This is a genomic window from Dactylosporangium sp. NPDC049140, from assembly GCF_040648435.1.
Map to the genome: position 1 here is coordinate 13,378 of NZ_JBEZDS010000002.1, position 113,491 is coordinate 126,868.

Annotated in this window: 104 protein-coding genes and 1 tRNA gene (1 of these 105 cut by a window edge); 60 read left to right on the plus strand and 45 right to left on the minus strand. The window is 72.2% G+C overall.

The window, feature by feature from the left end:
* Positions 1-153 precede the first annotated feature (153 nt).
* Entirely contained in the window at positions 154-2,568 is a 2,415-nt protein-coding gene (gene pepN, locus AB0B76_RS03780) for an aminopeptidase N (RefSeq protein ID WP_360368831.1), read from the minus strand.
* A gap of 366 nt (positions 2,569-2,934) precedes the next feature.
* Here pepN and AB0B76_RS03785 point away from each other — a divergent pair, with 366 nt between their 5' ends.
* Positions 2,935-3,246, plus strand: coding sequence for a hypothetical protein (locus tag AB0B76_RS03785; RefSeq protein WP_360368834.1), 312 nt, complete (start codon positions 2,935-2,937; stop codon positions 3,244-3,246).
* Here the strand turns inward: AB0B76_RS03785 and AB0B76_RS03790 are convergent.
* Both AB0B76_RS03790 and AB0B76_RS03795 read right to left on the minus strand, forming a co-directional pair.
* Complete coding sequence (locus AB0B76_RS03790; RefSeq protein WP_360368837.1) at positions 3,231-4,205, minus strand: hypothetical protein; 975 nt, start codon at positions 4,203-4,205, stop codon at positions 3,231-3,233. The two genes, AB0B76_RS03785 and AB0B76_RS03790, sit on opposite strands and share 16 nt — an antisense overlap.
* Before the next feature lie 415 nt (positions 4,206-4,620).
* Complete coding sequence (locus AB0B76_RS03795; protein WP_360368840.1) at positions 4,621-5,514, minus strand: BadF/BadG/BcrA/BcrD ATPase family protein; 894 nt, start codon at positions 5,512-5,514, stop codon at positions 4,621-4,623.
* Between the two features lie 117 nt (positions 5,515-5,631).
* Between AB0B76_RS03795 and AB0B76_RS03800 the strand changes: the two genes are divergently transcribed.
* From AB0B76_RS03800 to AB0B76_RS03825, 6 genes are read left to right on the plus strand one after another with little or no spacing between them, the layout of a single operon-like run.
* Positions 5,632-6,528 carry a MurR/RpiR family transcriptional regulator gene (locus AB0B76_RS03800; RefSeq protein ID WP_360370172.1) on the plus strand — a complete coding sequence of 299 codons (897 nt, stop codon included), beginning with the start codon at positions 5,632-5,634 and terminating at the stop codon, positions 6,526-6,528.
* A complete protein-coding gene (locus AB0B76_RS03805) occupies positions 6,525-7,277 on the plus strand; it encodes an SIS domain-containing protein (protein ID WP_360368843.1) in 753 nt (250 codons plus the stop codon). Before AB0B76_RS03800 ends, AB0B76_RS03805 begins: the two co-directional genes overlap by 4 nt.
* A 19-nt stretch (positions 7,278-7,296) precedes the next feature.
* Positions 7,297-8,718 (plus strand): N-acetylglucosamine/diacetylchitobiose ABC transporter substrate-binding protein, encoded by a 1,422-nt coding sequence (gene ngcE / locus AB0B76_RS03810; RefSeq protein ID WP_360368845.1) that lies wholly within the window; start codon positions 7,297-7,299, stop codon positions 8,716-8,718.
* Complete coding sequence (locus tag AB0B76_RS03815; RefSeq protein ID WP_360368848.1) at positions 8,718-9,626, plus strand: sugar ABC transporter permease; 909 nt, start codon at positions 8,718-8,720, stop codon at positions 9,624-9,626. Before ngcE ends, AB0B76_RS03815 begins: the two co-directional genes overlap by 1 nt.
* A gap of 23 nt (positions 9,627-9,649) precedes the next feature.
* On the plus strand, positions 9,650-10,438 hold the full coding sequence (locus AB0B76_RS03820; protein WP_360370175.1) for a carbohydrate ABC transporter permease: 789 nt from the start codon (positions 9,650-9,652) through the stop codon (positions 10,436-10,438).
* 35 nt (positions 10,439-10,473) lie between these two features.
* Positions 10,474-11,697, plus strand: a complete 1,224-nt coding sequence (locus AB0B76_RS03825) for a glycosyl hydrolase (RefSeq protein WP_360368851.1) — start codon at positions 10,474-10,476, stop codon at positions 11,695-11,697.
* 261 nt (positions 11,698-11,958) lie between these two features.
* Here the strand turns inward: AB0B76_RS03825 and AB0B76_RS03830 are convergent, their stop codons facing one another.
* Complete coding sequence (locus tag AB0B76_RS03830) at positions 11,959-13,143, minus strand: alpha/beta fold hydrolase (protein ID WP_360368854.1); 1,185 nt, start codon at positions 13,141-13,143, stop codon at positions 11,959-11,961.
* Positions 13,144-13,206: 63 nt separating this feature from the next.
* Here AB0B76_RS03830 and AB0B76_RS03835 point away from each other — a divergent pair, with 63 nt between their 5' ends.
* Positions 13,207-14,331: a winged helix DNA-binding domain-containing protein gene (locus AB0B76_RS03835; protein WP_360368857.1), complete on the plus strand. Its 1,125-nt coding sequence runs from the start codon at positions 13,207-13,209 to the stop codon at positions 14,329-14,331.
* Here the strand turns inward: AB0B76_RS03835 and AB0B76_RS03840 are convergent.
* Together AB0B76_RS03840 and AB0B76_RS03845 are read right to left on the minus strand one after the other, a co-directional pair.
* Complete coding sequence (locus tag AB0B76_RS03840; RefSeq protein WP_360370178.1) at positions 14,290-15,114, minus strand: DUF72 domain-containing protein; 825 nt, start codon at positions 15,112-15,114, stop codon at positions 14,290-14,292. The two genes, AB0B76_RS03835 and AB0B76_RS03840, sit on opposite strands and share 42 nt — an antisense overlap.
* Positions 15,115-15,267: 153 nt before the next feature.
* The gene (locus AB0B76_RS03845; protein ID WP_360368860.1) at positions 15,268-15,900 is read right to left on the minus strand and encodes an LPXTG cell wall anchor domain-containing protein; all 633 of its coding nucleotides are present in this window, start codon (positions 15,898-15,900) and stop codon (positions 15,268-15,270) included.
* A 355-nt stretch (positions 15,901-16,255) separates the two neighbouring features.
* Here AB0B76_RS03845 and AB0B76_RS03850 point away from each other — a divergent pair, with 355 nt between their 5' ends.
* On the plus strand, positions 16,256-18,133 hold the full coding sequence (locus AB0B76_RS03850; RefSeq protein ID WP_360368863.1) for a helicase-associated domain-containing protein: 1,878 nt from the start codon (positions 16,256-16,258) through the stop codon (positions 18,131-18,133).
* Positions 18,134-18,291: 158 nt separating this feature from the next.
* On the opposite strand, the gene AB0B76_RS03855 is transcribed toward AB0B76_RS03850, so the two are convergent.
* Complete coding sequence (locus AB0B76_RS03855; protein ID WP_360368866.1) at positions 18,292-19,089, minus strand: alpha/beta fold hydrolase; 798 nt, start codon at positions 19,087-19,089, stop codon at positions 18,292-18,294.
* Positions 19,090-19,139: 50 nt separating this feature from the next.
* Here AB0B76_RS03855 and AB0B76_RS03860 point away from each other — a divergent pair, with 50 nt between their 5' ends.
* Both AB0B76_RS03860 and AB0B76_RS03865 read left to right on the plus strand, forming a co-directional pair.
* Complete coding sequence (locus AB0B76_RS03860) at positions 19,140-19,535, plus strand: cupin domain-containing protein (RefSeq protein ID WP_360368869.1); 396 nt, start codon at positions 19,140-19,142, stop codon at positions 19,533-19,535.
* Complete coding sequence (locus AB0B76_RS03865) at positions 19,532-20,647, plus strand: epoxide hydrolase (protein WP_360368872.1); 1,116 nt, start codon at positions 19,532-19,534, stop codon at positions 20,645-20,647. Before AB0B76_RS03860 ends, AB0B76_RS03865 begins: the two co-directional genes overlap by 4 nt.
* Here AB0B76_RS03865 and AB0B76_RS03870 read toward each other — a convergent pair.
* A complete protein-coding gene (locus AB0B76_RS03870; protein WP_360368875.1) occupies positions 20,633-21,595 on the minus strand; it encodes a MucR family transcriptional regulator in 963 nt (320 codons plus the stop codon). The genes AB0B76_RS03865 and AB0B76_RS03870 overlap by 15 nt on opposite strands.
* A 30-nt stretch (positions 21,596-21,625) precedes the next feature.
* Between AB0B76_RS03870 and AB0B76_RS03875 the strand changes: the two genes are divergently transcribed.
* Entirely contained in the window at positions 21,626-22,135 is a 510-nt protein-coding gene (locus tag AB0B76_RS03875) for a hypothetical protein (RefSeq protein WP_360368878.1), read from the plus strand.
* Between the two features lie 325 nt (positions 22,136-22,460).
* Here AB0B76_RS03875 and AB0B76_RS03880 read toward each other — a convergent pair whose 3' ends face one another.
* From AB0B76_RS03880 to AB0B76_RS03890, 3 genes are all read right to left on the minus strand, one after another.
* Positions 22,461-22,763: a thiamine-binding protein gene (locus AB0B76_RS03880; protein WP_360368881.1), complete on the minus strand. Its 303-nt coding sequence runs from the start codon at positions 22,761-22,763 to the stop codon at positions 22,461-22,463.
* Between the two features lie 21 nt (positions 22,764-22,784).
* Positions 22,785-25,115 (minus strand): FtsX-like permease family protein, encoded by a 2,331-nt coding sequence (locus tag AB0B76_RS03885; RefSeq protein ID WP_360368884.1) that lies wholly within the window; start codon positions 25,113-25,115, stop codon positions 22,785-22,787.
* A 168-nt stretch (positions 25,116-25,283) separates the two neighbouring features.
* Positions 25,284-25,946, minus strand: a complete 663-nt coding sequence (locus tag AB0B76_RS03890) for an ABC transporter ATP-binding protein (RefSeq protein ID WP_360368887.1) — start codon at positions 25,944-25,946, stop codon at positions 25,284-25,286.
* 141 nt (positions 25,947-26,087) lie between these two features.
* On the opposite strand from AB0B76_RS03890, the gene AB0B76_RS03895 reads away from it, so the two are divergent.
* The 3 genes from AB0B76_RS03895 to AB0B76_RS03905 are packed head-to-tail and all read left to right on the plus strand — an operon-like array spanning position 26,088 to position 28,116.
* A complete protein-coding gene (locus AB0B76_RS03895; protein ID WP_360368890.1) occupies positions 26,088-26,618 on the plus strand; it encodes a hypothetical protein in 531 nt (176 codons plus the stop codon).
* 53 nt (positions 26,619-26,671) lie between these two features.
* The gene (locus AB0B76_RS03900) at positions 26,672-27,433 is read left to right on the plus strand and encodes a histidine kinase (RefSeq protein WP_360370181.1); all 762 of its coding nucleotides are present in this window, start codon (positions 26,672-26,674) and stop codon (positions 27,431-27,433) included.
* Positions 27,434-27,453: 20 nt separating this feature from the next.
* On the plus strand, positions 27,454-28,116 hold the full coding sequence (locus AB0B76_RS03905) for a response regulator transcription factor (protein ID WP_360370184.1): 663 nt from the start codon (positions 27,454-27,456) through the stop codon (positions 28,114-28,116).
* On the opposite strand, the gene AB0B76_RS03910 is transcribed toward AB0B76_RS03905, so the two are convergent.
* Complete coding sequence (locus AB0B76_RS03910; RefSeq protein WP_360368893.1) at positions 28,105-28,800, minus strand: hypothetical protein; 696 nt, start codon at positions 28,798-28,800, stop codon at positions 28,105-28,107. The two genes, AB0B76_RS03905 and AB0B76_RS03910, sit on opposite strands and share 12 nt — an antisense overlap.
* An 87-nt stretch (positions 28,801-28,887) precedes the next feature.
* Between AB0B76_RS03910 and AB0B76_RS03915 the strand changes: the two genes are divergently transcribed.
* Together AB0B76_RS03915 and AB0B76_RS03920 are read left to right on the plus strand one after the other, a co-directional pair.
* On the plus strand, positions 28,888-30,219 hold the full coding sequence (locus AB0B76_RS03915; protein WP_360368896.1) for an aminotransferase class I/II-fold pyridoxal phosphate-dependent enzyme: 1,332 nt from the start codon (positions 28,888-28,890) through the stop codon (positions 30,217-30,219).
* Between the two features lie 32 nt (positions 30,220-30,251).
* Complete coding sequence (locus tag AB0B76_RS03920) at positions 30,252-30,659, plus strand: hypothetical protein (RefSeq protein WP_360368899.1); 408 nt, start codon at positions 30,252-30,254, stop codon at positions 30,657-30,659.
* 9 nt (positions 30,660-30,668) lie between these two features.
* Here AB0B76_RS03920 and AB0B76_RS03925 read toward each other — a convergent pair whose 3' ends face one another.
* The 4 genes from AB0B76_RS03925 to AB0B76_RS03940 form a co-directional block, all read right to left on the minus strand.
* Positions 30,669-31,079, minus strand: a complete 411-nt coding sequence (locus tag AB0B76_RS03925) for an ASCH domain-containing protein (protein WP_360368902.1) — start codon at positions 31,077-31,079, stop codon at positions 30,669-30,671.
* An 849-nt stretch (positions 31,080-31,928) separates the two neighbouring features.
* A tRNA-Arg gene (locus tag AB0B76_RS03930) sits at positions 31,929-32,000 on the minus strand.
* A gap of 89 nt (positions 32,001-32,089) precedes the next feature.
* On the minus strand, positions 32,090-32,719 hold the full coding sequence (locus AB0B76_RS03935; protein WP_360368905.1) for a DUF305 domain-containing protein: 630 nt from the start codon (positions 32,717-32,719) through the stop codon (positions 32,090-32,092).
* A gap of 3 nt (positions 32,720-32,722) precedes the next feature.
* The gene (locus AB0B76_RS03940; protein ID WP_360370187.1) at positions 32,723-33,538 is read right to left on the minus strand and encodes a DUF3105 domain-containing protein; all 816 of its coding nucleotides are present in this window, start codon (positions 33,536-33,538) and stop codon (positions 32,723-32,725) included.
* 343 nt (positions 33,539-33,881) lie between these two features.
* On the opposite strand from AB0B76_RS03940, the gene argS reads away from it, so the two are divergent.
* The 5 genes from argS to AB0B76_RS03965 all read left to right on the plus strand — a co-directional run bounded on the left by argS (position 33,882) and on the right by AB0B76_RS03965 (position 40,650).
* Positions 33,882-35,540 (plus strand): arginine--tRNA ligase, encoded by a 1,659-nt coding sequence (gene argS, locus AB0B76_RS03945; protein ID WP_360368908.1) that lies wholly within the window; start codon positions 33,882-33,884, stop codon positions 35,538-35,540.
* Positions 35,541-35,545: 5 nt separating this feature from the next.
* Positions 35,546-36,931 carry a diaminopimelate decarboxylase gene (lysA, locus tag AB0B76_RS03950; RefSeq protein WP_360368911.1) on the plus strand — a complete coding sequence of 462 codons (1,386 nt, stop codon included), beginning with the start codon at positions 35,546-35,548 and terminating at the stop codon, positions 36,929-36,931.
* Positions 36,932-36,946: 15 nt separating this feature from the next.
* Entirely contained in the window at positions 36,947-38,218 is a 1,272-nt protein-coding gene (locus AB0B76_RS03955; RefSeq protein ID WP_360368914.1) for a homoserine dehydrogenase, read from the plus strand.
* Positions 38,219-38,224: 6 nt separating this feature from the next.
* Positions 38,225-39,274 (plus strand): threonine synthase, encoded by a 1,050-nt coding sequence (thrC, locus tag AB0B76_RS03960; RefSeq protein WP_360368917.1) that lies wholly within the window; start codon positions 38,225-38,227, stop codon positions 39,272-39,274.
* A gap of 143 nt (positions 39,275-39,417) precedes the next feature.
* A complete protein-coding gene (locus AB0B76_RS03965; protein ID WP_360368920.1) occupies positions 39,418-40,650 on the plus strand; it encodes an MFS transporter in 1,233 nt (410 codons plus the stop codon).
* Positions 40,651-40,905: 255 nt separating this feature from the next.
* Here the strand turns inward: AB0B76_RS03965 and AB0B76_RS03970 are convergent, their stop codons facing one another.
* The gene (locus tag AB0B76_RS03970; RefSeq protein WP_360368923.1) at positions 40,906-41,208 is read right to left on the minus strand and encodes a hypothetical protein; all 303 of its coding nucleotides are present in this window, start codon (positions 41,206-41,208) and stop codon (positions 40,906-40,908) included.
* Between the two features lie 122 nt (positions 41,209-41,330).
* Between AB0B76_RS03970 and AB0B76_RS03975 the strand changes: the two genes are divergently transcribed.
* From AB0B76_RS03975 to rho, 4 genes are all read left to right on the plus strand, one after another.
* Positions 41,331-42,182: an SPFH domain-containing protein gene (locus tag AB0B76_RS03975; protein WP_360368926.1), complete on the plus strand. Its 852-nt coding sequence runs from the start codon at positions 41,331-41,333 to the stop codon at positions 42,180-42,182.
* Between the two features lie 6 nt (positions 42,183-42,188).
* Positions 42,189-42,380, plus strand: coding sequence for a hypothetical protein (locus AB0B76_RS03980; protein WP_360368929.1), 192 nt, complete (start codon positions 42,189-42,191; stop codon positions 42,378-42,380).
* Positions 42,381-42,582: 202 nt separating this feature from the next.
* On the plus strand, positions 42,583-43,479 hold the full coding sequence (gene thrB, locus AB0B76_RS03985; protein WP_360368932.1) for a homoserine kinase: 897 nt from the start codon (positions 42,583-42,585) through the stop codon (positions 43,477-43,479).
* A gap of 536 nt (positions 43,480-44,015) precedes the next feature.
* Complete coding sequence (gene rho / locus AB0B76_RS03990; protein WP_360368935.1) at positions 44,016-46,202, plus strand: transcription termination factor Rho; 2,187 nt, start codon at positions 44,016-44,018, stop codon at positions 46,200-46,202.
* Positions 46,203-46,252: 50 nt separating this feature from the next.
* Here the strand turns inward: rho and AB0B76_RS03995 are convergent, their stop codons facing one another.
* Positions 46,253-46,579 carry an STAS domain-containing protein gene (locus AB0B76_RS03995; protein WP_360368938.1) on the minus strand — a complete coding sequence of 109 codons (327 nt, stop codon included), beginning with the start codon at positions 46,577-46,579 and terminating at the stop codon, positions 46,253-46,255.
* Positions 46,580-46,852: 273 nt separating this feature from the next.
* Between AB0B76_RS03995 and AB0B76_RS04000 the strand changes: the two genes are divergently transcribed.
* Complete coding sequence (locus AB0B76_RS04000) at positions 46,853-48,205, plus strand: hypothetical protein (RefSeq protein ID WP_360368941.1); 1,353 nt, start codon at positions 46,853-46,855, stop codon at positions 48,203-48,205.
* Positions 48,202-51,894 (plus strand): FxSxx-COOH system tetratricopeptide repeat protein, encoded by a 3,693-nt coding sequence (gene fxsT, locus AB0B76_RS04005; RefSeq protein ID WP_360368944.1) that lies wholly within the window; start codon positions 48,202-48,204, stop codon positions 51,892-51,894. The genes AB0B76_RS04000 and fxsT overlap by 4 nt, the downstream gene beginning before the upstream one ends.
* Positions 51,895-51,920: 26 nt before the next feature.
* On the opposite strand, the gene AB0B76_RS04010 is transcribed toward fxsT, so the two are convergent.
* From AB0B76_RS04010 to AB0B76_RS04025, 4 genes are all read right to left on the minus strand, one after another.
* A complete protein-coding gene (locus AB0B76_RS04010; protein WP_360368947.1) occupies positions 51,921-53,123 on the minus strand; it encodes an HEXXH motif-containing putative peptide modification protein in 1,203 nt (400 codons plus the stop codon).
* A gap of 7 nt (positions 53,124-53,130) precedes the next feature.
* On the minus strand, positions 53,131-53,406 hold the full coding sequence (fxsA, locus tag AB0B76_RS04015) for an FxSxx-COOH cyclophane-containing RiPP peptide (protein ID WP_360368950.1): 276 nt from the start codon (positions 53,404-53,406) through the stop codon (positions 53,131-53,133).
* Between the two features lie 140 nt (positions 53,407-53,546).
* Positions 53,547-54,449 (minus strand): AAA family ATPase, encoded by a 903-nt coding sequence (locus AB0B76_RS04020; RefSeq protein ID WP_360368952.1) that lies wholly within the window; start codon positions 54,447-54,449, stop codon positions 53,547-53,549.
* Positions 54,449-55,504 carry an RNA ligase gene (locus AB0B76_RS04025; RefSeq protein WP_360368955.1) on the minus strand — a complete coding sequence of 352 codons (1,056 nt, stop codon included), beginning with the start codon at positions 55,502-55,504 and terminating at the stop codon, positions 54,449-54,451. Before AB0B76_RS04025 ends, AB0B76_RS04020 begins: the two co-directional genes overlap by 1 nt.
* Before the next feature lie 183 nt (positions 55,505-55,687).
* On the opposite strand from AB0B76_RS04025, the gene rpmE reads away from it, so the two are divergent.
* The 3 genes from rpmE (at position 55,688) to AB0B76_RS04040 (ending at position 57,436) form a co-directional block, all read left to right on the plus strand.
* Positions 55,688-55,915, plus strand: a complete 228-nt coding sequence (gene rpmE, locus AB0B76_RS04030; protein ID WP_360368958.1) for a 50S ribosomal protein L31 — start codon at positions 55,688-55,690, stop codon at positions 55,913-55,915.
* Between the two features lie 95 nt (positions 55,916-56,010).
* Positions 56,011-57,105, plus strand: a complete 1,095-nt coding sequence (prfA, locus tag AB0B76_RS04035) for a peptide chain release factor 1 (protein ID WP_360368961.1) — start codon at positions 56,011-56,013, stop codon at positions 57,103-57,105.
* A 121-nt stretch (positions 57,106-57,226) separates the two neighbouring features.
* Positions 57,227-57,436 carry a hypothetical protein gene (locus tag AB0B76_RS04040; protein ID WP_360368964.1) on the plus strand — a complete coding sequence of 70 codons (210 nt, stop codon included), beginning with the start codon at positions 57,227-57,229 and terminating at the stop codon, positions 57,434-57,436.
* A gap of 33 nt (positions 57,437-57,469) precedes the next feature.
* Here AB0B76_RS04040 and AB0B76_RS04045 read toward each other — a convergent pair whose 3' ends face one another.
* Entirely contained in the window at positions 57,470-59,005 is a 1,536-nt protein-coding gene (locus AB0B76_RS04045) for a GGDEF domain-containing protein (RefSeq protein ID WP_360368967.1), read from the minus strand.
* A gap of 34 nt (positions 59,006-59,039) precedes the next feature.
* On the opposite strand from AB0B76_RS04045, the gene prmC reads away from it, so the two are divergent.
* Positions 59,040-59,903, plus strand: coding sequence for a peptide chain release factor N(5)-glutamine methyltransferase (gene prmC / locus AB0B76_RS04050; protein WP_360368970.1), 864 nt, complete (start codon positions 59,040-59,042; stop codon positions 59,901-59,903).
* Here prmC and AB0B76_RS04055 read toward each other — a convergent pair.
* Complete coding sequence (locus AB0B76_RS04055) at positions 59,900-61,660, minus strand: hypothetical protein (RefSeq protein ID WP_360368973.1); 1,761 nt, start codon at positions 61,658-61,660, stop codon at positions 59,900-59,902. The genes prmC and AB0B76_RS04055 overlap by 4 nt on opposite strands.
* Before the next feature lie 139 nt (positions 61,661-61,799).
* Here AB0B76_RS04055 and AB0B76_RS04060 point away from each other — a divergent pair, with 139 nt between their 5' ends.
* Positions 61,800-63,047, plus strand: coding sequence for an acyltransferase (locus AB0B76_RS04060; RefSeq protein ID WP_360368976.1), 1,248 nt, complete (start codon positions 61,800-61,802; stop codon positions 63,045-63,047).
* Positions 63,048-64,105: 1,058 nt separating this feature from the next.
* On the opposite strand, the gene AB0B76_RS04065 is transcribed toward AB0B76_RS04060, so the two are convergent.
* Genes AB0B76_RS04065 through AB0B76_RS04085 form a run of 5 tightly spaced genes read right to left on the minus strand, consistent with a single transcriptional unit; the run spans position 64,106 to position 69,713 of the window.
* The gene (locus AB0B76_RS04065; RefSeq protein ID WP_360368979.1) at positions 64,106-65,353 is read right to left on the minus strand and encodes an MFS transporter; all 1,248 of its coding nucleotides are present in this window, start codon (positions 65,351-65,353) and stop codon (positions 64,106-64,108) included.
* Between the two features lie 10 nt (positions 65,354-65,363).
* The gene (locus AB0B76_RS04070; protein WP_360368982.1) at positions 65,364-66,479 is read right to left on the minus strand and encodes a DegT/DnrJ/EryC1/StrS family aminotransferase; all 1,116 of its coding nucleotides are present in this window, start codon (positions 66,477-66,479) and stop codon (positions 65,364-65,366) included.
* Positions 66,476-67,642 carry a DegT/DnrJ/EryC1/StrS family aminotransferase gene (locus AB0B76_RS04075; RefSeq protein ID WP_360368985.1) on the minus strand — a complete coding sequence of 389 codons (1,167 nt, stop codon included), beginning with the start codon at positions 67,640-67,642 and terminating at the stop codon, positions 66,476-66,478. The genes AB0B76_RS04070 and AB0B76_RS04075 overlap by 4 nt, the downstream gene beginning before the upstream one ends.
* Complete coding sequence (locus AB0B76_RS04080; RefSeq protein ID WP_360368987.1) at positions 67,639-68,643, minus strand: NAD-dependent epimerase/dehydratase family protein; 1,005 nt, start codon at positions 68,641-68,643, stop codon at positions 67,639-67,641. Before AB0B76_RS04080 ends, AB0B76_RS04075 begins: the two co-directional genes overlap by 4 nt.
* The gene (locus tag AB0B76_RS04085; RefSeq protein ID WP_360368990.1) at positions 68,643-69,713 is read right to left on the minus strand and encodes a Gfo/Idh/MocA family oxidoreductase; all 1,071 of its coding nucleotides are present in this window, start codon (positions 69,711-69,713) and stop codon (positions 68,643-68,645) included. The genes AB0B76_RS04080 and AB0B76_RS04085 overlap by 1 nt, the downstream gene beginning before the upstream one ends.
* 369 nt (positions 69,714-70,082) lie before the next feature.
* Here AB0B76_RS04085 and AB0B76_RS04090 point away from each other — a divergent pair, with 369 nt between their 5' ends.
* The 6 genes from AB0B76_RS04090 to AB0B76_RS04115 all read left to right on the plus strand — a co-directional run bounded on the left by AB0B76_RS04090 (position 70,083) and on the right by AB0B76_RS04115 (position 79,250).
* The gene (locus tag AB0B76_RS04090; RefSeq protein ID WP_360368993.1) at positions 70,083-71,324 is read left to right on the plus strand and encodes a hypothetical protein; all 1,242 of its coding nucleotides are present in this window, start codon (positions 70,083-70,085) and stop codon (positions 71,322-71,324) included.
* Between the two features lie 234 nt (positions 71,325-71,558).
* Positions 71,559-72,545, plus strand: coding sequence for a thiamine pyrophosphate-dependent dehydrogenase E1 component subunit alpha (locus tag AB0B76_RS04095; protein ID WP_360368995.1), 987 nt, complete (start codon positions 71,559-71,561; stop codon positions 72,543-72,545).
* Positions 72,542-73,549, plus strand: coding sequence for a transketolase C-terminal domain-containing protein (locus AB0B76_RS04100; protein ID WP_360368998.1), 1,008 nt, complete (start codon positions 72,542-72,544; stop codon positions 73,547-73,549). The genes AB0B76_RS04095 and AB0B76_RS04100 overlap by 4 nt, the downstream gene beginning before the upstream one ends.
* A 21-nt stretch (positions 73,550-73,570) precedes the next feature.
* Positions 73,571-74,695 (plus strand): biotin/lipoyl-containing protein, encoded by a 1,125-nt coding sequence (locus AB0B76_RS04105; RefSeq protein WP_360369001.1) that lies wholly within the window; start codon positions 73,571-73,573, stop codon positions 74,693-74,695.
* A gap of 235 nt (positions 74,696-74,930) precedes the next feature.
* Positions 74,931-78,122 (plus strand): DUF4082 domain-containing protein, encoded by a 3,192-nt coding sequence (locus tag AB0B76_RS04110; RefSeq protein ID WP_360369004.1) that lies wholly within the window; start codon positions 74,931-74,933, stop codon positions 78,120-78,122.
* An 84-nt stretch (positions 78,123-78,206) separates the two neighbouring features.
* Positions 78,207-79,250, plus strand: a complete 1,044-nt coding sequence (locus AB0B76_RS04115) for a glycosyltransferase (protein ID WP_360369007.1) — start codon at positions 78,207-78,209, stop codon at positions 79,248-79,250.
* Positions 79,251-79,299: 49 nt separating this feature from the next.
* Here AB0B76_RS04115 and AB0B76_RS04120 read toward each other — a convergent pair whose 3' ends face one another.
* From AB0B76_RS04120 to AB0B76_RS04135, 4 genes are read right to left on the minus strand one after another with little or no spacing between them, the layout of a single operon-like run.
* Positions 79,300-80,106 carry a glycosyltransferase family 2 protein gene (locus AB0B76_RS04120; protein WP_360369010.1) on the minus strand — a complete coding sequence of 269 codons (807 nt, stop codon included), beginning with the start codon at positions 80,104-80,106 and terminating at the stop codon, positions 79,300-79,302.
* Positions 80,107-80,117: 11 nt separating this feature from the next.
* A complete protein-coding gene (locus AB0B76_RS04125; protein WP_360369013.1) occupies positions 80,118-81,596 on the minus strand; it encodes an oligosaccharide flippase family protein in 1,479 nt (492 codons plus the stop codon).
* Complete coding sequence (locus AB0B76_RS04130) at positions 81,593-83,026, minus strand: O-antigen ligase family protein (RefSeq protein ID WP_360369016.1); 1,434 nt, start codon at positions 83,024-83,026, stop codon at positions 81,593-81,595. The genes AB0B76_RS04125 and AB0B76_RS04130 overlap by 4 nt, the downstream gene beginning before the upstream one ends.
* 1 nt (position 83,027) lies before the next feature.
* The gene (locus AB0B76_RS04135) at positions 83,028-83,966 is read right to left on the minus strand and encodes a Wzz/FepE/Etk N-terminal domain-containing protein (protein ID WP_360369019.1); all 939 of its coding nucleotides are present in this window, start codon (positions 83,964-83,966) and stop codon (positions 83,028-83,030) included.
* A 221-nt stretch (positions 83,967-84,187) separates the two neighbouring features.
* On the opposite strand from AB0B76_RS04135, the gene AB0B76_RS04140 reads away from it, so the two are divergent.
* The gene (locus AB0B76_RS04140) at positions 84,188-84,826 is read left to right on the plus strand and encodes a hypothetical protein (protein WP_360369022.1); all 639 of its coding nucleotides are present in this window, start codon (positions 84,188-84,190) and stop codon (positions 84,824-84,826) included.
* Here the strand turns inward: AB0B76_RS04140 and AB0B76_RS04145 are convergent.
* A complete protein-coding gene (locus tag AB0B76_RS04145) occupies positions 84,817-85,446 on the minus strand; it encodes an acyltransferase (RefSeq protein WP_360369025.1) in 630 nt (209 codons plus the stop codon). The two genes, AB0B76_RS04140 and AB0B76_RS04145, sit on opposite strands and share 10 nt — an antisense overlap.
* Positions 85,447-85,637: 191 nt before the next feature.
* Here AB0B76_RS04145 and AB0B76_RS04150 point away from each other — a divergent pair, with 191 nt between their 5' ends.
* Together AB0B76_RS04150 and AB0B76_RS04155 are read left to right on the plus strand one after the other, a co-directional pair.
* Positions 85,638-86,852, plus strand: a complete 1,215-nt coding sequence (locus AB0B76_RS04150) for a glycosyltransferase family 4 protein (protein ID WP_360369028.1) — start codon at positions 85,638-85,640, stop codon at positions 86,850-86,852.
* Complete coding sequence (locus tag AB0B76_RS04155; protein ID WP_360369031.1) at positions 86,845-87,531, plus strand: polysaccharide deacetylase family protein; 687 nt, start codon at positions 86,845-86,847, stop codon at positions 87,529-87,531. The genes AB0B76_RS04150 and AB0B76_RS04155 overlap by 8 nt, the downstream gene beginning before the upstream one ends.
* Here AB0B76_RS04155 and AB0B76_RS04160 read toward each other — a convergent pair.
* Together AB0B76_RS04160 and AB0B76_RS04165 are read right to left on the minus strand one after the other, a co-directional pair.
* Positions 87,528-88,484 carry a glycosyltransferase family 2 protein gene (locus AB0B76_RS04160; RefSeq protein WP_360369034.1) on the minus strand — a complete coding sequence of 319 codons (957 nt, stop codon included), beginning with the start codon at positions 88,482-88,484 and terminating at the stop codon, positions 87,528-87,530. The two genes, AB0B76_RS04155 and AB0B76_RS04160, sit on opposite strands and share 4 nt — an antisense overlap.
* Positions 88,485-88,501: 17 nt before the next feature.
* Entirely contained in the window at positions 88,502-89,578 is a 1,077-nt protein-coding gene (locus AB0B76_RS04165; protein ID WP_360369037.1) for a GNAT family N-acetyltransferase, read from the minus strand.
* Between the two features lie 158 nt (positions 89,579-89,736).
* Here AB0B76_RS04165 and AB0B76_RS04170 point away from each other — a divergent pair, with 158 nt between their 5' ends.
* Positions 89,737-90,375 (plus strand): L-threonylcarbamoyladenylate synthase, encoded by a 639-nt coding sequence (locus tag AB0B76_RS04170; protein ID WP_360370190.1) that lies wholly within the window; start codon positions 89,737-89,739, stop codon positions 90,373-90,375.
* The gene (locus tag AB0B76_RS04175; RefSeq protein WP_360369040.1) at positions 90,375-90,947 is read left to right on the plus strand and encodes a phosphotyrosine protein phosphatase; all 573 of its coding nucleotides are present in this window, start codon (positions 90,375-90,377) and stop codon (positions 90,945-90,947) included. Before AB0B76_RS04170 ends, AB0B76_RS04175 begins: the two co-directional genes overlap by 1 nt.
* On the opposite strand, the gene AB0B76_RS04180 is transcribed toward AB0B76_RS04175, so the two are convergent.
* Positions 90,880-92,409 carry an SDR family oxidoreductase gene (locus AB0B76_RS04180; protein ID WP_360369043.1) on the minus strand — a complete coding sequence of 510 codons (1,530 nt, stop codon included), beginning with the start codon at positions 92,407-92,409 and terminating at the stop codon, positions 90,880-90,882. The two genes, AB0B76_RS04175 and AB0B76_RS04180, sit on opposite strands and share 68 nt — an antisense overlap.
* A gap of 43 nt (positions 92,410-92,452) precedes the next feature.
* Here AB0B76_RS04180 and glyA point away from each other — a divergent pair, with 43 nt between their 5' ends.
* Both glyA and AB0B76_RS04190 read left to right on the plus strand, forming a co-directional pair.
* Complete coding sequence (gene glyA, locus AB0B76_RS04185; RefSeq protein WP_360369046.1) at positions 92,453-93,700, plus strand: serine hydroxymethyltransferase; 1,248 nt, start codon at positions 92,453-92,455, stop codon at positions 93,698-93,700.
* Positions 93,701-93,744: 44 nt separating this feature from the next.
* A complete protein-coding gene (locus AB0B76_RS04190) occupies positions 93,745-94,134 on the plus strand; it encodes a hypothetical protein (protein WP_360369049.1) in 390 nt (129 codons plus the stop codon).
* Between the two features lie 9 nt (positions 94,135-94,143).
* On the opposite strand, the gene AB0B76_RS04195 is transcribed toward AB0B76_RS04190, so the two are convergent.
* Positions 94,144-94,584, minus strand: coding sequence for a hypothetical protein (locus tag AB0B76_RS04195; protein ID WP_360369052.1), 441 nt, complete (start codon positions 94,582-94,584; stop codon positions 94,144-94,146).
* Positions 94,585-94,813: 229 nt separating this feature from the next.
* Between AB0B76_RS04195 and AB0B76_RS04200 the strand changes: the two genes are divergently transcribed.
* The 10 genes from AB0B76_RS04200 (at position 94,814) to AB0B76_RS04245 (ending at position 102,665) form a co-directional block, all read left to right on the plus strand.
* Entirely contained in the window at positions 94,814-95,029 is a 216-nt protein-coding gene (locus AB0B76_RS04200) for an AtpZ/AtpI family protein (protein ID WP_360369055.1), read from the plus strand.
* Positions 95,030-95,065: 36 nt separating this feature from the next.
* Complete coding sequence (atpB, locus tag AB0B76_RS04205) at positions 95,066-95,842, plus strand: F0F1 ATP synthase subunit A (protein ID WP_360369058.1); 777 nt, start codon at positions 95,066-95,068, stop codon at positions 95,840-95,842.
* Between the two features lie 130 nt (positions 95,843-95,972).
* Positions 95,973-96,197, plus strand: a complete 225-nt coding sequence (gene atpE / locus AB0B76_RS04210; RefSeq protein ID WP_223101581.1) for an ATP synthase F0 subunit C — start codon at positions 95,973-95,975, stop codon at positions 96,195-96,197.
* Positions 96,198-96,230: 33 nt separating this feature from the next.
* Positions 96,231-96,779, plus strand: coding sequence for a F0F1 ATP synthase subunit B (locus AB0B76_RS04215; protein WP_360369062.1), 549 nt, complete (start codon positions 96,231-96,233; stop codon positions 96,777-96,779).
* Positions 96,779-97,597 carry a F0F1 ATP synthase subunit delta gene (locus AB0B76_RS04220; RefSeq protein ID WP_360369065.1) on the plus strand — a complete coding sequence of 273 codons (819 nt, stop codon included), beginning with the start codon at positions 96,779-96,781 and terminating at the stop codon, positions 97,595-97,597. The genes AB0B76_RS04215 and AB0B76_RS04220 overlap by 1 nt, the downstream gene beginning before the upstream one ends.
* Positions 97,598-97,638: 41 nt before the next feature.
* Positions 97,639-99,276, plus strand: coding sequence for a F0F1 ATP synthase subunit alpha (atpA, locus tag AB0B76_RS04225; protein ID WP_360369068.1), 1,638 nt, complete (start codon positions 97,639-97,641; stop codon positions 99,274-99,276).
* A gap of 3 nt (positions 99,277-99,279) precedes the next feature.
* Positions 99,280-100,206 (plus strand): F0F1 ATP synthase subunit gamma, encoded by a 927-nt coding sequence (locus AB0B76_RS04230; protein ID WP_360369071.1) that lies wholly within the window; start codon positions 99,280-99,282, stop codon positions 100,204-100,206.
* Positions 100,206-101,639 (plus strand): F0F1 ATP synthase subunit beta, encoded by a 1,434-nt coding sequence (gene atpD / locus AB0B76_RS04235; RefSeq protein WP_360369074.1) that lies wholly within the window; start codon positions 100,206-100,208, stop codon positions 101,637-101,639. Before AB0B76_RS04230 ends, atpD begins: the two co-directional genes overlap by 1 nt.
* Positions 101,640-101,911: 272 nt before the next feature.
* Positions 101,912-102,193, plus strand: a complete 282-nt coding sequence (locus tag AB0B76_RS04240; RefSeq protein WP_360369077.1) for a F0F1 ATP synthase subunit epsilon — start codon at positions 101,912-101,914, stop codon at positions 102,191-102,193.
* Positions 102,194-102,209: 16 nt separating this feature from the next.
* The gene (locus AB0B76_RS04245) at positions 102,210-102,665 is read left to right on the plus strand and encodes a DUF2550 domain-containing protein (protein WP_360369080.1); all 456 of its coding nucleotides are present in this window, start codon (positions 102,210-102,212) and stop codon (positions 102,663-102,665) included.
* Between the two features lie 6 nt (positions 102,666-102,671).
* On the opposite strand, the gene AB0B76_RS04250 is transcribed toward AB0B76_RS04245, so the two are convergent.
* The gene (locus AB0B76_RS04250; protein ID WP_360369083.1) at positions 102,672-103,244 is read right to left on the minus strand and encodes a cob(I)yrinic acid a,c-diamide adenosyltransferase; all 573 of its coding nucleotides are present in this window, start codon (positions 103,242-103,244) and stop codon (positions 102,672-102,674) included.
* A gap of 28 nt (positions 103,245-103,272) precedes the next feature.
* On the opposite strand from AB0B76_RS04250, the gene murA reads away from it, so the two are divergent.
* The gene (murA, locus tag AB0B76_RS04255; RefSeq protein ID WP_360369086.1) at positions 103,273-104,556 is read left to right on the plus strand and encodes a UDP-N-acetylglucosamine 1-carboxyvinyltransferase; all 1,284 of its coding nucleotides are present in this window, start codon (positions 103,273-103,275) and stop codon (positions 104,554-104,556) included.
* Between the two features lie 10 nt (positions 104,557-104,566).
* Here the strand turns inward: murA and AB0B76_RS04260 are convergent, their stop codons facing one another.
* Positions 104,567-104,725 (minus strand): hypothetical protein, encoded by a 159-nt coding sequence (locus tag AB0B76_RS04260; protein WP_360369089.1) that lies wholly within the window; start codon positions 104,723-104,725, stop codon positions 104,567-104,569.
* Positions 104,726-104,952: 227 nt separating this feature from the next.
* On the opposite strand from AB0B76_RS04260, the gene AB0B76_RS04265 reads away from it, so the two are divergent.
* Entirely contained in the window at positions 104,953-105,804 is an 852-nt protein-coding gene (locus tag AB0B76_RS04265) for a 3-hydroxyacyl-CoA dehydrogenase family protein (protein ID WP_360369092.1), read from the plus strand.
* A gap of 132 nt (positions 105,805-105,936) precedes the next feature.
* Here the strand turns inward: AB0B76_RS04265 and AB0B76_RS04270 are convergent, their stop codons facing one another.
* The 3 genes from AB0B76_RS04270 to AB0B76_RS04280 all read right to left on the minus strand — a co-directional run bounded on the left by AB0B76_RS04270 (position 105,937) and on the right by AB0B76_RS04280 (position 107,904).
* Positions 105,937-106,098 (minus strand): hypothetical protein, encoded by a 162-nt coding sequence (locus AB0B76_RS04270; protein WP_360369095.1) that lies wholly within the window; start codon positions 106,096-106,098, stop codon positions 105,937-105,939.
* A 196-nt stretch (positions 106,099-106,294) separates the two neighbouring features.
* Complete coding sequence (locus AB0B76_RS04275) at positions 106,295-107,080, minus strand: ABC transporter permease (protein ID WP_360369098.1); 786 nt, start codon at positions 107,078-107,080, stop codon at positions 106,295-106,297.
* Positions 107,077-107,904: an ABC transporter ATP-binding protein gene (locus tag AB0B76_RS04280; protein WP_360370193.1), complete on the minus strand. Its 828-nt coding sequence runs from the start codon at positions 107,902-107,904 to the stop codon at positions 107,077-107,079. The genes AB0B76_RS04275 and AB0B76_RS04280 overlap by 4 nt, the downstream gene beginning before the upstream one ends.
* An 82-nt stretch (positions 107,905-107,986) precedes the next feature.
* On the opposite strand from AB0B76_RS04280, the gene AB0B76_RS04285 reads away from it, so the two are divergent.
* Entirely contained in the window at positions 107,987-109,960 is a 1,974-nt protein-coding gene (locus tag AB0B76_RS04285; protein WP_360369101.1) for a protein meaA, read from the plus strand.
* Between the two features lie 160 nt (positions 109,961-110,120).
* On the opposite strand, the gene nucS is transcribed toward AB0B76_RS04285, so the two are convergent.
* Complete coding sequence (gene nucS, locus AB0B76_RS04290; RefSeq protein ID WP_360369104.1) at positions 110,121-110,780, minus strand: endonuclease NucS; 660 nt, start codon at positions 110,778-110,780, stop codon at positions 110,121-110,123.
* 59 nt (positions 110,781-110,839) lie between these two features.
* On the opposite strand from nucS, the gene AB0B76_RS04295 reads away from it, so the two are divergent.
* Positions 110,840-111,472, plus strand: coding sequence for a DUF4126 domain-containing protein (locus tag AB0B76_RS04295; RefSeq protein ID WP_360369107.1), 633 nt, complete (start codon positions 110,840-110,842; stop codon positions 111,470-111,472).
* Positions 111,473-112,118: 646 nt separating this feature from the next.
* Here AB0B76_RS04295 and AB0B76_RS04300 read toward each other — a convergent pair.
* Positions 112,119-113,491 carry the 3' portion of an aldehyde dehydrogenase family protein gene (locus AB0B76_RS04300; protein WP_360369110.1) on the minus strand. Its footprint extends 133 nt past the window's final position, so the window shows 1,373 of its 1,506 coding nt (coding positions 134-1,506); its start codon lies beyond the right edge, outside the window; its stop codon occupies positions 112,119-112,121.

Sequence of the window (113,491 nt, forward strand, 5' to 3'; positions counted from 1 at the left end):
CGAGACGCCGAGCCGCGGCGGTGCGCGCCTGGAGACGCCGAGCCGCGGCGGTGCGCGCCTGGAGACGCCGAGCCGCGGCGGTGCGCGCCTGGAGACGCCGAGCCGCGGCGGTGCGCGCCTGGAGACGCGGCGCGCGTAAAGCTCGCGTAGCGCTCAGGCGTCCCGGGCCCAGCGGCGCAGCTCGTCGGTGCCGTCGGCGATCTCGCGGCGCAGCAGGGGGTCGAGGTCGGTCCGGCCCAGCATCGCCTCGGCCGGGGCGAGGGCCCGCGCGGAGTACAGCGGGAAGGCGAACCGGACGACCTTCAGCGCCGCGAGCGGGTAGCGCCCCTCGAGCATGGCGGGCACGTCGGCGAAGTAGCGCTCGGCGTACGCGTCGGTGAGGGCCTCCTGGCCCGGCTGCCAGAACGCCTCGGCGTTGGCCACGGCCAGGCGGGGGTTGGGGTCGTGCACCAGGGTCTGCCAGGCCGCGGCCTTGGCCTCGGCGTCGGGGCGGGCGGCGCGGCCGGCGGCGGCCCGCTCGGCGCCCTTCGCGCCGGGGTCGCGGCGCTCCTCGGCGGCGAGCTCCTCGGCCGTGGCGTCGCCGAGGGCGCACAGGCGCAGCAGCAGGGACCAGCGCAGGTCGGCGTCGATGGCCAGGCCGTCGGGGGCGCCGGGGCCGCCCGCGAGCCACGCCCGCAGCAGCGGCGCATCGGCCACCGTGGACAGTGCCCGCGCGGTCGCCAGCTGGCGGGGCGAGCCCGGCGCCGCGGCGGCCAGCGCGGCCGCGCACACCTCGGCCAGCGGGGCGAACGGGATCAGGCCGCGGCGGGCCAGGGCGTCGCGCGCGAAGGTCACGACCTCCTCGAAGATGCCCTCCTGACGCTCCGCCGGCAGGGCCGCGACCAGCAGGTTCAGGAACTCCGGCGGGGGCATCTCGCCGTCGCGCACGGCGTCGGTCACGGCGGTCCAGATCACCGCCCGGGCCAGGGGGTCCTCCAGGTCCGGCAGCACCGCCGGCAGGGCCGCGCGGCTGAAGGCGTCGAAGCGGATCTTCGCGTACGTCTCGTCGCCGTCGTTGAGCAGCAGCACGGTGCCCGACGGGGGCGCGGCCACGCCCGGGACCACCGCGTCCGGGCCGTCGATGGTGAACGGGACCCGCCGGACCGAGCCGTCCGAGGCGTACGCCGACACCGTCAGCCGGTGCGGGCGCAGCGGCCGGCCCGACTGCTCGACGACCAGGCCCGCCGCGTCGCGCGACGCGACCGCGCGCAGGGTGTTCGCGCCGGTGCTGCGCAGCCACAGCTCCGCCCAGCCGGTCAGGTCGCGGCCGGCCGCCGCGCCGATGACGCTCAGGAAGTCCGCGAGGTCGGCGTTGGCGAAGCGGAAGCGGTCGAAGTACGAGCGCAGGCCGGCCCGGAACACGTCGTCGCCGAGCAGGACCGACAGTTGGCGCAGGGCCGCGGCCCCCTTGGCGTAGGAGATCCCGTCGAAGTTCTGGAAGGCCACCGCCGTGTCCGCGACGTCCTCGGGGGCGACCGGGTGGGTCGAGGGGCGCTGGTCCGCGAGGTACCCCCACCGCTCCCGCCAGATCGCGAAGTCCGCGAGCGCCGTCGGATGGCGCCCGGTCTCCGCCGCGACCCGCCAGCCCATGAGCTCCGCGAACGCCTCGTTGAGCCACACGTCGTCCCACCACCGCAGCGTCACGAGGTTGCCGAACCACATGTGCGCCATCTCGTGCGCCATCACCACGAAGCGCCGGTGCCGATCGCTGTCGGTGGCGCCCGCGCGGAAGAGGAACTCCTCGCGGTAGTTCACCAGCGCCGGGTTCTCGACCGCGCCGCCGGAGAACTCGGGGACGAACGCCTGGTCGTACTTGGCGAACGGGTACCGCACGCCGAACAGCTCGTGGTAGCGGTCGAACGCGGCCGCCGTCGCGCCGAACAGCTCCTCCGCGTCGGCGTCGAGCGCGGCGGCGAGGCTGCGCCGGCACAGCAGCCCGAGCGGGATGCCGTCGTGCGTGCGCTCCAGCACGTGCCAGGGGCCGGCCAGGAAGCTGAACAGGTAGGTGGACAGCGGCGGCGTCGGCGCGAACTCCCACCGCCCGTCGCCGCCGGAGCGCACCGGCGCGTTGGCCCGGACCGTCCACTGTGGAGGTGCGAGGACCGTCAGCGTCATCGGCGCCTTGAGGTCGGGCTGGTCGAAGCAGACGAACATGCGCTGCGCGTCGTCGAGCGGGGCCTGGCCGTAGAGGTACGTCTCGCCGTCCTCGGGGTCGACGAAGCGCAGGATGCCCTCGCCGCTGGCCGGGTACGGCGCGGTGAACCCGGCCTCGAGCCGGTTCTCGGCGGCCAGCCCGGCCAGCACGACCCGGCCGTCCACGACCGGCACCTCGCGGCCGTTCAGCGTCGCGTGTACCGCCTGAGCGCCCTTGACCTCGGCGAACGTCGACGCGCCGGGGGAGGAGCAGCGGAACTGCACCACCGTGCGCGACTCGAAGGAGGCGGGGCCCAGGTCCAGCTCGATGTCGTAGGAGTCCACCGCGATGAGCCGTGCGCGCTCGATCGCCTCCCGTCGGGTCAGGCTCGACATGATCCAGACGCTACCCGCTCGCCCCGCCGTCACCTGCGGGGGCTAGCTTTCGGCCCGTGGACGGGTACTGCGAGCGCCTCGGCCCGGGCCTGTGGGCCGAACCCCTGAACGCCGTCTCCAACGCGGCCTTCCTCGTCGCGTGCGCGGTGCTCCTGGTGCGCACACGGCATCGAACCCTGCCGATCATCCTCGGCGTCGTGGGGCTGTGCAGCCTGTCGTTCCACACCTTCGCGAACGGCTTCACCGCGGCCCTGGACTCGCTGTCGATCCTGGTGTTCGTGCTCGTCGCCGTGGTGCTGCTCGCCCGCTACGGGCTCGGGGCCGGGAAGGGCCTGGCCGGCCGCGCCCGCGTTCCTGGTGTTCGCCGTGGCCGTCGACGTCCTGCTCGGCCTCGCGGGGCGGCAGTACACCCTCGGCGGTTATCTGCCCGCCCTGCTCGGGCTGGGCGGCTTCGCCGTCGCCCTGCGCTCGCGGCCGCTCGGCGTCGCCGCGGTCGTCTTCGCCGTCTCGCTCACCCTGCGCACGCTCGACGAACCCCTGTGTGACCAGGTCCCGGCGGGCCTGCACTGGGCCTGGCACTGCCTCAACGCCGTGGTGCTCTACCTGGTCGCCGTTTCAATTGACAAACTTCGATGGGCGTTCGGCTCCCCGGCACCGGATCGTCAGCTGCCGACATAAGGGTCGCCGGTATGACTGAAGGGCAATTCGGACGGCGGGCGCTGCTGCAGGCCGCCGTCGCCGGGCGGCAGTGGCTGATCCTGGCCCTCGACTGGCGGGTGTCGGACAAGGGCCTGGCGTGGGCGCAGGCCGTGCTCGACCAGCACCGGACGCTGCCGGTCGTCCTCACCACCCACGAGCTGGCCTGGTCCGAGGACAACGGCCAGGCGCACCTGTCGGACTACGGCCAGCGGCTGTGGGACCGGTTCATCAAGCGCAACGACCAGATCTTCCTCACCCTCAACGGGCACTTCTGGCCGCCGGGGCGCACCGTGCTGCGCAACGACGCCGGCCACGACGTGCACGTGCACATCACCAACTACCAGGACCGCTACTACGGCGGCGCCGGCATGATCCGGCTCTACCGCTTCGACCTGGCCCGCGGCGCCGTCGACGTGGAGACGTTCTCGCCGTGGTTCCTGCGCCGCGACCCGCACCAGCGCAACCCGCTGGAGGCCGAGACGATCGAGCTGACCGGGCCGGCCGACCGGTTCAGCCTCGAGATCGACTTCGCGGCCCGGTTCGCCGGCTTCGCCCCGGTGACGCCGCCCGGCCCGCGCCCGCCCGCCGCGGTGATCGGCCGCGACACCGCCGCCTACTGGCGCTTCGACGTCAACGGCCTTCCCACGGCCGGTGGGGCCGTTCCCGCCGGTACCGTCGTCAAGGACCTGACCGGCAAGGGCAACGACCTCGTCGTGAAGCGCCTGCACGACAGCGCCGCCGGCGCCCTCACGTGGTCGGCCGAGCATCACCTCGGCGCGCCGGCCCACGCGAGCCTGCGCTTCGACGGCGGCAAGTCCCCGGACCGCGGCGCGATCCTGGAGGCGGTCGCGAAGGCCCCGATCAACGCCAACCGGTTCGAGCGCGGCTACACCATCGAGGCGTTCGTGAAGTTCCCGGAGCCGTTCGAGGGCGACCACGCGTGGATGGGCATCCTGTCGTGGGAGGGCCGCAACGGCGACGCGGGCAAGACCAGCGGCTGGTCGACCGAGGAGCCGACGTGCAGCCTGAACCTGTCGCCGGAGCGGTTCCTGCAGTTCGTGGTCTACCCCACCGACCGTGACGCCGACCCGACGTCGTGGAGCCACGCGCTGCCGGTCGGGCGCTGGATGCACCTCGCGGTGGTGAACGACGCGCGCCGGACGGTGGTGTACGTCTCTAGGCGGCAGAGCCTCAAGCGGGCCCCTCGGGGGCCGATCGGGCGGTCGGTGGCGCCGGTTCCGCGCCACCGACGTCTCCCGTGCTCGTGCCCTCGCGGTGGCGCTGCGCACGATCGTGTCCGGGCGCGACGCGGCGGACCGGGTCCGGTCGCTGGAGCTGCCTCGACCAGGCGCGCTACGCGATCCTCGACGGGGCGGTCACCGTGCCGGCGGCCTGACGCAGGGCCAGCCGGGCGGCGCCCAGGGCCGGGTCGACCGCGGTCCCCACCTCGGTGCCGCGCTCGTGCAGGCGCGCGAGGACGGCGTGGCGGACCGGGGTGTCGGCCACGAGCAGCCCGCCGCCCAGCACTACGGGGGCCCCGGGCGCGCCGAGCTCGTCGAGCGTGGCCGTCAGCCGGGTCGCGGCCTCTTCCACGATCGCCGTGGCGTCGGGGTCGCCCGCCTCGGCCAGCTCGCACACGATCGGCGCGAGGGCCCCGAACGGCGGCAGCGCCTGGGCCCAGTGCACCAGCTCGTCGGCGTTCGCGACACCCGCGTGCGCCGCGACCCGCCGGGCCAGGGGCGAAGGCCAGCGCCGGGCCGCCCGCCGGACCGCCTGCAGCCCCAGCCACAGCCCCGAGCCCTCGTCGCCGAGCAGCCAGCCCAGCCCGTCGGCGACGCGGGTGACCTCCAGGCCGTCGACAAGCGCCGCGACCGCCCCCGTGCCGCAGATGAGCACCGCCCCGGACGCGCGGTCGCCGCCGGCCGCGAAGGCCGTGACCGCGTCGCCCACGATCGTCATCGGGCCGGTCACGCCCAGCCGCGCCCACTCGGCCGCGAACGCGGCCGCGATCGCGGGGTCGGCCAGGGCACTGGCCCCGGCGACGCCGACCACCCCAGAAGTCACCGTCGCCGGGGCCGGCCCGAGCGCGGCCCGCAGCGCCGACCCGATGGCGTGCGCGGCCGCCGGACCGCTCGCGGCCGGGTTGCCGGGCCCGGCGGACCCGCGTCCGAGCACGGTGCCCGTCTCGTCGACGACCACCGCCTTCGACGACGTCCCGCCGGCGTCCACGCCAACCACGACTGCCATGGCGTCGATGGAAACATAGAAAATGCTTATTGACTAGAAGTTGAAGTGGTCGTAATTTTCATCGCCAAGGCGCAACGATGAAAAGGATGACCGAAGTTGACCGGTGAGAGTGGCGGGCTGCTGGGCCGGCTCCGCATCGAGGGGCCGACGATGCCGGACGCCCTGGCCAAGATCGCCGAGACGATCCTCGAAGATCCCGAGACGGCGGCGCACGCCAGCATAGTCGACCTCGCCGAGCGCTCGGGCACCTCGACGGCGACCGTCACGCGGTTCAGCCGGACGCTCGGCTTCAAGGGGTACGCGAACCTGAGGGTGGCGATCGCGACCGAGACCGGGCGGGCGGAGCAGGCGCGCTGGGAGACCGACATCAGCGGCGACATCGCGCCGGGCGACCCGCTGGGCGACGTGCTCGGGGTGATCACCGCCGCGGACACCCGGGCGATCCAGGCGACCGCGGCCGGGCTCGACGTCGCCGCCGTCGAGCGCGTCGCGGAGGCCATCGCCGGCGCCGGGCGCGTCGAGATCTTCGGGTTCGGCTCCAGCGGTACCGCCGGCCGGGAAATGGCCTTCCGGCTCGAGCGCATCCGCGTGCCGGTCTGGTACCGCTCCGACAGCCACACCGCGCTCACCAACGCGGCGCTGCTCGGCCCGGGCGACGTCGCGATCGGGCTGTCGCACTCCGGGCGCACCCGCGAGGTCATCGAGACCCTCGCCGAGGCCGCCGACCACGGCGCGACGACCGTCGCGGTGACGTCGTTCGGGCGTTCGCCGCTGGCCGAGGTGGCCGACGTCGTGTTCACCACCTCGGTCCACGAGACCACCTTCCGGGTGGCGGCCCTCTCCGCGCTGCACTCGCAGCTGCTGGTCCTGGACCTCATCTACGTCGCGGTGGCGCAGCGCACCTACGAGCGCACCGCCGAGGCCCTCGAGCTGACCGTGCGCGCCGTCGACGCGCACCGGCTGCCCGACACGACCAACACCCGCAAGCGACCACGGAGGGACAAGCCGCTGTGACCATCAGAAGTGCCGACTACGTCGAGGTGATCCGGGCCGCCATCGAGCGCGTCGGCACCACCCAGGGCGACCGGGTGGCCGCGGCCGCCGACCTGATGACCGCGACGATCCAGGCCGGCGGGGTGATCCAGGCGTTCGGCTGCGGGCACTCCGAGGCGCTGGCCATGGAGATCGCGGGCCGGGCCGGCGGGCTCGTGCCCACCAACCGCATCGCCCTGCGCGACATCGTGCTCTACGGCGGCGAACCGCTCAGCGCCCTGGCCGACCCGCAGCTGGAGCGGACCCCGAGCGTCGCCCACCGCCTCTACGACCTCGCCCCCGTCAAGCCCGACGACACGTTCGTCATCGCCTCCAACTCCGGCGTCAACGGGGCCGTGGTGGAGATGGCGCAGCTGGTCAAGCAGCGCGGGCACGCGCTCATCGCGATCACGTCGCTGGAGCACTCCGCGCGCGTCGACTCGCGCCACGACAGCGGCCTCAAGCTCGGCGACCTGGCCGACGTGGTGCTCGACAACGGCGCCCCCTACGGCGACGCGTCGCTGCCGCTGCCCGGCGGCGGGGCCGTCGGGGCGGTCTCCTCGATCACGGCGGCCCTGCTCGCCCAGCAGATCGTCACCGAGGTGGTGGCGCGCCTGCTGGCCTTCGGCGTCACGCCGCCGGTCTACCTGTCCGACAACGTGCCGGGCGGACGGGAGCACAACGCAGCACTTGAAGCGCGGTACGCCGGGCGCATCCGGCGTACCGCATAAAAGGAGAGCGAGCCTTGCCATGAACCCCTCACCTCTCACCCCACCGTATCCCAGCCGCCGTTCGATCCTGAAGGGTGCCGCCGGCGTTGCCATCGCCGCGCCGCTGCTCAGTGCCTGTGTCACCGGCGGCGGGGGCGACGACAAGCCCGCGGCCAACACCGGCAACAAGAGCTCGGACAACCCACTCGGGGTCAAGGACGACGCCCCGCTCGAGGTCGTCATCTTCAAGGGCGGCTACGGCGACGACTACGCCAAGCACGCCGAGGACCTCTACAAGGGCAAGTACGCCAAGGCGACGATCGACCACAAGGGCATCCAGAAGGTCGGCGAGGCGCTGCAGCCCCGGTTCGTGGCCAACACGCCCCCGGACGTGGTCGACAACACCGGCGCCGGCCGGCTCGACCTGGCCGCGCTCGTCGGCACCAAGCAGCTGTCGGACCTCACCGAGCTGCTCGACGCCCCCTCGTTCGACGACCCGAACACCAAGGTGCGCGACACGCTGCTGCCCGGCGTCGTCGACGACGGCACCTTCGACAAGCAGGTCCTCACGCTGAACTTCACCTACACCGTGTGGGGCCTGTGGTACTCCAAGCCGCTGTTCGCGAGCAAGGGCTGGGCGTACCCCAAGACGTGGGACGAGATGCTCGCCCTCTGCGCGACAATCAAGGCGGCCGGCGTCGCGCCCTGGACCTACCAGGGCAAGTACCCCGAGTACATCAACGACCCGCTGCTCACCATGGCGGCCAAGATCGGCGGCGAGGCGCTGCTCAAGAGCGTCGACAACCTCGAGCCGAACGCGTGGAAGGCCGACGGGCTCAAGGCCGCCGCGGAGGCCTTCGCGGAGCTGGCCGCCAAGGGGTACATCATGAGCGGCTCCGAGGCCCTGTCCCACACCGAGGCGCAGGCCGCGTGGTGCCAGGGCAAGGCCGCGTTCATCCCCTGCGGCTCGTGGCTGGAGAGCGAGCAGAAGGGCGTCGCTCCCAGCGGCTTCGACATGGTGATGGGCGCGGTGCCCGCGCGCACCGGCAGCGACAAGATGGGGGCGGCGGCGGTACAGGCGGCAAGTTCCGAGTCGTTCGTGGTGCCGTCGAAGGCCAAGAACGCCGCGGGCGGGATGGAGTACCTGCGCATCCTGTTCTCGAAGCAGTCGGCGAAGGCGTTCGCGCAGTCCGCGGGCACGCTGCCGGCCGTGGCCGGGGCCACCAACGGGCTCACCCTGAGCAGCGGCCTCGGCTCGACCAGCGACGCGATCAAGGCGGCCGGCAAGGAGGCCTTCACGTTCCGGTTCCGCACCTGGTACGCCCCGCTGGCCAAGGCCGTCGACGACGCGACCGGCGAGCTGGTCAACAAGCGCGCCACGGCGGCCGAGTGGGCCGAGCGGGTTCAGAAGGCGGCCGACGCGCTCGCGAAGGACTCCGGCGTCAAGAAGTACACCCGCTGATGAAACACGGTCGGCTCCGGTTCCTCCTCGGTGCGCTCCTGCCCGCACTGGTGCTGCACGTGCTGTTCGTGCTGTCCCCGTACGCGCAGGCGTTCTACCTCTCGCTCACCGACTGGACCGGCGTGGCCGGCGAGGCGCACTTCGTCGGGGCGGGCAACTACGCCCGCCTCGGCGGCGACTCCCTGTTCCTCGACGCGGTGCGCAACAACGCGGTCATGCTCGTGGTCATCCCCCTGGTCACCATCGGCCTGGGGCTGTTCCTGGCGAGCATGCTGCACCTGGGCGGCCGCGACGGGCGCCGGGGGATCGCGGGCTCCCGCGTCTACCAGATCGTGTACTTCTTCCCGCAGCTGCTGTCGCTGGTCATCGTCGCCGTGCTGTGGCAGTTCATCTACAACCCGAACAACGGCCTGCTCAACGGGGCGCTGCGGGCGGTCGGGCTCGGCTCGGCGGCGCGCAGCTGGCTGGCCGAGCCGTCCCTGGCCCTGCCGGCCGTGATGGCCGTGCTGGTGTGGTCGTCGGTCGGGTTCTACATGGTGCTGTTCAGCGCGGCGATCGACTCGATCCCGAAGGAGCTGTTCGAGGCCGCGCTGCTGGACGGGGCCGGCGGCTGGGCGACGTTCCGCAACGTGACGCTGCCGCTCGTGCGCGACACGGTGCAGGTCGCGTTCGTGTACCTGGGCATCGTGGCCCTGGACGGGTTCGCCGTCGTGCAGGTCATGACGGTCGGGCCCGGCGGCCCGGACGGAGCCACGGAGGTGATCGGGCTGTCGCTGTACCGCAGCGCCTTCATCTACGGCAAGTTCGGCTACGCCTCGGCGATGGGGGTCGCGCTGTTCTTCGCGACGCTGACGCTGGCCGTGCTCGCCCTGCGGGCGGGCCGCAAGGAGAGGGTCGAGCTCGCGTGAAGCGTGTGCTGCCGCATGTGGCGATGCTCTGCTGGGGCGTGGTGACCGCGCTGCCGCTGCTGTGGGCGGTGCTGAGCTCGTTCAAGACCGACAACGAGATCCTCAACGACCCCTGGTCGGTACCGTCGCGGCCGCATTTCGAGAACTGGTCGCGGGCCTGGAGCCAGGCCGACATCGGGCGGTACTTCCTCAACAGCCTGATCGTCGTGGGCGGCGGGCTGCTGCTCACCATGCTGCTCGGCTCGCTCGTGGCGTATGCGCTGGCGCGGTACGAGTTCCGGGGCAACCGGCTCATCTACTACGTCTTCGTCGCGGCCATGTTCTTCCCGGTGTTCCTGGCCCTCGTGCCGCTGTTCTTCGTCGTGCAGCAGCTGCACCTGCTCGGCACCTACCAGGGGCTGATCCTGGTCTACGCCGCCTACGCGACGCCGTTCACGGTCTTCTTCCTGCACGCGTTCTTCCGCACGCTGCCCAACGAGGTCGCCGAGGCCGCGTTCATGGACGGCTGCTCGCACGCGGGGGTGTTCTTCCGCGTCATGCTGCCGATGGCCCGGCCGGGTCTGGTCGCCGTCGGCATCTTCAATTTCCTCGGGCTCTGGAACCAGTACCTGCTCCCGCTGGTTCTCAACCCCGACCCGGACCGGTACGTCCTGGCGCAGGGATTGGCCTCCCTGTCGGTCAGCCAGGGCTACCGCAGCGACTGGAGCGGACTGTTCGCCGGCCTCACGATCGCCATGCTGCCGGTGCTCATCGCCTACGTCGCGTTCCAACGGCACATCCGCGCCGGTATGACCGCCGGCGCGGTCAAGTAGCAGGTTCTTCAGGATTGATGGGGAGGACTCTATCCATGTCCATCGGTAAACGTCGATCTCTAGCGATCGCGTCCGCCATCGCGTTGGCCGGCGCGGCGGGCGCAGTCGCGCTCACCGCAGCCACCGTCGGCACCGCCAGTGCCGCCGCGAACAACTGCGGGTACCTGTTCGACGACTTCAACTACGGCTCGTCCTCCGACGCGTCGCTGACCGCGCACGGGTGGGTGCCGCGCACCTACGCCGGCGGCCCGGGCGTACCCGGCGCCACCTGGTCGGCCAACAGCATCACCTTCCCGACCAACGGCGGCCAGAAGGTCATGCAGCTCACCGCCTCGACGGACGGAACCGGCGGGGGAACCAACCAGGCCGAGCTCTACACCGCCCAGAAGCGGTACCTCGAGGGCACCTACGCCTCGAGGATCCGCTTCACCGACACGCCCGTCTCCGGCAACGACGGCGATCACATCAACGAGACGTTCTTCACCATCAGCCCGCTCAACGGCGACCTCGACCCCACCTACAGCGAGCTGGACTTCTCGGAGTACCTGCCCAACGGCGGCTGGGGCGAGACCGGGCCGATCAACTACCAGACGACCTGGTACACGTACCGCAACGACCCGTGGTACGCCGACAACGTGCACTCGGAGGAGCGCCAGAGCTTCGACGGCTGGCACGACCTGGTCATCACCGTCTCCGGCGGGCACGTCATCTACTACATCGACGGCGCCCAGGTGGGCGACCACTCCGGCAAGTTCTACCCGCGGCAGACGATGACCATCAACTGGAACCTGTGGTTCATCGACACCGCGGCCCACGCCGGCGGCCTCTCGACCTACATCCAGCAGGTCGACTGGGTGCTGTACGCGAAGAACCAGGTCCTGACCCCGAGCCAGGCGACGTCACAGGCGGCCGCCTACCGCAGCGCGGGCAACGCGTTCACCGACACCGTGGACGCGTCCGGCCCGTGCGTGACGCCCTCCGGCTCCACATCCGCCTCTCCGTCCAGGTCCCAGTCGTCATCGCCGTCGCCATCCCCGTCCACCTCCACGCCGCCGGCCACAAACTGCGCCACGGCTCCGGAGTGGTCGATCAACGGCATCTACACGGCCGGGCAGACGGTCAAGCACGAGAAGAGCGCCAACGGCAACCCGAACGGCCCGGGATCGGGGCAGGGGAAGCACTTGTGGCGCGCGAAATGGTGGACGCAGGGCTCGGAGCCCGGCTGGACCGCCAACTGGGAGGACCTCGGCCACTGCTGAGGTTTGTCTTGCGCTCGAGTTTTCGCGCGGGCCGGCGCCGTCTCTTCTCTCGGGGGCGCCGGCCCGTCCTCTTGCCTGCGCTGTGTCGGCGCCTGCTCACGCTGCGGGTCGATCAAGGCTTTGGGGGCGGTGGGATTTTTTGGGGGTGGGTAAACTTGAGCAATCGGAACAGCACGCGCGACCCGCGTTCATCTGTTTCTCTGTTTCTGCCTCGCCTCTCTCTTCCTCGTCTCGCTCTCTGTGACTCTGTGACTCTTCGTCTCACCTCTCTGTGATCAGTCTCCAGACCTCCGCCGGCGCCTGGTCCGGCGCGAAGTGCCCAGCTCCTTCGATCACCCCGGTCGCCACGTCCCTGACGCCGGCCGCCCGGAGCCCTGCCGCGTACGCCGCGATGTCCCCGCCCTCGAACTCGCCCCGCAGGTACAGCAGCGGCGTGCGCACGTCGACGGCCCCGGCATTGGCGGCCGCGTCGGCGGGGAACGCCCGGTACCACGAGAACCCGGCCTCGAGCGCTCCGGGCGCGGCGTAGGCGGCGGCGTAGACCGCGCGCGCCTCGTCCGGCACCGCGGAGGGCTCGGGGGAGAGGATGTCGTAGAAGTAGTCGAAGTAGGCGCGCTCATGGCCGCGGACGAGCAGCTCGGGGAGGCCGGGGACCGCGTGCAGCCCGAAGTGCCAGATGTACGGGTTGCGCCGCACCTCTTCCCACGGCTCGACGCCGGGCACGACGGTGTTCATGATGACGGCGCGGCGCAGCTCCTGGCCGTACGCGCGGAGGTAGGCGAACGTGACCATGCCGCCGCAGTCGTGACCGACGAGGGTGATGTCGCTGAGCCCGAGTGGTTGCAGCGCCTCGCGTACGGCGGCGGCTAGGGCGGCTTTGGTTCCGGCGGCCTGGGCGCCGTTGGTTCCACCGGCCGGGTCGGCCTTGGTTTCGTTGGCTGGGGCGGCCTTGGTCCCGGCGGCCGATTCGTTGGCGTCGGTGCTGTCGGTGGCGTGGCTGGCGTTGGTGCTGTTGCCCGCGTCGGCGTCGTGGCTGACGCCGCTGCCGGCGGTGTTGGTGTGACTGGCGTCGATGCTGTTGCCCGCGTCGGCGTTGTGGTTGGCGGTGGTGTTGTTGCCGGCGGTGGTGTGGCTGGCTTCGATGGTGTTCGCGGCGGCGGTGGTGTGGCTGGCTTCGATGGTGTTCGCGGCGGCGGTGGTGTGGCTGGCTTCGATGGTGTTCGCGGCGGCGGTGGTGTGGCTGGCCTCGATGGTGTTCGCCGCGGCGGTGGTGGTGTGGCTGGATGTCGCTCGGCGGGTCAGGTCCAGCAGGTCCAGCGCCACGGCGAAGTTGCCCTCCGCTGCGGCCAGGTGCATCACCTCGCGCCAGCAGTGTGGCGTTTCCGGCCAGCCGTGCAGGAAGACGTACGCGGGTGCGGCTGGGTCGCCCTCGGTAACGATTGTCATGTCTCAGCTGTACCCGGAAGTGGCGGTCAGGAATTGGCCGCATTTGGCCGTACGGTCGGCTGCGTGCGGATCTCATTGCGGGCGCTCAATCGGACCTATCTGCGGCGGCAGCTGCTTGTCGGGGCCGGGTCTCGGACCGTGGCCGACGTTGTTCGGCGGGTTGTGGCTGTTCAGGCCCAAGAAGTTGATGCGCCTTATGTGGGGGTTTGGGCGCGTTTAGATGAGTTTGGGCATGCACAGCTGATTCAGGCGCTGCATGATCGGAGCGTTGTCCGCGGGGGGTTGTTGCGCGGTACCCAGCATCTCTGTGTTGCCGCGGACTATCTCTGGATGCGGCCGCTCCTGGCCCGGCGTATGGGGAATTTCGGGCTTTCCGCGTTTCGGCGGCAGCTTGAAGGGGTCGATCTCGCCGAGCTCACACAGCATGCGCGGGACGTGCTCGCCGGGCGCACGATGACTCGGCCGCAGTTGGCTCGGGCGCTTGCCGAGTGGTACCCGGGGCGGGAGACGATTGCGCTCGCCTGGGCTGCGCAGCACCAGCTTGCCCTCGTGCATCCGCCGCCCTCCGGGATCTGGCGGCGGCGTGGGCATGTGCATGTCGCGCTTGCCGAGGACTGGATCGGGGCGCCGCTCGAAAAAGAAGCCGGTGAGGGCGGAGAAGGCGTAGAAGGCACAGCGCGCCGAGACGCGCACGTTCAAGAGCTGTTCCGGCGGTACCTCGCCGGCTGCGGGCCCGCCACCGCCGCCGACTTTCAGAACTGGTCGGGGCTGCGCCGCGTACGCGAAGAGGTCGAGGCAATGCGCGCTCAGCTCCGCGTGTACGTCGACGACGCCGGGCGGGAGCTGTTCGACCTCCCCGAGCTCGAGCTCGCCGACCCCGATGAGGACGACGCCGTACCCGTGCGGTTCCTCCCCGAGTTCGACAACCTCGTGCTCAGCCACGAGGACCGGTCGCGCATCATCCGGGAGCCCGGCGATCGGGCGCTGATCTGCCCCGGGTACTCCATCGTCCGACCCACCTTCCTCGAAGACGGGTTCGTGGCCGGCACCTGGACGGTCGAGCGCGGAACGCTGGAGGTGCAACCGTTCCGGCCGCTGCGCGACCCCGCCGCCGTTGTGGCCGAAGGGGAGCGGCTGCTCGCGTTCCTAGAAGAGGGTCAGGGGGCCGACCGGGTCCGGATCCGGTAGCGGCGGCAGGTCCGGCACCAGGGCGCGCACGGCCGCGTGGAAGTCCCGGGCCAGTTGGGGCGCTTCGGCGTTGTCGGGCGTGTGGATGAAGAACGTGGGGGAGCGGCCCTCGCGCAGCCAGAGCGCGGCCTGGCGTACCCAGCCCGGCCAGCCGTCGACGGTTTCCCGGCGGGCGTCGCGGCCGAGGTACCGGACGATCGGCCGCGACGTCAGGGCGACTGTGCGGCGGGGCAGTCGCGGCTTCTTCGTCCACGCGTCGCGCTCGGCGTCGCTCGTCGGCGGCGCGGCGAAGAACGCGGTCGTGTCGAACGGGACCCACTCCGCGCCGACCGGAGCCAAAGCGTCCTCCAGGGTCCGTGCGGCCCCGGCGAAGAAGTCGGGGTGGCGGACCTCCACCGCGCGGTGGTACTGCGACGGCAGCCGGCGCAGGAACCCGGCCAGCGCCGGCACGTCGGCCGGGGCGAAAGACGGCGGCAGCTGTACCCACAGTGCGTGCACCCGCGCCCCGAGGGGCTCGATCGCGTCGAGGAACGTGCGCAGGTCCGCCTCTCCGCCGGGCCCGAGGCGGTGTTCGTGCGTGACCGGCCGCGGCAGCTTGAGCACCATGCGGAAGTCCGGATCGGTCTGCCGCGCCCACGTGTGGACGGTCTCGCGGCTCGGCGTCGCGTAGAACGTGGTGTTGCCCTCGACCGCGTTGCACCAGCCCGCGTACGCCCGCAGCCGCTCACCGGCCGGCAACGGGTGCTCGACGAACCGGCCCTGCCATGCCTTGAGGGTCCACATGGCGCAGCCGACGTGCAACGCGGGCGTGGTCAAGGCGGTCGTCCTCCGGCGGGTCGGGGGTGCTCGCCGAACACGGTACCCAGGCGAGGAGCGCGGGCACGAGAAAGCGCCCCCGCTCCAGGAGCGGGGGCGCCTCTGCAAGGCCAAGCGAGGTTACTCGGCGGTGAAGGTGATGTTCCGGCGGCGGCGGATCGCGAAGACCAGTGCCGCGCCCCCGGCGACAAGGGCAGCGCCCGTGCCGACCATGGGGAGGGTGCTCGACGAGCCGGTGACCGGCAGGCTCGGGCTCGGCGAGACCGACGGCGCGTGCGTCGCCGGCCTGGAAGCCTCGGGCGTCGCCGGCTTCGAGGGCGACTTCGACGGCGACGGCGTGTGCTCCGTCGGCTTGCAGTCGCCGCTGAGGTGCACCTTCGGGCTCGTGAAGGAGTGCTCGTAGTTGTCGGCCCACAGGCCGGTCACGTGCAGCTCGAGGTCCTTCTTGGTGTCGCCGCTGTACGTGGTGGTGAAGGTGGCCTTGTCACCGGACTGGCCCTTGGCCGCCAGGTGGATGACCGCGTGCGTCTCGTTCGTGGGGCTGATCGAGATGTTCTTGATGTCGACGGACTGGCCGTAGTCGTTCTGGACCGTCCAGGTCACCGTGTAGGTGCCGTTGTCGCCGCAATCCGACTCGCCGAACGGGCCCGCATCATGCGCGCTCGCCGGGGAAGCGAAGAGGGTCGATAGGCCGACGGTGGCGGCGGCGGCGAAAACGCCGACGGCAGCCCTCCTGAACAGCGTCTTTTTCACGTCGTCTCCTAGCGGGGTGGAACTTAGCGACGACACAACATAGAGCAGATGGCCACGGTGGCGACAGTCAGAGACGCATGGAAATTTGCGAATAGTCAGGATTTGTCCGGATCTTCCGAAAAAATAATGGAGATCTATGGCTCGCTTAATCACTCGATGCGGTGAAACCGTTACACCATAAGGGCAAACGCCCAGTTTGCAGGGTGGGTACGCCTGCGTGATCGCGCCGCGACCGAGCGTGTATAACCCGATCTTCGTCGATGGTTAATTCCGCCTACCAGTGGGTTAAGACTCGGAAAATCATCGACGCCGGGGTTCGGTGCTCACCGAGCGTGGCCGGAATAGGATCGCGCCGGTGGACACGGCGCAGATCCTTCAGCTCGCGTCGCTGCTCACGCTGCCGCAGTTACAGGTCGCGGAGGTCCTGTCGCTGCGGGCGGAGGGCACGCGGCAGCGGGATCTGGCGCGGGCGCTCGGCGTCGCCCCCGACGACCCGCGGCTCACCGCTGCGCTGCGCGCCCTGCACGAGGCCGGCCTCGCCTGGCCCGACGAGCACGACCCCGAGTGGGTCCGCACCGTCGAGCTGCACAAGGTGCTCGCGAACGGCTACGGGTTCGGCCGGGCCGCCGAGCACGAGCTGACGTACCAGCCGCTGGAGCAGCTCCAGCGCATCGCCTTCGAGCTCGGCCGGCCCGTCGGGCGCGACCACGCGCGGCTCGTGCGGGTCATCGGCGCCGCCCTCGCCGACTCCGACCTCGTGCGCGAGCAGTTCCGGCTCGCCCCCAAGCCGGCCCAGGAGATCATGCTCGAGCTCGCCGTCGGGGAGCCGTTCTACTCCGACCCGCACGCGCTGCTCGCGCTGCGCACCGGCCGCCGCGGCAGCCCGCTGCGCTGGGCCCTCGACCGGGGGCTGCTCGTCTTCAACGCGTACTACGGCGCCGCCCTCTCCATGCCCAGCGAGGTCGGGGCCGCGCTGCGCCCGGACTTCCGCGCCGGCTTCGACACGACCCCGCCCGCGCCGCCGTCGGTCCCGGTCGACGTGGGGTCCGTCGACCGGTCCGGGGCGGCCGCGGCCGGGGCGGCGCTGGCCTCGATCGTCACGCTGCTGGAGGAGTGCGGCCGCACGCCAGTGCCGATCCTCAAGGCGGGCGGGATCGGGCTGCGCGAGGTACGAAAGCTGGCTCGGCTCATCGACGCCGACGAGGAGGGCGTGCGGTTCTGGCTCACCGTCGCCGGCATGAACGGGCTCATCGGCATCGCCGGGGACCGGGTCGCGCCGTCGGCCGAGTTCGACAACTGGCTCAAGCTCGAGCCGGCCGAGCAGCTCGCCTGGCTGCTGGACGGCTGGTTCCGGATGCCGGCCGCGCCACTGCTGCTCGACGGCCGCCCGGCGCTCGTCGGCAGCGAGCACGACGGGAGCAGCGCCGTGCTGCGCGTGACCCTCGCCGCGGTGCTCGCCTCGCTGCCGCCCGGGCGCGGCGCGGCCGGGCTCGACGGGCTCGCCACGATGCTGGCCTACCTGCGGCCGCTCGTGGCCGGGGACGCCGACGAGGTCCGGCCCCTCGCCGGGGCGCTGTGGCGCGAGTGCGAGCTCATGGGCGTCGGCGCCGCCCACGCCCCGACCTCGATCGGGCTCGCCCTGGCCGCCGGGGACCGCGACCGGCTCCTGTCCGGGCTGCGCGACCTGCTGCCGGCGGCCGAGGAGACGGTACTGCTGCAGAGCGACCTGACCGCGATCGTCACCGGCACCCCGTCGGCGTCGCTGGCCGCCCTGCTCGACCTGGCCGCCGACCGTGAGTCGCGCGGGGGCGGCTCCACGTGGCGGTTCACGGCGACCTCGGTGCGCCGCGCGTTCGACGCCGGCACCGGCGCCGACGAGCTGCTCGCGCGCATCCGCGCGGCGGCGGCCGGGGGGCGGGTGCCGCAGCCGCTGGAGTACCTGGTCGGCGACCTCGGCCGCAAGCACGGCAACGTGCGGGTGCGCACCGTCGGGTGCGTGCTGCGCAGCGACGACACGGCGCTGCTGGGTGAGATCCAGCGGGTGCGCAGCCTGGCCCGGCTGGAGCTGACCGAGTTGGCCCCGACCGTCCTGTCGAGCGCGCTGGGCCCTTCCGAGACGCTTGCCGCGCTGCGGGCCGCCGGCTACGTGCCCGCGGCGGAGAACCCGGACGGCACGCTCGCCCTAGAGCGGCCCGCCCGGCACCGCGCAACGACGCGGGACCCGGAAGCCTGAGCGGCCCGCCCGGCACCGCGCAACGACGCGGGACCCGGAAGCCTGAGCGGCCCGCCCGGCGCCGGGCAGCGACGCGGGACCCGGAAGCCTGAGCGGCCCGCCCGGCACCGCGCAGCGACGCGGGACCCGGAAGCCTGAGCGGCCCGCCCGGCGCCGGGCTACAGGGCCCGATCCAGAAAGGTGATCACCGCCCGGGCCAGGGCCACCCGCTGCCCCGAGAACGCGTGGTCCGAGGGCAGCAGCAGGGTCTCGGCGCCGGGCGCGTAGGCCTCGACGAGCGGCGAGTGGTGCAGCGGCGGGGGCGCGACCGTGTCGTCCTCGGCGGCCACGAGGAGGCGCGGGCGGTCCGCAAGGCGTCCGGCCAGGGCGGCCAGGCGCCACGAGGCGCCGTTGGCGCGCATCTCCTCGTAGAGCGCGTCGCCGCTGGTGCCGCGCAACGGCAGCGGGTCGGAGGCGAACATGGCGCGGGCTTCCCGGAGTACAACTTCCGGCGCTTGAGCGATGGCACCGAGGTCGTAGGCGGCCAGGGCCGCGACCGCGCGCACGGACCCGTCGGCGGCCGCCGTGTGCAGGGCCGCGAAGCCGCCCACGCTGTGCCCGACCACCGCCACGCGCCCGGGGTCCAGCGCCGGGTCGAGCCCGGGGGCGGCCCGGACGGCGCGGGCGGCGTCGGCCAGGACGTTGGACCAGGAGTACGCGCCGCCGACGCCCCATGACCCGCGGTAGTGCACCACCAGCGCGGCGTAGCCGGCCCGGCGCAGCGCCTGGGCGAGGTCGAAGTTGCGCTCGTTGCCGGGGAAGCCGTGCAGGAGCACGACCACCGGGTGCGGGCCGGGGCCGGCCGGGAGGTGCAACACCCCCAGCAGCGGTACCCCACCGCTGTCGAAGCGCACCTCGGGAGTGCGCGCCCGCGGGCGCAGGGCCGGGTCGGGGTCGTTCAGCCAGCGATCATCCACGTGCACTTTGTACAAGGCGGGGCGCCCGCGCGGGGGGCAGAATCGCAGGCATGACCGCGAAACCTGTGAACCTGACCGAGGCGCTCCAGTCGTTCAGCGAGGTGTACAGCCCGCGGATCGTCGCGCGCATGAACGACTACGACGTGCGCGTCGCCCACACCCGGGGCGAGCACGTCTGGCACGCCCACGCCGAGACCGACGAGTTCTTCCTGGTGCTCGACGGGCGCTTCGACATCGCCATCCGCGACGCGGACGGCCACGAGCACACCGTCGTGCTGCATCCGGGCGACACGTACGTCGTGCCGCGCGGTACCGAACACAAACCCTCGTCCCCGGGCGGCTCCATCCTCATGTTCGAGCCGTCGGGCACCGTCACGACCGGCGACGCCGCCGAGGGTGCCATCCCCGCGCACGTCGACCGCACCGCGGGGCACGAGCTGGCATGATCCCGTTCCGCTGTGCGGTGCCCGACGAGCGGCTGGAGGACCTCCGCCGCCGCCTCCGCGCGACCCGCTGGCCCGGGCCGGCGACGGTGCCCGGATGGGAGCAGGGAGTGCCGCAGGTGTACCTGCAGCAGCTCTGCGAGTACTGGGCCGACGGCTACGACTGGCGGCGCTTCGAGGCGCGGCTCAATACCCACGCCCAGTGGCGCGTCCCGGTCGACGGGCTCGGCATCCACGTCGTGCACGCGCGCTCCCCGCACCCGGGCGCGCTCCCGCTCGTCGTGACGCACGGCTGGCCCGGCTCGGTCGCCGAGTTCCTCGGCGTCGTGGACGCGCTCACCCGGCCCGAGGACCCGCGCGACGCGTTCCACGTGGTGCTGCCGTCGCTGCCCGGGTACGGCTTCAGCGACGTACCCACCGAGCCCGGCTGGGGCGTCGAGCGCATCGCGCGCGCCTGGGCCGAGGTCATGCGGCGCCTCGGGTACGCACGCTACGGCGCGATGGGCAGCGACTGGGGCACCAGCGTCACCACCGCCATGGCCCTGCAGGACGACGGGCGCCTGGCGGGCATCCACGTGTGCCCGCCGATCGCCGCGCCGATCCTCGAGGACCTCACCCCGGCGGAGCGCGCCACGCTGGCCGAGCTGGAGCAGGCGCAGCGCGACGGCGACGGGTACTCGCTGGTGCAGTCGACCCGCCCGCAGACGATCGGCTACGCCCTCAACGACTCCCCGGCCGGCCTGCTGGCGTGGATCGCCGAGAAGTTCACGGCCTGGAGCGAGGACCCGATCCCGCGCGACGCGCTCCTGGACAACGTCACGCTGTACTGGCTCACCGGCACGGCGGCGTCGAGCGCCCGGCTCTACTGGGAGAGCTTCCGCCAGGTCCAGGCCTGGTTCACCAGCGCCACCGACGACGTGGTCACCGTGCCGGCCGCGTGCACGGTCTTTCCCCGCGACCTGCCCCGGCCTTCGCGGCGGTGGGCTTCGCAGCGGTACCGCACGATCGTCCACTGGGGCGAGCCCGCGCACGGGGGCCATTTCGCGGCGCTGGAGCAGCCGGACCTGTGGGTGCACGAGGTGCGGGCGGCCTTCCGGGGTCTACGCGGCGCGTGAGTGGCGCCTCAGGCTGCTCGCCGCGAACCCGGACTCGCGAGCCAGCCGGTCCCAGGCCCACCCGTCGGCCCGTCGCGCGACGATGTACTCGCCGAACGTCGCGAACCCGAACCGCGCCGCGACCGCCTGCCCCCGCTGCCGCGCCCCGTGCCGCTTGGCGGCGTGCACGACGGCCTCGACCCCGTGGTGGCGCAGCGCGGCGAGCACCGTCCACCGCGACGTGCCCGCCTCCGCCGCGATCGCCGCGACGCTGCGGTGCTCGTCGAGGTGCGCGGCCCGCAGGTACGCGGCGACGCCCTCGAACCCCGTGGCCCGCGCGACCGGGCCGAGCCGCCGCTCGCCCGGCGGCGGACGATCGGGCACCGGGGCGTGCCGCCCGACCCAGTCCTTGTGCAGGCCGGCCTCGCGGCTGACGGCGGCCATGCTGAGGCCCTGCTGCACCCGGTCCGCGACGTACGCGCCGAACGTCGCGAACCCGAACCGCGCCGCGACCTCGGCCGCCACCCGCTCCCGGTGCTCCCGCCCGCGCCGCCGGTTGCCCTCGGCCCGGGCGCGCGGGTCGACCTCGGCGAGCGCGGCGAGCGTCTTGACCCGGCGCTCGGCCGGATGCGCGCGTCCCCGGGCCGCGCGGGCGGCGGCCGCGGCGAGCTCCCCGCCGGCGGCCCGGGCCCGCGCCTCGCGCTGGGCCCGCCGGATCGCGGGCTCGGCGTGGCGGGCCCCGAACGCGGAGGAGCGCCGCTTGCGGGTGGCCGGCCCGGTGAGCGGGTTGCCGAGCTCGAGCCCGAACTCGCGGAGGTAGTCGGCCTTGGTCCAGCCGTGGTACCGCAGGTGCGAGGCGACGGACAGGAACCACCGCCCGCACAGGTGGCAGCAGACCTTGTCGCCGTCGACGAGGAGCTCGCCGACCGGCGCGTGCTGCTCGATCACCGCCACCTCCCCGGTAGTCACACTGAGACTACCGGGAATAAGCTCCGCCGCGTGCCGCCGCTTTCTCTCCCCGAGTGGATCGTGCTTTCGTTGATCGACGAGGCCCCGGCCCACGGGTTCGCGATCGCGGCGCTGACCGGCGAGGACGGCGAGATCGGGCGGGTCTGGCAGGTGCCGAGGCCGATCGTGTACCGCGCCGCCGACCGCCTCACCGCCGCGAACCTGCTGACCGTGGCCCGCACCCAGGCCGGCGACCGCGGCCCGCAGCGCTCGATCCTGACGGCGACCGAGGAGGGCTCGGCCGCGGTGGCGGACTGGCTGGCCCGGCCGGTCGCTCACGTGCGCGACCTGCGCTCCGAGTTCCTGGTCAAACTGGCCCTAATGACCCGCCGCGGCCGCCCCTTGACGCGCCTGGTCGCGGCGCAGCGCGCGGTGCTGGCGCCGCTGGAGCCGGCCCTGGCCCGGCGCCGCACGGAGGCGACGGGCTTCGCCGCGGTCCTGGCCGCGTGGCGCTACGAGAACGCGAGCGCGGCCTTGCGCTTCCTGGACGATCTGACCTGACCGCACACCTCGCGCGACCGCGCGATGTGCGCGACCGCGCGGGCCCGACTGTGCGCGGGCCCGACTGTGCGCGGGCCCGACTGTGCGCGGCCACGCCGGGCCCGACCGTCCGCGACCGTGGGCCCGACGGTGCGCGACCGCGCGATGTGCGTTGCCGCGCCGCGCCCGACGGTGGGCCGACCGCGCGATGTGCGCGACCGCGCGCCTCGCCCGATGTGCGCTCCCGCGTGGCCGTCTGACTGCGACTCGTCCGACCTTGCGCTTCCGCGCGGCCGTGCGCTTCCGCGCGGCCGTGCGCTTCCGCGCGGCCGTGCGCTGCCGACGCCTACTGCGCCAGATGCCGCTCGACCGTGGCAACCTTCGACTCGAGGCGCCCCACCGGCCCGTCGCGCCAGTCGACCTTGATCACGGTGCTCGTACGCGGGGCCGCGGCCTGCACGACCGCCACCGCCGCCTGCACCACGGCCATCACTTCCTCCCACGTCGAGCCCTCGACCGTGGTGAACATGGCCTCGGTGCGGTTCGGCAGCCCGGACGCACGGACCACCCGCACCGCCTCGGCGACGAGGTCACCCACGTCCTCCCCGACCCCGAGCGGCGTGACACTGAACGCGACAAGCACAGACATGCCTCCGACGCTATCCCGGCCCTACTCGTTGTGGAGTACCTCCGCGATGGGGAGGCGCGCCGCGGTGCGCGACGGGATCAGGGTGCCCAGCACGGCGATCGCCACGCCGGTCAGGGCCATCGACGTGAGGGCCGCCGGGTTCCAGACGTGGAACAGCGACGCCGGGAGGTCGATCTTCGCCGTACGGCCCACCATCGGCAGGATCAGGCGGTGCGCGGCGATGCCCAGCGGGATGCCCGCCACGCCGCCGACGACGCCCAGGGCCGCCATCGACGTCACCATCATGGCCACGACCTGGCGGGGCGTCATGCCGATGGACTTCAGCATGCCGAGGTCGCGGCGGCGTTCGCGGACGTTGAGCAGCACCGTGTTGAAGACGCTCAAGGCGGCCACGGTACCGATCATCAGGGAGAACACCACCGAGACGGAGACCACCGAGACGGTGTAGGAGTTGCCGAGGCCGGTCACCGCGGACCAGGCCGCGAGGCCGGGATCGGCGGCGCGCACGGCGGAGAGGTACGACTCCACGTCCGTGCCGGGTGTGACCCGTACGAAGTACATGACCTCGTGGCTCACGAGACGGTACGACGGCGCCAGGGTGGTGAAGACGGACCAGTCGGCGAAGAGGGCGCCGCCCGCGATGCCGGCCTCCAAGGTGCGGCCCACGATCTTGACGGGGACCTCGCGGCCGGCGTAGGTGAGGCGGATCGTGTCGCCGACGTGCAGGCCGAGTTCGTGCAGGGCCTTCGAGGCGGCGACCACCTCGCCCGGGGCGGCCATCCAGCGGCCCTCGGTGAGCTCCTCCCGGAAGCCGATCGTGGTCGCGTCGCCGCGCAGGAAGTCGACCTGGACGGGGTCGCGGTGGCCGGCGACGGCGATCGGGAGGGTGAGGTCGGCGGTGACGTACACGGTGCCGGGCAGCCCCCGCAGCAGGGACTCCACCTGCGGGTCGGTCCGGTCGGTGGCGACGTCGCCGAACGTGGCGTTGTGCGGGCGGACCTGGGCCTGGACCGCGTCCGCGCGGTCCACGGCGTCGCCGAAGCGGGTCACCGACGTGGTGAGGCCGCCGGCGAACGTGACAGTCGTGACGCCGAGCAGCAGCGCGGCCATCGTCAGGCCGGTGCGGCCGGGGCGGGCGAAGGGCAGGCCGAGGCCGAGGCTTACCGCGCGGGGGAGGCGGGTGCCGGACAGCGCCCGCTGGACGCGCAGGCCGCGGCCCGCGCGCGGGGCGGAGCCGGCGCTGATCGCCTCGGCGGCGGAGAGGCGGTGCGCGCGCAGGGCCGGCACGAGCGCGACGAGGGCGACGAGCGCGGGCACGCCGAGTACGCCGGTGAGCGGCACCCACAGGCCGGTGTCGACCCGCCCGCCGAAGCCGAGGCCCTGGAAGGCGTTGGCCAGCAGCGGGCGGGCGGCCACGGTGCCGAGGGCGGTGCCGAGCAGGGCGCCGGCGGCCGACGGTACCGAAACCATTGCCACATAGACGAGGACCACCTGGCGCGGGGTGAAGCCGATCGCCTTCAGCACGCCGATGTGCCGGAAGCCCGAGATGACCGCGCCGCTGACCACGCCGGCCACGATCAGGACGGCGACCACCAGGCCCAGCAGGCCGAAGACGAACAGGAAGGGCAGCATGGTGCCGGGGCCGGCCGCGACCTCGGCCTTGCGCGTGAGGTACGACTCCGTCCCGGTCAGCCCGTCGCGCGGCACGGACGCGACCGCGGCGTCGACCTCGGCCCGGTTCGCGGCGTGCCGGAAGCGGTAGAGCACCTGGGAGCCGGTCGGGCCGAGCGCGCGCGCCGTCGCCGGGGAGACCCACGCGTCGGCGGTGTGCCCGAGGCTGTACGCCGCGCCGACGATCGTCAGCACGGGTTTCCCGGGCGCGGTCACGGTCTTGCCGAGCAGGTCGCGGGCGAAGTACTCGGCGTCGGCCCGGTCCGACGGCGGCATCGAGGTCACGACGATCTCGTTCGGGCCGGTGGCCCAGTGCCCGACCCACAGGTCGACGCGGTCGACGGGGCCGCCCGGGTCGGCCCGCCCGACCACGGTGAGGGGCCCGGTCGCCCACACCGGCGCGCCGTCGGCCGGCACGTCGAGGACCAGCTCCGGGAAGGGGCCCGCGACCGCCTCCGCGCCGGGGGCGTTCGTGGCCGGGGTCTGGGTGCCGTACGTCGCGATCACGTGCGGCCCCCGCTGCTGCGCGAACGCGCGGTCGAACGGCCCCGTGGCCGCGTCGAGCAGCGCGAGCGCGACCACGATTGTCGCGGTCGTGAACAGCACCACGAGCCCGATGACGACGGTCTGCAGGCGCCGCCGCCGCACCGCCGCGCGCGCGGCCCGCCACACGGCGCTCACGCCGTCACCTCCGCACGCTCCGGCAACGGCGCGACAATGTTGTGCCCATGGTGTGCGGCCCCTCCGCATCGCTCCCGACCGCTCACGCCGTCACCTGCGCAGGCTCCGGCGACGGCGCGACGATGCTGTGCCCATGGTGTGCGGCCCCTCCGCTTCGCTCCGGACCGCTCACGACACCACCCGGCCGTCGCGGAGCTCCACAACCCGGCTCGCGCACCGTTCGGCCAGCGCGTGGTCGTGCGTGACGAGCAGCAGCGTCTGGCCGATCTGGTTGAGGTCGAGCAGCAGGTCCATCACCTGCTCGCCGGCGCGGCTGTCCAGCGCCCCCGTCGGCTCGTCGGCCAGCAGCAGCGCCGGGCGGTTCATCAGCGCCCGCGCGACCGCGACCCGCTGCCGCTCGCCGCCGCTGAGCGCGGCCGGGTAGGCGTTGCGCCGCCCGCCGATGCCGAGCTCGTCGAACAGCTCCAGGGCGCGCCGCCGGGCCGGCCGCGCGCCGATGCCCATGAGCTGCGCGGCCAGCGCGACGTTGTCCAGCGCCGAAAGGTCGTCGAGCAGGTTGAAGAACTGGAAGACCATGCCGATGCGGCGCCGCCGGAACAGCGCAAGGCCCGTCTCGCTCAGCCTTCCAAGATCCTCATCGTGTACCTCCACAAGCCCGGCCGTCGGCCGGTCGAGCCCCGCGATCATGTTGAGCAGCGTCGACTTGCCGCAGCCCGAGGGGCCCATGACCGCGACCGCCTCGCCCGCCCCGATCGTGAGCGTCACCCCGTCGAGGGCGGTCGTACCGCCGAACTCCTTGCGCACCCCGTCGAGGCGCACCACCGTCGTCATGGCCCCGACGCTATTGCCCCGGCCCGCGCGGAGGCGTCCGCTGCCGGATGCAACCCGCCGCCCAGGGTCATCCTGCGGATGTATGCCGCTGCCTCCGTGGCCCGATGCGCGCCCGGGCGCGGGTCTGGCATCGTGACGAGGGTGACCGTCCTCGCCGGTGTGCTGGTCGCGGCCCCGATGCGCGCCGCGCTGGTGCCAGCCGCGCGCCCGGGCGCCGCCCGCACGCTGTCCGCGGCGCCGGTGCTCGGCGTCGCGCCCGGGCGCGTGTGGGACCTCGGCCCGCTCGGGCGTGCGTGGCGCGTTGCGACGGTCGTCGGCCCGCTCGGGCGCGTGTGGGGCCTCGTGACGCTCGGGCGCGGGTGGGGCGTCGCGTCGGTCGTCGGCCCGCTCGGGCGCGTGTGGGGCCTCGTGACGCTCGGGCGCGGGTGGGGCGTTGCGACGGTCGTCGGTCCGCTCGGGCGTGCGTGGTGCGTCGCGACGGTCGGCGCTGCGCTCGGGCGCGTGTCGGGCGTTGCGACGGTCGTCGGCCGGCTCGGGCGCGTGCGGGGCCTCGCGACAGTCCTCGTCGGCGCCGCGCCCGGGCGCGGGTGGGCATCAGGGCCGTCGCCGTCCGCACGTTGTGCGCGGCGCCGGTGCTCGGCGTCGCGCCCGGGCGCGGGTGAGGCGTCGTGACCGTTCTCGTCGGTGTGCTGGTCGCGGGCCTGGTGATCGCCGTCGCGGCGGGTGTGGTGCTCGGGGTCGCGGCCGCGCGGGCGCGGCGGCGGTACAGCCGGGCGCTGGAAGAGCGCGGCTGGCTGCTCGAGCGCGAGCGCCAGGCGGCCGCCAGCGGCGCGGTCGCGGCCGAGCGCGCCCGGATCGCCCGCGAGCTGCACGACATCGTCAGCCACAACGTGAGCGTGATGGTCGTGCAGGCCGGCGCCGCGCGGGAGGTGCTCGCCGCGTCCGGGCCGGCCGTGCCGCCCGACGTCGCCGGTGCCCTGGTCGCGGTCGAGGGGGCCGGCCGCGACGCGCTGAAGGAGCTGCGGCACCTGCTGGGCCTGCTCGCCCCGGCCGCGGACGGCTCGGACGGGCCCGAGGAGGCGCTGGCGCCCCAGCCCGGGCTCGACGCGCTGAGCCGCCTCGTGGACCGCATCGCGTTTGCCGGGCTGCCCGTCGACGTGTTCGTCAGCGGGGAGCCGCGGGCGCTGCCGGGCGGGGTCGACACCACCGCGTACCGGGTCATCCAGGAGGCGCTCACCAACGCGCTCAAGCACGGGGAGGCGGATCGGGCCGAGGTCTCGGTGCGGTACACCGAACGCTCTCTTCGCCTCGAGGTTCTCAACACCGGACCGGCCGGGCCGCCGCGGCGCTCCCCGCCGGGCGGGGCCGGACACGGGCTGCTCGGGCTGCGGGAGCGCGTCGCGGTGTACGGCGGCGACCTCGACGCCCGGCGCCGTTTCGGCGGCGGCTTCCGCGTCCGGGCGCGCATCCCCCTGGACCCGCCATGACCGATCCGGAGCGGATCGGCGTGGCCGAGCCCCGGGTGCTCATCGCCGACGACCAGGCGCTCGTGCGCACCGGCTTCCGCATGATCCTCAACGCCCGGGGCGTCGACGTGGTCGGTGAGGCCGCCGACGGCGTCGAGGCGGTCTCGGCCGCCGTACGCCTGCGCCCCGACGTGGTGCTCATGGACATCCGGATGCCCAACCTGGACGGGCTGGCCGCCACCCGGCAGATCGTCGAGCGGCGGCCCGAGTGCCGGATCATCATGCTCACGACGTTCGACCTCGACCGGTACGTGTACGCCGCCCTGGCCGCCGGCGCCAGCGGCTTCCTGCTCAAGGACGTGACGCCGGAGCATCTGGCCGGCGCGGTACGCCTCGTTTGCACCGGCGACGCCCTGCTCGCCCCGTCGATCACCCGCCGCCTCGTGGAGCGCTACGCCGCCGGGGCCGCCCCGTCGCCGCTGCACCGCGACCTGGCCCCGCTGACCCCGCGCGAGCTGGAGGTGCTGACGCTGATGGGCCAGGGCCTGTCCAACGCGGAGCTGGCCGCGGCCCTGACCCTGAGCGAGGCGACGGTGAAGACCCACGTGGCGCGGATCTTCACCAAGCTGGAGCTGCGCGACCGGGCCCAGGCGGTCGTGCTGGCGTACGAGACCGGCCTGGTCCGCCCTTCCTCAGGCCTCTGAGCGCAGCATCCGGGTCAGCGCACGCAGCCCCTTGACCAGGTCCTGGTGGTCGCTGATGCCGTCGACCGCCTCGTGGATCTGCCGGCCGATCCGGTCGATCGCCGCGCGCAGCTCGTCGTGGCGGCCGTGCTGCTCGTCGGCCTGCCGCTGCAGGCTCGTCACCAGCTCCTGCAGCTCGGCCACGTCGCGCCGCAGCGTGACGACGTCCTCGCGGGGATGGGTGACCTCGCGCGTCATGACGGCGATGCGCCGGCGCAGGTGCGCGAAGTACGCGCCCGCCGGCCGCATGAACGTGGTGAGCAGGAAGAAGCCGGCGACGTAGTACCCCACCGTCCGCGCCGTGACGAGCCCGGCCACGGCCGCCACGACCGCGGTGCCGACGTGCCCGGCGATCGCGAACGCGAGCATGCGCCGGGCGATGCGCCGCGCCTCGTCCTCGTAGCCCTCCTTGACCGGGATGCCCCGCTCCCGCGACACGTCGGCGTCGGCGACGACGCGGCGCGCCCCGAAGTACAGATTCCAGGGGGCCGACACGAGCACGACCGTCCACGTCAGCGCCGCGAACGCCGCCCCGACCGTCCACAGCAGCCCCGCCGTGACCCCCGCGAGGCGCCCGAGCCACGCGAACACCAACACCGTCGCGGCCCCGACCACCACGACCGACCACCATTTGGTCCCACGCATACGTTTCATCATTCGGTACCGCCGGCAGCGCGCGGATCCGCGGCCGTACTCAGATCGCGGTGAGTACCGGTGGCCTAAGGTCGAGGTGTGACCGCGGTTTTTGCGCTGGCCGGGCGTACGGCGAGTGAGATCTCCGCCGCCGTCGAGGCCGGCGTGCGCTCCGGCGCGCTGCAGGCGGGCGACGCGCTGCCGCCCATCCGCGCCGCGGCCGGCCAGCTCGGGGTGAGTCCCGCCACCGTCGCCGCCGCCTACCAGGCGCTGCGGCAGCGGGGGATCGCCGAGGCGGCGGGGCGGCAGGGCACCCGCGTGCGGCCCCGGCCCGCCGTCGCGCCCGCGCGCGGGCAGTTCCGGCTCGAGGTGCCCGAGGGCGTGCTCGACCTGGCCACCGGCGGCCCCGATCCCCGGCTGCTGCCCGACGTCGGGCCGGCCCTCGCGCGGGCCGCGGCGGACGCCGAGCCCACCGGGTACGCCGCCGAGGCCTACCCTCCGCTGCGCGCGGCCGCACGGCGCACCCTCGCCCGCGACGGGGTCGACGCCGGCGAGCTGGCCGTGGCCGGGGGCGCGCTCGACGCCATCGAGCGGCTCCTCGGCGCGCACGTCCTGCCCGGCGACCGGGTCGCGATCGAGGACCCCGGGTGGGCCAACCTCCTCGACCTCGTGGCCGCGCTGGGGCTGCGCCCGGTGCCGGTGCCGGTCGACGAGTCGGGGCCCGACCCGCAGCGGCTCGCCGACGCGCTGCGCGGCGGGGCGCGGGCGTTCGTCGTGACCAGCCGCGCGCACAACCCGACCGGGGCCAGCGTCACCGCGCGGCGGGCCGCCGAGCTCCGCGCCGTGCTGGCCGGGCACCCGGACGTCCTCGTGATCGAGGACGACCACGCCGCCGAGCTCTCGGTCGAGGCGCTGCACCCGCTCGCCGGCGCGACGGAGGCGTGGGGGTTCGTGCGCTCGGTCAGCAAGCCGTACGGGCCCGACCTCCGGCTCGCCGTGGTGGCGGGCGACGCCACGAGCATCGGCCGGCTGACCGGCCGGCAGCGGCTGGGCACCGGCTGGGTGTCGCGGATCCTGCAGCGCGTCGTGACCGACCTGTGGTCCGATCCGGCCGTTGCCGGCGTGGTGGCGGCGGCGCGGAGCGAGTACGAAACCCGGCGCATCGGCCTCGTGAACGCCCTGCGGGAACGGGGTTTGACGGTCACCGGACGCACGGGGCTCAACGTCTGGGTGTCCGTTCCGGACGAGACGACCGCGGTGGCACGGCTGCGCGAGGCCGGGTTCGCGGTGGCGCCCGGCGCGCTGTACCGCATCGCCACGCCGCCCGCGATCCGGATCACGATCTCGGCGCTGGACCCGGATGTCGTACCGGCACTGGCCGACGCCGTCGCGCGGACGACCCGCACCGGCGCGGCCGCGCCCGGCGTCTGAGGCGCTGGACGGGATCTTCTACCGTCGGTGAGGTGGACCAGCAGACCAGGCCCCGCCCCGGCCCCGCCGGCATCGCCATCGCCGGCGCCGGCATCGCGCTCATCTGCGTCATCGCCTACTGCGGCATGATCCCCGACCAGGCCGACGTCACCTCCGCCGCCCGGGCGACCGCGTACGAGCTGGAGCGCACCCCGGTCCAGGGCCTCGGCATCAACATCTTCGACGTACAGCAGGCGCTGAGCATGGGCGCCCGCCGCGGCGCGAGCAACATCAAGGTGCGCGACGCCGGGCGGGACGCCGACCAGAACGATCTGTACGAGTTCACGAACTCCCGTGGCGACTACCCGGTCTGCATGACCGTCCACCTGGACATCGACCTGCTCGACGACTCGCCGTCGTTCCCGTCGGCGACGGTCGAGCAGGGGCGGTGCCCAGGCTGACGGTGTTCGTCACTCCTGGACCAGCCGGAACCGCTGCAGTACCGCCGGCGTCTCGTCGTTGACCGTGAAGCCGGGGTCGCCGAGCCAGCCGCGGTAGTCGCCCCCGTGCCAGAACTGCTCGTGCCCGGCCCGCCACTGCGCGACCGAGGTATCCCCTTCCCCTTCGTCGACGGCGTGACGCAGGTCGACGTCGCCGAGCCGCGCCACCCGGACGTCGACGACCTCGATCACCCCGACCCGCTTTCCGCCGGAGTCGATGACCGCGGACCGCTGCCCGGCGACGGGCAGCGGCTCCTCGTCGATCTCGAAGTCCTGCAGCAGCCCGGTGGTGGTCGTCTTACTGCCGTCGAGCACGGCCGCGACCAGCTTGTCGCGCAGTTCCCCCGGAAACCCGAACTCAGCAATCGGAAGCTCGTCCATGCGTCCCAGTCTGCCCGCACGGACGACCGTTGGTACTTCTCCCCGCCGGCGTGCTTCCGCGGGAGGCATCCTGTTCCTCGTTACTCCGTCGTGTTCTGCCGCCGGTCCGGGCCCTGGAGGAAGCGGGACAGTAACGGCAGACTGCAGCTTGCCAATCCGATGATCAAGCCCTCCGCGAAGGGCGAGTGGAACACGTCGCGCATCACGAATGCCATGTTCAGCGACAGGCTCACCGTGACGACGCCGAAAGCCAGCCACCGAGCCGCCTGGGATCGCTGCCACCGAGCCGTCTGAGATCGCATCCACAGCCCTCCGCCATGTAGGTACCTCGATGCTATGGCGCGGTGGTATCGCCGACCATCGGCTCTTGGCCCGGCCCTCGCCGCGCCCAGTTGAGGGCGTTCGCGCCGGCCTCGTTATCGCCTGATCTGCCGCTTGTCCGCGCCCGTGGCTGCCGCCAGGTCTGCTCGGGACATACCCAGCGGCAGGTGGGCCGCACCGAATTCAGTCAGCTACGAAATTCGCGCTCTTGGCGCGGTTGTCGTTGAGGGGCCGTCGAGCCGGCCGCGACCTGTGAGCCCGGCTGTCTACGGCCACCCTTCTTTCGACAGTCACCCGTGAGCATGTGCCAGTGGCGACCGGCACGCGGCGATTCGGGTGGGAGCAGCGGACGCCGGCCGTCGGTGCGGGTCTCACGGCGGTGGGTGTGTCCAGCCCGGACTCGCAAACCTCATGAACACGAGCGAGCCGGTGATCTGGCAGCGACAGCGAGGCCAGTGGCTGCGTAGCAGCCATGGGGGGTGCGGGGTGGGAACCCCCCGCCCCGCGCGCCAGCGCGGAGAAAAACTGTGCCCCCGGTAGGATTCGAACCTACGCCCCCGCCTCCGGAGGGCGGTGCTCTATCCCCTGAGCTACGGGGGCCTTAACGGCCTCGCAACAGCCTAGCAGAGCGCCCACCCACCCCACACACTGGTTCCCCTGGGGCGTATGGGGTGGGTGGAAAAGGCGCTCTACGAGGACAAAGGCTGGGAGCCCAAGTCCTTGAGTTTCTCGGTCAGCTGGGAGATGTCGTAGGACTGGGACACGCGGATTTTTTCCGCGGCGTCGCGTACCTCGGCGTTCGAGGCGTCCTTCGCGGCGATCTCCGCCATGTGGATGCCGCCCAGGTGGTGGCGCAGCATGAGCTGGCACCAGAGGGTGTCGAAGTCCTTGCCCGTCGAGGACTTGAGCTTCTTGAGCTCGTCGTCCGAGGCCATCCCGGGCATGCGGCCGTCGCTCTGGAGGGTGTTCATGCCCGATGGCATCCAGGCCATGGCCCGCTTCGACGACGTGGGGGAGAGGTGCCACTCGGTCAGCCAGGTCTGCATCTGGCCGATCTGCCACTGCTGGCTCGCGGCGATGTCGTAGCCCAGGTTGCGGATGTCGTCCGTGGAGCCCAGGCGGTAGGCGAACATCCCCATCTCGACGGCCTGCGCGTGGTGCACGCTCATGTCGCGGGCGAAGCCGGCGTCGATGGAGTCCTCGCCGGGGCGGTTCAGGACCGGGATGAGGTACCCGATCGCTACGCCCGTCACGAGTATGAGGACGGCGGCGAGCACGCCCAGGCTCAGGCGCGCCCGCCGTGAAAGTTGCGTCAGCACAGGTCAGTTGCCGCCCTGTTGCTGCTGTTGCTGCCCGGTGCCGTCCTTGCCGAGGTCGTGGGGCGTGGCGCCCGTCTCGGTGATGATGTCGCCGCTGGAGCACGGGGTGCCGGCCTCGAGCGACGCGTTCTGGCGCAGGGCCTTGATGAACTCGTCGATGCGCTTGTCGCCGGCGTTGTCGACCTTGAGCTGGAAGCCCCACGCCTGCAGGGAGATCGGCGTGTCCTGGTTCGGGTACGGGCTCATCAGCATGTAGTCGTTGCCGCGCACACGCTTGGCCAGCGCCTCGACCTGGTCGGCCGGGAGGCTCGGGTTGTACGTGATCCACACGGCGCCGTGCTCGAGGCTGTGCAGCGCGTGCTCGTTGGCGATCTGGGACGTGTACACGTCACCCAGGCAGCGCTGCCAGTTCGGGTTGTGGTTGCCGGCGACCGGCGGGCTCAGCTTGTAGGTCTGCGGGCCCCACACGTGCTCGCGCTGGCCGACCAGGGTCTTGTCGGTCTTGCGGTAGTCCTTGATGCCGCTGATCTGGTCGGCCCGGTCCTGCCAGCCCAGGCCGTTCTCGTACACCTGGTAGCCGGCGAAGCCCACGATGCCCAGGGCCAGCACGCCGACCGTGGTGAACAGCACGATCGGGCCCCAGCTCATGCCCTGCTTGACCTTGACCGGGGCGATCTTCTTGACCGCGGGCCGGGTGGCGGTGGCCGGCTTCTTCGCGGCGGCAGCGGTCTTCCCGGCTGGGGCGGTCTTGCGGACCGGGGCCGACTTCCGCGGGTTCGCCTTGGGCTTGGCGGGAGTCGAAGGAGCGTCGTCGGACAGGTCGGAGGAGTCCGAGACGTCCGAGACTTCCGCTGTCTCGATGTCCGAAGCGTCCTCGTCCTCGTCGCCGCCCTGCTTCGGCTTCGCGCCGGAGACGGCCTTAGTGGACGGCTTGCGGTTGCCGCCACCGTGCTGGGTGCTCATGCTCATCTCGTCGCCTCGCAACGCTCAGCGTTGTGCTCGCTCATCGGGCCTCGTCTGGTCAACGGTCGGGGGTCACGGCGGGGAACTGCTCCGGTGGGTCCCTCCCCCGTGGGGGAATCCGGTTCCAGCCGTCCCGCATTGTGACCAGCACAACGGGCCGCCGCCAAGTACCGGAGTCTACCCCCGATAACATTTGTCGGTGACTCCCGCTGAACTCGCCGTAGCTGTCCTCGCCGCCGCCCGGGCGGCCATCACCGAGCGTGACCTCGACGCATCCGTGCTCCCGGCGACGACCAGCGTGGAGCGACCGCGAAACCCGGAGCACGGTGACTATGCGTCCAATATCGCCCTGCAGCTGGGCAAGAAGGTCGGACTGAACCCGCGCGAGCTGGCTGGGGCGGTCGCGAAAAACTTGCAGGAAACTCCCGGGATCGCCGCCGTGGAGATCGCCGGGCCCGGGTTCCTCAACATCCGCCTCGCGGCCGCGGCCGTCGGCGAGCTCGCCGGGATGATCGTGCGGGGCGGCCGGGGGTACGGCCGCAGCGAGACCCTGGCCAAGGAGAAGGTCAACCTCGAGTTCGTCTCGGCGAACCCGACCGGCCCGGTCCACCTCGGGCACACCCGCTGGGCCGCGGTCGGCGACGCCCTGGGCCGCATCCTGAGCGCGGCCGGCGCCGACGTGACCCGCGAGCACTACATCAACGACGCCGGCGTGCAGATGAACCGCTTCGGCGAGTCGGTCATGGCCGCGGCGCACAACCGGCCGACCCCGCCCGACGGCTACCCCGGCGAGTACATCCAGGACGTGGCAAAGGCCGTCGTACAAACAAATCCTGACATTCTGCATTTGTCGGAAAACGACCAGAAAGAGGCATTTCAGGAGGCCGCCTACAAGGCGATGCTCAAGGAAATGCAGGACAGCCTCGAACGCTTCGGCGTCCACTTCGACGTCTGGTTCTCCGAGAAGACGCTGCACGAGGGCGGCGCCGTCGAGCACGCCCTCGACGAGCTGCGCAAGCAGGGCCACGTCTTCGAGTCCGAGGGCGCCGTCTGGCTGCGCACGAGCGACTTCGGCGACGACAAGGACCGGGTGCTGATCCGCTCCAACGGCGAGAAGACCTACTTCGCCGCCGACGCCGCGTACTACATCAACAAGCGCGAGCGCGGCTTCGAGCGCTGCATCTACATGCTGGGCGCGGACCACCACGGGTACATCGGCCGCCTCAAGGCCATCGCGGCCTGCGCCGGCGACGACCCGCAGCGCAACATCGAGGTGCTCATCGGCCAGCTGGTCAGTCTGCTGCGCGGCGGTGAGCCGGTACGGCTGAGCAAGCGCGCCGGCACCCTGATCACCCTCGACGAGCTCATCGACGCGGTGGGCGTGGACGCGGCGCGGTACTCGCTGGCCCGCTCCTCGACCGACTCCCCGCTGACCCTGGACATCGAGGTCATCACGCGGCAGAAGAACGACAACCCGGTCTTCTACGTGCAGTACGTCGGCGCGCGCACCGCCTCGATCGCGCGCAACGCGGCCGAGCTGGGCCACGAGCGCACCGAGGCGTACGACGCGGCTCAACTGGTACACGAGAAGGAACTGGATCTTCTGAAGGCCCTCGGCGACTTCCCGGGCATCGTCGCCACCGCGGCCGAGCTGCGCGAGCCGCATCGCGTGGCACGCTATTTGGAGGACCTGGCCGGGGCCTACCACCGGTTCTTCGACAACTGCCGCGTGCTGCCCCTCGGCGACGAGCCGTTCACGGAGACGAACCGGGCGCGGCTCTGGCTCAACGACGCCACCCGCCAGGTCATCGTCAACGGTCTGGACCTGCTCGGCGTCTCGGCGCCGGAACGGATGTAGAGGACATGCGCGCACACGAGGCCGGGACGCTCCACGCGGACCTCGGCTCCAACGGCCCGTCCTGGCTGCGCACGCCGGACGATGTAAACGCATTGGTCCCGATTTTGTGGCCCAAAACGGTCAAACGCGGTGCAAGCGGTGCGCTCGAGGTCGGCGGCGTCGACGTGCACCGGCTGAGGGAAGAGCACGGCACCCCGGCCTACATTTTCGACGAATCGGACTTTCGGGAAAGATGCCGAAATTTCCGGAACGCGTTCGGCGGCGCCGAGGTCTACTACGCCGGCAAGTCCTTCATCGCCACCGCGATCGTCAAGATCCTCGTGGAGGAAGGCCTCAGCCTCGACGTCTGCAGCGGCGGGGAGCTGGCGGTCGCGCTCAGAGGTGGCATGCCGCCGGAGCGCATCGGGTTCCACGGCAACAACAAGTCGGTCGAGGAGCTCACCGCCGCCGTCGAGGCGGGCGTGGGCCGGATCATCGTCGACTCCTTCGACGAGATCGAGCGCCTCACCCAGATCGCTCTCAAGGCCGGCCACCGCCCGCGCGTCATGGTCCGCGTGACCGTCGGCGTCGAGGCCCACACGCACGAGTTCATCGCCACCGCGCACGAGGACCAGAAGTTCGGGTTCTCCCTGGCCGGCGGGGCCGCGGCCGAGGCGGTCGACAAGATCCTGGCCGACGACGTGCTCGAGCTGCGCGGCCTGCACTCGCACATCGGCTCGCAGATCTTCGACGCCTCCGGCTTCGAGGTCGCCGCCCGCCGCCTGCTGTCGCTGCAGGCCCGGGTCAGCGAGGTGCACGGCCGCGAGCTGCCCGAGCTCGACCTGGGCGGCGGGTTCGGCATCGCGTACACCACCCAGGACCAGCCCGCCGACCCGCACGAGCTGGCCGGCGACCTGCTGCGGATCGTCAAGCAGGAGTGCGCCGCACTGCACCTGAGCGTTCCGCACCTGTCCGTCGAGCCCGGCCGGGCGATCGTCGGGCCGGCCGTGTTCACCCTCTACGAGGTCGGCACGGTCAAGGACGTCGACGGCATCCGCACGTACGTCTCCGTCGACGGCGGCATGAGCGACAACATCCGTACCGCGCTGTACGACGCGGCCTACTCGGCCACCGTGGCCGGCCGGGCCTCCTCCGAACCGCCGATTCTCGCCCGCGTGGTGGGAAAACATTGCGAGTCCGGGGACATCGTCGTGAAAGATGAATTCCTGCCGGCGGACGTCAAGGCCGGAGATCTTCTTGCGGTCCCGGGCACCGGCGCCTATTGCCGCAGTATGGCGAGCAACTACAACCACGTTCCCCGCCCGCCGGTCGTGGCGGTGGCCGATGGCACGGCGCGTGTCATCGTCCGCCGGGAGACCGTGGACGATCTGCTGAGACTGGACGTGGGGTGACAGATGCCGCAATCGGTGAAGGTAGCGCTGCTGGGCTGCGGGACCGTTGGTTCCGAGGTGGTCCGCCTGCTGCACGAGCAGGAGCACGACCTCACGGCCCGCATCGGCGCGCCGCTGGAGGTGGTGGGCGTCGCCGTCCGCCGCCTCAACAAGGCGCGTGAGCTGCCGATCGACCCGGCGCTGTTCACGACCGACGCGCACGCCCTCGTCACCCGCGAGGACGTGGACGTCGTCGTGGAGGTCGTCGGCGGCATCGAGCCGGCCCGGTCCTGGCTGCTGGAGGCCCTGCACGCCGGCAAGAGCGTCGTCACGGCCAACAAGGCCCTGCTCGGCGAGGACGGCGCCACGCTGCACAAGGCGGCCGCCGACTGCGGCGCCGACCTGTACTTCGAGGCCTCCGTGGCCGGTGCCATCCCGCTGCTGCGCTCGTTGCGCGAGTCGCTGCACGGGGACCGGATCACCCGGGTGACCGGCATCGTCAACGGCACCACGAACTTCATCCTGTCGTCCATGGACGCCACCGGCGCCGGCTTCGCCGAGGCCCTCGAGGAGGCGACCGCGCTCGGCTACGCCGAGGCCGACCCGACCGCCGACATCGAGGGCTTCGACGCCGCGGCCAAGGCCGCGATCCTCGCCTCGATGGCCTTCCACAGCCGGGTCACCTCGGCCGACGTGCACCGTGAGGGCATCACCGAGGTCACCGCGGCCGACATGGCCAGCGCCAAGGCGATGGGCTGCACCATCAAGCTGCTGTGCATCGCCTCGAAGGCCAACGGGGCCGTCTCGGTGCGCGTGCACCCGGCGATGATCCCGCGCACCCACCCCCTGGCCGGCGTCGGCGACGCGTTCAACGCCGTCTTCGTCGAGGCCGAGGCGGCGGGCCAGCTCATGTTCTACGGCCGCGGCGCCGGTGGCGCCCCGACCGCCTCCGCGGTGCTCGGCGACGTGGTCGCCGTGGCCCGCAACCGGCTCGCGGGCGTCCACAGCGCCTCGGAGTCGGCCTACGCGGACCTGCCGGTCTCCCCGATCGGGGACGTGCTGACGCGGTACCACATCAGCCTTGACGTCTCCGACAAGGCGGGCGTGCTCGCCGCGGTCGCGGGCGTCTTCGCCAAGCACGGCGTCAGCATCGCGACGGTGAACCAGTCCGGTCGCGGCAACCAGGCCGTGCTCGTCATCGTCACGCACGCCGCGCCGGATCGGGCCCTCGCCGCGACCGTCGCCGAGCTGAGAGCACTGGACATCGTTCGCGCCGTGGCGAGCGTCCTGCGGGTCGAAGGGGAGTAAGGCGCCATGTGGCGTGGGTTGATCGAGGAATTCCGGGACCGCCTCCCGGTCGGGCCGCAGACCCCGGTGGTGACGCTGCACGAGGGCAACACGCCCCTGCTGCCCGCGCCGGAGCTCTCCGCGCGGACCGGCTGCGACGTGTACCTCAAGGTCGAAGGGGCCAACCCCACCGGCTCGTTCAAGGACCGCGGCATGACCGTCGCGGTGTCCAAGGCGCTCGAGGAGGGCTCGAAGGCGATCATCTGCGCCTCGACCGGCAACACCTCGGCGTCGGCCGCCGCGTACGCCGCGCGTGCCGGCATCACCTGCGCCGTGCTGGTGCCGACCGGCAAGATCGCCCTGGGCAAGCTCGCCCAGGCCCTCGTCCACGGCGCCCGCCTCCTGCAGGTCGCCGGCAACTTCGACGACTGCCTGGCCCTGGCCAGCAAGCTGTCGCTGGACTACCCGGTCGCGCTGGTCAACTCGGTAAACCCCGACCGGCTGCAGGGCCAGAAGACGGCGGCCTTCGAGATCGTGCGCACCCTCGGCGACGCGCCGCACATCCACTGCCTGCCGGTCGGCAACGCGGGCAACATCACCGCCTACTGGATGGGCTACCAGGAGGAGGCCGCGGCCGGCCACGCCACCCGCCGCCCGCGCATGTTCGGCTTCCAGGCCTCCGGCGCCGCCCCGATCGTCAAGGGCGAGGTGGTGCGCGAGCCGAGCACGATCGCCACCGCCATCCGCATCGGCAACCCGGCGAGCTGGACGAAGGCGACCGACGCCCGGGACGAGTCCGGCGGCCTCATCGACGCCGTCACCGACCGCGACATCCTGCAGGCATACCGGCTGCTCGCCCGCTCGGTCGGCGTGTTCGTCGAGCTGGGCAGCGCGGCCAGCGTCGCCGGCCTGCTCCAGGCGATCGCGCAGGGCCGCGTCGAGCCGGGCCAGACGATCGTCTGCACGGTCACCGGCCACGGCCTGAAGGATCCGGAGTGGGCGATCTCGACGGCGCCCGCGCCGACCACCATCCCGGCCGACCCGCTCGCGGCCGCGAAGGCGCTCGACCTGGCCTAGAAGGGTTTTGGCCCGGGCCGCCTCACCGGCGGACCGTTGCTCCCGCATGACTCGGGCCGGGGCCCAGCTTCGCTGGCCCTGGCCCTGCGACTGCGCGGTGCCAAGGGCAAGAACCCGCTGGCGCCCGGCGCTACGGTGTTCAGGTGCCGCCTGCCCTTTCGGTCCTTACGCGCAACAAGGACTTCCGCAACCTGTTCACCGCGGACCTGATCGGCCTCGGCGCCGACTGGTTCGTGATGATCCCGCTGCTCACCCTGCTGCCGCACCTCACCGGCTCGGGCCTTTGGGGCGGCCTCGTGCTGGCCGCGGACACCGGGGTGACGGCACTGCTGCTGCCGTACACCGGAACCGTCGCCGACCGCGTCGACCGCCGGCGCATCGTGCTCGCCGCCGACCTCGCCATGGCCGCCTGCGCGCTGCTCCTGCTGCTGGTGCGCACGCCCGCCACGGCCTGGATCGCGCTGGTCGCCGTGGGCGCGATCGCCGTCGCCAAGGCGTTCTTCAGCCCCGCCGCCCAGGCCGCCCTGCCCAACGTGGTCGACCCCGAGGACCTCCCGGCGGCCAACGCGCTCGCGGGCTCGGCCTGGGGCGCCATGCTCGTGATCGGCGCCTCGCTGGGCGGGATCGCGTCGGAGGCCTTCGGCGCGTACCCGTGCTTCGTCATCGCCTCGGTCCTGCTGCTCTTCTCGGCGCTGCAGGTCTGGCGGGTGCGCCGCCCGATGCAGGCCGAGCGCACCGAGCCCCCAGCCCCCGCGTTCGCGGCGATCGCGGAGGCGCTGCGCTACATCCGCGCCAACCCCCGCATCGCCTCGCTGGTCACCGTCAAGTCCGCGGTCGGCTTCGGCAACGGCGTGCTGACCGTCTTCCCGCTCCTGGCCGCCGCCCTGGGCGCCGGCCCCCTGGGCACCGGCCTGCTCTTCGCCGCCCGCGGCCTGGGCGCGCTCGTCGGCCCCGTGGTCCTGCGGCGCGTGCTGTCCCACCGCGCCTGGCTGCTGCCCGGGCTGGCCCTGTCGATGTCGCTGTACGGCCTCGCGTACCTGGGCGTGAGCCTGATGACCTGGTTCCCACTGGTGCTGGCCGGCGTGGTCGTCGCCCACCTGGCCGCGGGCGGCAACTGGATGATGTCGAACTTCGTGCTGCAGGCCGAGGTCCCGGACGCGCTGCGCGGCCGGGTCTTCGCCACCGACTTCATGCTGGCCACGCTCTCGGTGGCGGCGAGTCAGCTGGCCGTGGGCGCCTTCGTCGACCACGTCGACCCGCGAGTGCTGCTGGCCGCCTGCGGCGCGGTGACCCTGTTGTACGCGGGCGCCTGGTCGCTGATCGCACTGCGCCGCCGGGATCAGCCACAGCCGGAGGCGAACGCGGCCGGCGCCTGATCGCTTGTCGCGGCGGGCTTCTGGTCGCTGGTCGCGGCCGGCTTTTGGTCGCGGTCGGCTTCTGGTCGCTGGTCGCGGCCGGCTTTTGGTCGCGGCGGGCTTCTGGTCGCTGGTCGCGGCCGGCTTTTGGTCGCGGTCGGCTTCTGGTCGCTGGTCGCGGCCGGCTTCTGGTCGCGGTCGGCTTCTGGTCGCTGGTCGCGGCCGGCTTCTGGTCGCGGTCGGCTTCTGGTCGCTGGTCGTGCTGCGCGGCCGGGATCAGACGCAGCCGGAGGCGAACGCGGCCGGGCCCAACAACGCGAGCCAGCCCGAGCAGAGCAGCCCGAGCGCCGCCGCCCCGAACAGCAGTGCCGCCGGGATCGACCACAGCCCGTAGGCCTCGCGCACGGCGGCGAACGCCAGCAGCACGGCCGCCAGCATCCCGGCCATCGCCAGGAACGGCAGGCCGCCCGGGCCCTCGGCCGAGCACCGCTCCGCCTCGGACCGCACGGCCGCGTACCACAGCACCCCGCCGGACGCCGCGAAGATCAGCCCCGCCGCCCCGAATGATCGCAAGTTCACCTGACATCGACGCGCGACGAGGCGCATCGGTTGACACGGGCGTCGATGAAAGTTTCCCGGAGCGGCTTGCGGGCGTGGGCTATCGTAGTGATATCACTTCGATAGCCTCTCAAGGAGTAGTCATGGAGCGACGGGCGTTTCGTGTTTCCGGGTTCGCGATGCTCGGCGTGCTGCTGATCCTGATCGCCGCGGCCGTGGCCGCGGCCAACAAGCTGGCCGAGGCCCCCGGCACCGGGCTGGTCGTGCTGCTGTCGCTGGTCGCGGCGCTGGTGGTGAGCGGCTTCACCGTGGTCAACCCCAACGAGGCCCGGGTCATGCAGTTCTTCGGCCGCTACGTCGGCACCATCGTCGACGCCGGCTTCCACTGGACCGTGCCGCTGAGCGCCAAGCGCCGCATGTCCCGCCGGGTGCGCAACTTCGAGACCGACCGCCTCAAGGTCTCCGACGCCGACGGCAACCCGGTGGAGATCGCGGCCGTGGTCGTCTGGCGCGTCGTCGACACGTTCAAGGCGTCCTTCGGCGTGGACGACCACATCTCCTACGTCGCCGTGCAGTCCGAGGCGGCCGTGCGCCACCTGGCGACGAGCTACCCGTACGAGTCCCACGACGACGGCCGCTCCAGCCTGCGCGAGGGCAACGTGGTGAGCGAGGAGCTCACCGTCGAGCTCGGCGAGCGGATCGCGCTGGCCGGCGTCGAGGTGCTGGAGTCGCGGATCACCCACCTCGCGTACGCGCCGGAGATCGCCCAGGCCATGCTCGCGCGCCAGCAGGCCAGCGCGATCGTCGGCGCCAGGTACAAAATCGTGGAGGGGGCCGTCGGCATGGTGCAGAACGCGCTGGAGCGGCTCGGCGAGCTGCAGGTCGTCGAGCTCGACGAGGAGCGCAAGGCCCAGATGGTGGCCAACCTGCTCGTGGTGCTCTGCGGCGACCGCAACGTGCAGCCCGTGGTCAACACCGGCACCCTCTACGCCTGAGCGATCGTGCCCGAGCGGAAGAAGCTGCTGCTGCGGCTGGATCCCCAGGTCTACGACGCCGTCGCGCGCTGGGCGGGCGACGACCTGCGCAGCGTCAACGCGCAGATCGAGTTCGCCCTGCGCCAGGCGCTGCGCCAGGCCGGCCGCGAGCCGAGGCGCGGCCCGACCCCGGCAGGGGAGGACGCCGGCGAGGACTGACCCGCGCGGGCGCGCGCCGCGAGCCGCTGACCGCGCCGCGTCCGGGTCGCCGGCCCGGTCCGGTCCCAGGGTCGGCGAGGACCGGCCCGCGCGGCCGCGAGCCACAGCGCGGTCAGCCCGCCCCGGGCCCGGCCCCCGGCCGGCGAGGACTGATCCGCCATCCCGGGAAATGGGCTCGGCGTCCTCATGGTGAGATGAACCCATGGTCTTCCTGTCCCGGCCCGTCGTCGTGCGCGTCCCCGCGACCAGCGCCAACCTGGGCCCCGGCTTCGACGCCCTCGGTCTCGCGCTGACGCTGTACGACGAGGTCGAGGCGCGCGTCACCGGCGGCGGCGTCACGGTCGAGGTGACCGGCGAGGGCGAGGGCGACCTACCGGCCGACGAGACCCACCTGATCGTCCGCGCGATGCGCCACGCCTTCGGCGCGCTCGGCGAGCAGCCCGCCGGCCTCGCCCTGCGCTGCCGCAACCGCATTCCCCACGCCCGCGGGCTCGGCTCCTCCTCGGCCGCCATCGTCGCCGGGATCGTGCTGGCCCGGGCCCTGGTCGAGGACGGCGCCGCGCGGCTGGACGACGCCGCGGTGCTGGTGCTGGCCGACGAGCTCGAAGGTCACCCCGACAACGTGGCCCCGTGCCTGCTCGGCGGCTTCACGATCGCGTGGACCGGCGCCGGGGGCGCCGCGGCCGTGCGCCGGGACCCCGACCCCGGGATCCGCCCCGTGCTCTTCGTACCCGAGGAGCGCGGGCTCACCCAGGTCGCACGGGCCGCGCTGCCCAAGACCGTCCCGCACGGCGACGCCGCGTTCAACGCCGGCCGCGCCGCGCTGCTCGTGCACGCGCTGACCGTCGATCCGGACCGGCTCTTCGCGGCCACCGAGGACCGGCTCCACCAGGACTACCGCGCCGAGGGCATGCCGGGCACCGCGAACCTGGTGGCCGGCCTGCGCGGCGAGGGCGTGGCCGCCGTCGTCTCCGGCGCGGGCCCGAGCGTGCTCGCGTTCGGCATCGGGGCCTGGACCCCGCGGCCGGTGCCGGGCTGGCGCGTCCTGCCGCTGGACATCGACGGCACCGGCGCCCGGCTGGGCGGCGACCTGATCTGAGGCCGGACCCCGCGGCCGGTGCCGGGCCCGCGCGTCCCGCGCTGGACATCGAGGGCACCGGCACGGCCGGGCGGCGATCTGAGCTGAGGCCCGGCCGTTGGCGGAAGCGGTGAGCAGGGATGAGGTACCCTGGAACACGCCGAGCGGGGCCCTGTTGCCGCTGGCTGGCGGAGTTGATTACTCTCTAGTCTTAAGCAGCCGCTCAGTGCGGCGATCTCATGCGGGGCGGCGTGCTCCGAATTCCGTGGCACCCCTTGCGCACGCCCGGCCGCCAACCCGCGTTTCCTGTGGTCGCGCGCACTCGGCTGGGCCGGAGACACCTGTGGCGTCAAGGCCCGCCGCCCCAGCGCTGCCACCTCCCGGTCGCACGTCGATTCGGGAACCCAGCAGGAGATACGGCGCAGCAGGAAACTCCGCATCGCAACACGCACCACCTCCGCACCGCGGCGCAACGAGCGGTCGGAGCACCCGCGGGCCGCCCGGCCACCGCAGTCGAAAACGGGCCGGCCCCCGGACCTAACGAGGGAAGGAATCCATTGAGCGACACCACCGACGTCACGTCGGATGTCTCCACCGACCGTGCCGCGGTCGAGGCCGACGGCGCCGAGGCCGGCGCGACGCGTCGGCGGCGCTCGGGCACGGGGTTGGCCGGCATGCTGCTTCCCGAGCTGCAGAGCCTGGCCGCCTCGTTGGGCATCTCCGGCACGGCTCGCATGCGCAAGGGCGAGCTCGTCACCGCGATCCAGGAGCGTCAGGCGGGCGACTCGCGCCCCGCCGCGGCCGAGGCCAAGGCCACCGCGGCCCCCGCCCGCACCCGGTCGCGCAGCACCGAGGCGCGGACCGAGGCCCCCGAGGCGGAGTGGCCGTCGGCCACCGAGGCCGCCGAGGCGCCGGCCCGCTCCCCTCGTCGGGCCACCCGCGCCGCCGGGCCGCCGGAGCCGCGGGCCGCGCGTGAGGAGACCGCCGAGCCGGCCGCCGCCGAGGCCCCCGTGGCCGAGCGGGCCGAGCGCCCCAGCCGCGCCACCACCGAGCGGGCCGAGCGCGCCGAGCGCAGCACCACCGAGCGCGCCGAGCGGGGCACCACCGAGCGGGCCGAGCGGAGCACCACCGAGCGGGCCGAGCGGGGCACCACCGAGCGGGCCGAGCGCGGCGAGCGCACCGACCGGGGCGAGCGCACCGAGCGGGCCGAGCGCACCGAGCGGGGGGCCGAGCGGGCCGAGCGCGGGGAACGGGCCGAGCGCGGCGAGCGCACCGAGCGGGCCGAGCGCACCGAGCGGGCCGACCGCGCGGAGCGCACCGACCGGGCCGACCGCACCGAGCGGCCGGACCGCGGCGAGCGCAACGACCGCGGCGACCGGGCCGAGCGCGGCGACCGCGCCGAGCGGACCGAGCGCAACGGGGCCGACCGGGGCGACCGCACCGACCGGGGCGACCGCAACCAGCGCGGCGGCTTCATCGACGACGAGGGCGACGACGACGGCACCGGCCGTCGCGGGCGGCGCAGCCGGTTCCGCGACCGCCGCCGGGGCCGCGACCGCGACGGCACCGAGGCGCCGGCCCGCGCGGCCAACGAGCCGCAGGTCAGCGACGACGACGTCCTCGTGCCGGTCGCGGGCATCCTCGACGTGCTCGACAACTACGCGTTCGTTCGCACGACCGGATACCTGTCCGGCTCGAACGACGTGTACGTCGCCATGTCGCAGGTCAAGCGCTACGGCCTGCGCCGCGGCGACGCGATCACCGGAGCTGTGCGCCAGCCGCGCGACGGCGAGCAGCGGCGGGACAAGTACAACCCGCTCGTCCGTCTCGACACCGTGAACGGCATGGACCCGGAGGAGGCCAAGCGCCGCCCCGAGTTCTACAAGCTCACACCGCTCTACCCGCAGGACCGCCTCCGCCTGGAGACCGAGCCGCACATCCTGACCACGCGGGTGATAGACCTCGTCATGCCGATCGGCAAGGGCCAGCGCGCGCTCATCGTGTCGCCCCCGAAGGCCGGCAAGACCATGGTGCTGCAGGCGATCGCCAACGCGATCACCCACAACAACCCCGAGTGCCACCTCATGGTGGTGCTGGTCGACGAGCGGCCCGAAGAGGTCACCGACATGCAGCGCTCGGTGAAGGGCGAGGTCATCGCCTCGACCTTCGACCGGCCGCCGACGGACCACACCACGGTCGCCGAGCTGTCGGTCGAGCGGGCCAAGCGCCTGGTGGAGCTCGGCCACGACGTCGTCGTGCTGCTCGACTCGATCACCCGGCTCGGCCGCGCCTACAACAACGCGTCGCCCGCCTCCGGCCGCATCCTGTCCGGTGGTATCGACTCGACGGCGCTGTACCCGCCGAAGCGCTTCCTCGGCGCCGCGCGCAACATCGAGAACGGCGGCTCGCTGACCATCATCGCCACGGCGCTGGTCGAGACCGGCTCCACCGGCGACACGGTCATCTTCGAGGAGTTCAAGGGCACCGGCAACGCCGAGCTCAAGCTCGACCGGAAGATCGCCGACCGGCGCATCTTCCCGGCGATCGACATCGACCCGTCCAGCACGCGCAAGGAGGAGATCCTCCTCGCGCCGGACGAGCTCGCGATCGTCATCAAGCTGCGCAAGGTGCTGCACGCCCTCGACTCCCAGGAGGCGCTGAACCTCCTGCTGGACCGGCTCAAGAAGACCCGGACCAACGTCGAGTTCCTCATGCAGATCGCCCAGACCACACCGGGCGAGTAAGCGCTGACAAGGACGCCCCCGGAGCCGATGCTCCGGGGGCGTCCGCGCGTTCAGCCCCTGATCTCGGTGGCAGGGTCGGGCGGGTCGACGATCTCGAAGATCTCCACCATGCCGCTGGTGCGCAGCAGGCGGTACACCCCAGGCCCCGGTCTCGCCAGCGCCATGGGCACGCCGGCGCCCTGCGCGTACTTGTACCCGCTGATGAGCACCCCGAGCGCGCTGGAGTCCATGAAGGACACCGCGGCCAGATCGATCACCACGCGGGCCGGCCGGCCGTCGACCGCGCGGACCACGGCCTCGCGCAGCGCGGGCGCCGTGGCCACGTCGACCTCGCCGCTCACGGCCAGAACCGCGCCGCCGTCGAGATCTCGAAGCACGCGAATGGGGATGTCGGCCACACGAGCAGTATCGGGGGTCCCACGTGGACCGGCCATCGGGGGATGCACCATTCCGACCTTTCGCACGTAAGACCGCCAGGCTCATAGACAGGCGTACAAACCCCAACGCATGCGCGGGTTTCCAGTGACGCATCTCTGGCGTACGGTGACGCAGATCGGAGTGGACGCCCTGCCGAGCGGGTCGGCCTTCGGCGCCGCGGACGAAGGGTAGGCGCGGCCTTGAGCATCCTGGGCGGGTCCGTCCTCACAGCGATGGCCGCAAACCTGCGCGGCCGGGACCTGCCGTCGCTGCGTACCGCGCTGGAGAACGAGCTCGGCCTGCCCCTCGAGCCGGCGAGCGAGCCCGAGGCCTTCCTGGAGCGGTGCGCCGATGTTCCGGGCGCCCTGCACGCCCTCGCGGACCTGGTGGACGCGGGATTCCGCGAGCAGCTGCGCGCCGTACCGCCGCCGCTGTTGCTGCCCGGCGAGCGACGACGTCTCCAGGAGCTGACTGCCCGCGCCGCCCACCTGCCGGTGGCCGGCCCGTACCGCGCGGCCGTAGGCGCCCTGGGGCCAGACCGGGCCGGCGGCGGCACCGCCCGCGACCTCCTGCCGCACCTCGAGGGCCTGCTCCGCCCGCCCGAACAGCCGCCGCCGCTGCTCGCGTTCGTCGCCGCGCTCGCCGCCGAGGCCGGGGCCGGGCTGCGCGCCGAGCTGCGGGGGTGGCTGGAGGAGCACCTCGCACGCACCGATGCCCCGGCCGACTGGCTCGCCGCCCTGACCCCCGGCGCCGCCCGCGGCGCCCGCACGATCCTCGTCCTGCGCATCGAGCGCGACTGGGTCGGCGACGGGTACCTCGTCTCCGCCTGGTCGCAGCCCGACGACGGCTCGCCGGGCCTCGCGCTCGCCGCCGCCGAGACCGTCGTCGCCGAGGCGGACCTCCCGGCCGAGGCCGACCGGTGCCTCGCCACCGTCCTGGCCTCGCACGCCTCCGACGCCCACGAGGTCGTCGTCGAGTGCGTCCTGCCCAAGGCGCTGGGCAACCTCCCGGTCGACCAGTGGCCCGTCGGGCCGGCGTTCGGCGCCGAGCCGCTGCCGCTGGGGGCGCGGCACTCGGTCGTGCTGCGCTCGTGGGAGCGGGCCGCCGAGCCGGCGCTGCGGGCGAACTGGATCCGCAAGTCCCGGCGCCTGCGCGCGCACGGCCACCTCAGCGACCCGAAGGCCGTCTTCTTCCTCGACCGGCCCGAGCCCGACCTCGCGGCGCTCGGCGCGCAGCTGGGGGAGGAGCCGCGGATCTGCTTCATGCAGGAGTTCCCGCCCGGCGAGGAGCCGGGCCTGGCCGCCGACGAGCTGGGCGTGGCCCTGGGCCTGGGCCTGCCGGTCGCGGTCTGGTGCCGGCCCGGCTTCGACCCGCAGGCCGCCGGCCGCCTCGACGAGATCCTCGACGTGTCGAGCGTCGCCGAGCTGCCCGGCCTGGTACTGCGCCGGCGCCGCGAGGCCGCCCGCGCGCCCGGCGGCGAAGCCCGCGCCGGCACCCACCTCGCCCTGCTGTGGGACGAGGCCGGCCGCCGCCCCGACGCGCCCGCGCCCCGCTGGCAGGCGCCCGGCGCCGAGGACCGGCGATGAACCTCGATCCGCTGCGGCCACTGGGCGCGCTGGGCCTCGACGAGCTCGCGCTGCTGGTCGACGCCGGCCCGTCGCTGGCGCCGTGGGAGCCCGTGCTCGCGGAGCTGCGGGCCGCGCTGGCCGGCCTCGGCGGCCCGCTGGTCGCCGAGTGGCCGCTCGAGCCCGGCCTGGTGCTGCCGCCCGCCCGGCGCCTCGCCCTGGTCGTCACCGACGGCGTCGGCCCGGCGTGGGACGGCGCGCTCGCCCCGCTGCTGGAGCGCCTGGGCCGGGAGGGCCCGACGGCGATGCTGCAGCTGCTGCCGTACCGCATGTGGCACCGCGCCCGCCCCGCGCTCCACCGCGTCCGGCTGGCCGCCCCGGGCCCGGCCGCCGCCAACCCCGCCCTGCGGGCCGAGGTGCCCGACGGCCGCTTCGATCCCGCCCGCGCGGGCGTGCCGATCCCGGTGCTCGAGCTGAGCCCGCGCTGGCTCGAGCCGTGGGTCGCGCTCGTGGCCGGTACCGCGGACGGCCCGGTCCCCGGCGCGGCGCTCTTCACCGGGCGCCCGGCCCAGGGCGCCGCCGGCGACGAGCCCGCGCCGCGCGTCCCCGCGGGCCCCGAGCGGCGGGTGCGGGCGTTCCGGGCCTCGGCGTCGCCGGCCGCGTACCGCCTCGCCGGACTGCTCGCGGCCGCCCCGCTCACAATGCCGGTCATGCGGCTGGTGCAGGCCGCGCGGATGCCCGGGTCGCGCCCGGAGCACCTGGCCGAGGTGTTCCTGGGCGGGCTGCTCGCCGAGCGCGACGGCTACGACTTCCGGCCCGGCGTGCGGGAGGCCCTGCTGCCGTCGCTGCACGCCGCCGAGGCGTTGGCGGTGGTACGTCTGGTGGCCGGGCACCTCGGGCCGGTGGACCTGGACGCGGCGGTCGTCGCCGGCGACCCGGGGCCACTGATCGCCCTGGGCCCGGCCTTCATCGGGGCGACCGCCCCGGTGCTGCGGGCGCTCGGCGGCGCCCACGCGGAGCTGGCCGAGCGGCTGCGGAGCCCGGCCCCGCCCGCCCCGCCGGCCGGCGACCGGCCCGGTTCTGGCCTTCTGGCCGGAAGTGACGGCGCCGACGGTAGCGGCAGGGTGACGGAGATCGATGTTGTGGCCCAGTTCGCCGAGGCGGCGGCCGAGCGGTGGGACGGTGCAACGGGTGGGGCGACGGCCGGGGGACGGGACGTGCACGTGAAGACGCCGCAGCAGGTGCGCAACGCCGTGCCGCCGCGCAACTCCGGCTTCGTCGGGCGCGACGCCGTGCTCGACGAGATCGAGCGCCGGCTCGACACGGGCATCGTCGCGCTGCTGCCCGACGCCCGGCACTCCCTCGGCGGCACGGGCAAGACGCAGCTGGCGCTGGAGTACATGCACCGGTACGCCAGCGAGTACGACCTCGTGTGGTGGGTGCCGGCCGAGCAGACCGCGCCGATGCGGGTGGCCCTGGCCGGGCTGGCGCGGGCCCTCAAGGTGCGCGAGAGCCCCGACCTCAACCGGACCCTGCAGGTGCTGCGCGAGACGCTCGAGCGCGGCTCGCCGCACCGGCGCTGGCTCCTGATCTTCGACAATGCGAGCCGGCCCGAGGACCTCGAGCCCTATCTGCCCCGCGGCACCGGCCACGTGCTCATCACCTCCCGCAACCCGCGCTGGGCCGACATGGGCCACGCGATCGAGGTCGGCGCGTTCACGCGGGCCGAGAGCGTGCTGCTGCTGCGGCGCCGCTCGCCCGCGATCAGCGGCTCGCAGGCCCACACCCTCGCCGCGCGCCTCGGCGACGTGCCCATGGCGATGGAGCAGGCCGCGGCGACCCAGCACGCGACCGGCTGGACGGCGGCGGAGTACCTCGAGCGGTACGACGAGCTGCGGCGGGGCATGGGCGGCACGTCGGAGCGCCCGGAGTACCCCAGCCCGATCGTTGTCACGTGGAACCTCGCCTACGCCGAGCTCGCCGAGCGCAACCCCGGCGCCGCCCGGCTGCTGGACGTGTGCGCGTTCCTGGCCGGCGAGCCGGTGTCGTGGAACGTGCTGTGGGAGAGCCGCGGCGCCGGGCTGCCGGCCCCGCTGGGCGCCCTCGTGCGCGTGGAGAAGGCGCTGCGCACGGCGCTGCGGGAGCTTGCGCAGTTCGGGATGGCCCAGGTCGACCCGGCGCTGCAGTCGGTGCAGGTGCACCGCCTCGGGCAGCTGCTGCTGCTGGAGCGGCTGGGGGTCAAGGAGTACCCGATCTACCAGCAGGCCGCGCACGACGTGCTCACCGCGGCCGACCCGGCGATCCCGGACGACCCGTCGAGCTGGCCGCGGTACGAGGAGCTCAGCGCCCACCTGCTGTACTCCGACCTGCTCGCCGGGGCCACCGACGAGTCCCGCCAGCTCATGCTGCACTACGCGCGCTTCCTGTTCGTTCGTGGCGACCACGACAGCAGCCGGACCGTGGCCCGGCACGCGTACGACCGCTGGCGTCTCGCCCTGAGCGAGGACCACGAGGACACCCTCGCGGCCGCCTACCACCTCGCGAACGCGATGCGGGCCGGCGGCGACGCGGCCGAGGCGGCCAAGCTCAACCAGCAGACCCTGGCCACCCTGCGGCGCGTCTTCGGCGACGACGACGAGAGCACGCTCATGACCGCCAACAGCGTCGGCGCCGACCTGCGCCTGCGCGGCGAGTTCGTGGCGGCGCGCAACGTCGACCTGGACAACCTGGACCGCTACCGGCGGCTCTTCGGCGAGGCGTACCCGCGCACGCTGCGCTGCGCCAACAACCTCGCCGTGGACATGCGCCTGCTCGGCGACTTCCGCCAGGCGCGCGTCATCGACGAGCAGACCCTCATGCACCGCCGCCGCGTGCTGCCCCATCCGCACCCGGAGACGCTGTGGTCGCTCATCAGCCTGGCGCACAACCGGTTCGGCCTGGGCGAGCACGAGGTCGCGATCGAGATCCTCACCGACGTCCTGCCCGTGCACGCCGAGGCGTTCGGCGAGGACCACCCGGGCGTGCTCACGGGGGCCCGGTACCTCGCGATGGCCCTGCGCCGCGCGGGCGCCTACCCGCGGGCGCGCAAGGAGGCCGAGGCCACCATGGCCCTCTGGCTCGAGAAGTACGGCGACCACAGCGCCGACACCCTCTCCGCCGTGCTCACCTACGCCAACTGCGTGCGCGCCGGCGGCGAGTTCACGGCCGCCCGCACCGCGGCCGAGCAGGCGACCGACGGCTTCACCGCGATCATGGGCGAGCGGCACCCGTTCACCCTCGCGGCCCAGGCGGCGCTCGCGGCCGCCCTGCGCGCCGAGGGCGATCCCACCGCGGCGGCCGAGCTCGACCGGCACGCCCTCGTGGGCCTCGCCCACTCCGTCGGGGCCGAGCACCCGTTCTCGGTCGCGTGCGCCATCGGCTACGCCTCGGACCTCGCCATGTCGGGCCAGAGCGCGGGCGCGGTGATCGCCTCGCGCGACACGGTGCGGGTGGCGCAGTCGGCGTTCGGGGCCCAGCACCCGGCGCTGCTCGTGGCCTCGTTCAACCACGCCCTCGACCTGCGCGCGGCGCACCCGGCGGGGGAGGACCGCGGGACGGTGAGTGCGGCGGCCGAGGCCCTGCGGCGGCGGCTGGGCGACACCCATCCGGCCACGCTGTCCGCCTTCGCCGGGCGCCGCCTGGAGTTCGACATCGAGCTGCCGGCCACCTGAGGTGGCCGCGGCCCGGCCGCGAGAGGTCAGGCCGCGGCGTACTCGGCTCGGTGAGCCGCCAGCGTGGCCAAGGCCCGCCGGCGCGGGCCCGGAGGCACCTCGTCGGCCCGCCAGGCGTCGAGGCGCGCCCGCATGCCGTCGACCAGGCGCTGTCCCGCCGGGCCCAGGGCCTCCGAGGCGTCAAGCGTCGCCAGCGTCTCGGAAACCGCGACGCGCCAGCGCGTGAACTCGAAGGCGGCGGTGTCGTCCGCGGTACGGGTGTGCTCGGTACGCCAGAAGTCCGCGATCGCCAGGTGCGCGTAGCAGCCGTGCAGCAGGGCGCCCGGCGGGCGGGGGTCGGTGCGCCAGGGGGCGTAGTAGCGGCCGGTCGGCGCGTCCGGGCGCAGCATGTCGTGGAACAGCAGGAGAGCGTTGAGCTTGCCGTGCTGCTGCTCGTGGACGAGGCCCGCGGCGAGGTGGCGGGGGTCCGGGGGGCGGGCCAGGGCCGCGGCGCCGAACGCGTCGCGCGACGTGGCGCTGCGCCCGGTGGCGGCCAGGGGAACCACCGACGTCAGGCAGCGCGACATCGAGCGGAGGTGCCAGGGGTGGTGGGCGGCGAGGAGGGCCCCGGCCGCGGCCGTGTCCGCTTGCCAGCGCGCCGCCTCGGCGTCGTCCAGGCGGCCGGTCACGGGGAGGTCGTAGACGCCGCGGTACGGGTCCAGGTCGTCCAGGTACAGCCGAAGGGGGCCGGCCTCCAGGCGGCGCAGGGGCAGCCAGCCGGGGCCGCCGGCGATCGCCGGGCGGGACGCCTCGACCGTGATCGTGACCGTGTCCTGGCCCGGGACCCGGGCCGTGCCCAGCGTCGGGATCGCCAGCCGGCCCGCGGGAACGCGCGCCGGCCAGGTGGCGTCGAGGCCGGCGGCGGCCGCGGCGGCCGCGGCCACGCCGTGCAGGTGGTCGAGGTCCGCGGGGGTCGCGGCGCCGGTCAGGCAGTGGATCGCCCAGGCGCCGACCTGAGGGTGCCCGAGGACGGCCCGGGTCGCGGCCGGGTCGCGCGCGTCGGCGGCGGCGAGCACCCGGGCGGCCTCGGGCGCGCGGGCCCGGGCGGCGTGGGCGACCTCGCCGACGAGCAGCACGTGCTTGGTGATCTGGCCCGCGCGCAGGGTGTCGAGGACCCCGTCCCCGCCCCGGCCGGTCGCGAGCTCGTCCAGGTCTTCGGGGCCGATCACCAGCGCGCGGACGGCGTTCAAGGCCCGCTCAGAGGCTCGAGTTGAAGCCGGCGACGGTCTCGTGCGGGTCCTCGACCTCACCCAGGACGCGGCGGATGGTGTGAGCCAGGACACCGTCGCCCAGGGCGGCCAGGCGGGCCGGGTCGCGGAACACATTGAGGATGTCGCCATCACGGAACGTGTTGAAACTAGGTAAGCCGGGTTCGAACAGGCTGTCCGGATTGCACGAAAGATCGGTCAATGCCGCGTACAGCCGGTCCGGAGTGTCCGTTTTGCCGCCATCCCCCACAAGGCCTGCCTTCACTGGGCGTCACCTATGTCTATCATCCATGACGCTCTTCCGCCCGCCCGCGGTTGGCGTCGCGGCCCGAGGATTCTGCATGAACCGGACGCTCGCGGCAATCGACGTGCGTCGCCGCGAGCGGTCCGTGCCAAAAATGAATCTCAGAAGTCGCCCTCGGCCACCTGGAAGACCGTGAGGCCCAGCGCGCGCCACATCCGCACCACCTGCTGGCGGTCGTCGAAGACGCCGACCACGTGGTACCGGCTGCGGATCTCCTTCTCGAAAATCTCCGCCTTCACGACGGAGTCGCGGCGCTGGTCGCCGAACTCGCGCATGAACAGGCCGCGGTAGGGCACGCCCACGTGCTCGGCCAGCCAGGCCGCCGTCGCCTCGCGGCTGTCGTCGCTGCGGCCCGAGCAGAACACGATCTCGTGCCCGGCCGAGTGCATGGCGCGCACGGCGGCGATGACCGGCTCGTTGGGCCGGTCCTCGCCGACGCGGCTCATGTCGTACGGGGTGCGGCCGTTGAACAGCGCCACGGTGCCGTCGATGTCCACGAGCACCGTGCGCGGCGCGTCCGGCGGCGGCTCGTACGTGGCGCCCGTGGCCTCGTCGATGACCGGCAGGGGCAGCGGCAGCACGCGGCCGGCGAGGTACCGCTGATGCATCGAGCGGATCACGGGCTCCCCGACGTGACCGTCGCCCGTGCGCAGGGCGTCGCGGCGGATGCACTCCTCCACCGGGACGTCGGTGAAGTCGCGGACCGTGAAGTGCGCCTTGCACCGCGCGGCCAGCTCGGCGAACTCGCGCACCACGCGGCCGCGCAGGTTCGTGTCGTCGCAGACCACGTTCGCGCCCGTGCGCAGCAATGCCTCGACCGCGGCGCGGTGCGCGGCCGTGACCTCGCGCTCGGCGCGGCCGCGCAGCTGCTCGTCGGCCACGAGGCCGCCGTGCAGCATGCGGCGCAGGTCGTCGCGGTTGACCCGCACGAGGTGGGGCTGCTGCTTGGCCCAGGTCGTCTTGCCCGAGGCGGGCAGGCCCCGGGTGATGGTGAGCGTGGGCATTACGCGACCTCCCCGACGGCCGGGCGTACCTGCTGCCAGAGCAGGGCCCGGTAGTCCTTGTCGTCCAGGCGCAGGAACAGGCAGCCGCGCCGGGGGCTGCGCGCCACGGCGAGCGCGAAGTCCTTGCGCGTCCAGCCGGCCGGCAGGCCCGCCACGACCTGCGCGTACTCCCGCTCGACGGCCCCCACGAGCTCCTCCACGGCCGTGGTGAGGCCGGTCGCGATGCCGCTCGCCCACGCGTGGAACTCGTCCGGCAGCGGCTCGAGCAGCTCGTCGAGCCGGCCGGCGACCATCGCCTCCCACACGACGCGGGCGTTGAGGCCGGTGACGATCCGGTGCAGCCGCACGTACTCCGAGTACTTGATCTTCAGCCGCGTGTCGGGCCCGGTGAAGTGCACCACCAGCCCCTCCCGGTTGTCCCGGGGCGGCGCGGCGAGGGCGTCGGCCAGCGTGGCGTACGCGAACGACTCCACCACCGGCCCGGGCCACCCCGGCGCCGCGCCCGGGCCGAAGCTGCGCCCGGTCGCGATTTCCACCGCGCCGAGCAGCACGAGGTCGTCCAGGTCGCCGTAGTCCAGCACGATCCGGTTGCCGGGGTAGATGATCTCGAACAGCAGCGTCAGGCCGGCGGGCGGCTCGAAACGGCCGGCGTACCGTGTGCGCCATACCTTCGTCGCGTGCCGTGCCTGCTCCGAGTCGAACGAGCCGCGGGTCGCCACCGCCCAGCCGTCCGGGGTCGGGAAGAGCACCCCGAGCGAGCCGTCGGCCTTGTCGGTCACCGCGACCGGGCCCTCGAGGTCGAGCTCCGGGGCGCCCGGCTGGCCGTGGTTGAAGAACTTCGCGAAGGGCCGCGCCAGCACCCGGCCGTCGCGGGACACGACGAGGCCGCGGCACGCGAGGGTGGCCGCGTTCCACACGTTCTCGTACTGCGTCTTCTCCGTGTAGTTGTGGATCAGCAGCGGCAGCGAGGGGTGGTTCTGGGTGCGGATGTACCCGCCGCCGACCATCTCGGCCAGCAGCGCCGGATCGCAGAGTTCATCGATGTAGAGGCTCATAGCGCGGTACAGCGTAAGGGGGCCGCGCTCGCGCCCGCGACGGGAATACGGCCAGGGTGGGCGGCGTTGTGCGGGGCGGTCGAGGAGTCGTGGTTCGGACATGGCAGACTTGACCGACGGCCAACCAGGTTCCGGTTCACGCCCAGCGGGCGACCCGGCGACCACCGACGAAAGGACCAGGCCATGAAGCCGGACATTCACCCGGAGTACGCGACCACCGAGGTCAGCTGCTCCTGCGGCAACTCCTTCACCACCCGTAGCACCGCCAAGGGCGGTCAGATCCACGTGGAGACGTGCTCCGTCTGCCACCCGTTCTACACGGGCAAGCAGCGCGTGCTCGACACCGCGGGCCGGGTCGCGAAGTTCCAGCAGAAGTACGCGAAGGTCCAGGCCCAGAAGGCCGCCAAGTAGCTGCGCTTCCGGCGCCCGTCCGCGCCTCCCTCCGGAGGTCGCGGGCGGGCGCCGTTCTCGTGTTTTGACCCGCGGACCCCAAGGCTGGAGAGGACATGACCGCCGACACCCGGCTCGCCACGCTGTTGGCGGAGTACCAGGAGATCGAGCAGAAGCTCGCGGACCCGACCATCCACGCGGACCAGGCGCTGGCCCGCAAGACCGGCCGGCGCTTCGCCGAGCTGTCGCCGATCGCCAAGACCGCCGGCGAGCTCGACCAGGCCCGCGAGGACCTCACCGCCGCGCGCGAGCTCGCCAGCGAGGACGCGGCCTTCGCGGCCGAGGCCGACGAGCTGCAGGAGCGCATCCCCCACCTGGAGGAGCGCCTCGCCGAGCTGCTCGCCCCGCGCGACCCCAACGACGCCAAGGACGTGATCCTCGAGGTCAAGGCCGGCGAGGGCGGCGAGGAGTCGGCGCTGTTCGCGGGCGACCTGCTGCGGATGTACCAGCGGTACGCCGAGCGGCACGGCTGGCTCACCGAGGTGCTCGACTCCCAGGAGTCCGACCTCGGCGGCTACAAGGACGTCGCGATCGCCATCAAGACCCGCGGCATCCCCGACGGCGGCAACGGCGTCTGGTCGCGGCTGAAGTGGGAGGGCGGCGTGCACCGCGTCCAGCGGGTGCCGGCCACCGAGTCGCAGGGCCGCATCCACACCTCGGCGGCCGGCGTGCTGGTCACCCCCGAGGCGGAGGAGGCCGGCGAGGTCGAGATCGACACCAACGACCTGCGCATCGACGTGTTCCGCTCGTCGGGGCCGGGCGGGCAGAGCGTCAACACGACCGACTCGGCGGTGCGCATCACCCACCTGCCGACCGGGATCGTGGTCTCCTGCCAGAACGAGCGCTCCCAGCTGCAGAACAAGGACCGCGCGATGCGGATGCTGCACGCCAAGCTGGTCGCGCTGTTCGAGGAGCAGGCGGCGGCCGCGGCCGGGGACGCGCGGCGCTCGCAGGTGCGCACGGTCGACCGTTCGGAGCGCATCCGGACGTACAACTTCCCGCAGAACCGGATCTCCGACCACCGGATCGGTTACACGGCGTACAACCTGGACCTGGCGCTCGGCGGGGACCTCGACAGCGTGCTGGACGCGCTGGCCGAGGCCGACCGCAAGGCCCGCCTCGCGGGCGAGGACCAGCTCAGCCGGGGGTGACGGACGTCTAACGCCGACGTCACATCCCGGAAACGGTGCAGCGGCACTCTGGTGTCGGGTAGCGTTCCTCGCGAACCGAACCGCACCCACCGTGAGCACCGCCACACCCGGGAGGGCCGCCATGCCGTCGTCATCGACGACCGTCGACATCTCCGCGGCGCCTCGTGCCGTGGTCAGCACCGCCGCCGAGCTGATCTTCCGGGTCGGCCGCTCGGTGCTGGGCGCCGAACGGGTCCCGACGGCGAAGGCGAACGCGTGGGCGGCGGTCTGCGCCGACCAGGAGCGCGCCCGCATCCGTGAGGAGAACGCGCGGATCCTGCTCGCGCGCTGAGCCTCCCGCGCGCCTCCGGACGCCGCGCGGGTCTCAGGACGCCGCGCGCGGGCGCGGCGTCTTCGCCCGCAGCATCGCGTGGTCGGCCGCCTCGAAGGCCTCGGCCACGGTCTGGAAGTCCTCGCCCGAAAGCCCGGCCCAGCCGATCGTGACGCCCACCGGCGTGCCCGGCACCAGCGAGTGCCAGTCCTCCCCGGCCACCGCGACCTCGATGCGCCGCGAGATCTCGTGCGCCTCGCCCGCCGAGGTGGTCGGCAGCACCACCACGAACTCGTCGCCGCCGTAGCGGGCCACGAAGTCGCCCTTGCGCATGACGCGGTTGAGCACGCCCGCCACCCGCTGCAGCACCAGGTCGCCCGACAGATGGCCGTGTACCGTGTTGACCTGCTTGAACCCGTCCAGGTCGCAGACGCCGAGGGCCGCGTGGCCGCCCGCCGCCACGAGCTTGGTGATGTGCTCCTCCAGGTAGCGGCGGTTCGGCAGGCCGGTGAGCGGGTCGGTCTGGGCCTCGCCCCGGTGGAAGTCGACCATGCGGGCCAGGTCCTCGTGGTCCAGCAGCGCCGCGACGCCGTCGACGAAGAGGTCGCGCAGCAGGTCGAGCTGCGTGTTGGCGGCGCGGTAGGCGATGCGGTCGGCGTGGTACGCCGAGCGGTAGTCGCCCGCCCCGAGGTGCGCCAGCGCGCGCAGGCGCAGCAGCTCGGCCGGGCCGAGCGAGTCGTCGCTGACGCGGGCCGTCTCCAGCCGGGCCACCGCCTCGATCGGCCGGCGCTCAGTGATCGCCTGGCACACCGCGCCCAGCGTGCGGAAGTCCCGGGCCCGCGTGGACAGGCCGGCCGACTCCAGCAGCGGCCACGGGTCCGTCTCGGGGGCGGCACAGCCGAGGGTGCCCAGCCGCACCACCGCGTAGCCCATCGCCCCGCGGGCCACGGGGCGCAGCCGGGCCACCTCGTCGTCGCGGACGCGGCGCTCGAGGTCGGCGGCGATGTCGTGCAGGATGCGCAGGCAGCCCTCGCTGTCGCCGCGGTGGTCGAGGTCCACGGCCAGGCGCAGGCGGATCTGCGGGGCCGCGAAGTCGGTGCCGGCCGTGGGCACCCCGACCTCGAGCGCCACCTCGCGCGCCTTCTCCATGGCGGAGAGCGCGTGGCCGTGGAAGCCGGTGTACGAGTACGCCATCGCGAGGTTGTGCCAGCCCCACGCCGTCTTCTCGTCGAGCAGCTCGACCGCGCCGAGCGCGCGGGAGCCGTGCACCAGCGCGCGCACGCAGTTGTTCAGGGAGCCGGCCCGCAGGGCCACGATCGCGGCCAGGGCCTGCAGCTCGCCGTACTGCCCGGGGTCCTGCAGGTGCCGGGCGGCGGCCAGGCCGGCGTCCAGCGCCGCGGCGTACTCCTCCGAGCGGCCCATGTTGATCAGCGTGATGAGTCGCAGCTTGAGCGCCTCGACCCGCTCCGCCGGCGCCTGGTCGCCGTTCGCGAGGACCCGCTCCACGACGGTCAGCGCCTCGCCGAGGCGGTCGTCGAAGATGAGCCGCCGCGCGCGCGTCAGCTCCGACGTGCGGTCCCCCACCGCCATCCGGCCCCCTTTCGGCGCGCCTCATGATTATGGGGTGCACCGAGTCGAAGATGACACGCCGGAACGTGAGTTGCCCACGCTACTTTCCGTCGCCTCCGCCACGCTCGCGGCCGCCGGGGTCGCCTCGCCGCGCGTCGACGCCGAGCTGCTGGCCGCGCACGTGCTCGGCGTGCCCCGGTCGCGCCTGCTGACCGCCGCGATCACCGCGGGGCAGGCCGTGGCGCTGGAGGACCTGGTGCGGCGGCGGGCGGAGCGGGTACCGCTGCAGCACATCACGGGCAGTGCGCCGTTCTACGGACTGGAGCTGGCCGTCGGGCCGGGCGTGTTCGTGCCACGGTTCGAGACCGAGCTGCTCGTCGAGTGGGGCCTGAAGCAGGCGGCGTCCGTCGTCGTCGACCTGTGCGGCGGCTCGGGGGCGATCGCCGTCGCGTTCGCCGCGCAGCGCCCGGGCGCCGCCGTCGCCGTCGTCGAGCGCTCCCCGGCCGCGCTGGCCTGGCTGCGGCGCAACGTGGCCGAGCACGCGCCCGGCGTCCGGGTGGTCGAGGGCGACATCGCCGATCCGGCCGTGCTCGCCGACCTGTCCGGGGCCGTCGATCTGGTGCTGTGCAACCCGCCGTACGTGCCGGAGACGAGCCCCGTCGACGTCGAGGTGGCCGAGCACGACCCGCGCGAGGCGGTCTTCGCGGGCGCGGACGGGCTCGAGCTCATGCCCGCGGTCGCGCGGACCGCGGCGCGGCTGCTGCGCCCGGGCGGGCGGCTCGGCATCGAGCACGACGACACCCAGGGCGAGTCGCTGCCCGCGCTGCTGCGCGCGACCGGAGACTTCGCAGACGTCGCGGACCACCGGGACCTGGCCGGCCGCCCGCGGTTCGTCACGGCGGCGCGGGCCGGCCTTTAAGGCGCCGTAGCCACCAGCAGGTTGGTCAGGAACGCGACCGTGGCGGCCGGGACGGCGTCCGTGCCCGCGAGCGTCTCGTCCAGCCACGCCTCGCGCACGATGCCGTTGCCGCGCAGGGGCGCGACCGCGTCGGGCTGCGCCCGCCAGTGGGCCACCACCAGCGCCGCCATCTCGCCCGCGCCGAGCTGGGCCTTGCTGCCCCGGCGGATGCGCTGGCGGATCTTGCGGGCCAGTCGGTTCGCGGTGACACGCGCGGCCGCGGCGCGGGTGCCGAGCCCGCCCTGGCCCAGCTTGGCCGGGATGAGCCCGGAGTCCAGCGGCACCGCGGCCAGCCCCGGGTCGAGCCGCTGGATCAGCTGGCCGGTCAGCCGGCCGCCGCGCTTGTCGTCGGGCGAGACCGCGTGGGCGATCTGGATGAAGCGGCGGTCGAACATCGGGTTGATGAAGTGCCGGTTGGTGTGGGCCACCGAGCCGTGCGCGCCGGCCCAGCGCTGCATTCGCTGGTACAGGTAGAACTGGTCGGTAGCGAGCAGCCAGTCGGAGGAGGTGCCCTCGAAGCCGGCCCAGATCAGGTCCAGCGCGTCGGTCTGCGCCGCGGCGGCGAAGCCCGGCTCGAGCGCCTGGTCCAGGACGCGCTCGTTGGCGTACAGCCGCCAGCTGGCCAGCTGCTCGACGTGGCGCCGCGAGGTGGTGGCGTGGCGGGGCTGGCCGAAGTACCAGAAACCGCGGCAGGCCTCGCCGCCCAGCCCCGAGAGCCGGTGCCCCTGCTCCAGGTGGCTCTCGGCCAGCAGGAGCGGGGCCAGCGCGAGCGGGCTGGCCATGCAGTCGAGCGCGGCCGCGGCCTCGAGCGCCAGCGCGTGGGCGTGCGCCGGCGTGATCGGGTCCTGGTCGTCGAGCCAGTAGATCTGGTGGTTCAGCCCGCACATCTCGGCGAGGCCGGCCGCGTGCCGGGCGTCGGAGCCGCCGTGCACGTCGACGGTGAGCGCGCGCAGGCCGGGCCGCAGCTTGGCCGGGACCGCGCACAGTAGCACCCGCGTGTCCTGGCCGCCGGTCAGCTGCAGCACCGTGTCGGGGTGGTCGCCGAGGTAGGCGGTCTGGAACTCCTCGAGCAGGCCCGCCATCTCCTCGACGGCCGCGGCCACGGTGGGCGTCTCGCCGAGCTCCAGCGACGGGTCGATGTACCGGTCGACGGCGACCCGGCCGGCGGCGAGCACCGCCAGCGACCCGGCCTCGAGCTTGCGCACGCCGCCGAACACGGTGCCCAGACCGACCTGCCAGCCCACCAGGCTCTGCAGGCCCAGCGCGGCGGTGTTCAGGGGCGCGCCGGCGAGTGCCTTGAGGGCCAGGGCGCTCGTCGACACCGCGGCGATGCCGTCGCCCTGCCAGAAGAAGACCTGCCGGAAGCCCAGCCAGTCGGTCGCCACGACGATCGGGGCGCCGGGGCCGGCGCGGTGCGCGGCCGCGAACGGCGGCACGAGCGCGGCCAGGGCCTCGCCGTCCACGCCGGCGCCGTCCTTGAGCAGTGCGGCCAGGGCGTCGGCCGAGACCTCGCCGGAGCGGGTGCGGGCCGCCTTGCCGAGCCGCACGGTGAAGGCGCGGGCCCCCTCGTCGACGCGGTCGCCCGTGTCTTCGGTACCGAGTGCGACCCACCCGTCGTCGCCGGTGTGCACCGTGGCGTCTCCGAGCGCGCTGACCGCCGCCGGCGCCGCGGCGACCGCCGACCCGGGGGCGAAGGAGACCGCGAGGAAGGACCTCACCGTGAGCACGCCGAGGCAACGAGCGAATGCATGGCGGCAATCGTACGTAGTCCCCGCGCCCGGACGGCCCGATGACGCAAATTTGACAACGCGGGAGCACCGGCGGGGCCTGTGGTTAACTCTGCGGGTGTTGCGTCGAATGTGGGCGAGGCGAACGCTGGCCGACGCTTTCTCGCCGAGAGACAACAGCTTCGGCTTCCTCCGGCTCTTCTTCGCCTTCCTGGTCCTGCTGTCGCACACCTATCCGCTGGGTTACGGCCGCGACGACCCCGGGGCCGGCATCACCAACGGCCAGGCCGAACTGGGTGAAATCGGGATCATCGGATTCTTCGTCATTTCCGGCTTCCTCATCACCCGCAGCGGGCTGCGGTTCGGCCTCGGCCGCTTTCTCTGGCACCGGGCCCTGCGGATCCTGCCCGGGTTCTGGGTCTGCCTGGCGTTCACCGCATTCGTCCTCGCGCCGCTGGTCGCGCTGCTGGAGCGCGGCAACCTCCGCGGGTTCTGGTCGCATTCCGACGGCCCGGTGCAATACGTCGTGAAGAACCTGTTCGTGGCGATGCAGCAGTACGGCATCTCGGACCTTCTGCGCGATACCCCATATGCGCACCGGACCGGCGACTCCGTGTTCGACGGCTCGCTGTGGAGCCTGATGTACGAGGTCGGCTGCTATTTCATGATCGGTGGACTGGCCCTCGTCGGCGTGCTCAAGCGCGCCAAGGTCGTGGTGCTGGTCATGGCCACGGCCGGCTTCGCCGTGATGGTGTACGACCTGATCCAGGCCCCGCATGTGCCCGGCCCGCAGGGAATCCACGGCCCGGTGTTCGGGTTTCACGGCCTGGACCGGTACTCGCTCATTTACCTGACGTATCTGTTCCTGCTCGGCGCGGTGTTCGAGCTGTACAAGAACCGCATCGTCATGAACGACGCGGGCGCCGTCCTGGCCGTCGTCGTGGTGCTGGCCACGGTGGAGTTCGGCGGCGTCGACGTGCTCGGCTACCCGGCCTTCGCCTACCTCATCCTGTGGTCCGCCATCCGGCTGCCCAAGTGGCTGCGGGGCATCGGCCGGCGGCAGGACTACTCGTACGGCTTCTACATCTACGCGTTCCCGGTGCAGCAGCTGCTGGTGCTCTTCGGCGTGCCGGACTGGGGCCTGTGGACCTACGCCCTGATCGCCACGGTCGGCACCTTCGCGCTGGCCGTGCCGTCCTGGCACCTCGTCGAGCGCCCCGCGATGCGGCTCAAGGACTGGACCCCGCGGTGGGCTCAGCGGACCACGGCGGGGGACCAGGCGTCGGGGATGAGCACGCGCGAGGCGCCCGAGCCGTCGGCCGCCGCGACCCAGACGTCGCTGGCCGAGGGGCCCTCGCCGGCGCGCGGCAGGCCGTAGACCACCTGGCTGTCGTCGAGCCACTCGATCTGGTCGTCCACGCTGCGCGGCTCGGCCACGGCGGTGGCCTTGCCGGTGGCGATGTCGTAGACGCTGATGCCCCACTGCCCGGCCGGCCGCCCGGCCCGCGTCTTGAACGCGATCCGCTTGCCGTCTGGCGACAGCGACGGGCACTCGGCGTCCTCCCGCACCGCCTCCAGCCGGCTCGCGGACAGTGTGCCGCGCACCAGCCAGGTCTTGCTGCCCGAGGCGGCGGTCGCGTAGAAGTGGTCGTCGTCGGCGAAGGTGACGCCCCACATGTTGCGGTCCTTGGCGTCGATCGCCTTGCCGTTGACGGTGAGGGCGAACTGCTCGATGTTGGTCGTCTGGTGGGTGGCGGTGTTCGTCACCAGCGTCTCGGTCGAGAACTGGCCCGGCGAGGAGTAGTCGTGGCCCGAGACGAACGTCGTGGTGGCGACCAGCGTGCCGTCGCGCGAGAGCCGGGTGCGGCTGGGCACGCCCGACAGAGGCAGGTCCAGGACGGGGGACCAGTCCGGCCCGAGGACCTTGGCCGTGTACGTGGTGACGAGCGACGGCTTCGCGAACAGGCACACCGCCTGGCCCTCCCGGGCGTACACCCGGTCGCAGCTCACCGGCGTCAGCGCGCGCGGGCCGGCCGGCGCGCTGAGCGGCACCTCGGCGACGCGGCCGTAGTTGTCGCCCAGGGCGGTGCTGCGAAAGACGATGTGCGGCTGGCTCTGTACCGCCGACAGGTCCTGCGTGGCCAGCAGCGGCGCGTCCTCGGCCGCCTTGGTCTGGGCCCGGCGCGCGAACACGACGTAGCCAACGGAGCTGAGCACGGCGAGGACGACCACCACACCCAGCGCGATCACTTTGGCGCGTGTGCTCACGCCGTCACCTCCGCAAGCTCCGGCGCCGGCGCGACAACACTGTAACCATGGTGAGCGGCCCCTCCGCTTCGCTCCGGACCGCTCACGCCGTCACCTCCGCAAGCTCCGGCGCCGGCGCGACAACACTGTAACCATGGTGAGCGGCCCCTCCGCTTCGCTCCGGACCGCTCACGCCGTCACCGGGGCCTCTCGGTTGCGCAGGAGCCAAAGGGCCAGGGCGAGCGCGGCGGCGAGCAGCCCGGCCACGAGGTAGAGGGCGTGGGCGCTGCCGAGCAGCAGCCACAGGCTGCCGAACGCCAGCGACGACGCGAACCGGGCCAGCACGACAACGGTCTGGGCCGCCGCGATGCCGCTGCCCCGCGCCTGCGCGTCGACCAGCGGGGTCACCAGCGCCGGCAGCACGCCGTCGGTGGCGGCGTAGTAGGTGCCGATCAGCACCAGCACCAGCACCGTCGCCACCCCGCCGCTGAACGGCCCGGCCGCGAACAGGTAGACGCACAGCAGCGCGACGTGACCGCCCAGGAAGACCTTGGTCCGGCCGATGCGGTCGGCGAGGCGCCCGAACGGGATGGCGAGCAGCAGGTACGCGAGGTTCGTGCCGACGTACAGCAGCGGGAAGTACTTGGCCGCCAGGTGGTCGCGCTGCTGCAGCGACAGGTAGAGGAAGCCGTCGCCGACGGTGAACAGCGCCAGCAGCCCGGCCGCGATCAGCGGGCGGCGCAGCCGGGCCCCGGTCACCTCGCGCAACAGGCTGCCGATGCTCTGGGCCCGGCGCGCGACCTTCGTCCGGTGGTTCGGCACGAACAGCACGATGACGGCCACGCCCACGAAGGCGAACCCGGAGGACACGACCCAGACCGAGTTGTAGTCGCCCGGCACGAGCAGGAGCATCGAGAAGGCGACCAGCGGCCCGATGGCCGCGCCGATGGTGTCGAGCGTGCGGTGCACCCCGAACGCGCGGCCGAGGCCCTTCGGGTCGGACGCGTCGGCGATGATGGCGTCCCGCGGCGCCGTGCGCAGGCCCTTGCCCAGCCGATCCGCGGTCACCACAGCGCTGATCGCGCCGAGGTTGTGCGCGACGAGCATGCCCACGCGGCTCAGGGCGGACAGCCCGTAGCCGACGGTCGCGACCCACTTGGGCTGGTTGGACCGGTCGCCGGCGTAGCCGCCGCCGATGCGCAGCAGCGCGCTGACGCCCTGGTACAGGCCATCGACGAAGCCGTACGCGAGGACGCCCAGGCCCATCTCGGCCGTGAGGTACAGCGGCAGCACCGCGTTGACCATCTCCGAGGAGACGTCGGTGAGCAGGCTGACGATGCCGAGCAGGAACACGGTGGTGGCGACCCGCGGGACCACCCTGGACCGCGACGCCGGGTCCGGCTTGCCGCCCGGACGGTCCCGCAGGGTCAGGTACATCTGGTGCGTCTCACCTTCGTGCGGCCCGCAGCGCCTCCACCACGGCTTCCTGCTGCTGCGGCGTGATCTGCGGGAACAACGGCAGGGTCAGGATCTCCACGGCCGCTCGCTCCGCGTGCGGGAAACTGCCCTTGGCGTACCCCAGGCCGGCGAACGCCGGCGTGAGGTGGATCGGGTACGGATAGTGGATGCCCGCGCCGACGCCGGCGGCGTTGAGCCGGGCCAGCACCTCGTCGCGGCGGGTGGACGTGCCGTCGGCACTGGCCTCCCGCACCACGTAAAGGTGCCACACGTGCTCGTTGCCGTCCAGGGTCACCGGCCGGGTCACGCCGACCCCTTCGAGCAGCTCGTCGTACCGCGCGGCGGCGGCCCGGCGGGCGGCGTTCCAGCCGGCGAGGCGGCTCAGCTTGGCCCGCAGGACCACCGCCTGCAGCGCGTCCAGCCGGCTGTTGACCCCGATCACGTCATGGACGTACTTGGTCAGGCCGCCGTGGCTGCTGATGGTGCGCACCGAGACCGCGAGGGCCTCGTCGGCGGTGACGACCGCGCCGGCGTCGCCGTAGGCGCCCAGGTTCTTGCCGGGGTAGAAGCTCGTCGCGGCGATGCCCTCCGCGCCGGCGCCCGCGCCGAAGCGCGTCGCGCCCTGGCACTGCGCGGCGTCCTCGACGATCACCACGCCGGTGCCGGCCAGGCCGGCCCGCAGCCGCTCGACCGGCGCGAGCTGGCCATAGAGGTGGACCGGGATGACGGCCTTGGTCGCCGGGCCGACGGCGGCCAGCGCCGCGTCGACGTCGATGAGGTAGGTGACCGGGTCGCAGTCGACGAGCACGACCCGCGCGTGCACCCGGGCCACCGCCTCGGCGGTGGCGATGAAGGTGTTCGCGGGCAGGATGACCTCGTCGCCCGGCCCGACGCCGGCCGCGCGCAGCGCGAGCTCCAGCGCGTCCGTGCCGTTGGCGACCCCGACGCAGTGGGCGACGCCGCTGAACTCCGCGTACTCGCGCTCGAAGGCCGTCACCTCCGCGCCGCCGATGAACGCGGTGTCGGCCATGATGCGCTTGAATCCGAGGTCGACGTCTTCGGCGACCTCGGCGTGGGCGGCCTTCAGGTCGACAAGGGGAATCATGAAGCGGTACTCCCAACGGTACGGAACGATCCGGCGAGCTTGCGCAGGACGCCGACGATGTGGTCCTGGTCGTCCTCGGTGAGGGCGTGGTGCAGCGGCAGGATGAGCGAGTCGCGGGTGAGCCGCTCGGTGTTCGGCAGCCCGGCCGGCGGCACGACGTCCTGGTACGCCGGCTCCAGGTGCGAGGCCATGATGCCGCGCCGCGCGGACACCCCGGCCGCGGCGAGCTCGGTCAGCACCTGGTCGCGGGTGACCCCGAACTCGGGGGAGAGCAGGACCCAGAACGACTGGAAGTTGCTCTCGCCGTACGCCGGGTCGCGCACCGCCCACAGCCCGTCGATGCCGGCGAGCAGCTCCTGGTAGCGCGCGGCGAGCTGACGCCGCTGGGCCACCAGGCCGGTGAGCCGGCCGAGCTGCACCAGACCGACCGCGGCCTGGATGTCGGTCATCCGGAAGTTCCAGCCGGTCTCGAGGTAGGCCTCGAGGATCGGCTGCGCGCTCTTGTGCCGGTCCGCGGCGGAGACGTTCATGCCGTGCTCGCGCAGCCGCCGCAGCCGGGCCGCGCGGTCCGCGTCGTCCAGCGTGATCATGCCGCCCTCGCCGGTCGTGATGACCTTGCGCGGGTGGAAGGACCAGGCCGACAGCAGCGAGCCGGCGCCGACCGGCGCCCCGTAGGCGGTGGAGCCGGCGGCGCACGCGGCGTCCTCGACGAGGGGGACGCCCCAGCCGGTCGCGGCCTGGCGCAGCGCCCGGACGTCGAACGGCAGGCCGCCCTGGTGCACCGCGATGATCGCGGCGGTGCGCGCCGTGCGCACCTCGTCCAGCGTCGCCACGGTCACGTTGCCGGTCTCGATGTCCACGTCGGCGAAGATCGGTGTCGCGCCCACGTAGCGGACCGCGTTCGCGGTGGCGATGAACGACAGCGACGGCACGATCACCTCGTCGCCCGGCCCGATGCCGAGCGCGATGAGCGCGAGGTGCAGCGCCGTGGTGCACGAGCTGACGGCCACGCCGTGCTCCGCGCCGACCAGCGCGCTGAAGGAGCGCTCGAACTCGGCGACGCGCGGGCCCTGGGCGACCCACCCGCTGCGGACGGCGTCGGCGGCGGCCTGCGCCTCCTCCTCGCCCAGCTTCGGGATCATCACCGGGATGGTGGCGCTCACTTGGCGTCCCCGGCGGCGCCCTGGTCGGCGAAGCGCTCGGCTCGCCACCACTCGACCAGGCCCTGCAGGCCCTCGTCCAGGCCGATCTGCGACCGGAACCCGATCCCGCCGTCGGCGTGCGAGATGTCGGCCAGGCGCCGCGTGACGCCGTTGACCGCGCGGGCCGGCCCGTGCTCGGGGCTCAGGTCCGACTTCATCACCGCGCTGAGGGCGGCGGCCAGCTCCTTGAGGCTGGTCTCCTCGCCGCTGGCGATGTTGAACACGTCGTCGGTCACGTCGGCCTCGGCGGCGAGAATGTTCGCGCGCGCGATGTCGGCGACGTGGACGAAGTCCATCGTCTGCAGCCCGTCGCCGAGGATCAGCGGCGGGGTGCCCGACTCGATGCGCTCCATCCAGCGGATCAGCACCTCGGTGTAGACGCCGTGGACGTCCATGCGCGGGCCGTACACGTTGAAGTACCGCAGCGCCACGTAGTCCAGCCCGTACATCGCGTGGAAGCTGCGCAGCATGCCCTCGTTGAACGCCTTGGCCGCGCCGTAGAACGTGTCGTTGTTGTACGGGTGGTGCCGCTCGGTGGTCGGGAACTGCTCGGCCAGGCCGTAGACCGACGCCGAGGAGGACGCGACGACCTTCTTCACGCCGGCCGCCTGGGCCGCCTCGAGCACGTTGAACGTGCCGTCGACGAGCACCTCGTTGGCCAGGCGCGGCTCGCTGGCGCACTGGGTGATCCGGATGGCCGCGAGGTGGAAGACGAGGTCGATGCCCTGGCTGAGCTCGTGCACCAGCGCGGCGTCGCGGATGTCGCCCTCGACGATCCGGACCGGGCCGTTGGCGCTCGCCCAGGCCAGGTTGGCCCGGCGGCCCCGGACCAGGTTGTCCAGCACCACGATGTCGGCGGAGCCGCCGCGCACCAGCAGGTCGACGACGTGGGAGCCGATGGTGCCGGCGCCCCCGGTCACCAGGACGCGCGCGCCGCGAATCGGCACAGATGCCTTGCCCATCAGTTTTCAACCTCCAGGGGAACAGCCACTCCGCCGCCGGCGAGGCTACGCGACGCCGCCTCCAGGATCTCCAGCACCCGCAGCCCGGCCCGACCGTCGGTGAGCGACGGAACGCCGGTGTGGATGGCCGAGGCGAACGCGGCCACCATCTGCCCGAGGGCCTCCTTCTCGACCAGCGCGGGCGCGAGCATGTCGCCCGAGCGGTACGAGACCTGCATGTCGCGGCGCTGGTCGGGGGCCAGCTCGTCCGGGGCGGCGACCTCGACGCCCCGGTCGTAGATGGCGATGCGCTGGGTGGGGCTCAGGTCGTCCCAGACCAGCGTCCGCTTCGAGCCGCCGACGAGCGTCGTGCGCACCTTGATCGGCGAGAGCCAGTTGACGTGGATGTGCGCGATGGCGCCGGTGTTGAGCTGCAGCGTGAGATAACCCACGCAGGCGCGGCCGGCGCCGATCGGGTCCGCGCCGTGCGCGCTGACGGTGACCGGCCGGACCCCCTCCGGCAGTACGTAGTCCAGGATGGACAGATCGTGCGGGGCCAGGTCCCAGATTACGTCGATGTCGCGCTGCACCAGGCCGAGGTTGATCCGCACCGAGTCCAGGTAGTGCAGCTCGCCCAGCTCGCCGCTGTGCACGGCCTCGCGAATCCGCGTGACGGCCGGGGTGTAGCAGTACGTGTGGTCGCACATCAGGGCCAGGCCGCGCGCGTCGGCCTCGGCCACCAGCCGGCGACCCTCGGCGACCGTGGCCGCCAGCGGCTTCTCGACCAGGACGTGCTTGTCCGCCTGCAGCGCGGCCAGCGCCACGTCGAGGTGGGTGCCCGCCGGGGTGGCGACGGCGACCGCCTGCACGGCCGGGTCGGCCAGCACGGCGCTCAGGTCCGAGGTGGCCTCGACGGTGGAGTAGCCGCCGAGCACGCGCCGGGCGCGCGCCACGTCGAGGTCACACAGGGCCTGCAGACGGAAGGCCGGCGACGCCATGAAGTTGCGCACGAGGTTCGGGCCCCAGTAGCCGGCCCCAACGACGGCTACGCCGATCGGCTGAGAGTCAACCTGGACGTTTGTTGAATTCACAGATGCTCGATTCGGTCAACAGTCGACATAGGCCGAGAGGCGGACGATTTCTGGCACAACGTGTTGGGCGCGAGGCGCACACAGCAGGGGCAAGCTACCGCCACCGTCAAGCAATGGAACACCACTGACAGAAATCTGGCACAGTGATCCTTTTCCCTGCAACGACCGGTGGCCTGATCATTCGCCGTGAATACTGACGATCGTTGCTGTGCATGGTATCTGTGGCGAGGTCAACGCCGCGGCGCGGGTGCAGCCGGACATGTGTCGCGTGCGCAGGCCCGTGAATGGACATGGATTCGAAGTCGCATACACTGCGACGGGTTTTGGAACTTGAGGCCGCCGAGGCTTGCTTGCCATCCTTAGGGGGACATGGCCATGGTGCACTCGAATAAGGGCAGGCGACTGGGCCGCCGGGGATTGATCCTGATCGCCGCGTCCGGAGTGCTTCTTCTCGCGGGGGCCGGGCTGTGGGTGGTTACCGGCCGCACGTCACCGGCGAAGACCTGCCCCGCGGGGCAGACCGCCGAGCAGTGCGCGGCCCTGACCGGGCAGTCGGGCGACGCGGACACGGCCCTGTCGTCGGCCGATGGTGTCGACCCCGGCAAGGCGGGCCTCGGCAGTGCCAAGCCGTCCGGGAGCGCCTCGGCCGCGAAGCCGGGGGGCGCCGCCGGCGGCGGCAGCAACGGCGGCGGAAAGTATCCGGCCCGGTACTCGGTCGGCGCCCCCGGCGTCGGCAAGTACAAGCAGTCCGATGCGAAGCTTCCGGTGCCGTCCGGATATCAAGAACTGGCGGCGAGTGACGGCCAGAGCAAGGCGTACAACCTGTACACCTGCGGGAACCTCACACTCGATCACAAGTACATCCACGGCTTTATTTACGTCGGTACCGACTGCCACGGCACGGTCAACATCACGAACTCCATCATCGCGCCGCCGCCCGGCTCTACGAATCGCGCGATCCTGGTCAACGCCAACGCTTCGGGCAAACTCACCCTGAACATCACCAACACCACGATTCGCCCCGAGCCGGTCGGCCTGGGACAGAAGAGCGTGCCGCTCAATGACCACGCGATCAATGACTGCGAAACCTGCACGATTCACCTGAACAAGGTCGACGTGGCCAATACCGGCGGGATGTGCCTGTGCGGGCAGAACGTCAAGATTGAGAACAGCTGGCTGCACGACAACTACATCGCCAACCTCACCGACCCTTCGGCGGCGCACACCGGCGGCGTGTTCCCGTACGGCGGCAGCGGCCCGCTGGACATCAGTCACAGCCGGTTGGAGCCCGGGGTCGATGCCTACGCGGGCGCCGAGATCCCCAACTACTGGCAGGCGATCACCGCGGTGCTGTTCACGCAGAGCGCCGGAGGCTCGTCGCTGACCAACTACAGTGTCACCGACAGCTTTATCTCGCTCGGCGCGTACGGTTTCTACGCCCAGGACGGCGTGGGCCTGCGGGTGCGCGGCAACGTCTTCGGCCCGACGCACTGGGGTCACACGGGCGGCTGCGGCGGGGGCTGCAAGGTGACGTATGCGGAATGGGCCGACAACGTGGCCGGATCCATCGACGGAACGCCGTCCGCCGAGGCGGTGCAGCAGCCCAAGTGAGCGCGCTCGAACGGCGCCGCCGGAAGTCGTGCCGCGGCGCCCGAGTGGTGCACACGACAAAACGCGCCGGCGAGTCCGATTCACGACTTGTCCAGGCCGTTTTCTACGCTGAAAGGCCGACCCTTACCGAGCCGGGCGCCGGGTAACGTGACCCGCGGCCGGCCGCCGGTGATGGGGCGCCGGACCCACTCATGCCTCCTACGTTGTCGCGATCGCGCTGAGGAAGGAAAGCCCATGGTGTCGACGGCGCCCCCGCCGACCCGGATCGACCATGCCGGACCCGGGGTCCAGGACCCCGGCTTCGCGGCCGCCCCGGCGACCGACGAGCGGTTGACCGGCCGGCCCGGCGAACCGGACGAGCACCGGCTCTACCGCCGGATGCGGTTCATCCGGCGGTTCGAGGAGACCTTGCTGTCGCTCTTCGAGGAGGGCGCCCTCAACGGCACCACGCACGCCTGCATCGGCCAGGAGGCCGACGCGGTGGCCGTGATGGAGCACCTCGCCGACATCGACCACGTGTTCAGCAACCACCGCTGCCACGGCCACTACCTCGCCCGCACCGGCGACGCGCTGGGCCTGCTCGCCGAGATCATGGGCAAGGAGGCGGGCATGTGCCACGGCATCGGCGGCAGCCAGCACATCTGCGCCCCCGGGTTCAAGTCCAACGGCGTGCAGGGCGGCATCGTCCCGGCGGCCGCGGGCATCGCGATGGCCGGCCAGCTGGACGGCTCCGGCATGGTGAGCGTGGTGTTCATCGGCGACGGCACCCTCGGCGAGGGCGCGGTGTACGAGACGCTGAACATGGCCTCCCTGTGGCGCCTGCCGCTGCTGGTGGTGTGCGAGGACAACCGCTGGGCCCAGAGCACCCCGGTCGAGGCGAACCTCGCCGGCAGCATGGCCGCCCGGTTCGAGGCGTTCGACATCCCGGTCCGCGAGGTCGACAGCACCGACGTGGTGGAGCTGAGCGAGCTCGCCCGCGCCGAGCTCGACGCGGTGCGGGCCGGCGGCGGCCCCCGCGTGCTGCTCATCCACACCTACCGGCTGTGCCACCACTCCAAGAGCGACGACGAGCGTCCCGAGGAGGAGATCGCCGCGCACTGGCTGGTGGAGCCGCTGGTGGTGCACGGCCGCCGGCTCGGCGAGGCCGACCGGCGCGCGATCGACGACGAGGTCGAGACCGCACTGGCCGAGGTGGTCGCGACGGCGAGGGCGCTGCCGTGATCTTCGCCAAGGAGCTGGGCGACGCCCTGCGGACCAGCCTGAGCACCGACCCGCGCGTGGTGGTGCTCGGCGAGGACATCGCCGACCCGTACGGCGGCGCGTTCAAGGTGACCCGCGGTCTCTCGACGGACTTCCCGGCCCGGGTCCGGACCACCCCGATCAGCGAGGGCGCCGTCGCCGGGATCTCGGCCGGGCTCGCGCTGGCGGGCTACCGGCCGATCGCCGAGATCATGTTCGGCGACTTCCTGACGCTCGTGTTCGACCAGGTCGTCAACCACATCGTCAAGTACCAGGCCATGTACGCCGGCCAGGCCACCTGCCCGGTCGTGATCCGGGCGCCCTCGGGCGGCCACCGCGGCTACGGGCCGACGCACAGCCAGAGCCTGGAGAAGCACTTCCTCGGCGTACCGCACCTGCGGGTCGTCGCGGCCTCGCTCTACCACGACCCGAAGACGGTCTTCGCCGACTTCCTGGGCCAGGACAGCCCGGTGCTGTACATCGAGCACAAGCTGCTCTACCCGCAGCACCTCACGCTGCCCAGCGGCGGGATGGTGGGCGACCTGCTCGCCTTCCACGACGCCGGCCCGGGTGCGCTGCCGACGGTCCGGCTCTCCGCCGTGCCGCGCGAGGACTGCTCGATGACCGTGCTCGCGTACGGCTACCAGGCCCTGCTGGCCGCCCGCGTGATCGAGCGGCTGGCCGTCGAGGAGGAGATCTTCGCCGAGCTGCTCGTGCCGGCCCAGATCGCCCCGATGGACTGGGCCCCGGTGGAGCGGTCGGTGCGGGCCACCGGACAGCTCATCACCGTCGAGGAGGGCGCGAGCGGATGGTCCTGGGGGACCGAGGCCGCCGCGGTCATCTCCGAGCGGCTGTTCGGCGCGCTGCGCCGGCCGGTCAACGTGGTCGCCAGCGCTCCCACGGTGATCCCGTCGTCGAAGCGGCAGGAGAGCCGGTTGCTGGTCGGCGAGGAGCAGATCGAGTCGGCCATCCGCGCCGCCGCCTGAGAGCACAAGAGGAGACAGAGCGTGAAGCCAGTCCTGGTTCCGACCAACGACGTCAACAGCGAGCACGGCATCGTCGTGACGTGGTTCGTCGACGACCGCGACAAGGTCGAGGCCGGCGCCCTGCTCGTGGAGGTCGAGACCAGCAAGGCCGTGCTGGAGGTGTACGCCCCCGAGCCGGGCATCCTGCTGCACCTGGCCCGCAAGGGCCAGGAGGTGCCGCTGTCGGAGCCGGTGGCGATGCTCTTCGACGACGCCGCCGGCCTCACCGCGTACTCCGACCGGCTGGCCGCCGAGGCCGACGCCCGCGCCGCCGCTCCGGTGGAGGTCCGGGCCACCGTCAAGGCGGTCGAGCGGGCGCGGGAGCTGGGCGTCGACCTGTCCACGTTCGACGGTTCGCGCCTGATCACGGTCAAGGACGTCGAGGCGGCCGCGGCCGCGCCGGTGACCGTGGACTACACGACGATGCCGGCGGCGCTCGCGACGGAGCCCGGCGTGTCCCGCATCCTCGTCATCGGCGGCGCCCTGGGCGCGACCCAGGTCATCGACATCTTCAGCCAGGTGCCGACCCAGCAGGCGGTGGCGATCCTGGACGACGACCCCGGCCGCTGGGGCGCGGAGGTCGCGGGCGTGCCGATCGTCGGCGGCACCGACCGGCTCGCGGCGCTGTTCGCCGCGGGTGTCTACGATGCGGCAATCATCGCGATCGGCACGTCGGTGGATACCCGGGCCCGGTTCCGCAAGCTCTGCGCGGAGGCGGCGATTCCGCTCGCCAACGCCATCGACCCGACCGCCAAGATCGCCACTGACGTGGTAATCGGTCAGGGCAACATAATCTGCGCGTTCGGTCACCTCGGCACGGGCGTGCGCATGGGGGACAACAATTTCCTGTCCGCGTACAACTCCTTCGACCACCACAGTGTCATCGGCTCGGACAACGCGACCGGACCGAGCTGCGTCTCCTCGGGCAAGGTGACCCTGGGCGACCGGATCCGGCTCGGCACCGGCATCTTCATCGAGCCGAACGTCGTGCTCGGCGACGCTGTACAGGTCGCGTCGGGGGCGGTGATCGTCACGTCGGTACCGGCGAACCACGCCGTCAAGACGAAGGTCGTCACCACCACCGTGGTGCCCCGTCGCTCTTCGTGAAAATGCACGCCCGGACATATCCCAATGGCCCGGGTCGCATAGGCCGTACGGCTGCTTACGGCCGACGTTGATGCGAAGAAATCCGACAGCTGGTCGGCAGCTCACATGCGATAAATTCTTGTCTTTCAGCATGCAGGCCGTAAGCTCCCGAACGAGTCCTGGGGTGCGGGTGCTACGGATGATGACGTCGTTACGGAAATAGGGCGAAGACATGAGGTCTCGGTTCATAACCGGCTTGGCGGCTGCGGTCATCGTCGCAGCAATCGCGTGCGTACCGTCCGCAAGTAATGCGGCGACCCTGGACCCGTGCGGCTCGGGGTCCAATCCGATCGTCTGCGAGAACTCGAAGCCCGGCTCCCCCGTCGAGGACTGGTACTCGGAGAACTCCTGGGGCGACATCGAGGGCTTCACCACCAAGTCGAGCGTGCAGCCGGGCGAGACGCTGCAGGCCAAGGTGACCTCGCCGACCTCGGACTTCCGGGTGTCCATCTACCGGCTCGGGTACTACGGCGGCCTCGGCGCCCGCAAGATGCCGACCTCGCCGACCCAGAGCTTCCCGAAGAAGACCCAGGACCCCTGCCTGCACGACTCCGGCACCGGCCTGGTCGACTGCGGCAACTGGACCACGAACGTCTCCTGGACCGTGCCGTCCGACGCCGTCTCGGGCGTCTACCTGCTGATGCTGGACCAGCTGGACAACAACGGGTTCATGCCCTACCCGTTCGTCGTGGGCAGCAGCTCGAGCCACTCCGACATCCTGGTGCAGACGTCCGACCAGACCTGGCAGGCCTACAACGACTGGGGCGGCCAGAGCCTGTACCAGGGCGGCGGCCCGGCCCTCGACGGCCGCGCCTACAAGGTGAGCTACAACCGGCCGCTGCGCACCGCCGGCGACAACGGCATCTTCTCGACCGAGTTCCCGATGATCCAGTTCCTGGAGCGCAACGGGTACGACGTCAGCTACGCCGCCTCGGTCGACGTGACGAACAGCGCCTCGCTGCTGCTCAACCACAAGGTCTTCATGTCCTCCGGGCATGACGAGTACTGGAACCAGGGCCAGTGGGACCACGTCTCCGCGGCCCGCACCGCCGGGGTCAACCTGGCGTTCTTCAGCGGCAACGAGGTGTTCTGGCGGACCCGCTTCGAGCCGTCCATCGCCAGCGGCGCGGCCGCCGACCGGACGCTCGTCTGCTACAAGTCGACCAAGCTGAGCCAGACGCCGCCCAACGGCACCGCCGACCCGAGCGGTCAGTGGACCGGGACGTGGGCCGACACGGACGGCGCCGGGCACGGCGGCAACAAGCCGCAGAACCAGCTCACCGGCACGCTGTTCTCGGTCAACGGCTACCGGTCGGACGCGATCACGGTGCCGGCGGCGTACAAGGACCTCCGGCTCTGGCGCGGCATCAGCGCCATCAACAACCTGCAGTCGGGCCAGTCGGCCACGCTCACGGCCGGGTCGCTCGGCTACGAGTGGGACTCGGACGCCGAGAACTCGGTCCGCCCGGCGGGCGCCGTCGCGTTCTCCTCGACCACGATCAGCATCACCAACGACACGCTGCTGCTCGACCCGGACCACGGCAACAACTACGGCAACGGCGTCGCGACGCACAGCCTGATGGCCTACCGCGACCAGACGTCGAAGGCGCTGGTGTTCGGGGCCGGCACGGTCCAGTGGGCGTGGGGCCTGAGCACCTTCCACTCGGGGCCGACCAGCACCGAGGACAAGAAGATGCAGCAGGCGACGGTCAACATCCTCGCCGACATGAGCGCGCAGCCGGTGACCCTGATGGCCGGGCTCACCCTGGCCGCCAAGTCCACCGACACGACCGGCCCGACGGTGACGGTCACGTCGCCCGCGGCCAACAGCACCGTGCCGCTGCTGAGCCCGGTCAACGTCACCGGCACCGTCGCCGACAGCGGCGGCGGGCGCGTCGGCCGCGTCGAGATCTCCGTCGACGGCGGCACCACGTGGAAGCCGGCCAACGGGCTGGGCACCTGGAGCTACACCTGGACGCCCACCACGCAGGGCGCGGCCACCATCAAGGTCCGCGCGTCGGACGACAGCCTGAACATCGGGCCGGTCGCGAGCCTGTCGGTGACCGTCGGGGCGCAGCAGTGCCCCTGCACCGCCTTCCCGAGCTCGGCCGAGCCGACGAACGCCGACTCCTTCGACGCCTCGCCGAACGAGCTGGGCGCGAAGTTCCGGGTGCCGGCCGCGAGCCAGGTGCTCGGCGTGAAGTTCTACAAGGCGAGCACCAACACCGGCACCCACGTGGGCAAGCTCTGGAACTCCAGCGGCCAGCTGCTGGCCTCGGGCACGTTCAGCGGTGAGACCGCCACGGGCTGGCAGACGCTGACGTTCGCCAACCCGGTGCCGATCGCCGCGAACACCACGTACATCGTCTCGTACTACACGCCGACCGGGCACTACTCCTACGACAGCGCCTACTTCGCCAACCACGGCGCCGGTCAGACGGCCGTGCAGCTGCTGCAGTCGGGCGTCTCCGGCTCCAACGGCGTCTACAAGTACGGCACCGGCGGCGGCTTCCCGAACCAGAGCTGGAACGACACCAACTACTGGGTCGACGTCGTCATCGACAACCACGCCGGCACCCAGAACCCGCCCACCGTGACGGCGCGCACGCCCGCCGCCAACGCGACGGCGGTCGGCATCAACACCGCGGTGACGGCGACCTTCAGCCAGGACCTCAACCCGTCGGCCATCCAGTTCAGCCTCACCGGGCCGGGCGGCGCGGCGGTTCCGGCCACGGTCGGCTACGACGGCAACAGCCGGGTGGCGACGCTGCAGCCGACCAGCGTGCTGGCCCCGTCCACCGCGTACCAGGCATCGGTGCAGGCCACCGACGCCTGGGGCAACGCGATGACGAGCCCCACGGTCTGGTCGTTCACCACGGGCGGCAGCTCGCAGGTGACCTGCCCGTGCTCGGTCTGGTCCAACGCGGCGGTCCCGGCCAACCCGAGCGCCGGCGAGGTCAACTCGCTGGAGCTGGGCATGCGGTTCACCTCGGCGGTGGACGGCCACATCACCGGCGTCCGGTTCTACAAGAGCGCCGAGAACACCGGCACGCACACCGGGTCGCTGTGGTCCAACACCGGGCAGCAGCTGGCGACGGGCACCTTCACCGGTGAGTCGGCGTCCGGGTGGCAGACCCTGACGTTCGCCACGCCGGTGGCGGTCACCGCCGACACGGTGTACGTCGTCTCGTACCACACCGAGGTCGGTCACTACGCCTACGACGCCGGCTACTTCACGCAGCCGCAGGTGTCCTATCCGCTGACCGCGGTCGCCGACTCGGCGACGGGGCACAACGGACTGTTCCTGCTCAGCAACAACGTCGGTTTCCCGACATCGACCTGGAACTCCAACAACTACTGGGTCGATGTGACGTTCACGACCTCGTGAGACGATGAAATGGCCCGCACCCGTCCGGGTGCGGGCCATTTCTCTGTGAACCGTAAATGTCGTGCGACATCTCTAAGGTGGCAGATGAGCTCGGTCAGTGTGGTCATCCCGTGTTACCGCTACGGCCACTACCTCGCCGACTGCGTGAGCAGCGTCGTCGACACCAACCCGGGGGTGGACGTCCGGGTCCTGATCATCGACGACGCCTCCCCGGACGACTCGGCCGACAAGGCCCGGGCGATCGCGGCGGCCGACCCGCGGGTCGAGGTCCTCGTCCACGAGCAGAACAAGCGGCACACGGCGACGTACAACGAAGGCCTGATGGAGTGGGCCGACGGTGACTACTGCGTGCTGCTCTCGGCCGACGACCTGCTGACCCCGGGCGCGCTCACCCGCGCCGTGGCCCTGCTGGACGCCAACCCGAACGTGGGCTTCGTCTACGGGCACCCGGTGCACTTCCAGCACCCCGGGCCCCCGCCGCCGGCCCGGACCGACGACCGCGGCACCAGCGTCTGGCCGGGGCACTGGTGGCTGGAGCGGCGCTTCCGCGAGGGCACCGGCTGCATCACGTCGCCCGAGGTGGTGGTCCGCACCAAGCTGCAGCACCAGGTCGGTGGCTACGACGTCGATCTGCCGCACGCGGGCGACATCGAGATGTGGATGCGCCTGGCCGCCCACGCCGACGTCGGCTACGTGCGCGCGGACCAGGCCTACTACCGGCTGCACGGCGACAACATGTCGCTTACCGACTACGCCGGGCAGCTGGACGACCTGCGGCAGCGCAAGGCCGCCTACGAGGCCGTCCTGACCCGCTGCGGTTCGCTGCTGCCCAACGCCGCGGAGCTCGACGCCGTCGTCCACCGCCGGCTGGCCCGGTTCGCGCTGCGGCGCGTCGTGCGCGCGTACGACCGCGGCCGCACGACCACCGTGCCGCTGGACGAGCTCATCGAGTTCGCGGCGGAGTGCTGGCCCGAGTACCGCAGCCTGCCGGAGTACCGGGGCCTGCGGTTGCGCCGCCAGATCGGCCCGGCCGCGATGCCCTACCTGCAGCCCCTGGTCCTGTCCGCGGTCGCGCACAAGGGCCGCGAGTGGCTGTGGTGGCAGTCCTGGAAGCGCCGCGGCATCTGAACGGATGTGTCCCCGTGCTCGGGCACGGGGATACATTGCCGTCAGCCGGTCAGGCCGGTTCCCAGTTCGTCCAGTAGCTGTTGGGGTTCACGACGTAGTCGACAGTCGCCTCGGGAATGTGCTCGACCCGGTGGTTGCGGCTGAACCGGTAGATCAGCTCCCAGTCCTCCTTGGGCGCCACCGAGGACTTCCGCCGCAGGCGGCTGAAGCGCAGGTCCGCGCTGCGCCGGGCCACGAACGGGTTCGAGTCGAGGAAGCACCGCTCCCAGGCGAGCTTCCGGTCGAAGGGCACCGACAGGACGTCGCGCTCGACCCCGTCCGGGGTCACCCGGCGCATCGCCGTGTACACCGCGTCCGGCCGCGACTCGGCCGGCTCCGGGCCGTCCAGCCGCGCCAGCGCCACTTCCAGGTGGTTGGCGTGCCAGGCGTTGTCGTCGTCCAGGAACGCGACGAACTGCGAGTCGGTCAGGCGCATGCCGATGTTCCGGCTGACGCCGAGCACGTTGATGTTGTGCCGCAGGCTTACCAGGTGCAGGCGCGGATCGGCCGGCAGCTCGGGCAGGCCGCCGCCGCCGTCGTCCACCACGACCACGACCTGGTCCCGCACCGTCTGGGCGAGCACCGACTCCACGGCCCGCACGAGCCCTTCGGGGCGCTTGTAGGTGAGCACCACGGTGGCCACGCGTGCCTGGGGCCGCCGGCCCCCGGGCAGCGTGGCCAGCAGCCGGCGCACCTCGGAGTCCTCGAAGCGGCGCAGGCCGACGGCCGTATGGCCCAGCACCACCTTGTTGCGCATCTCCTCCAACGGCAGCCATCCGTAACGGGCGCGCAGCCGTCGCTTGACCGAGCTGATCATCGTGGCTCTCCCTAGAGAACTTCGGGCGCGGCGGTCGCCAGGACCGCCGGTTCGGAGATCGGGGACGGTTCCAGGGGTTGCGGTTTGGCGCGCAGGCTGCGCAGCAGGGGCAGGATGAACGGCAGGTAGACGGCCACGCCGGCCACGCCGGCCAGGGCCAGGCCCAGGAACCCGCCGCCGGCGAGCCGGTGCACGGCCCAGGCGGCCACGCCCATCGCGAGGCCGCCGAGGAAGGGCAGGACGCACACGCGGGCCACGCCGGCGGCCCGGATGCCCAGGCCGGACAGCACGAACAGGAACACCGGCGCGACGAGGAGGCCCGCGACGAGGGCCTGGCCGGCGGCCACGCCGTCGATGCCCCACACGTGCGCGAACCAGATCAGGACCGGCACCAGCGAGAACAGCCACCAGCCCTGCATCAGCATCAGGGTCTTGCGCTTGCGCGCGGCGATGCCGTCGTACGCGAGCTCCACGGTCACCCGGACGAAGCCGAGCACGACCAGCCACTGCAGGGCCATCGCGGCGCCGCCCCACTGGTCGCCGTACACGAACCGGATGACCGGGTCGGCGAGCACGCCGAGCAGCACGCACATCGGCACCGAGGCCGCGACGACCAGCGACAGGGCCCGGGTGAAGCCGGCCGCGAACTCGGCCGGGGAGTCGGCGAGCCGCGAGAAGCCCGCGAACGACACCCGCCGCGCCGTCTCCGAGACCATCCGCACCGGCCAGCTGGACATGTTGAAGGCCATGGCGTACAGGCCCAGCGCGGCCGGGCCGAGGATCGAGCCGACGACCACCGAGTCGAGGTTGACGATGCCCAGCGTCAGCAGGCTGGCCGCGGCGAGCGGGAGGCCGAACTTGTACAGCTCCTTGGCCTGCTGCCGGTTCCAGCCGAACCGCAGCATGCCCGGGGCGGCCAGCGAGAAGCCCACCAGCGCGACGATGTTGCCGGCCAGCGAGCCCCACGCGAAGGCGATCGCGCCGACGTGCATGGCCGCGAGCACGATCGTCACGGCGGTGTTCACCGCGAAGTTGAGGATGTCGACCGCGGTCCGCCAGAACTGCTCGAACTCGCGGTTCAGCTTCGCCAGGGGCACGCAGGCTATGCCGTCGATGATGACGCTGATGCACAGTAGGCGGAGCATGAGCGTGGCATCGGGGGAGCCCAGCAGCCGGGCGACCGTGGGCGCGGTGACGTACAACAGGACGTAGAAGGCCGTGCTCGACGCCGTCGACAGGGTGAGCACCGTCGGCGCGAACCGCTTGATGTCGCCTTCCCAGCGGACCAGTGCGAGGCTCACGCCCATCTCGTTGAGCGACAGCAGCATGGCCAGCACCAGCAGACCGACGGCGTAGAGGCCCCACTCGCGCGGCCCGAAGAACAACCGCGCCAGCACGACGCCGCTGGCGAAGGTGCCGACCCGGCGTACGACGGTGTTGATGAGGCTCCAGCGGGCCGCGGACGCGACCTTCCGGTTCAGCTCCGTCACAGCGACGGTTCCCCTCTCAGCATCTGGTCTTGGCGAGCCATGCCGAGGTACGCCCCGGCGAGCCCCATCATCAGGAACGACAGCCCGGCGACCATCGGGAAGCTGAGCGTGTCGAAGGTCGCCGTGACGACCAGCATGACGAACCCGCCCGCGGCGAAGCCCTGCCCGGTCTCCCGGCGCGCCGGGTCGGCGAAGCGCCGCCGTCCCGCGCCGCCGCAATGCAGGGTCACGATGTAGACGAGCACGACGGCGGCCACGCCCAGGATGCCCATCTCGACCAGCGCCAGCAGGTACTCGTTGTCCGTGTACCGGTACATCAGGGGCAGGAAGGTGCCGTAGCCCCGGCCGGTCCAGGGGCGCTCGTCGAAGTACTGCGAGATCACCGCCGACGTCGCGGTGCGCGAGTTCGTGCTGTTGTCGCCGCCGTTGAGCATGGCCGAGAAGAGCCCCACCACGGTGCCGATCAGGCCCGGCAACGCGACGGAGGAGAAGCCGACGCCGAGCGTGAGCGCGCCCATCGTCGGCAGCAGCCGCTTCGCCGGCCAGGTGGGCAGCAGGGTGAGAAACACGAGGGCCAGCCCGATGACCGACGTGCGCGACACCGTCATCACGGCGGACATGGCGATGACGGCGACCGGCAGCCAGTTGCGGACCAGGCCCTTCTTCACCGGGTTGAACCCCTGCTGCAGCGCGAACGGCAGGGCGAGCGCCATGACGGTGGCGAGCTCGAGGGTGTTGGCGGCCGTCGATGTCGGCCGGACGAAATCACCCCGGGTGATGAGCTCCGGGCCGCTGTTGGAGAAGCCCGGGAGGGTCATCCACGCGGTCAGGCTGGTCTTGAAGAGGAACTCGAGGATCGCGACGGCGCCGATGACGGCCGCGCACCGCACGAAGATGCGCAGCAGGCGCTCGAGGTCGGCGTACTCCCGCAACGACGTCGCGATGAGCACCACGGCGAACCACGTCACCAGCTGGATGAGGGCCCGGTCGGCCGCGCTGGACTCCAGCGCCGAGCTGTCGCGCCGGGCGGCGGCGATGTAGCTCAGCAGCACCGCCACGGCGAAGAAGAACATCGCGAGCCGGGGGAGCCGGGTGTACCGCGCCGGCGTGATCCGGCGCATCAGCCAGCTGACGCCGTACCAGACGAGTGAGGCGAGGATGAAAACGTTGGCGATGGTTCCGGTCGCGCCCACACCGGGCAGCACGATACGGGAGGGGATCAGCAGCAACAGGACGATGTAGATGGACAGGATGGTGGCCGGGCCCCGTCCGCGCGCCGTGCGGCGCGAGGTGTAGATCGAGCCGAGGCGCCGCAGCACCGACGGCGCGGCGTGCCCGCGAACGGGACCGACGGACACCGGCAGCACGACCGTCGCCTCGGTCGGGCTCGGCTGCTGGGGCTGGTTCGACGGCGGGACGACGGCGACCACTTCAGCGGGCCGAGCCCCAACGGCCCTTGGCCGAGCCGGTGTCGCCCCGGCCCCGCGAGTCCGAGCCGCCGGGTTTGACCGGCATCTTGATCACGACGGTCTGGTCGGTCTCGCCCGGGCGGTCGGCCCCGTCGGCGCTGGCCCGCTTGGAGTCCATGTCGAGCACGACGGTCTGGTCGAACGGCACGTCCGACCACGTGACCGAGATCGGGTTGGGGCGCGGCAACGGCGTCACCGCCGCGACCGAGGCCGTGGCCGAGGCGGCGACCGGCGGCGCCGTGTCCGCCGGCGCCGACGAGCCGGGCTTCCGGTCCCCGGCCGTGCGGCGCGCCTTGTTCCGGCTCATGCTCTCCAGCACGAACGTCACCATCAGCGTCAGCGCGATCATGCCGCCGGTCGCGGCGAGGACGACCTCGATCTTCTTCTTCGACTTCGTCTCCGGCGTCTGCGGCGGGACGATCTCCGTCATACGGATCATGTCCTGCGTCTTGACGCCGTTGTTCTGCTGGATCTCCGTCAGCTTCTCCTGCGCGAACTTCGCCAGCGTCGAGGTCGAGGCCCGCACGTGCGCCTTGTCGGAGCCGGTGACCGTGAAGGTGAGGAAGGGGCCCTGCGCGCCGTCGGCGAGCGACACCGCGTACTTCTCGGTGACCCCGCGGTCCTTCAGCTCCTCCACCGCGTCGGTGGACTGCAGGCTGCGGCCGAGGAAGTCGGCGGTGGCGATCAGCGACGCGTCGAACGTCATGAACGGGTTGTCGTTGCCCTTGGTGGCGACGGTCGTGGCCATGGGCGAGCTCAGCAGGCTCACCGTGGTGTACGACTCGTAGGTGTTGGGCACGTAGACCATCGCGGCCACACCCGCCCCGATCGCCAGCACGAACATCGGCACGACGAGCAGCCAGCGTTGACGCAATACCCGAAGGATCTCGCCGAGGTCCATGGCCCCCCTCCAAGTCCCTTCAGAAAAGCGCGCGTCTGTGCTCGCGACTGCCTCGATTCCGGACATGAGGCGGCGGCCAGCGCTCGGCCAACACGCTATACGGCCCGTGGGTGAGTCGGCTAGCTCTGTGTGAGTCGGGTTCTTGGCGAACCGGGACGCCATCATGTCACCATTGGCCGCACTTGGGTACCGTTCGGCAGTCGGAGAGGAGCGTCCGCCAGATGTACATGACCGACGTCCTGCGGGCGCTGAGCCGGCGTTGGTACGTCGTGGTGGCCGGGGTGGTGCTGACCGCCGCGCTCGGCTACCAGGCCGCGCGGGTCACCCCCGTGTACCTGGCCTCCGAGGTACTCGTGGTGAAGTACCCGGTTTCACCCGATGCGCCAAACCCGTTGACCGGGCTGTACCCCTCCGTCGCCGTCACCGCCGCGGCCGTCGCGACAAGCCTGCGCACGCCGGCGTTCGAGGCGGAGTTCCGCCGGGCCGGCGTCACCGGCACCTACGAGTTCGCGCCGCGCAACACGGGCACCAACCAGGAGCCGCGCTACATCATCTCCTCGCTGACGGTGACCAACACCACCGACAGCGAGGAGGGCGCGCTCCGCGCGCTGCAGATCCTGACGTCGGCCTACACCGACAAGCTCAAGGAGCTGCAGGACCGCTGGAACGTGCGGCAGGACCTGCGCTTCACCGTCTCCACCCTGGTGGCCGCCAGCGTCGTGGAGCTGTCGCACTCGTCCCAGCGGGCGCTGATCGGCTCGGCCTTCCTGGGCGGGCTGGGCACCCTGGCGGTGCCGCTGTGGGTCGACGAGATCATCCGGCGCCGGCGCGGTGAGGCCGCGGCGGCGGATCAGGACTGAGCGTCCCCGGCCTCGCGCAGCCGTCCGTCCGTCTCGACATACTCCGTGCCGGTTTCGGGGCAGGTGAACCGCCCGTCCCCCTTCGCCTCCAGGCGCACGCCGGCGCGGCCCACCCAGCCGATCCGGCGGGCCGGCACCCCGACCACCAGGGCGTAGTCGGGCACGTCGGAGACGACCACGGCCCCGGCCGCGACGAGCGCCCAGCGCCCGACGGTCACCGGCGCGACGCAGACCGCCCGGGCCCCGATGGCGGCGCCGTCGCCGATCACCACGCCGACGGCCTCCCAGTCCTCGCCCGTCTTGAGCCGGCCCTCCGGCGTCACCGCCCGCGGATAGGTGTCGTTGGTCAGCACCGCCGCCGGGCCGATGAAGACGCCGTCGCCCAGGACGGCCGGCTCGTAGGCCAGGGCGTAGTTCTGCAGCTTCACGTTGTCGCCGATGCGCACCCCGGGGCCGACGTAGGCGCCGCGGCCGATGATGCAGTTGCGGCCGAGCCGGGCCTCCTCGCGGACCTGGGCCAGGTGCCACACCGTGGTGCCCGCGCCGAGCTCCGCGCGCTCGTCGACGTCCGCGCTCGCCATGACGCGGGCGGGCCGCGTGTTCTCGTCCACCTCGTGCATGAGTCACCTGCGTTTCGTGCTCGACTGATACCGGACGCGGCATACTAACGCCCGTGGTTTCCCGAACGGGGCGGCCGATGTAAGAAACGCGACACGGCGGCGACTGACCGGCCCATTGTTTTCGCCTGGGTGGTCGCGCAGCGTACATCCGTATTCTCATGTCTCATCAGCGGAACGAGGCGATCCCAGCCATGCCAAGCGCTCGGCCACAGGTCACCATCCTTGTGGCCAACCTGCCCGCTGAGCGAGACCGTCGAGTCATTCGCGAGTGCCTGAGCCTTGAGGCGAACGGGTTCGACGTCACCGTGATCGCCCCGCGGGGTGACCCGAAGCTGAAGATCCTGCCGAACAGCCGGGGCACCCGCCTGAAGCCGTACCCGGTCAAGGTGTACGGCAGCGGCGTGCTGACCTTCGCGTTCGAGTTCGCGTGGTCGTTCCTGTGCATCGCGATCCGGCTGCTCGGCGAGATCTTCGCCGGCCGGGCCCATGCGGTGCAGGTGTGCAACCCACCGGACATCTACTGGCCGCTGGCGCTGCTGTTCCGGGCGATCGGCCGGCCGTGGGTGTTCGACCACCACGACCTGTGCCCCGAGGTCTACGCCACGCGCTCCGGAACGCCGGTCGGCGCGGTGTACAACACGCTCGTCGCGTTCGAGTGGCTCACGCTGCGCACCGCGACCGCCGTGTTCGCCACCAACGAGTCGTACCGCAGCAACGCGCTCGCCCGCGGCGTGAAGCCGGAGAAGGTGACAGTCGTGCGCAACGGGCCCAGCGCGAGCGAGATCAGGCCCGGCGAACCGGAGCCGTCGCCCGGCGAGCACACGATCGTCTACCTCGGCGTGCTCGGCCCGCAGGACAACGTCGAGGGTGCGGTCCTGGCCGCCGACGAGCTGACCCGGCGGCGCCCTGCCAACGACTGGCGGATGGTCATCGCCGGCGACGGCGAGAGCCTGCCCGCCCTGACCAAGCTCGCGGCCGACTGCGGCCTCGGCAGCGTGGTGGAGTTCACGGGCTGGCTCGAGGGCCCGGCGATCGACGCGTTGCTGCGCAAGGCGACCGTCGCCATCCAGCCGGACCTGCCGACCCGGATGAACAACCTGTCCACAATGGCCAAGACGGTCGAGTACCTCGGCCGCGGCGTTCCCGTCGTCGCGGCGGACCTGATCGAGACGCGGCGCAGCGCGGCCGAGGCCGCGGTGTACGTCGAGCACGGCACCGCCCACGAGTACGCGGCCGCCATCGACGCGCTGCTGGACGACCCGGCCGCCCGCGGCCGGATGCGGGAGGCCGGGCTGGCCCGTTTCGCCCACGAGCTGTCCTGGGAGCACCAGAGCCGCGGGTACATCGAGGTCTGGAACCGCCTGCTGGCCAAGCGGCTGCGCCGGAGCACGGCCGCGAATGGCTGACGGCGAGGTCCTGAACGTCCTGTTCCACGGCGTGGGCAAGCCGGAGCGCGAGCTCGAGCCGGGCGAGGACGTGTACTGGATCGACGTGGACACGTTCCACCGCGTCCTCGACGACGTGGTGAGCGCCTCGTCCGCGGGTGCCCTGCCGGCGCTGCGGCTCAGCTTCGACGACAGCAACACCTCCGACCTGACCGTCGGCCTGCCGGCGCTGCTGGAGCGCGGCCTCACCGCCGACTTCTTCGTGCTGGCGGGCCGGCTGCGCTCGCCCGGCAGCCTCGACGCGGACGCCGTGCGGGAGCTGCGGGAGCACGGCATGGGCGTCGGCACCCACGGGATGCACCACCGCCCGTGGCGCGGCCTGGACGCGGACACCCGCCGGGACGAGTTCGAGGCGGCCCGGGACCTGATCGCCGAGGTGATCGGGGCGCCGGTGCGCCAGGCGGCGTGCCCGCTGGGGCGGTACGACCGCCAGGCTCTGGGCGAGCTGCGCCGGCTCGGCTACACCGAGGTGTTCACCAGCGACCGCCGCTACGCCCGCCGGGGCCGGTGGCTGCAGCCGCGCTTCAGCATCCGCCGCGGCGACACCCCGGAGACCTTCCGCGCCCAGATCGCGGCCAGCCGGTCCCCGGCCATGCGCACCCGCAACGCGCTGGCCGGGACCGTCAAGCGCCTGCGTTAACCGCGGGCCGGGGCGGGGCGGGGCACCGAGGGGTGCACGGTCCAGGGGCCGGGCGTCTCGCGCAGGCGGCTCGGGCTCAGCAGCGACCGTACGGCCGTGCGGCTCTGCGGCTTGCCCGTGACGGCGCGGCTGGACTCACGCAGCAGGAGCACCGACCAGTAGACCGCGGTGGCCGCGAGCGAGTGCCGGCGGCGGTAGAGCCGGACCCGGTTGGTCGTCAGCAGCGCCCACAGCCGGGGCGAGACCCGCGAGTCGCCCTCCAGGTGTACCGCCCGGGCGGCCGGGTTGTACCGGGTGCCGAGGCCGGCGTCGCGGGCGCGCAGGGCGAAGTCGGTCTCCTCGGAGTACAGGAAGAAGGACTCGTCCCAGGGCGCGCACCGCTCCCAGCACTCCCGGCTGACCAGCATGGTGGACCCCTCGGCCCAGTCGGCGAAGCGCGCCTCCCGGTAGTACCGGTCGTCGGTGATCACCTCGCCGAGGACCGGGAACTTCCCGGCGCGGCGCGCGCCCAGCAGGGCGTCGCCGAGGATGCGCGGAATGGAAGGTTCGCGGCGCAGGGTAGGTATGAGCCGGCCGGTGCCGTCCTCGATGCGGGGGACGGCCAGCCCGGTGCCGGGCGTGCGCAGCGTGTCCAGCAGCGTGCGGATGCAGCCGGGCCCGAGCCGGACGTCCGGGTTCAGCACGAGGACGGCGGTGTGCGGCCCGGCCACCGCCACGGCGGCGTTGATGCCCGCGGCGTAGCCGGCGTTGCGGCCCATCTCGACGATGGTGGCCTCCGGTGCGAGCCGGCGCAGCGCCTCGACGGTACCGTCGGCCGACGCGTTGTCCGCGACCGTCAGGTGCCAGGGCACGCCGTCCAGGCCGGCGCCGAGCGACGCCATCAGGGCCGGCAGCAGCTTCTCGCTGTTGTAGGTGACCACGACCACCGCGACCGAAGCGTCGGTGCCTTCCACGGCTTCCTCCCTCGCGCTCATCGCCCGGCCAGCCGGGACTTCACCGTGCGCAGCAGCTTGCCGGTGCGGCCGCCGCGCAGCGCCTCGCCCAGCTTGCCGCTCTTCACCGACCGCGCCAGCGCGTCCTGCGCCCGGCGGGCCGAGGTGACCGACCAGGACCGGCCGACCCGGCCCTCGGCCACCGGCAGTTCGTCGTTGCGCAGCCGGTCCTTGTACAGCGCCTTGGACTTGCCCAGGTCGATGTGGCCGATGCCATCGGCCGCGCCGGCCTCGGCCATGCGCAGGCAGAGCAGGATGCCGGCCGAGTACTTGTGCAGCTCGGGGTCGTACGAGGGGAACCAGTAGGCGAGCACCGACTCGCTGCGCAGCCCGAGGTGCGCCGCGACCGGCCGCGACCCCGTGTAGACGGTGGAGACGAAGGCCCGGCAGCCCGGCGCGTCCGAGGTCATCAGGTCGTCGATGACCTCGCGGATCCACGGGGTGTTGAACCGGTCGTACTGCTGCGTGCGCTGGTACTGCGCCGACTTCCAGGCCCGCAGGGCGTCGAACGCCCCGCCGCCGCGGTCGTCCCAGACGAAGCGCTCCTCGCCGAGGTCGCGCACCATGCCCCGCTGCTTGCGGTTGGCCTGCCGGACCACGTCGCCTTCGCGCATCCGGTCGGCGATGTACTCCTCATAGCCCTTGGAGATGTCCATGATGGGCGAACCCGCACGTTCGCGGTGATAGGGCACGAACGGCGCCTGATCGCCCATCAGGTGGTCGAACTCCCAGACGGGCAGGTTGCACGCGCGCAGCAGTGCCAGCGGGTCCCAGTCGAGGCCCTTCGCGTGTACCAGTCCCTGGCAGTCGGAGATCCCGAAGCCGATGGGCACGCCGATGACCCGCCGGCGCACCTCGTACGGGAAGAAGCCGACCACCTCGGCGCCGTCCTCGAGCACGGCGACCCGGGCGGTGGGCCGGACGCGGGCGACCGCCAGGGTGAACTCGGGCGACAGGAACGGACTGCCCAGGGCCGGGTCGGCCGCTTGCAGCGCGCGCCACCGGGCGAGCTCCTCCGGGCCGAGCTCAGTCGCACGGACAACCGAAATCTTCACGTTGTGTCTTCTCTCAATCGCTTCGCGCGAGGCGTCGTGCGGCGGCGTCCATCCTGCCGCCCGGCGCGCGGTGCCGAAACATCTTCGAGTGTCGGCTATGTGCACCGGACGGCCGCGATCGGGCTCCCGTTCGGCGGGTGGCAGACTAGCTCCTCGTGATGCTCTACGACTGCAGTGTGCTCGCCGAGCGTGAGCGCGGCATTGCCGCGGCGATCGAGGCCGTCGGGCGCGGTGACCTGATCGTGATGCCGACCGACACGGTTTACGGCATCGGCGCCGACGCGTTCAAGACCTGGTCCGTCACCGCGCTCAACAACGCCAAGGGGCGCACGACCTCCGTGCCGGTGCTCGTCGGCTCGCGGCACACGCTCGACGGGCTCGTCTTCGGGCTGCCCCAGGCCGCCCGCGACCTGGTCGACGCGTTCTGGCCGGGCGCGCTGACCATCGTGGTCGAGCACGCGCCCAGCCTGCAGTGGGATCTGGGCAGCACCGACGGTACCGTCGCGGTCCGTATGCCCCTGCACCCCATCGCCCTCGAGGTGCTGCGCGAGACCGGGCCGATGGCGGTGTCCTCGGCCAACAAGCACGGGCAGGCGCCGGCCGAGACCGCGGCCGAGGCGCGCGACCAGCTCGGCTACTCCGTCAGCGTGTACCTCGAGGGCGGACCCTGCCCGGAGCCGGTCGCGTCCACGATCATCTCGGTCGTCGGCGGCGAGCACCGGGTGCTGCGCGCCGGCGCCATCCCGCTGGAGAAGCTGCGCGAGGTCGTGCCCGACCTGGTCGCCCTCGAGTCCTGATGGGGCCGTTCGGCGTCCTCTGCGTGTGCATGGGCAACATCTGCCGCTCGCCGATGGCCGAGCGGCTGCTCGTGGCCGACGCGCTCGCGCTGGGCGGCTCCACCGACGAGCTGTACGTGCACGGCGCCGGCACCGGGGGCTGGCACGCCGGCGAGCCGATGGACCCGCAGGCGGCCCGGCAGGTGCTGGACCGCGGCGGCCGCGTCGACGGGTTCAAGGCCCGCCGGCTCCTGGCCGAGCACGTCGACGCGTCCGACCTCGTCCTGACCGCGACGATCGAGCAGGTCGAGTTCGTGACCGAGCTGCGCCCCGACGCGGCCGCGCGCACATTCGTCTTCGGCGAGTTCGGCCGGCTCATCCGCGGCGTGGCGCTGCCCGCGACGCTGACCGGCGTGTACGAGCGCGGGGTGGCCCTGGTCGAGGCGGCGGACCGGGCGCGGGCGGGGCGGCCGGCCCTGGCGTCGGACGAGCTCGACGACCCGTGGGGGCGCGCCGACTCGTACTTCAGCCGGGTCGCCGACGAGATCCAGTCGACGACCCGGCCGCTGGCCGCGGCGCTGTTCGCACGCTGAGCGCGGCCCGGGCGACGTTGCGCGCCATGCGGCCGAAGACCAGCCCGTGCAGCGGCGCGACCGAGCGCCAGTAGAGGTGCCCGGCCAGCCCGCGCGGCACGAAGACGAGGACCTGCTCGTAGACGGTGCGGTCCTCCTCGTCGACGGCGGCGCGCAGCTCGAGCCACGCGCGCCCGGGCATCCTCATCTCGGCGCGCAGCCGCAGCAGCTCGCCCGGCACGATCTCCTCGACGCGCCAGAAGTCGAGCGCCTCCCCGGCGTACAGGCGGTCGGGGTCCCGGCGTCCGCGGCGCAGGCCCACGCCGCCGGCCAGCCGGTCGACGGCGCCGCGCAGGGCCCAGGCCAGGCGCGAGGAGTACCAGCCGTGCTCGCCCCCGATCGACTCGATGACGCGCCAGAGCTGCTCCGGGGCGGCGGCGGTGTAGTGGGAGCGCTCGTCGCGGTACGCGCTGCCGCCGGACCAGGCCGGGTCGCTCGGCAGCGGGTCGCTCGGCGCGGCGGCGAAGGCGCCGGACCGGCGGGAGTCCTCCCAGCGGGTCTCCACATCGGCGTCGCGGATGCGGCGCAGGGCCAGGCGTACGGCGGCGTCGAAGCCGGTCAGGCCGTCGTGGGGGTCCGGGATGTACTCGGCGATGTCGTGCTCGGTGCAGACGGCCTCGTGGATGAGGCTGCCCACGAGCGGCTTGGCGATGCCGGCGGGCACCGGGGTGACCAGGCCGACCCAGTACGACGACAGCCGCGGGGTCAGGGCGCGCACCGGCAGCAGGACGCGGCGCGGGAGGCCGGCGATCCGGGCGTACCGGTGCATGAGCTCGGCGTAGGTGAGCACGTCGGGGCCGCCGATGTCGAACGCACGGTTGACCGGGGGCGGGAAGACGGTGGCCGCCGAGACCAGGTAGCGCAGCACGTCGCGGATGGCGATGGGCTGGATGCGGTTGCGTACCCAGGACGGGGTGACCATGACCGGCAGGCGCTCGGTGAGGTACCGCAGCATCTCGAACGAGGCCGAGCCGGAGCCGATGACGACCGCGGCGCGCAGGACCGTGGCCGGCACCGCGCAGCGCAGGAAGATGTCGCCGACCTCGGCGCGGGAGCGCAGGTGCGCGGAGGCGTGGCCCGGGGGCACCGGGCCGCCGAGGTACACGATCCGCTCGACCCCGGCCCGCTCGCACGCGATCGCGAAGTTGAGCGCGCCGAGGCGGTCGACGTCCTCGAAGGACTCCTGGCCCAGGGCGTGCACGAGGTAGTACGCCACGTCGATCCCGCGCAGGGCCGCGGTCAGGCCGGTGTCGTCCTCGGCGGTCACGTCGCCCTGGGCGATGTCGACCCGTGCGGCCCAGGGCACGTCGCGCAGGCGGCGCGCGTCGCGGGTCAGGCAGCGCACCTCGTGCCCGGCCGCCAGCAGGCGCGGAACCAGGCGGCCGCCGACGTACCCGGTCGCGCCGGTCACCAGACATCGCATGACTTCATGCTTACCCTGCGCAATCGGCCCCTAGACTCATTTCATGGGCGACACCTACTGGGGGCCCGACTTCGACGCGCTGCGGGGCACCGATCCGGAGATCGCCGACGTCGTCCTCGACGAGCTCGCGCGCCTGCGCGGCGGGCTCCAGCTCATCGCGAGCGAGAACCTGACTTCGCCGGCCGTGCTCGCCGTGCTCGGCTCCGCGCTCACCAACAAGTACGCCGAGGGCTACCCGGGCCGCCGGTACTACGGCGGCTGCGCCGAGGTCGACCGGGCCGAGGCGCTGGGCATCGAGCGGGCCAAGGCCCTCTTCGGCGCCGAGCACGCCAACCTGCAGCCGCACAGCGGGGCGAGCGCCAACCTGGCCGCGTACGCCGCGCTGCTCATGCCCGGCGACACCGTGCTCGCCATGGAGCTGCCGCACGGCGGGCACCTGACCCACGGCAGCAAGGTCAACTTCTCCGGGAAGTGGTTCAGCACCATCGGCTACCCGGTGCGCAAGGACGACGAGCTCATCGACTACGACGAGGTGCGCGACCTCGCGCTCGCGCACCGGCCCAAGCTCGTCATCTGCGGGGCGACGGCGTACCCGCGGCTGATCGACTTCGCCCGGTTCCGCGAGATCGCCGACGAGGTCGGGGCGTACCTCATGGTCGACGCCGCCCACTTCATCGGCCTGGTCGCGGGCGGGGCGATCCCGTCGCCGGTGCCGTTCGCCGACGTCGTGTGCGCCACCACGCACAAGGTGCTGCGCGGCCCGCGCGGCGGCATGATCCTGTGCAAGGAGGGGCTCGCCCCGCGCATCGACAAGGCGGTGTTCCCGTTCACGCAGGGCGGCCCGCTCATGCACGCGGTCGCGGCGAAGGCGGTCGCGCTGAAGGAGGCCGCCCAGCCCGCCTACGCCGACTACGCCCGCCAGGTCGTCGCGAACGCGCGGGCGCTGGCCGCGGCGCTGGAGGGCGAGGGCATGCGGCCCGTGTCCGGGGGCACCGACACGCACCTGGCGCTCGTCGACCTGCGCGCGCTGTGCATCACCGGCCGCGAGGCGGAGGAGCGCTGCGACGCCGCCGGGATCACGCTGAACAAGAACGCCATCCCGTACGACCCGGAGAAGCCGATGACCGCCTCCGGCATCCGCGTCGGCACGCCCTCGGTCACCACCCAGGGCATGAAGGAGCCCGAGATGCTGCGGATCGCGGCGCTCATCGCGGCCGCGGTGCGCGGCGAGCCGGTCGGGCCGCAGGTGCGGGAGCTCACCTCCGCGTTCCCCGCGTATCCTTCCCCCTGACATGAGGTCCTAGCGGCACCGCTGCACAGACAAGGTCTTCGTTCTTGAAGAAGAGGCTGAACCACCTCCCGGCCCAGCTGCTCGCGATGGCGATCGTGCTGGTCGTCACCGTGCCGATCGCGCTGTGGCGCGACGGCTGGACGGGCGTCGGTGGCGACGCGGCCGGGGTCGCGCTGGTCACCCTGAGCTACGTGGTCTCCAGCCTCATCATCGCCTGGACGGATCTCAAGGCCCGGCCGCTGCTGCTGCCGGTGGCGCTGGGGACGTACATCGTGAAGTTCACGATCATCGGCCTCGCCATGTGGGCGGCGCTGAACACGAACTGGGCCGGGCTGCCCTGGATGGGCGTCTCGGTGATCGTGGCGGTGATCGCCTGGATGACCGCGCACGCCGTGTGGGTGTGGCGGGCGAAGATCCCGTACGTCGAGATCTAGCGTCGAGGTCTAGCGGCAGGGGTTGCGCCGCTCGGAGCCGAGCGCTGTCCCCGTTCGGCCGCCGTTCACCGACCATTCCGCGGCCGTTCGGTAGACCCCCGCCTGGCAGACCGCGCTGACCTGACGCGTGCGCCGGCTCGCCGGCACGGAGCGCAATGTCTCGCCCTTGGCCGTCGTGAAGGCCTGCTGGGCGATGGTGGTCCAGCCCGCATCGGTACTGCGCTGCAGCCGGACCGTCAGCGCGAGCCGGTCGGGGCCGGGGGAGTCGCAGTGGAACTCGGCGCCGGCTACGAGATTTCCATCACGTAGCGTCACGCGCTGTGGTGATATGGAACACAGGGTCCCCGTGATCCCGCCCACGGGCCGGGGGGTCTGGTCGCGGCCGGTCTTCGTCACCACGACGGCCGCGAGAATCAAGAAGAAAGCGATGACGGCGTTGCGCAAGGTCATCACCTCAGTGCGGAGAGTTAGGATGTCCTCCCAGCTAACCCTTCAGGGGTGACCGTGCGCAACATTCACTCACGCATCAGTCGTGTAGTTGACCCTCCGCATCGGCTTGGAGGAGTAACGTTGTCGCCCGCCGGTTGATGGCCCCGGCCCGATGAGTGAACCCCCGCGCGATGAGCACGCGGGGGTCGATGCACGGGTGCTCCCGGCAGGCTGATATGGTCACCGCGTCATGGCGGATAACCAGACACCAAAGCAGTCCGGTGCGAGCGGCGCCAATACCGGTTGGGCCGCCGTCGGATACCTCATCTCGGGCATTGCCGTGTGGGGCTTCGTCGGCTGGCTCGTCGACCGCTGGCTCGGAACGGACGGGATCGTTACCGGGATCGGATGCGTGCTCGGCGCGGCCGGCGGCATCTACCTTGTGGTCAAAAAACTCGGCGCCTGAGCCGGTGGCATTTCAATACATGTTGAAAGGAACGTGGTGAGCGGTCAGGTTCTGGCGGAGGTGCCCTTCCCGCCCAGCGTGGACGACATCTACCCGCCCGCGCTCTTCGGCGGCGCTGAGTGGCTGACGAAGTTCAGCCTGTTCCTGTGGCTGGCCGCCGCGATCGTCATCGTGTTCTTCCTGGTCGCCTACCGCAACCCGAAGGTCGTGCCCACCAAGGGTCAGTGGCTCGCGGAGAGCCTCTACGGGTTCGTGCGCGAGGGCGTGGCGAAGGACGTCATCGGCCACGAGGGGCTGCGCTTCGCGCCGTACCTCGCCAGCCTCTTCATCTTCGTCCTGGTCGGCAACGTCTTCTCGATCGTGCCGTTCATCCAGGTCTCGCCGATGGCGCACATCGCCTTCCCGCTGATGCTGGCGTTGTGCACCTACTTCCTGTACCTGTACCAGGGCTTCAAGAAGCACGGCTTCGCCGGCTACCTCAAGCACGCGACGGTGCTGCCCGCCCCTTGGTTCATGCAGCCGCTGCTGCTGCCGATCGAGGCGCTGCAGACGTTCATCCTGCAGCCGGTCACGCTGGCCCTTCGTCTTTTCGCCAACATGTTCGCCGGCCACATGCTGCTGCTGGTGTTCACGCTCGGCGGATTCGCGCTGCTCAATGCCGAGAGCTTCTTCCTGAAGCCGATCTCCCTCGTCTCCTGGGCGATGACGATCATGCTGACGTTCTTCGAGCTGCTGATCGCCGCCCTGCAGGCCTACGTCTTCACGCTCCTGACGGCCAACTACCTCGCCGGCACGCTCGCCGACGAGCACTGAGCCGCTCGCAAACCTTTTTGTTGCGTTTCCTCACCACCCCGCTGTTCGAGCTTCGAAAAGCGTTGCTGCTCCACCTTTTTCAGTTGTCCCGCGTGAACGGTTTCACGCGAGATCCCAGGAGGATTCACAGATGGCTCTGGCAGAGATCACCGGAAGCATGGCCGCGGTCGGTTACGGCCTCGCCGCGATCGGCCCCGGTATCGGCGTGGGCATCGTCTTCGCGTCGTACATCCAGTCGACCGCGCGTCAGCCCGAGTCGGCCGGCCTCACCCGTACGTACATGTTCCTCGGCTTCGCCGTGGTCGAGGCGCTCGCCCTGCTGGGTATCGCCTTCGGCTTCGTGTTCGGCAAGTAACCTCCCCCTTCGATTCCAGCCGGGAGGTTTCCCATGCTGATCTTCGCTGAAGAAGCCGAGCACAACCCGATCATTCCGATCTGGCAGGAGATCGTCGTCGGCGGCATCGCCTTCGCGATTCTCTGCTTCGTGCTCATGAAGTTCGTGTTCCCGCGCATGGAGGAGACCTTCCGGGCGCGCGTCGACGCGATCGAGGGCGGGATCAAGCGCGCCGAAGAGGCGCAGGCCGAGGCGAACCGGCTGCTCCAGCAGTACAAGGAGCAGCTCGCCGAGGCCCGCACCGAGGCGGCGCGCATCCGTGACGAGGCGCGTGCCGACGCGACGGGCATCCGCGAGGACATCCTCGCCAAGGCCCGCGAGGAGAGCGACCGCATCATCGCCGCGGGTCGAGACGCCCTGCAGACCGAGCGCCAGACCATCGTGCGCCAGCTGCGGGCCGAGATCGGCTCGCTCGCGGTCGACCTGGCCGGCCGTATCGTCGGCGAATCCCTCGAGGAGGAGGCCCGCCGCCGTGGCACGGTCGAGCGGTTCCTCGAGGAGATCGGCGATGGCGACGCGGCCGGCGCCGCCGGGCGGCGCTGATGGAAAACATCAACCGCGAGGCCTACGGGGCCGCCGTCGACAAGCTCGCCGAGTTCTCGGCGAGCGCTGACGTCGCTGCGATCGCCAAGGTCGCCGACGAGATCCTCGCGGTCGCGGGGCTGCTTCGGCGCGAGCGGCGGCTGCGCCGGGCGCTGGCCGACCCGGGCCGTTCCGGGGCCGACCGCGCGGAGCTGATCGGCTCGATCCTGTCGGGCAAGGTCAGTGCCGAGACCGCCGGCCTGCTGAGCACGCTCGTGACCGGCCGCTGGTCCGGCCCGGGCGCACTGCTCGACGGCGTCGAGCGGCTCGGTGTCGACGCGCTGCTGTCGGCCGCCGACCGCGGCGGAGACCTGGCCGACGTGGAGGACGAGCTCTTCCGCTTCAGCCAGATCGTCGCGGGCGACTCGCGGCTCGCCGGTGCCCTGAGCGACACGACCGCGCCCGCCGCGGCCCGCTCGGAGCTGGTGGCGGGCCTGCTGACGGGCAAGGCCAAGCCGACCACGCTCGGCCTCGCGCAGCTCGCGGTCGCCGGGTTCGGCGGGCGTGGCTTCGACAGCTCGCTCGGCCGCCTGGTCGAGCTGGCCGCCGCGAAGCGGGACCGGTCGGTCGCCTACGTGACCACCGCCGTCGCGCTGAGCGACGCGGAGGAGCAGCGCCTGGCCGACCGTCTGGCGGAGCTGTACGGTCGGGATGTCTCACTCAAGGTCGATGTCGATCCGCGCATTATCGGAGGCATGCGGGTCAAGGTCGGCTCCGACCTTTACGACGGCACGGTCGCCCGGCGTCTAGCCGAGGCCAAGACGGCGCTCTCGAAGTAATCATTACCCCGAAGCTTGATACTCCAGATAGAAGGTTGAGGATGGCCGAGCTGACCATCTCCTCGGACGACATTCGGGGCGCACTCGAGCGCTACGTCTCGTCCGTTGACTCAAAGATCTCCCGCGAGGAGGTCGGCGTCGTCTCGTACGCCGGCGACGGTATCGCCCAGGTCGAGGGCCTGCCCTCCACCATGGCCAACGAACTGCTCGAGTTCGCGGACGGCACGCTCGGCGTCTCGCTCAACCTCGACGTCCGCGAGATCGGCGTCGTCGTCCTCGGTAAGTTCGAGGGCATCGAGGAGGGCCAGCAGGTCAAGCGGACCGGCCGCGTGCTCTCGGTGCCGGTCGGCGACGCCTTCCTCGGTCGCGTGGTCAACCCGCTGGGCGAGCCCATCGACGACCGCGGCGACATCGCCAACGAAGGCTTCCGCGAGCTCGAGCTGCAGGCCCCGAACGTCATGGCCCGCCAGCCCGTCAAGGAGCCGCTGCAGACCGGCATCAAGGCGATCGACGCCATGACCGCCATCGGCCGCGGCCAGCGCCAGCTGATCATCGGTGACCGCAAGACCGGCAAGACCACGGTCGCGCTGGACACGATCATCAACCAGCGCGACAACTGGAAGTCCGGCGACCCGAAGAAGCAGGTCCGCTGCATCTACGTCGCCATCGGTCAGAAGGCGACCACCATCGCCTCGATCAAGGGCACCCTCGAAGAGCAGGGCGCGATGGAGTACACCACCATCGTCGCCTCCCCGGCGAACGACCCGGCCGGCTTCAAGTACCTCGCCCCCTACACCGGCTCGTCCATCGGGCAGCACTGGATGTACGGCGGCAAGCACGTCCTGATCGTCTTCGACGACCTGACCAAGCAGGCCGAGGCGTACCGCGCGATCTCGCTGCTGCTGCGCCGCCCGCCGGGCCGCGAGGCCTACCCGGGCGACGTCTTCTACTTGCACTCGCGCCTGCTCGAGCGCTGCGCGAAGCTGTCCGACGAGCTCGGCGCGGGCTCGATGACCGGCCTGCCGATCATCGAGACGAAGGCCAACGACATCTCGGCCTACATCCCGACGAACGTCATCTCGATCACCGACGGCCAGGTCTTCCTGGAGTCCGACCTGTTCAACCAGGGCGTCCGCCCGGCCATCAACGTCGGCACCTCGGTGTCGCGGGTCGGCGGTTCGGCCCAGGTCAAGGGCATGAAGGACGTCGCCGGCCGGCTGCGGCTCGACCTGGCGCAGTACCGCGAGCTCGAGGCGTTCTCCGCGTTCGCCTCCGACCTGGACAAGGCCTCCCGCGCCCAGCTGGACAAGGGTGCCCGCCTGGTCGAGCTGCTCAAGCAGCCGCAGTACTCGCCGTTCTCGGTCGAGGAGGAGATCGTCTCGGTGTGGGCCGGCACCACCGGCCAGCTCGACTCGATTCCGGTGAGCGAGATCCGCCGCTTCGAGGGCGAGTTCCTGCAGCACCTGCGCTCCAGCCGCAAGGAGCTGCTCGACGTGATCGCCGAGAGCAAGAAGCTCGAGAAGGACACGATCGCCGGCCTGACCGCGGCGATCGACTCGTTCAAGCAGGTCTTCTCGGCCAAGGGTGACGACGCGACCGTCAACGAGGCGCCGGCCAAGGCGCTCCAGGGCGAGCAGAGCCGCGAGACCGTCACCCGCCAGGTCCGGAAGTCGGGCTGACGCATGGCCGGTCAGGTACAGGCACTGCGCCGGAGGATCCGCACGGTCAAGTCGACCAAGAAGATCACCAAGGCGCAGGAGCTCGTCGCCACGAGCCGCATCGGCAAGGCGCAGGAGCGGGTCGCCGCCTCCCTGCCCTACGCCGAGGCGATCACGGGCGTGCTGACGGCACTGGCGAGCAACGCGAACGTCGACCACCCGCTGCTGGTGCCGCGCAACCCGGTCCGCCGGGCCGGCGTGCTCATCGTCACCAGCGACCGGGGGCTGTGCGGCGGGTACAACGCCAACGCGCTGCGCACCGCCGAGCAGTTGATCGCCCGGCTGCGCCAGGACGGCAAGCAGGTCGCGCTGTACGTCTCCGGGCGTAAGGGCGTCGGCTACTACCGGTTCCGCGGCCGTGAGATCGCCGGGAGCTGGACGGGCTTCTCCGAGCAGCCGCGGTACGACAACGCGGCCGAGATCGGCGAGACGCTCATCCAGGCCTTCGTCAGCGGCGCCGACGACTCCGTCGACGGCCCGGGCCCCGACGGCGTCCTCGGCATCGACGAGCTCTACATGGTGCACACGCAGTTCCGCTCCCTGATGACCCAGACCCCGGTGGCGCGGATCGTCGCGCCGATGGAGGTCGAGGAGCAGGAGGTCAGCGGGCCGCTGCCGGCCTACGAGTTCGAGCCGGAGGCCGAGGCGCTGCTCGAGGCGCTGCTGCCGAAGTACATCAACACGCGGATCTTCGCGGCGTTGCTGGACTCGGCGGCCAGCGAGTCCGCCGCGCGCCGGCGTGCCATGAAGAGCGCCTCCGACAACGCCGACGATCTGCTCAAGCGGTACACCCGCGAAATGAACTCCGCGCGGCAGGCGGCGATCACCCAGGAAATCAGCGAGATCGTCGGCGGCGCCAACGCGCTGGCAGCGACGGGAAGTGATGTGTGATGACTGCACCAGCAGACACGAAGACCGCGACCGGCCGCGTGGTCCGGGTCATCGGCCCGGTCGTCGACGCCGAGTTCTCGCGTGACAACATGCCCGAAATCTACAACGCGCTCCACGTCGACGTGACCCTCTCCGGGGGCACCAAGACGCTGACGCTCGAGGTCGCCCAGCACCTCGGCGACAACATGGTGCGCGCCATCTCCATGCAGCCCACCGACGGCCTGATCCGCGGCGCCGCGGTGCGCGACACCGGCGCCGGCATCTCGGTGCCGGTCGGCGACGTGACGAAGGGCCACGTGTTCAACGCCCTCGGCGAGGTCCTCAACGCCGACCCGTCGACGCTGGAGATCACCGACCGGTGGGAGATCCACCGCGACGCGCCCAAGTTCGCCGAGCTCGAGCCGAAGACCGAGATGCTGGAGACCGGCATCAAGGTCCTCGACCTGCTCGCGCCGTACGTGCGCGGTGGCAAGATCGGCCTGTTCGGCGGCGCCGGCGTGGGCAAGACGGTGCTCATCCAGGAGATGATCACCCGTGTCGCCCGCAACTTCGGTGGTACGTCGGTCTTCGCCGGCGTGGGTGAGCGCACCCGCGAGGGCAACGACCTGATCCTGGAGATGGCCGAGGGCAACGTCCTGGACAAGACCGCGCTGGTCTTCGGCCAGATGGACGAGCCGCCGGGCACCCGTCTGCGGGTCGCGCTGTCCGCGCTGACCATGGCGGAGTACTTCCGTGACGTGCAGAACCAGGAGGTGCTGCTCTTCATCGACAACATCTTCCGGTTCACGCAGGCCGGCTCCGAGGTGTCGACGCTGCTCGGCCGTATGCCGAGCGCCGTCGGTTACCAGCCGACCCTGGCCGACGAGATGGGCCTGCTGCAGGAGCGCATCACCTCCGTGCGGGGCAAGGCCATCACCTCGCTCCAGGCGATCTACGTGCCCGCCGACGACTACACCGACCCGGCGCCGGCCACCACGTTCGCCCACCTCGACGCGACCACGAACCTCGAGCGGTCGATCTCGGACAAGGGCATCTACCCGGCCGTCGACCCGCTGGCGTCCTCCTCGCGGATCCTCGCGCCGGAGTTCGTCGGCGTCGAGCACTACACGGTCGCCCGCGAGGTGCAGCGGATCCTGCAGAAGTACAAGGACCTGCAGGACATCATCGCCATCCTCGGCATGGACGAGCTGTCCGAAGAGGACAAGGTGACGGTCGCCCGCGCCCGTCGCATCGAGCGGTTCCTGTCGCAGAACACCTACGCCGCCGAGCAGTTCACCGGCGTCGCGGGCTCGACGGTGCCCCTCAAGGAGACCATCGAGTCGTTCAAGAAGATCAGCGAGGGCGAGTACGACCACTTCCCCGAGCAGGCGTTCTTCATGTGCGGCGGCCTCGAGGACCTCGAGAAGAAGGCGCACGAACTGATGAAGGACTGACCTTCGTCGGTCTTTCGCCGGTTTTGGGAGGGCGCGTCGCCGGGCGGTGGCGCGCCTTCTCATTTGCTTACGAACATCTGAAATTTTCGGCAAAGCCACTTCGCGAGGCGGTGACGTGCGTCACGCTCTGAAGTGTTCGAGCCGAGGCTCCGCGCGCGGCGTCGCAACGGCGCTTCACCAGGTGTGCCAACGTGGTGAGGCCCACTGCTCGGCGCGTCGGATCATTGACTAGACTCGTCCAAACCGAATCGCGCACACGAGGAGTAACTAGCGTGGCGAGGCAGCTGTACGTCGAGCTCGTAGCCGTCGAGGAGAAAGTCTGGTCCGGCGACGCGGACATGGTCGTCGCGCGCACGACCGAGGGTGAGCTCGGCGTCCTGTACGGCCACGAACCGCTCCTCGGCCAGCTCGCCGAGGAGGGCCAGGTGCGTATCAAGCAGGGCGGCCAGGAACTCGCCTACGACGTGGCCGGCGGGTTCATCTCCGTCTCCGGCACCGGCGTGACGGTCCTCGCCGAGAGCTGCACCCCCGCCTCCGCGTCCTCCGCGCACTGACGAGCGGGCGGCGCAGGTGAGGATCGTCGAGGGCATCGGCATCGCGGTCCTGATCCTGCTGGCCGCCCTGGCGGTGCTGTTCCTGCGCCGCCTGGTGATCGCCCGGCACGGTGGCACCATCGAGCTCGGCGTACGCCTGAGCACGATCATCCCGGGCCGCGGCTGGTCGGCCGGGCTCGCCCGGTTCGCCGGCGACGACCTGCGGTGGTACCGCATCTTCAGCTTCTGGCCGGGCCCGCGCCGGGTGCTCTCGCGGCGCGGGCTCGCCGTCGACCGCCGCCGCACCCCGGACGCGGCCGAGCTGCTCGTGCTCCCGCCCGACTGGGTGATCGTCCGCTGCGTCAGCCGCCAGGCCCCGGTCGAGATCGCGATGGCCGAGCGGGCGCTGACCGGCTTCCTCTCGTGGGTAGAGGCGGCGCCGCCGGGGGATCCGACCCCGGAGACGCGCCCGTACCGCTACAAAGCCAGCTGAAGCCGTCTACCGCTGCCCTCCCGGGACCCATTTCACGTCGCCGCCCGGGTTGGCGGTGCGGCACAGGATGAAGAGCAGGTCCGACAGGCGGTTGAGGTACTGCAGCGCGATCTCGTTGGTGCGCCGGGCGTCGACCTCCCAGAGGGCCCAGGCGCTGCGCTCGGCGCGCCGGCTCACCGTGCGGGCCACGTGCAGCAGCGCGGCGCCGGGGGTGCCGCCGGGCAGGATGAAGGAGTCCAGCTTGGGCAGCTCCTCGTTGAACTCGTCGCACCACTGCTCCAGCCGCTCCACCTGTGCGGCCGTGACGCGTAGCGGCGGGTGCGGCGGATCGGCCACGACGGGGTTGCACAGGTCCGCCCCGACGTCGAAGAGGTCGTTCTGCACGGCCCGGAGCACCGTCGCGATCCGCTCGTCGAGCGCGCCCAGGGCCAGCGCGACGCCGATCGCCGCGTTGGCCTCGTCGACGTCGGCGTACGCGACCAGGCGCGGGTCGGTCTTCGACACGCGCGAGAAGTCCCCCAGTCCCGTGGTACCGGTGTCGCCGGTTTTCGTGTAGATCCGCGTGAGGTGAATGGCCATGGTTTTCACGGTACGGAATGCCCCTACGATGGCGGACGTGGACGTGATCCGTGTGACGGGCGGGGCCCGGCTGGCCGGCGACGTATCCGTCGTCGGGGCGAAGAACTCGGCGCTCAAGCTGATGGCGGCGGCGCTGCTGGCGACCGGGCGCAGCGTGCTGACGAACGTGCCGCGCATCACCGACATCGCAATCATGGCGGAGGTGCTGCGCCGCCTCGGCTGTGAGGTCGAGCAGGACGGCGACCGCGTCGTCATCGACGTGCCGGACGAGCTCGGCACCGAGGCCGACTACGACCTCGTGCGCCGGCTGCGCGCCTCGATCTGCGTGCTCGGCCCGCTGCTGGCCCGCCGCGGCCACGTGCGCGTCGCCCACCCGGGCGGCGACGCGATCGGCTCCCGCGGCCTCGACATGCACGTCGAGGGCCTGCGCCGGATGGGCGCCGACATCTCCGGCGAGCACGGCTTCGTCATCGCCACTGCCCCGAAGCTGCACGGCGCGACCATCTGGCTCGACTTCCCGAGCGTCGGCGCGACCGAGAACCTGCTCATGGCCGCGGTCCTGGCCAACGGCCGCACCGAGATCGACAACGCGGCCCGCGAGCCGGAGATCGTCGACATCTGCCGCATGCTGACCGACATGGGCGCCGACATCCAGGGCGCCGGCTCCTCCCGCCTGGTCATCCAGGGCGTGCCGGAGCTGCGCCCGGTCGAGCACCGCACCGTCGGCGACCGGATCGTGGCCGGCACCTGGGCCTTCGCCGCCGCCATGACCCGTGGCGACGTGACCGTGCACGGCATCGACCCGGCGTTCCTGGAGATCGCCCTGGACAAGGTCGTCACCGCCGGCGGCGACGTGACCACGACCGCGGACACGTTCCGCGTCGTGATGCCGTCCCGCCCGAAGGCCGTCGACGTGGTTACGCTGCCGTTCCCGGGCTTCGCGACCGACCTGCTGCCGATGGCGGTCGGGCTCGCGGCGGTCTCGGAGGGCTCGTCGCTGGTGACCGAGAACATCTTCGACGGGCGCTTCATGTTCATCAACGAGATGTCCCGCCTGGGCGCAGACATCCGCACCGACGGGCACCACGCGGTCGTGCGCGGCAAGGACCGCCTGTCGGGCGCCCCGGTGACCGCGACCGACATCCGAGCGGGGGCGGGCCTGGCGATCGCGGGCCTGTGCGCGGACGGCGTGACCGAGATCCGGCACGTGCACCACATCGACCGCGGGTACCCGAGCTTCGAGTCCGACCTGCGGGCCCTGGGCGTGGAGGTCGAGCGATCGGCCGCCCCGCCGGACCAGTTCGACTTCTGACCCGCCGGCCTCAGGAGCTGATCAGGCGCCGCGCGCGGTCCAGCTCGTCGGCGAAGACCAGGATGCGCACCATGCCGTCCGGGCCGGTCGCCAGCGTCGCGCGGACGCCGTAGTGGCGCAGGCGGTCGCGTACCTCCCGGGCGAAGGCCAGGTCACCCACCATCGACACGGTGCGCAGCAGGCCGTAGTCGGTCGAGGGGCGGGGAGCCGGGACCGGGCTGCGTACTTCAGCAGGCGGATGATGAGCAGCAGCGCGGCCAGTACGCCGGCGGATGCGGCCCAGCCCGCGAGGTACATGAGGCGCATCTTGCCATTCCGTCATCAGGTGATCACGTAGCGGAGCCGGATAAGGTCAACAGCGTTCACGACGACGTGGAAGGCAAAGGGGTACGAGCTATGGCGGGTCGTCTTGCGGTCATCGGAGCGGGGCTCATGGGGGCGGGCATCGCCCAGGTCGCCGCGCAGGCCGGGTGGGAGGTGACGCTGCGGGACCTCAACGACGAGGCGGTCCAGCGCGGCCTGAGCGGCATCCGCGCGAGCCTCGGCAAGTTCGCGAGCAAGGGCGTCATCGCCGAGGGCGACGCCGAGGCGGCGCTCGGGCGGATCACGCCCACGACGGAGCTGGAGGCGGCCGCCGACGCCGACATCGTCGTCGAGGCGGTCTTCGAGCAGCTCGAGGTCAAGCAGGAGGTGTTCCGGGCGCTGGACCGCATCTGCAAGGACGGCGCCGTGCTGGCCACGAACACCTCGGCCATCCCGGTCACCCAGATCGCCACCGCGACCCGGCGCCCCGAGCAGGTCGTCGGCACCCATTTCTTCTCCCCGGTACCGGTGATGAAGCTGTGCGAGCTCGTCCGGGGGTACAAGACCGGCGACGCCGCGCTCGCGACGGCCCGCGCCTTCGCCGAGGAGATCGGCAAGACGTGCATCGTCGTCAACCGTGACGTGGCCGGCTTCGTCACCACGCGGCTGATCGCGGCGCTGGTCGTGGAGGCGGTGAAGCTGGTCGAGAGCGGCGTGGTGAGCGCCGAGGACCTCGACCTGGCGTGCAAGCTCGGCTTCGGCCACGCGATGGGCCCGCTGGCCACCACGGACCTGACCGGCGTCGACGTGCTGTACCACGCGGCCAAGAACATCCACACCGACACCGACGACCCGAAGTTCTTCCCGCCGGAGCTGCTGGCCCGCATGGTCATCGCCGGGGATCTCGGGCGCAAGAGCGGGCAGGGCTTCTACACGTACTCGTGAACGGCTGTTCCTAGCCTGGCGCCCGCTGCGCGGGATACGCGGCGCGGCGTGGGCCCGGTGGAACGACTCGAACACGTGCGGCTTGTCCGCGTCGGGGATGCCGATCCCGCGGTCGGCGACCTCGACGCGGATTCAGCCGCGGCCGGTCGGCTGGGCGCTGATGTCGATCTTCGCGACGCGGCCCGGCTGCACGTACTTGAGCGCGTTGCCGACGAGGTTGTCGAGCACGTGCCGCAACATCGCCGGGTCCGCCACGGCGCGGGGGAGCATCCCGACGTACACATCCGGCGGCACCGCACGGACGCGTCGGACAGCATCGCGGCCTGGAACGAGGTGCCGAGGCCGAGCGCGAGCACGACGGCGATCGCCAGCACACCGGCCCAGCCGACCTGGCGGACCGCCTTGCCGGGCCGACCCGTCACCCAACGCTGATCGGCACCGGAAAGCCCGGTTCAAGCGTTTCGTGGGGGGCCCGGCGCCGCCGCCGTGTTCAGTCGCGTTCGGTCCAGCGGAATGTCAGCAGGCACAGGATCAGCCCCAGCACGATCCAGCCGCCCAGCACGAGCGCGATCATGCCGTGCTGCCAGGCGTGCGAGGGCTCCTGGGCCGCGAACGAGTCGGGCAGGAACACCGAGCGCATGCCCTGCGTCATCCACTTGAGCGGGAAGACCGAGGCGATCGCGCGCATCCAGCCGGGCAGGTCCGTGTACTGGAAGAAGACCCCGGAGATGAACTGCAGCACGATCGCGACGGGCGTCACGACGGCCGGGCCGCTGCGCCCCGAGCGGGCCAGCGAGGAGAACGCGATGCCGCACAACGTGCAGGCCGTGATGCCCAGCAGCGCCACCCAGACGAAGGTCAGCCACTTCTCCCCGGTGGCGGGCAGCTTCACGCCGAAGAAGAGGGCCGCGACCGTGACGAGCAGGATCGTCTCGACGAGGCCGATCGCCAGCACCATGACGATCTTGCCGATGAAGTAGGCGGCCCGGGGCATCGGCGTGCCGCGCAGCCGCTTGAGGATGCCCTTCTCGCGCTCGATCGGGATCTGGATGGCCAGGCTCTGGAACCCGGTCGCGAGCAGGCCGGCGGCGATCATGCCGGCCGCGAAGTACTGGGTGAACGTGACCCCGGGCGCGATCTCGCCGCCGAAGACAGCGCCGAACACGCACAGCAGGATCAGCGGGAAGGCGAGGGTGAAGACCACCGACTCGCGGCTGCGCAGGAACTGCTTGATCTCCAGGCCGCCGCGCAGGAGGCCGAGCCGCAGGGTGTTCATTCGCCGGCGCCGATCATCCGCAGGTACACATCCTCGAGACTGGGTCTGGTGACGGTCAGGCCCGGCACCTCGCCGCCGAACTGCTCGGCCAGGCGCGCGACCACGGCGGTCGGGGTCTCGGTGCGCTCGCTGCGGGGCCCGTCGGGGGAGTGCCAGGCGACGTTGGCGCCGCCCTCGCTGCGGCCGCCGAGCCGGGCGGGCGAGTCGACGGCGATGAGCCGGCCGCCGGTGAGCACGCCCACGCGGTCGGCCAGCGCCTCGGCCTCGTCCAGGTAGTGGGTGGTGAGCAGGATCGTGGTGCCGGCCCCGGCGAGGTCGCGGATGAGGCCCCAGAACTCGCGGCGCGCCTCCGGGTCGAAGCCGGTGGTCGGCTCGTCGAGGAACAGGAGCCGGGGGCGGCCGACGATGCCCAGGGCGACGTCGAGCCGGCGCTTCTGGCCGCCGGAGAGGGTACGAGTGCGGGCATTCTGCTTTTCGGACAGCCCGACCCGCGTGATGATCTCGTCCGGGTCGGCGGCCGACGGGTAGTAGTTCGCGAAGTGGTGCACGACCTCGCGCGCGGTCAGGTCGTCGAACTCGCCGGTGCTCTGCAGCACCACCCCGACCTGGGCCCGCCAGGCCGCGTCGCCGTGCTGCGGGTCGATGCCCAGCACCGAGACCTCGCCCGCGGTGCGGTGCCGGAAACCCTCGAGGATCTCGACCGTCGTCGTCTTGCCGGCCCCGTTCGGCCCGAGCAGCGCGAACACCTCGCCGTCGCGGACGTCGAGGTCGACCCCGTCGACGGCCACCGCCTTGCCGTACGCCTTGCGCAGGCCGCGCACCATGATCGCATCCGCCACGGCGACCACTATAGGCGGTGACAACTTTCACCGCCGACCCGTAGTTACCCTTCAGTAGGGTGGGCGCATGGATGCTGAGCGGCTGGCCGAGCCCGACCGTCCGTGGGTCATGCGCACCTATGCCGGCCACTCCTCGGCGGCCGCCTCCAACGCCCTGTTCCGCCGCAACCTGGCCAAGGGCCAGACCGGCCTGTCGGTGGCGTTCGACCTGCCGACCCAGACCGGCTACGACCCCGACGCCGAGCTCGCCCGCGGCGAGGTGGGGCGGGTCGGCGTGCCGGTCGCGCACCTCGGCGACATGCGCGCGCTCTTCGACGGCATCGACCTCGAGCGGGCCAACACCTCGATGACCATCAACGCGACGGCGATGTGGCTTTTCGCGTTGTACGTCACCTGCGCCCGCGAGCACGGCGTGGACATCGCGCGCCTGGCCGGGACGACGCAGAACGACATCGTCAAGGAGTACCTCTCCCGGGGCACGCACATCTTCCCGCCCGGCCCGTCGCTGCGCCTGACCACGGACACCATCGCGTGGACCGTCGCGAACTGCCCGCGCTGGAACCCGGTCAACATCTGCTCGTACCACCTGCAGGAGGCCGGGGCCACGCCGGTGCAGGAGGTCGCCTTCGCGCTGGCCACCGCGATCGCCGTGCTGGATGCGGTACGCGACTCCGGCCAGGTGCCGCCCGAGCGCTTCGGCGACGTGGTCGCCCGGATCTCGTTCTTCGTCAACGCCTCCGTGCGCTTCGTCGAGGAGACGGCCAAGATGCGCGCGTTCACGCTGCTCTGGGACCGGCTCACGGAGTCGCGGTACGGCGTCGCCGCCCCGGCCGCGCGCCGCTTCCGCTACGGCGTCCAGGTCAACTCCCTGGGCCTGACCGAGGCCCAGCCGGAGAACAACGTGCAGCGCATCGTGCTGGAGATGCTGGGCGTGACGCTCTCGCGCGACGCCCGGGCGCGCGCCGTGCAGCTGCCGGCCTGGAACGAGGCGCTCGGCCTGCCCCGGCCGTGGGACCAGCAGTGGTCGCTGCGCATGCAGCAGGTGCTGGCGTTCGAGTCGGACCTGCTGGAGTACCCGGACCTGTTCGAGGGCTCGAAGGTCATGGACGCGCTCGTCGCCGGCATCGTGGCGGGCGCGACCGAGGAGCTGGACCGCGTGCTGGAGATGGGCGGGGTGGTCGCGGCCGTCGAGTCCGGGTACCTCAAGAGCGCCCTGGTCGCCTCCCTGGCCGAGCGCCGCGCCCGCATGGAGCGCGGCGACGACGTGGTGGTCGGCGTGAACCGCTTCACCGAGACCGAGCCCTCGCCGCTGACCGGCTTCCTGGTCGAGCAGATCGACCCCGCGGTGGAGCAGGCCGCGGTGTCCTCGATCGCACGGTGGCGCGCCGACCGCGGTGACGTGACAGCGGTGCTGGCCGCCCTGAGCGCGGCCGCGACCGGCTCGGGCAACCTCATGGAGGCGACGCTCGCGTGCGCTTCCGCGGGGGTGACCACGGGCGAGTGGGCGGGGGCGCTCCGGTCGGTCTTCGGCGAGTACCGCGCCCCGACCGGCCTGAGCGCCGCGATCTCGGCGCCGGCGGGGAACCTGGACGCGGTACGCGAGCGCGTACGCCGAACCGCTGCCGACCTCGGCACCGGCCGCCTGCGCATGCTGGTCGGCAAACCCGGGCTGGACGGGCACTCCAACGGCGCCGAGCAGATCGCGGTGCGGGCGCGGGATGCCGGGTTCGAGGTGGTGTACCAGGGCATCCGGCTGACGCCGGCGCAGATCGTGGCGGCGGCGGTGGAGGAGGACGTGGACCTGGTGGGGTTGTCGGTTTTGTCGGGCTCCCACCTGGCCGCGGTGGCGTCGGTGCTGGCGGGGCTGCGCGCCTCGGGGCTGGGCGATCTGCCGGTGGTGGTGGGGGGCATCATTCCGCCGGGGGACGCTGAGGAGTTGCGGGCCTCGGGGGTGGCGCGGGTTTTCACTCCGAAGGACTTCGCGATCACGGACGTGGTGAACGAGCTCGTGACGGTGGTGCGCGAGGCCCACAACCTCTGAGGTGGGGCGCACCGTCTCATGGTCAAAACTGTGCTGCGGTCGGACTGCTGCGGCGGGCGGTCGAAATGTCGGGCGCTCCGCGCCGCGACATTTCGGATTTATACCCCGACGGGGGATATAGGGGAGCCGACGCGATCCCGCGTTCGGGCCGGGCCCGGTGTCAGAACAGCGTCAGCTCGTCCTTCTGCACGCCGCGCAGGGCGTTGTAGTCGAGCACCACGCAGCGGATGCCGCGGTCCTCGGCCAGGACGCGCGCCTGCGGCTTGATCTCCTGCGCCGCGAAGATGCCCGTGACGGGCGCGAGCAGGGGATCGCGGCCGAGCAGCTCGAGGTACCGGGTCAGTTGTTCGACCCCGTCGATCTCGCCCCGGCGCTTGATCTCGACCGCCACGGTCGCGCCCTCGCCGTTGCGGCAGAGCAGGTCGACGGGGCCGATCGCGGTCATGTACTCGCGGCGGACCAGCGTGAACCCCGCCCCCAGCGTCTGCGGCGCCGCGGCCAGCAGCTCCTGCAGGTGCGCCTCGACGCCGTCCTTGACCAGGCCCGGGTCGATGCCCAGCTCGTGCGAGCTGTCGTGCAGGATCTCCTCGACCGTGATCCGCAGCTCCTCGCCGCCCTTGTTGACCACGCGCCACAGGCCCTCGGACTCCTCGAGCCGGCAGGGCGGGCTCATCCAGTTCAGCGGCTTGTACGCCCGGTCGTCGGCGTGGATCGAGATCGACCCGTCGGCCTTGATGAGCAGCAGGCGGGTCGCGGGCGCGAGATGGGCCGTGAGCCGGCCGATGTAGTCGACCGAGCACTTGGCGATGACGAGACGCACGGCGGACAGCCTAACCCGCTCGCCGGGTGGGACTGGCAACCCGATGTCATGCTGATGGGGTGTTGGAGTCATTGACGGGTCTCGGCCTCGCCACATCGGCCGGGCTCAACGCATATATCCCGTTGCTGGCGATCGGCCTGCTCGCGCGGTACACGGACATGATCACGCTCCCGTCCAACTGGTCGTGGATGGAGAACGGCTGGACGCTCGCGATCGTCGCGGTCCTGCTCGCGATCGAGTTCGTGGCCGACAAGGTGCCGATGCTCGACCACGTCAACGACGTCATCCAGACGTTCATCCGCCCGACCGCGGGCGGCCTGGCGTTCGGCGCCGCGTCGAGCTCGCAGACGGTCACGGTGAGCGATCCGGGCTCATTCTTCACGAGCCATCAATGGGTACCCATAGTCGTCGGCGGCGCGATATCGCTGGGCGTGCACGGCATGAAGGCCGCGTCGCGCCCGGTCATCAACGCCACGACGGTCGGTTTCGGCGCCCCGATCGTGAGCACCATCGAGGACTTCTTCAGCGTGTTCCTCTCGGTGATCGCGATCGTCCTGCCGATCCTGGTGCTGGTCTTCCTGCTGGCGCTCTTCCTGGCGTTCGGCTGGCTGATGCGGCGCCGGAAGAGGCGCAAGCAGGAGAAGGCGGCCGCGAAATGGGCCGCGGCTCAGGGGTGGCGCCCGACCCAATAGCCCCGGCCGGGCGAGTCGACGACTCGCCCGGCTTCTTTTGTGCCGCAGGGAACCGTGCTTTTGCTGCCGGCTCGACCCGAGTTGCCGGCTCGACCTGAGCCGCCCGGCGTTGGCTTGATCTGGGCCGCCACCTGCCATTGGCTTGATCTGGGCGGCCACCGTCGTGAGCCGCTGGCTTGACTTGAGCCGCCACCGTCGTGAGCCGCTGGCTCGACCTGAGTCGCCGCCCGCCATTGGCCTTACCTGGGCCGCCACCCGCCGCGAGCCGCCGGCTTGACCTGGGCCGCCACCCGCCGTGAACCGTCGGCTTGACCTGGGCCGCCACCCGCCGTGAACCGTCGGCTTGACCTGGCCGCCACCCGTCGTGAGCCGCCGGCTTGACGTGGGCCGCCACCCGTCGTGAGCCGCTGGCTTGATCTGGGCCGCCACCCGTCGTGAGCCGCTGGCTTGATCTGGGCCGCCACCCACCGTGAGCCGTGGCTTTGAGAACCCGAGCCGCCGCCCGCCGCCCACTGCTGGACCGACCCGAGCCGCCGTGAGCCGGCGTCGAATCCCTCAAACCGCATTTATCGCCCGACGAGGTATAAGTCCGAAATGTCGGCTGCGTCGGCCGCGACGCGGCCGACATTTCGTGACCCCACCCGGGCTACTTGCTGCGCCCGTGCACCACCTTCACCACGCGGAGGATCTGCTGCATGGTCTTTTCGGTGCGGTCGAACGTCGCGGCCGCCAGTACCGTCGGGCCGCGGCGCTTCACGATCGCCTTCGGGCGGGTGAACTCGCGCAGGCCGTCCGCGCCGTGGATGCGGCCGAACCCCGAGTTCCCGACCCCGCCGAAGGGCAGCGCCGGCATCCCCGCGAAGGTGAGGGCCGAGTTGACCGACGTCATGCCCGAACGTACCTGCCGGGCCAGCGCCAGGCCGTTGGACTTCGAGAAGATCGCGCCGCCCAGGCCGTAGCCGGTGTTGTTGGCCAGGCGCACGCCCTCCGCCGCGTCGCGTACGCGCGTCACGGTCAGCGTCGGGCCGAAGGTCTCCTCCTGCACGGCGGCGGCGTCCTCGGGCACGTCCACGAGGATCGTCGGGTTGACGTACGGCGGCTGGACCGCCTCCGCGCCGCCCAGGACCGCTCGGCCGCCGCGGGTGAGGGCGTCCTCGATGTGGCGGCGGATGATGTCGATCTGCGCGGGCATGGTGATCGGGCCGATGTCCGCGCCCGGCTCGGCCCCGACGTTGAGCTTGGCCGCGCGCGCGACCACGCGGTTGAGGAAGTCGTCGAAGACCGGCTCAGCGACGTACACCCGCTCGATCCCGACGCACGTCTGACCGGCGTTGGTGAGCCCGCCCCAGACGCAGGAGGCGGCGGCCGCGTCCAGGTCGGCGTCGGCGGCCACGACCATCGCGTCCTTGCCGCCGCACTCCAGCAGGACCGGGGTGAGCGACTCGGCGGCCGCGGCCATGACCTTCTTGCCGGTGGCGGTCGAGCCGGTGAAGGCGATCTTGTCGACCCCGCTGCGGCAGAGGGCCGCGCCCACGTCGCCGAGGCCGTGCACGATCTGCAGGACCGGGTGCTCGGGGACGACCTCGTTGAAGCGGTCCACGAACCACTGACCGACCGCCGGGGTGTACTCGCTGGGCTTGAACACCACCGCATTGCCCGCCGCGAGCGCGTACGCGATCGACCCCATCGGCGTGAGGATCGGGTAGTTCCACGGCCCGATCACCCCGATCACGCCGAACGGCAGGTACTCGAGGTACGAGGCGTGCTCCTTGAGCAGGATCGAGCTGCCCACCCGGCGCCGGCCCAGCACCTTGCGCGCGTGCTGCGCGGCCCACGCGATGTGGTCGACCGCCGCGATGGCCTCGACCAGCGCGTCCGCCCGGGGCTTGCCGCCCTCCCGGTTCATGAGCGCGGCGAGCTCCTCCAGGCGGTTGGCGAGCACGCTGCGATACGCCAGCAGGCGCTGCTTGCGCCCGGCGTACCCGAGTCCGGCCCACCACGCGGCCGCGTCACGCGCGC

Bases quoted from the DNA above. Each gene is read 5' to 3' on its own strand.
- prfA (WP_360368961.1), top strand. From the start codon at position 56,011: ATGACCGCCGACACCCGGCTCGCCACGCTGTTGGCGGAGTACCAGGAG.
- AB0B76_RS04285 (WP_360369101.1), top strand. From the start codon at position 107,987: ATGGATGCTGAGCGGCTGGCCGAGCCCGACCGTCCGTGGGTCATGCGC.
- AB0B76_RS04115 (WP_360369007.1), top strand. From the start codon at position 78,207: ATGAGCTCGGTCAGTGTGGTCATCCCGTGTTACCGCTACGGCCACTAC.
- AB0B76_RS04025 (WP_360368955.1), bottom strand. From the start codon at position 55,504: ATGAGCCTCTACATCGATGAACTCTGCGATCCGGCGCTGCTGGCCGAG.
- AB0B76_RS04180 (WP_360369043.1), bottom strand. From the start codon at position 92,409: ATGCGATGTCTGGTGACCGGCGCGACCGGGTACGTCGGCGGCCGCCTG.
- atpE (WP_223101581.1), top strand. From the start codon at position 95,973: ATGGCTCTGGCAGAGATCACCGGAAGCATGGCCGCGGTCGGTTACGGC.
- AB0B76_RS04155 (WP_360369031.1), top strand. From the start codon at position 86,845: ATGGCTGACGGCGAGGTCCTGAACGTCCTGTTCCACGGCGTGGGCAAG.
- AB0B76_RS04065 (WP_360368979.1), bottom strand. From the start codon at position 65,353: ATGTACCTGACCCTGCGGGACCGTCCGGGCGGCAAGCCGGACCCGGCG.
- glyA (WP_360369046.1), top strand. From the start codon at position 92,453: ATGGGCGACACCTACTGGGGGCCCGACTTCGACGCGCTGCGGGGCACC.
- AB0B76_RS04120 (WP_360369010.1), bottom strand. From the start codon at position 80,106: ATGATCAGCTCGGTCAAGCGACGGCTGCGCGCCCGTTACGGATGGCTG.
- thrC (WP_360368917.1), top strand. From the start codon at position 38,225: ATGTGGCGTGGGTTGATCGAGGAATTCCGGGACCGCCTCCCGGTCGGG.
- AB0B76_RS04060 (WP_360368976.1), top strand. From the start codon at position 61,800: ATGTGGGCGAGGCGAACGCTGGCCGACGCTTTCTCGCCGAGAGACAAC.
- AB0B76_RS04170 (WP_360370190.1), top strand. From the start codon at position 89,737: ATGCTCTACGACTGCAGTGTGCTCGCCGAGCGTGAGCGCGGCATTGCC.
- AB0B76_RS04140 (WP_360369022.1), top strand. From the start codon at position 84,188: ATGTACATGACCGACGTCCTGCGGGCGCTGAGCCGGCGTTGGTACGTC.
- AB0B76_RS04045 (WP_360368967.1), bottom strand. From the start codon at position 59,005: ATGGCGGTGGGGGACCGCACGTCGGAGCTGACGCGCGCGCGGCGGCTC.
- AB0B76_RS04275 (WP_360369098.1), bottom strand. From the start codon at position 107,080: ATGAACACCCTGCGGCTCGGCCTCCTGCGCGGCGGCCTGGAGATCAAG.
- AB0B76_RS03830 (WP_360368854.1), bottom strand. From the start codon at position 13,143: ATGACAATCGTTACCGAGGGCGACCCAGCCGCACCCGCGTACGTCTTC.
- AB0B76_RS04070 (WP_360368982.1), bottom strand. From the start codon at position 66,479: ATGATTCCCCTTGTCGACCTGAAGGCCGCCCACGCCGAGGTCGCCGAA.
- AB0B76_RS04215 (WP_360369062.1), top strand. From the start codon at position 96,231: ATGCTGATCTTCGCTGAAGAAGCCGAGCACAACCCGATCATTCCGATC.
- AB0B76_RS04220 (WP_360369065.1), top strand. From the start codon at position 96,779: ATGGAAAACATCAACCGCGAGGCCTACGGGGCCGCCGTCGACAAGCTC.
- AB0B76_RS03925 (WP_360368902.1), bottom strand. From the start codon at position 31,079: ATGGACGAGCTTCCGATTGCTGAGTTCGGGTTTCCGGGGGAACTGCGC.
- pepN (WP_360368831.1), bottom strand. From the start codon at position 2,568: ATGTCGAGCCTGACCCGACGGGAGGCGATCGAGCGCGCACGGCTCATC.
- AB0B76_RS03880 (WP_360368881.1), bottom strand. From the start codon at position 22,763: ATGTCTGTGCTTGTCGCGTTCAGTGTCACGCCGCTCGGGGTCGGGGAG.
- AB0B76_RS04020 (WP_360368952.1), bottom strand. From the start codon at position 54,449: ATGCCCACGCTCACCATCACCCGGGGCCTGCCCGCCTCGGGCAAGACG.
- AB0B76_RS04090 (WP_360368993.1), top strand. From the start codon at position 70,083: ATGGCCATGGTGCACTCGAATAAGGGCAGGCGACTGGGCCGCCGGGGA.
- AB0B76_RS04250 (WP_360369083.1), bottom strand. From the start codon at position 103,244: ATGGCCATTCACCTCACGCGGATCTACACGAAAACCGGCGACACCGGT.
- AB0B76_RS04095 (WP_360368995.1), top strand. From the start codon at position 71,559: ATGGTGTCGACGGCGCCCCCGCCGACCCGGATCGACCATGCCGGACCC.
- AB0B76_RS04145 (WP_360369025.1), bottom strand. From the start codon at position 85,446: ATGCACGAGGTGGACGAGAACACGCGGCCCGCCCGCGTCATGGCGAGC.
- AB0B76_RS03865 (WP_360368872.1), top strand. From the start codon at position 19,532: ATGATCCCGTTCCGCTGTGCGGTGCCCGACGAGCGGCTGGAGGACCTC.
- AB0B76_RS03815 (WP_360368848.1), top strand. From the start codon at position 8,718: ATGAAACACGGTCGGCTCCGGTTCCTCCTCGGTGCGCTCCTGCCCGCA.
- AB0B76_RS03910 (WP_360368893.1), bottom strand. From the start codon at position 28,800: ATGCGTGGGACCAAATGGTGGTCGGTCGTGGTGGTCGGGGCCGCGACG.
- AB0B76_RS04150 (WP_360369028.1), top strand. From the start codon at position 85,638: ATGCCAAGCGCTCGGCCACAGGTCACCATCCTTGTGGCCAACCTGCCC.
- AB0B76_RS04230 (WP_360369071.1), top strand. From the start codon at position 99,280: ATGGCCGGTCAGGTACAGGCACTGCGCCGGAGGATCCGCACGGTCAAG.
- AB0B76_RS03860 (WP_360368869.1), top strand. From the start codon at position 19,140: ATGACCGCGAAACCTGTGAACCTGACCGAGGCGCTCCAGTCGTTCAGC.
- AB0B76_RS03890 (WP_360368887.1), bottom strand. From the start codon at position 25,946: ATGACGACGGTGGTGCGCCTCGACGGGGTGCGCAAGGAGTTCGGCGGT.
- atpA (WP_360369068.1), top strand. From the start codon at position 97,639: ATGGCCGAGCTGACCATCTCCTCGGACGACATTCGGGGCGCACTCGAG.
- AB0B76_RS03825 (WP_360368851.1), top strand. From the start codon at position 10,474: ATGTCCATCGGTAAACGTCGATCTCTAGCGATCGCGTCCGCCATCGCG.
- AB0B76_RS04195 (WP_360369052.1), bottom strand. From the start codon at position 94,584: ATGACCTTGCGCAACGCCGTCATCGCTTTCTTCTTGATTCTCGCGGCC.
- AB0B76_RS04175 (WP_360369040.1), top strand. From the start codon at position 90,375: ATGGGGCCGTTCGGCGTCCTCTGCGTGTGCATGGGCAACATCTGCCGC.
- AB0B76_RS03820 (WP_360370175.1), top strand. From the start codon at position 9,650: ATGCTCTGCTGGGGCGTGGTGACCGCGCTGCCGCTGCTGTGGGCGGTG.
- AB0B76_RS04200 (WP_360369055.1), top strand. From the start codon at position 94,814: ATGGCGGATAACCAGACACCAAAGCAGTCCGGTGCGAGCGGCGCCAAT.
- AB0B76_RS03975 (WP_360368926.1), top strand. From the start codon at position 41,331: ATGGAGCGACGGGCGTTTCGTGTTTCCGGGTTCGCGATGCTCGGCGTG.
- AB0B76_RS03840 (WP_360370178.1), bottom strand. From the start codon at position 15,114: ATGTGGACCCTCAAGGCATGGCAGGGCCGGTTCGTCGAGCACCCGTTG.
- AB0B76_RS04000 (WP_360368941.1), top strand. From the start codon at position 46,853: ATGGCCGCAAACCTGCGCGGCCGGGACCTGCCGTCGCTGCGTACCGCG.
- AB0B76_RS04080 (WP_360368987.1), bottom strand. From the start codon at position 68,643: ATGGGCAAGGCATCTGTGCCGATTCGCGGCGCGCGCGTCCTGGTGACC.
- AB0B76_RS04135 (WP_360369019.1), bottom strand. From the start codon at position 83,966: ATGGACCTCGGCGAGATCCTTCGGGTATTGCGTCAACGCTGGCTGCTC.
- AB0B76_RS04280 (WP_360370193.1), bottom strand. From the start codon at position 107,904: ATGGTGCGCGGCCTGCGCAAGGCGTACGGCAAGGCGGTGGCCGTCGAC.
- ngcE (WP_360368845.1), top strand. From the start codon at position 7,297: ATGAACCCCTCACCTCTCACCCCACCGTATCCCAGCCGCCGTTCGATC.
- lysA (WP_360368911.1), top strand. From the start codon at position 35,546: ATGCGCGCACACGAGGCCGGGACGCTCCACGCGGACCTCGGCTCCAAC.
- atpD (WP_360369074.1), top strand. From the start codon at position 100,206: ATGACTGCACCAGCAGACACGAAGACCGCGACCGGCCGCGTGGTCCGG.
- AB0B76_RS03795 (WP_360368840.1), bottom strand. From the start codon at position 5,514: ATGGCAGTCGTGGTTGGCGTGGACGCCGGCGGGACGTCGTCGAAGGCG.
- AB0B76_RS04040 (WP_360368964.1), top strand. From the start codon at position 57,227: ATGCCGTCGTCATCGACGACCGTCGACATCTCCGCGGCGCCTCGTGCC.
- thrB (WP_360368932.1), top strand. From the start codon at position 42,583: ATGGTCTTCCTGTCCCGGCCCGTCGTCGTGCGCGTCCCCGCGACCAGC.
- rpmE (WP_360368958.1), top strand. From the start codon at position 55,688: ATGAAGCCGGACATTCACCCGGAGTACGCGACCACCGAGGTCAGCTGC.
- AB0B76_RS04265 (WP_360369092.1), top strand. From the start codon at position 104,953: ATGGCGGGTCGTCTTGCGGTCATCGGAGCGGGGCTCATGGGGGCGGGC.
- murA (WP_360369086.1), top strand. From the start codon at position 103,273: ATGGCGGACGTGGACGTGATCCGTGTGACGGGCGGGGCCCGGCTGGCC.
- fxsT (WP_360368944.1), top strand. From the start codon at position 48,202: ATGAACCTCGATCCGCTGCGGCCACTGGGCGCGCTGGGCCTCGACGAG.